Source organism: Mycolicibacterium flavescens (genome assembly GCF_001722335.1).
In the GTDB taxonomy this organism is placed as follows: Bacteria; Actinomycetota; Actinomycetes; order Mycobacteriales; family Mycobacteriaceae; genus Mycobacterium; species Mycobacterium flavescens.
This window is the reverse complement of sequence record NZ_MIHA01000007.1, coordinates 1-110,949: the sequence shown is the minus strand read 5'-3', so window position 1 is coordinate 110,949 and position 110,949 is coordinate 1. Positions and strand designations below refer to the sequence as shown.

Genomic DNA, 110,949 nt, shown 5'->3' with positions numbered 1-110,949 from the left:
GCGGTAGGCCAGGATCGTCGGGCTGGGCCGGTCGAAGCGGCCGACGAAACCGCCGGCGGCGATGAAGATCTGCCCGGTGATGTTCTTCGCCGCATCGCCGGCCAGGCAGGCGTAGGTCGGCGCGACGTACTCCGGCGGCGCGGCGTCCAGCGCGCCCTGCATGCTGACGTCGTCGAGCAGGCCGCGGCGGTTCAGGTCCGCGATGTGGGCTTCGTAGTCCGCGCCGGTCGACAACCGGGTGCGCGCGCCCGGGCACACCACGTTCGCGCGGACACCGTGCGCCTTGAGTTCGGCGGCGATCGCCAACGTCAGCCCGTTGACCCCGCCCTTGCCCGCCGGATAGCCCGTGCCGCCGTAGTCGCCGAGGAACGCGAACGAGCTGGTGTTGACGATCGCGCCGCCGCCCCCGGCCACCATCTTCGGCGCGGCGGCGCGACACGTTTCGAACACCGTGCCCAGGTGCGCGTCGATCAGGTCGCGGAACTGCGCGGACGAGATGGTCAGAATCGACGAACCCGCGGGCTCGGCGGTGCCCGCGCAGTTGACCAGGATGTCGATGCGGCCGAACTCCCGCACGCAGGTGTCGACCAGCTCGTCGGCGACCGCCGGTTCCGCCGGTGAGCCGGCCAGGCCCACCGCGCCCGGAATCTGTTGTGTCGCTTGGTCGACCGCGTCTGCGTCGCGGCCGTTGACGACGACGCCCGCGCCCTGTTCGGCCAGCAGCGTCGCCACCGCCAACCCGACGCCGCGTGAACCCCCGACGATGACCGCGCCGCGGCCGCTCAGGGGTGCGCTACTGGGCATCCCCTGCTTCGCTGAACTTCATCGCGTCCATGTTCCAGTAGCCGCGCAGGTTCGTGATCAGGCCGGCGTCGTCGGTCCTGTAGGTGAACACGCCGCGGACGGTGGCCACGAAGCCGTTCGGGAACGTGGTCTCCAGCACCAGGATGTAGGCGATCTCGTTCGGGCTGCTGGACGGGAACGTCTCCTCGCGGGTGACGCGCAGCTGGTTCGGCCCGATGTTGGTGTCGTAGAACGCCGCAACGGCGTCCTTGCCGCGCACGCCGGTGCCGTCGGGGTTCGTGACGGCCTGCCCGATCGGATCCTCGATGACGATGTCGTCGGCCATCAGCGCCAGCCAGCCGTCGCGGTCACCGCTTTGCACGCACCGCCACGAGTTCTGCGAGGCCGCGACGACGGGCGTCAGCTCAGCCGTCTCAGTCATGCCACTCCTTCATCCGCGGAGCATCTCCGGTTTACCGGTCTTCGTCGGTGTAGCGGATCACGCCGCGGATGTTGCGGCCCTCGAGCATGTCCCGGTAGCCCTCGTTGATCTGCTCGAGCTTGTACTGGCGGGTGACCATGTCGTCGAGGTTGAGCCGGCCCGCCTTGTACATCGACAGCAGCTGCGGGATGTCGTGATGCGGGTTGCCGCCGCCGAAGATGGTGCCCTGCAGCCGCTTCTGCAACAGCGTGAGCATCGACAGGTTGAGCTTGACGTCGTTGCTGGCCATGTTGGCCACGGCGGTGGCGACGACGGTGCCGCCCTTGGCGGTGATGTTCATGTAGTCGTCGATATCCTCGCCCTTGAGCTCACCGACGGTGACGATGGTCTTCTGCGCCATCCGGCCCTGGGTGACCTCGGCGACCCCTGCCATCGCTGCGTAGATGTCCGGGTAGGCGTGCGTGGCACCGAACTTCAGCGCCGAATCCCGCTTGAAGTCAACGGGATCGACGACGAAGATGTTGCGCGCCCCGGCGGCGACCGCGCCCTGCAGCGCACCGGTGCCCACGCCGCCGACGCCGACGATCACCACGTCGTCGCCCGGGCGGACGTCGCCGCTGCGGACCGCCGAGCCGTAGCCGGTGGTGACGCCGCAGCCGACGAGGCAGGCGACCTCGAACGGGATCGACGGGTCGATCTTCACGACCGAGCTCTTGTGCACCACCATGTACGGGCTGAATGTGCCGAGCAGGGTCATCGGGATGACCGGCTGGCCGTTCTTCACCGAGTGGATCCGGTGGGTGCCGTCGGACACCGCGGTGCCGCCGAGCAGGCCCGCCCCGAGGTCGCAGAGGTTGCGCAGGCCCTCCTGGCACGCGGGACACTCACCGCAGGACGGGATGAACGACAGCACGACGTGGTCGCCGGGCGCGATGTGCTCGACACCCGGGCCGACCTCGGTGACCACACCGGCGCCCTCGTGCCCGCCCAGCACCGGGAAACCGGCCATCGGGATGTCGCCGGTGACCAGGTGATGGTCGGAGTGGCACATGCCAGACGCTTCCATCTGGATCTTGACCTCGTCCTTGACGGGGTCTCCGATCTCGATCTCCTCGATCGACCACGGCTGGTTGAACTCCCAGATGAGAGCACCTTTTGTCTTCATGCGAACGTGCCTTCCGTTGGTTCCGGTGACCACAGACTAGAGGCAGTAGTTAGATACGTCACGACCGCCCCCAATCAACTGCTTGGCCGGGTCACCAGATGGGGACGGGGGCCTGCCCGAGCGGGTAGTAACCCGGCAGCTTCTCGCCGGCGAGTGACCGCTCGATGCGCTTCTGCATACCCGGCGACAGGTCACCGGACTCGATCAGCTTCGCGTAGCCCTTGGCCACGTGCCCGAAGTCGAAGAAGTCGCGCTGCCACTCGATCTTCAGGTTGGCGTCGAGCCGGAACCAGCTGCCGCCGATGCCGTAGATCTCGGCGGTGGCGCCGTCGGACCTGTTGGCGATCTGCTTCCAGAAGCCGACGATCTCGCCCTGCCGGTCGTCGACGAGCACCTTCTGATACTCGTAGACCCAGTTCTCCAGGCCTTCCATCTCCAGGCCCAGAGCGATCTCGCGGATCTCGTCGATCCCGACGCACATGACGTCTTCCTTGGGCCCGATGTTCCAGCCGTAGGTGGCGTCGTCGGTGTAGAACTCGGCCAGCGGCTTCCAGTCGCCGTTGCGTTCGGCTTCGCGGTTGGCCTCGAGCCACTGCTCGACCCAGTTGTCGAGCGCCTCGCGGGGTAGTGACGGCATTGTCTACTCTCCTGTTTCTCTGATTGTCAGTGCGTGGGTCGGGCACATGTCGACCGCGTTCTGGACCTCGTCGCGGGCGTCGTCGGGGGGTTCTGCGTCGAGGATCTCGACCTTGCCGCGTTTGGGCACCGTGAAGTAGTCGGGCGCCTCGAGTTCACACATCGCGTGGCCCTGGCACAGGTCCAGGTCGACTTCGATCCGGTAGCAGCCCATGCGACACCTACCTGGTGCGCCTGCGGTAGCGGGCCCTCGCCGGCCGCTGCAACTGCACCACCATCTTCGAGTGGTCGTTGCGGTAACTGTCGGCGGGCTGGGCCATCTCGAACTCATACTCGCGCAACAGGACCGAGAAGATCGCCTTGATCTGCATCTGCGCGAACGCCGCACCCACGCAACGGTGCCGGCCGGCGCCGAACGGGATCCACGTCCACCGGTTGACGACGTCGGCCTGCTCGGGCTTGTTGTAGCGGTCCGGGTTGAACGCGTCGGGGTCCGGGAAATCCTCCGGGATCCGGTTGCTGATCGCCGGGGAGGCGGCCACGAAATCGCCCTTGTGGATCGGGAATCCAGCGACCTCGAACTCGCCCTGGGCCACCCGCATCAGGATGATCAGCGGCGGGTGCAGCCGCAGCGTCTCCTTGACCACGTTGTCCAGCAGCGGAATCTGGCGCAGCGCGTGGAAGCTGACTTCCTGGCCGTCGGCGTAGAGCTCGTCGAGTTCGGCCTGCGCCTTGGCGTAGATCTCGGGATGGCGGATCAACTCGATCAGCGTCCACGCCGAGGTGCCCGAGCTGGTGTGGTGCCCGGCGAACATCAGCGAGATGAACATGCCGGTGACCTCGTCGGCCGAGAACCGCGGGTTGCCGTCCTCGTCCTTGATCGACACCAGCACGTCGAGCATGTCACGGTCGGACTTGTCCGTCGGCGGATTGGCCAACCGGTGGTCCATGATCTCCTGAACCAGCGCAACAAGTTTGACGCGCGCCTCGTCGCGGCGCTGGAAACTCTCGATCGGCAGGTAGGGGTCGACGTAGCACAGCGGGTCGGTGCCGCGCTCGAGATCGTGGTAGTACTCGGCGAACCGGTGGTCGAGTTCGTTGCGGAACTTCAACCCGATCAGGCAGGCCGTCGACGTGTAGATCGTCAGCTCGGCGAAGAAGTCGAGCAGCTCGATCTCGCCTTCGTCGCCCCAGTCGGCGATCATCTTGCGGACTTCGCCTTCGATGGTGGTGGCGTGGCCCTTCATGTGCTCGCCGCGCAGCGCCGAGTTGTGCAGCATCTCCTTGCGCCGCTCGGGGCTGGCGTCGAACACCACGCCCTTGCCGAAGATCGGCGTCATGAACGGGTAGGCCTCGGCCTGGTCGAGATCCTCGTCGGCGGAGCGGAAGAAGAACTCGTTGGCCTCGGCCCCGGACAGCAGGATGACGTGCTTGTCCACCAACTGGAACCAGCCGACGTCGCCGCATTCGTCGCGGACCCGCTGCATCAACCCGATCGGGTCGGTGCGGAACTCCTCGAGGTGGCCGTGCTCCTCTTCGCCGCCGGAGACCCGGGGCACGATCCCGGGCGTCGCCGCTGCTGATTCAGTCACTGTTCTGGCATCCCTTCTTCACCGAGGGCCAGCTTCTGGCGCGCCTTGTCGACGGCCAGCGGCGCCTCCGGTTGCAGCTCCATGTTGGCGATGAACCCGCCGCGCGGCGTCTCGGCGACGAACGTGATCGCCCTGGCCAGGTCGGCCGCGCGCAGGAAGTAGTCGTGGCGGGCCTGACCCCATTTGGCCCAGTCCTCCAGCGCCGGACCGATCTTCTCGGCGGGCAGGCTCCAGCCCATGCTGGTCTTGGTGGGGCCGGGATGCACGATCGAGGCGCGTACGCCGGTGCCCTCGAGCTCCATCTGGAAGTTGTGCACCATCGCCAGCAGCGCGGCCTTGGCCGCACCGTAGGCGCCCATGTGCGGGCGCTGGCGCAGCGCGACGTCGGAGCCGACGAAGATCAGGTCACCGCGCCGGCGTTCGAGCATCCCGGGCAGCACCGCCGCCGCCAGTCGGTTGGCGCCGACCAGATGGATCTGCAGCTGGGACTCGAACTCGTCGGTGGTGATCTCGGCCAGCTTGCCGAAGTAGGTGTCTCCGGCGCCGGCCACCAGCACCTCGATCTCGCCGAGCGCTTCGACCGACTGCGCGACAAACGTTTTCACCGAGTTCGGGTCGGTGACGTCGAGGTGGAATCCGACGGCCTCGCCGCCGTCGGCGTTGATCTTGCCGACGATGTCCTCGAGTTTCTCGACGCGCCGGGCGCCGAGCGCGACCGGGAAGCCGCGGGCGGCCATCTCGATGGCGGTGGCCTCGCCGATGCCGGAGGAGGCGCCGGCGACGACGACGGGTCGCCGTTCGGGAAGGGGGTCGAAGCGGGGCATTACACAACCTTCACTGTCATGGGCAGGTGAGCGAATCCGCGGACATTGCTGGAGTGGACGCGCACGGCGTTGGCCTCGTCGACCTCGTATCCGCGGATCCGCTTGAACAACTCGGTCAGCGCGACCCTGGCCTCCATGCGCGCCAGGTGCGCGCCGAGGCAGAAGTGCGCGCCGCTACCGAAACTCATGAGCTTGGAGCCGATCTCGCGGCCGATCAGGAACCGGTCCGGGTCGTCGAACACCCGCTCGTCGCGGTGCGCCGAACCGGGCAGCAGCAGCAGCACGTCGCCGTCGGGGATCGTGGTGTCATACAGCGTCAGCTCGCCGGCCACGGTGCGCGCGAGGATCTGGCTGGAGGTGTCGTAGCGCAGCGTCTCCTCGACCCACAGCGGAACCCGGTCCAGATCGGCGTAGACGGGCGTGAGCTGATCGGGGTTCTTGTGCCCCCAGAACGCCGCATTGGCAAGCAGTTTGGTGGTGGTCTCGTTGCCGGCGATGACCATCAGGAACATGAACCCGAGGATCTCGTCGTCGGTCAACCGGTCGCCGTCGATCTCGGCTTCCAGCAGCGCGCTGGTCAGGTCCTCGGTCGGCTTCCTGCGGCGCTCGGCCACCATGCCCTGGTAGTAGACGATCAGGTTGATCGACGCCTCCACGGCCGCGGGGGGCACGTCGGTCACGCCCTCGTCGCGGTGCATGACCCCGTCGGCCCACGCCCGCACCTGGTCGCGGTCGGGTTCGGGCACGCCCATCAGCTCGGAGATCACGTCCATCGGCAGCTTGCCGGCGAATTCGTCGACGTAGTCCACGGTTTCGTTCGAGCCCGCCTTGTCCAGCATGACGTCGAGGTGCTGCACGGCAATCTCGGTGACCCGCGGTTCGAGTTCGCGGATCCGTCGCGGCGTGAACCCCTTCGAGACCAGGGTGCGCAGCCTGAGGTGGTCGGGATCGTCCATCGCGAGGAACGACATGGTCTTCGAGGCGTGCGGCCCGCGCGATGCCGGGTCCAGTGAGACGCCGAACTTGTTGGACAGCGTGGTGCTGTTGCGAAAACCCGCCAGCACGTCCTGATGCCGCGACAGCGCCCAGAAGCCGAGTTCGTCGTTGCGGTACAGCGGCGCCTCGTCGCGCAGCCGCTTGTAGTACGGGTACGGGTCTTCATGGAAGTCGTAATCGTAAGGGTCCAAAACGATTTCGCTGATGGTCACTGCTCGTCTCCCAAGATGAGACCGACGACGTAGCTGAGCCGGTCGGCGATCTGGTGGTAGGTGAACGCGCCGCTGCCCGCATTCACCAGGGCGCCGAAGAACGTCATCTCCAGCGCGGCCAGCGCCCGCGGGTCGGCGTCCGGGCCCATCGCCGAGCGGATGCGCCGGTGGATCTCGGCGCCGATGCGGTCACGCACCGCCCGCACCGTCGCGTCGGTGCCGCTCAGCAGGGCCGTCGTGCAGGCCGCCGCGACCTCCGGCTCGTCGGCGACGGTCAGCGCCATCGCCCGCAGGGCCTTCTCGACACGGGCCAGCCGGGTCTCGTTGACGTCGGTGAAGTACGGCACCTGCCGCAGCAGGTCGAGGTACACCTCGGCGATCAGGTGGTTCTTCGACGAGAAGTAGGTGTAGGCCGTCGCGGGCGCGACCTTGGCCCGCGCGGCGACCGCGCGCACTGTCAGGTCGGCGTAGGACGACTCGCGCAGCATCTCGATGCCGGCGGTGAGCACCTTGCGGAACGTCTCCTCCTGGCGCCGGTTGCGCGGCGTCTCGTCAGGGGCAGGCGACGGGCCTGTGACCGCAACCGCATGCTCGCTGGACACATGTCCAAGTTATCCGACGGCCGCTTCGAACCGCAAGTGTGCAGATGACGGGTTGATGCTTGCCAGTAGGTAAGACAGCGGGCTAAGGTTCGTGCAAACCAATCCGGACAAGTGTCCAGTAGCGATGGAGACGGGATGGCATTGCTGCCGAATCGTGAGAGTCAGCTGCTCGTCGACGGCAAGCTCGTGGCGGGCAGCGGCGGAACATTCAGCACCGTCAACCCGGCCACCGAAGAGGTACTGGGTGTCGCGGCGGAGGGCACCGCCGAGGACATGGACCGCGCGATCGAGGCGGCCCGCCGCGCGTTCGACGACAGCGACTGGTCCACCGACGTCGCGCTGCGCGTGCGCTGCGTGCGCCAGCTGCAGGCCGCGCTGAAGTCCCACATCGAGGAACTGCGCGAGATCACCATCGGTGAAGTCGGCGCGCCCCGGATGCTGACCTCGGCGGCGCAACTCGAGGGCCCGGTCGACGACCTGAGCTTCTGCGCCGACACCGCCGAGTCCTACGAGTGGGTGACCGATCTGGGCGAGGCCGCCCCGATGGGCATCAAGACCCGTCGCCGGATCGCCCGCGAGGCCGTCGGCGTCGTCGGAGCCATCACCCCGTGGAACTTCCCGCACCAGATCAACCTGGCCAAGCTCGGCCCCGCGCTCGCGGCCGGCAACACCGTCGTGCTCAAGCCCGCACCCGACACGCCGTGGTGCGCCGCGGTGCTCGGTGAGTTGATCGTCGAGCACACCGACATCCCGCCCGGCGTGGTCAACATCGTCACCTCCAGCGACCACGGCGTCGGCGCTCTGCTGTCCAAAGACCCACGCGTGGACATGGTTTCGTTCACCGGCTCGACTGCCACCGGCCGCGCGGTGATGGCCGACGGTGCCGCGACGATCAAGAAGGTGTTCCTCGAACTCGGCGGCAAGTCGGCGTTCCTGGTGCTCGACGACGCCGATCTGGCCGGCGCGTGCGCGATGGCGGCGTTCACCGCGGCCATGCACGCCGGTCAGGGCTGCGCGATCACCACCCGCCTGGTGGTGCCCCGCGCCCGCTACGACGAGGCCGTCGAGGCGGCCGCGGCGACGATGGGCGGGCTCAAGCCCGGGGACCCGCAGGACGCCGGAACGATCTGCGGGCCGCTGATTTCCGCCCGCCAGCGCGACCGGGTGCAGGGGTATCTGGATTCGGCGATCGCCGAGGGCGGGCGTTTCGCGGTCGGGGGCGGCCGGCCGGCAGACCGCGACGCCGGATTCTTCATCGAGCCCACGGTGATCGCGGGTCTGGAAAACTCGGCGACGGTGGCGCGCGAGGAGATCTTCGGCCCGGTGCTGACGGTCATCGCCCACGACGGTGACGACGACGCGGTGCGCATCGCCAACGACTCGCCCTACGGTCTGTCGGGCACGGTGTTCTCCGCCGACGAGGACCGCGCGAACCGGGTGGCGGCGCGGATGCGGGTCGGCACGGTCAACATCAACGGCGGTGTCTGGTATTCGGCGGACATGCCGTTCGGTGGATACAAGCAGTCCGGGCTGGGCCGCGAGATGGGCCTTGCCGGTTTCGAGGAGTACCTGGAGATCAAGGCGATCGCCACGGCGGTGTGACACTGAGTGCCGAACGTGGGTTACCCGCACGCAAAAGGCTCGCCAAGCGTGACACGACCCCACACTCGGCGACGAGGAAGGAACGCGATGGGACAGTTCGACGAGAAGGTGGCGATCGTCACCGGCGCCGGCGGCGGAATCGGCCAGGCCTACGCCGAGGCGTTGGCGCGCGAAGGTGCCGCGGTGGTGGTGGCCGACATCAACACCGAGGGCGCGCAGAAGGTGGCCGACGGAATCAAGGGTGAGGGCGGCAACGCGCTCGCGGTCCACGTCGACGTGTCGGACCCGGATTCGGCCAAAGAAATGGCCGCGCAGACGCTTTCGGAGTTCGGCGGTATCGACTACCTGGTCAACAACGCGGCGATCTTCGGCGGGATGAAGCTGGACTTCCTGATCACCGTCGACTGGGACTACTACAAGAAGTTCATGAGCGTGAACATGGACGGCGCTCTGGTGTGCACCCGCGCGGTGTACAAGAAGATGGCCAAACGCGGCGGCGGGGCGATCGTCAACCAGTCCTCGACCGCGGCGTGGCTGTACTCGAACTTCTACGGTCTGGCCAAGGTCGGCGTCAACGGGCTGACCCAGCAGTTGGCCACCGAACTGGGCGGGCAGAACATCCGGGTCAACGCGATCGCGCCGGGCCCGATCGACACCGAGGCCAACCGCACCACCACGCCGCAGGAGATGGTCGCCGACATCGTCAAGGGAATTCCGTTGTCGCGCCTGGGACAACCCGAGGATCTGGTCGGCATGTGCCTGTTCCTGCTGTCCGATCAGGCGAAGTGGATCACGGGCCAGATCTTCAACGTCGACGGTGGACAGATCATCAGATGACGGAGCCGCGGCTGGGATACATCGGACTGGGTAACCAGGGTGCGCCGATGGCCAAGCGCCTGGTCGACTGGCCGGGCGGGCTGGTCGTGTTCGACGTGCGCACCGAGGCGATGGCCCCGCTGGTCGAGCTGGGCGCCACCCCCGCGGACGACGTGGCGGGGGTGTCGGTGACCGACATCATCAGCGTCACCGTGCTCAACGACGCCCAGGTGCGCGACGTGGTGGGCCAACTCGGCGAGCACGCCGCGCCCGGCACCGTGATCGCGATCCACTCGACGATCGAGCCCGGCACGGCCGGTGAACTCGCCGAGCAGTTGCGCGACAAGGGTGTTCACATCGTCGACGCGCCGGTCAGCGGCGGCGCCGGGGCGGCCGACAAGGGTGAGCTGGCCGTGATGGTCGGCGCCGACGACGAGGCGTTCGCCAAGGTCAAGCCCGTGTTCAAGAAGTGGGCGTCGCTGGTGGTCCGCGCCGGTGAACCCGGGGCGGGAACCAGGATGAAGCTGGCCCGCAACATGTTGACGTTCATCGGGTTCGCCGCGTCCTGTGAGGCGATGCGGCTCGCCGAGGCGGCGGGATTGGACCTGCAGAAGCTCGGCCGGGTGGTCCGCCACAGTGACGCGCAGAGCGGCGGGCCGGGCGCGATCATCGTGCGCGACGACATGAGCGACCTCACGCCCGACCACTGGCTCTACGACATGTTCACGCACACAAGAGGACTCGCGGAGAAGGACCTGAGCCTGGCGCTTGCGCTCGGCGAGGCCACCGGCACCGACCTGCCGCTGGCCGAGATCGCGCTGCAGAACCTGGCCGCCGGACTCGGCGTGCCGCACACGAAGGAGTGACGATGGACGAGTTGCGCCGCAAGGGCCTCGAGAAGATGAACGAGGTGTACGGCTGGGAGATGCCGAACATCGAAGGCGATCCGTACTTCGATCTGACCGTCGACCACCTCTTCGGCACGATCTGGACGCGCCCCGGCCTGTCGATGCGCGACAAACGGATCATGACGCTGACCGCGGTCACCGCGGTGGGCAACTCCGACCTCGCCGAGATCCAGGCCAACGCGGCGCTGGCCAACGGGGAGATGACCGAGGACGAGCTCAAGGAGATGGCCGTCTTCCTGACCCACTACCTCGGGTTCCCACTGGGCTCCAAGCTGGACGGCGCGGTCAGCAAGGTGATCAAGAACCGCAAGAAGCGTCCGGCGGAGGACAAGAAAGCCAATGTCAACGCCGCGGTGAAGATGCATTCCGGTGGGACGGTTCATGACGAGTAGGTTTGCGTCGCTGTCACGCGACGAACTCGCGGTGCTGATGCCTGAGCTGCTGCTGATCGGTCAGCTGATCGACCGGTCCGGAATGGCCTGGGTCATCGCGAATTTCGGCCGCGAGGAGATGCTGCAGGTCGCGATCGAGGAGTGGATGGGCGCCAGCCCGATCTACACCAAGCGCATGCAGCGGGCGCTGGACTTCGAGGGCGACGACGTCGTCACGATCTTCAAGGGCATGCAGCTCGACATCGGCGCCCCGCCGCAGTTCATGGACTTCCGCTACACCGTGCACGACAAGTGGCACGGGGAGTTTCACCTCGACCACTGCGGCGCGCTGCTCGACGTGGAGCCGATGGGCGAGGATTACGTGCGCGGCATGTGCCACGACATCGAGGACCCGACGTTCGACGCGACCGCGGCTGCCACCAACCGTCGCGCGCAGATCCGCCCGATCCACCGGCCGCCTCGGACACCGGCCGACCGGCACCCGCACTGCGCGTGGACGGTCGTCATCGACGAGTCCTACCCCGAGGTCGATGATCACCCGGTTCTGGACGTGATGCGCCGGACCCGCGCGGCCAGAACGGAACTCGATCCGATCGACCCCGACGACGAGGGCCAGCCGGACTACTCGGGTCCGCTGGTGTCGGACTTCGACTTCGGGGCGTTCTCACACTCGGCGCTGGTGCGGATGGCCGACGAGGTGAGCCTGCAGATGCACCTGCTGAACCTGTCGTACGTGATCGCGGTGGGCAAGCGCGCCGGTACCAACACCGAACTGCTGACCGACATCTGCACCAAACAGCTGATCGGCATCGCCGGCATCGCGGCCGAGCGGATTCACCGCGCGCTGAGACTGCCCGGCGGCGTCGAGGGCGCGGTGCGGACCCTGCAGCTGCATCCGATGCTCAACCCGGCGGCTTATGTGGAGGCCGAGTTCGGCCCGGATGTGGTGCACGTGCAGCGCTCGGCGGCGCACGAGGACGGCGCCTGGGTGTCGCTGGTGACGCCGGACGAGGTGCGTCCATTGCAGGCGGCCGTGCGTGCGATCGACAACCGGCTCGACGTCGAGCTGACAGGGACCGCCCAGGAATGGACCGCCCGGATCGTCGAGACCGGTTCGGAGGCCGAGGAATTCTCCGAAGTCTCGGTCGTGCGGATCAGCGGCGGCTCGACGTGGGAGTTCGAGGACCGCAAGTCGCTGCCGCTTACCGTGCTCTGATCTGGTGCTCGGGCACCGGTCCCGTCGCGGTGCTTACACCCGGTCCTGCAGGTGGGCGAGCGCGCTGGCGCCGTCGTCGGAGACGAAGACGAGTTGTTCCAGCGGTACGGGTAGGAACCCATCCTCGGCCATCCGACGGAGTTGCAGAGTGAGCCCGGCGTAGAACCCCGCAGTGTTCAGCAGCACCACTGGCTTGTCGTGCAGTCCGTGCTTCTTCTGTTCGAGGATGTCGGTCGCTTCGTCAAGCGTTCCCAGGCCACCAGCCATCACCACGATGGCGTCGGATCGCTCCAGCAGCAGTGCTTTTCGCTGTGCGAGGTCGCTCGCGAACACCATTTCGTCGGCGTCCTCGATGGCGAATTCTCGGAGTAGATCAACCGAGATACCTACGAGCCGGCCACCCGCGCAGCGCGTCGCGTCGGCCACGACCCGCATGAGCCCGGTGCCGGAACCGCCCCACACCAGGGTGTGTCCACCCCGGCCCAGCATTTCGCCGAATTCGCGGGCAGGGCGGGTATAGCGCTCGTCGAGATCGGCCGCGGACATGAATACGCCGATATTCATCCTCAGGCGTCGACGATGGTCAGGATCCCCGAAGGCGCGGCGAGCGCTTCGATTGTCCGCGCGGCAGCCGTGTCGATGTGCACGCGCGGCTCGGGTGGAAGTTCGTCCGGGTAGTAGGTGTCTTTCCCGTAGAAGACGCCGTAGCGCAATACGACGCCGTCGACGGCGAGCACGGAGGTCTCCAGCGAGGTGACGGCGTCGGCAGCTGGGCCCGGCTCCGATGCCCACGCGATGCTTTGCGCGACGATCTTCGGCCGTCCAACGAGGGACGCAGCCTCGATGAGGTTGCGGGTGCCCTCGACCCGTATCCGTGCGTTGAGTAGCTGCGCGCTCGGCAGATCCTCCGCCGCATCGGGCAGATCGGTCAACTCGTGCAGGACAAGGTCGGGGGCGAACGTGCGGACGGCGGCGTGGAGAGCGTTCCGGTCGAAGACATCGCAGACAATCGGCTCCGCGCCGAGCGAGGCCAACCGTTGCGCCTTGCCTGCCGATCTCGTCATCGCACCGACACTGTGCCCGGCGTTCAGGAGCAGTGGGATGACCCACAGCCCGATCACGCCCGATGCGCCTGCAAGAAAGATGCGCTGACCGTAGGAGGGGGCGCGTGCTACCGATGCCCGAGAGCTGAGAGGAGTGGTCATTTCGTTGACGGTACGCCCCAATTGGTTCACTGCGATGGTCCATTGAGAGGTCGTCGTCGTGGTCCATTACGCATCTGCGTATAGATGACCATACCCAGGGAATACCTCTGCCGATCCGGCGCTTGCACATACTGCGAGATCGAAGGAGTTCACCATGAGCGCAAGGACCGTTGTCAAAGCCGCTGCGGTACAACTCAGCCCGGTTCTGCACAGCCGCGAGGGAACCGTGGAGAAGGTGGTGGACCGGATCGCCGCACTCGGTAGAGAAGGGGTTCAGTTCGCGGTCTTCCCGGAAGCCGTGGTGCCTTACTACCCGTACTTCTCCTACGTGCAGCGCCCTTCCGAGTTGACCGACGACCAGGTGCGGCTACTCGAGCAAGCGGTGATCGTCGGATCGCCTGCGACGGCGGCGATCGCTGATGCTGCCGCCCACGCGGGCATGGTCGTCTCGATTGGTGTCACCGAGCGTGACGGCGGCAGTCTTTTCAACACGCAACTGTTGTGGGACGCTGACGGCGCCCTTCTGCAGCGCCGACGCAAGATCACCCCAACCTTTCACGAACGGATGATCTGGGGTCAAGGTGACGGTTCGGGACTGCGCGCCGTCGACAGTGCGGTTGGACGCGTCGGCCAACTCGCATGTTGGGAGCACTACCTCCCGCTGGCGCGTTATGCGCTGATCGCCGACGGCGAGCAGATCCACTCGAGTATGTTTCCCGGCTCGTTCGGGGGAAAGCTGTTCGCCGAGCAGACGGAGGTGAGCATCCGAAATCATGCACTCGAGGCGGGCAGCTTCGTCGTCAACGCCACCGGATGGTTGGACACTGAGCAGCAGTCGCAGATTGTCGCTCACACCGGATCGCCGATCGGGCCGATCTCGGGAGGATCCTTCACCGCGATCGTCTCACCTATGGGCGAATTGTTGGCGCCACCCGTGATTTCGGGCGAAGGTGAGGTGATCGCCGATCTCGACTTCTCGCTGATCGATCGCCGCAAATCCAAGATGGACGCCAGTGGGCACTACAGCCGGCCAGAACTTCTCAGCCTTCTCGTCGACCGCACGCCGGTGGCGCACGTCCACGACCGGATTGGTGCAATGTAGCCTTCCGCGCAGCGCTTAGGGTGAGACGTATGGCGTGGGTCAGACGTATCGCATCGAGTGCCGTGTCGATGCTCGTGGTGGTGGTGCCGGTCGCCGGTTGTGCAGATTCGCAGCCCGACTCGGAGACCGCGACACCGGAAGCGCAGACATTCGACCTCTCGAAGCTGTCGCAGCTCGAAGACCAAATGCCGGAGGGCTTTATCCCCTATCCGTCGGAAGTCACGAAGCTTCAGCACATGTACGTCGACGGGGTCGGGTCGGTCGTGTCCAACGGCAAGCCGTTCACTGTGGATCCGCCGGGGTGCGCGGTCCTGCTGTATCCGGTCCGCGGTCAGGCCGGCGCCGACACGACCGGCGTGCGCGCCGACGGCTTGGAGCGGCGTTCGATCGCGGTGGGAGCCGACATGCCGGTCACCGTCCCGGAACCAGTTCCGAGCACCGGTTGCGAGCGGATGACCTACACCGTGCCGGATGACGATCACCCGACCTCCGGAACCGCTGAGCGGATCGAAGCGCCCGCCATCGACGGAGCGACTACCTACGCGCTGAAGATCACCGCCGACGGCTATTCCGACCCCGAGTACTTCTACACGGCGATCGTCGACGGCCGCGTGTACGTCAGCGCCGAGGCGCGCTTGGCTCCGGACTACCCCGCGCAGCCGCTCATGCCGGACTTGCTGGTCAAAGCGGTTGCCGCGATCCGCAGTTAGAACGGATGTCCCGCATAGGGATTCGGTATCAGAACCCCTGATCGGGGCCACAGTTCGATCATGTCGGCAGGAATGGTCGCCTCGGGATCGACGATCTCGATCTTTCCGAGGTCGACTGGCGCTTCGGGGATGCTGGGTTGGTAACCCGGGTGGTTCGGGTCCGGTACCCATGCGCCGGAACCGGGCACCAGTTCCATCTCCCACGGTTCGCCTTTGGCACCGGGTCCTCGGTACACGATGTCGTTGAGGTCCAGCGGCGCTTTCGGAGGCTTCGCTTGGTAGACGCGGCTCCTCGGATCTGGGACCCAGACCCCGGAGTGGGGCACCAACTCCATCATGCCGAAATCGCCGAGTTCTGCGGGATCCTTGTACACGATGTCCGCGAGGTCGAGGGTCGAGTCGGGGATCGGCCTCTTCTCGTCGGTGTGATGATCCACCAGCTGGACATCGCTCTTGTCCTCCGGCTCGCCGAGTTCGTCGTATTCCGAACCGATTCCGCGCATCCGCTGCGCGATGGCGGCGAGGTCGCGGTTGGACCGGCCGACGATCTCGGCCACCTCGACGGCACCTCGGCTCACCAACGGCCACAGCATCCGCTCACCGGCCAGGGTGCGCGGGACGGTCGCCGCCGCGTCCACCACCCACTGCCGGACCGCTTCCAGTTGCGTGCGTCCCGCAGTCACGACCGCGGCTGCGCGGTCGACTTCCCCGGCGAGCCGCTTGTCCAGATCCGCCATGACACCGAGAGCCGATGCCTGGCGCGCGTTCCTCTGCGCATAGCGCTGGGCGCCGATTCCCGACCACTCCGCGGCCGGGGCGGCGGACTCCACGTCGCTGCGCAGCGACTCCAGTCGGGCGCTGTCGTCGATCCCGGCACCACCCCGCGGCACACCCTCCCCGAAGGTGACCCGCGCCTGCGACCACGTCGTCAGAAAAGCCTCCAGCACACCCACATCGGTGAGTCTAAGGCCGCTCAGCAGGTCGGTTCGACGGCAATTTCCGCGGTCAGCGCCGCCCCGACCCAGCGGCGCAGGTAGGCCCGCAACTGCGGGCCGCGGCGCGGCGGCCGGCCCGGATCGATCACGAACGACTGGATGATCCGCAGCAGATGCTCGGCGAGCTCGTCGAGGTCGTCGTCGTCGAAACCGCGCGCGCCCCAGTCCACGTCGAAGCGACGCAGCATCGAGTTGGCGAACTGCAGCGCCACATCGGAGGTGACGGTCTGGCTGAACGCGCCCGCGCGGCCCGGGGTCAGCAACAGACCGATGTGCTTGTCCTCGGGCAACCACTCCAGTGCCGTCGCGATCCCCTCCGCGACCGCCTCGTCCGGCTCGGTGACGCCCTGCAGATGGGCGGCCAACCGGTCCAGGAAACCGGTCGCCGCCCGCTGCGCGGAGGCCTGCAGCAGCGCGTCGGTGCTGGGGAAGTAGCGGTAGACCGTCTGCCGGGTGACCCCGAGCGTGCGGGCGACGTCGGTGATCGAGAAGTCGGCGCCCCGGGCGTCGATGGCGTTGCCTGCGGCGTCGAGGATGCGGGCGACCGCCTCCTCATCCGTCGACGGCGCCGATCCCGACCAGCCGTGGGTGCGCACGGCTGAATCCTACTCAACCGCCGTAGGAGACCTGCAGATCCTTGAGGCCGTTGATCCACCCCGACCGAAGTCGTTGTGGCTCGCCCAGTTTGGTGATGTCGGGAATCTGGTCGGCGATCTCGTTGAAGATCAGCTTGATCTCCATCCGGGCCAGGTTCGCACCGATGCAGTAGTGCGCGCCGTTGCCGCCGAAGCCCAGGTGCGGGTTGGGGTCGCGCAGGATGTTGAAGTCGAACGGCCGGTCGAACACCGCCTCGTCGTAGTTGGCCGAACTGTAGAACAGCCCGACGCGCTGGCCCTCGCGGATCGTGACGCCGCCGATTTCGGTGTCGGCCAAGGCGGTTCGTTGAAAGCAGTGCACCGGGGTGGCCCAGCGCACGATTTCGTCGGCGGTGGTCTCCGGGCGCTCGCGTTTGAACAGCTCCCACTGATCCGGGTTCTCGAAGAACGCGTTCATCCCGTGTGTCATCGCGTTGCGGGTGGTCTCGTTGCCCGCGACGGCCAGCAGGATCACGAAGAACGCGAACTCGACGTCGTCGAGCGACTCGCCGTCGATGTCGGCCTGCACCAGGCGCGTGACGATGTCGTCGGCCGGGCAGCGGCGGCGCTCCTCGGCCATCGCATACGCGTAACCCATCAACTCGGCGTTGGCCATGGTCGGATCGGAGTCGAAGTCCGGGTCGTCGGTGTTCATGATCGCGTTGGTCCAACCGAACAACTTCTCGCGGTCGGCTTCGGGCACGCCGATCAGATCCGCGATGGCCAGCAGCGGCAAGGACATCGCCACGTCGTCGACGAAATTGCCGCTGCCCTTCTCCTTGGCCGCCGCCACGATGTCGCGGGCCGCGGTGGCGAGCTTGTCTTCCAGCGTGCTGATCGAGCGCGGCGTGAACAACCGGGACACCAGCTTGCGCAGCCGGGTGTGCTCGGGGGCGTCGTGGTTGATCAGCAGCGCCTTGGTCAGGTCGAGCTGCTCGGCGGTGACGCCCTCCGGCAGCCGCATCACCGCGCCCTTGCGGTTGGTCGACCACAGCTCAGAGTCGCGCGAGATCGCCTTGATGTCCTCGTGGCGGCTGATCACCCAGTAGCCGCCGTCGTCGAAGATCGACTCGGCCTGCTCGTTCCACCACACCGGCGCGGTCCTGCGCAGCTCGGCGAACTCGGTGACGGGGATGCCGCGCAGCAGGACGTCGGGATCGGTGAAGTCGTATCCCCGGCCGAACGGGCATGTGGTCTGCGTCATACAACTGACCATACAGCGTCGTGTCAACTGTATGGCCGCCGCGGGAGGGCTACCGGCGGCGCGGCACGCCCGTGCTCCACAGCGCCCACGCCACCAGCACCGGCTGGAAGAACAACCGCACCAGGCGCTTGGTGTCGGTGTCCAGGCCGAAGCCGTCGCGCTTGTTGAGGTACTGCGCGAGGTTGCCCGGGAACACCGCGACGAAGAACGCCGCGATGAGCCGGCCCACCAACACGCGGTCCCGCCTCAGCAGCGCCAGCCCCGCCCCGATCACGATCTCCACGCCGCCGGAGGCCACTACCACCGCGTCCTCGTCCAGCGGAATCGACTTGGGCACCTGAGCGCGGAACTCCTCGCGGCCCCAGAACAGGTGCGAGAGCCCGGCGAAGATCAGCACACCCGCCAGCGCGAGACGGGCGGCGGAGCGCAGTGGTGTCGTGGGCGGAGGCGGAGGAAGTTCGGTGGCGACCATGGGCCGCGGGGTACCCCCGCCTGTCGCGGACTGAAACAAGATCGGCTTTGCCGTTAGGGTGAGCAGTTGTGCGAGTCCTGGTGATCGGATCCGGAGCCCGTGAACACGCGTTGCTGCTGGCATTGCGGCGCGATCCCGAGGTCGACGTGCTGGCCGTCGCGCCCGGGAACGCGGGCACCGCGGCGATCGCCGACCAGCACGACGTCGACATCACCTCCGGTGACGCGGTGGTCGCGCTGGCCAGGCAGATCGACGCCGACCTCGTCGTGATCGGCCCGGAGGTGCCGCTGGTGCTCGGGGTCGCCGACGCGGTGCGCGCCGCCGGGATCGCCTGCTTCGGACCGTCCAAAGACGCGGCCCGCATCGAGGGCTCCAAGGCGTTCGGTAAAGAGGTGATGGACGCCGCCGGGGTCCGCACTGCCCGCAGCGAGGTCGTCGACAACCCGGCGCATCTGGACGCCGCACTGGACCGGTTCGGACCCGCCGTGGGTGACCCGGCCTGGGTGGTCAAGGACGACGGCCTGGCCGCGGGCAAGGGCGTGGTGGTGACCGCCGACCGCGACGCCGCCCGCGCGCACGCCGCGAGCCTGCTCGACACCGGTCACCCGGTGCTGCTCGAGTCCTACCTCGACGGGCCCGAGGTGTCGCTGTTCTGCATCGTCGACGGCGAGACCGTCGTGCCCCTGCTGCCCGCGCAGGATTTCAAGCGCGTCGGCGACAACGACACCGGCCCCAACACCGGTGGCATGGGTGCCTACTCGCCGCTGCCCTGGCTGCCCGATGAGGTCGTCACCGAGATCACCGAGAAGGTCGTGAAACCCGTTGCCGCCGAGATGGTCAAGCGCGACAGCTCGTTCTGCGGCCTGCTCTATGCGGGCCTGGCGATCACCTCCCGCGGCCCCGCCGTCGTCGAATTCAACTGCCGCTTCGGCGATCCCGAGACCCAGGCGGTGCTGGCGCTGCTGCAGACCCCGCTGGGCCAGTTGCTCTACGCCGCCGCGATCGGCGATCTGGCCGGCGAACCGCCGCTGCAGTGGGACGACGGCGCCGCGGTGACGGTGGTGCTGGCCGCGGAGAACTATCCGGGTCGCCCCCGCGTCGGCGATGTGATCACCGGGTCGGAGGCCGACGGGGTCCTGCACGCCGGCACCACCCGCCGCGACGACGGCGCGATCGTGTCCTCCGGCGGACGGGTGCTCTCGGTGGTCGGCACGGGCGCCGACCTGGCCGCCGCGCGCGACGCCGCCTACCGCGTGATCGAGTCGATCCGCCTGCCGGGCAGTCATTTTCGCAGCGACATCGGGTTGGCCGCGGCCGAGGGACGCATCACCCTGTAGGCGCGAGCAGACGCAAAGTGCCCTCATTCGACGGGTTTTCAGGGCAATTTGCGACTGCTCGCCGGGGTCAGGCGACCAAGAGGGGGGCCAGCCAGGCGATCTCGGCGGGCAACTGCGAACTCCAGAACGCGCCGTCGTGGCCGCCGGGGGAGAACCCGCCGGCGGGCGGACTGGGCAGCTGCGCGACGAACTGTTTGGTCGCCGCATAGAAGGGATCGCTTGTGCCGCAGTCGATCCGGATCGGTATCGATGCCAGCTCCGGCAGCCCCCAGACGCTGTTGGCCGCGTAATCGTCGGCGCCGTCGAACGCGCCGGGCGCCGCGGCTCCCGGTGATGTCCACAGCGCGGGGCTGACCGCACAGATCGCCGCCGTGCGGGCCGGTCCGAGGCGGGCGCCCAGCAGCAGCGCGCCGTAGCCGCCCATCGACCACCCCAAAAACCCCACCCGGGATGTGTCCAGACCCTGCGAGCCCAGCATCGGAATCAGTTCATCGAGCACCATCGCCCCGGAGTCCTCACCCGAGGCGCGTCGGTGCCAGTACCCGCCGCCGCCGTCGACCGCGACGACCGCGAACGGCGGCAGCCCCGCGGCGACGGCCTGCGCCAGGCCCTGCTCCACACCGCCGGCCATCACACCCGCAGCGTCCTGCCCCTTGCCGTGCAGCGCGATGACCGGCCGCAGCGCCGCGGTCTGCCCCGGCGGCCGGGCGATCGCCCAGTTGGTGCTCACCCCGCCGCGGGCGGCCGAGACGAACGACCCGTCGACATAGGTCGGTGCGTCCGGCGCGGCCGGGGCCGCCGGTGCCACGCGCATCGCCGCCGCCCCCGCGGCGGCACCGACTCCGAGGCGCAGAAGGGCGCGGCGACTCAGTTCGGGCATGGCGGCCATCATGCCACCGGCGGGCGGGCGCAACCGCCGCGAGTTCCCTGACGATTAGCCGAAAGCAGTATGGGAGACCCGCCCGACTGGCAGCATGCTAAAGGTGACGGCAGCAGTCACTCCCAAGGGAGAACGTCGGCGGTACGCGCTGGTCAGCGCGGCTGCCGATCTGCTGTGCGAAGGTGGCTTCGACGCCGTGCGGCACCGCGCCGTCGCGCGCCGCGCCGGCCTGCCGCTGGCGTCGACCACCTACTACTTCTCGTCGCTGGACGACCTGATCGCCAAGGCGGTCGAGTACGTCGGCGAACGCGAGACCGAACAACTGCGTGCCCGGGTCGCGATGCTGTCGCGGCGCCGCCGGGGCGCCGAATCGACCGCCGACATCCTGGTGGACCTGCTCGTCGACGACGCGGTCGGGCAACGGGTCAGCGAGCAGTTGATCTCCCGCTACGAGCGCTACATCGCGTGTGCGCGCCACCCCATGCTGCGCGACATCCAGCGGCGGATCCTGCGCCAGCGCACCGAGGCCGTTGTCGAAGTCGTCGAACGCTCGGGGCGTTCGGTGCGGGCCGAGTACCTGACCGCGTTGGTCAACGCCGTCGACGGCGCAGTGGTGGCGGCGCTGGTGGCTGACGACGAGGGGCCGCGCGCAACAGCCCGCGCGACGCTGGTCGACGTGATAGACGTGTTGGCACCGATCGACGACGAGCGAGTGGCGCAGGTGTGAGTTGACCAGCGAATAGGAGGCCTATGAGTACGCCGGTGAAGAAGGAGCCGGAGCTCCGGCGGGTCATGGGTCCCGGGCTGCTGCTGCTGTTCATCGTCGGCGACATTCTCGGCACCGGGGTCTATGCGTTGACCGGCCAGGTCGCCGGTGAGGTCGGCGGCGCGGCGTGGCTGCCGTTCCTGCTGGCGTTCAGCATCGCGACCATCACCGCGTTCTCCTACCTGGAACTGGTGACCAAGTATCCGCAGGCCGCCGGCGCAGCGCTGTACGCGCACAAGGCATTCGGGATCCAGTTCTTCACCTTCCTGGTCGCGTTCGTGGTGATGTGCTCGGGTATCACGTCGGCCTCGACCGCCTCACAAGCCTTCGCGGCCAACCTGGTCAAGGGTTTCGGCGTGGACTGGGGCAAGCTCGGCGTCGCGATCATCGCGCTGACCTTCATGGCCGTGCTGGCCGCGATCAACCTGCGCGGGGTCAGCGAGAGCGTCAAGCTCAACGTGGGCCTGACCATCATCGAGATCAGCGGTCTGCTGCTGGTGATCTTCGTCGGCCTGTGGGCGTTCACCCAGGGTGGCGACCACGACTTCTCGCGCGTCGTCATCTTCGAAAGCAGCGAGGACCGAAGCACGTTCGTCGCGATCACCGCGGCCACGTCGCTCGCGTTCTTCGCGATGGTCGGCTTCGAGGACTCGGTCAACATGGCCGAGGAGACCAAGGACCCGGTCCGCACCTTCCCGAAGGTCCTGCTCACCGGGCTGAGCATCGCCGGCGTCGTGTACATCTTGGTGTCGATCATCGCCGTGGCCCTGGTGCCCATCGGCGAACTGCGGGAGAGCGCGACCCCGCTGGTATCCGTGGTCGAAGCCGCCGCACCCGGCCTGCCGATCGACGAACTGTTCCCGTTCATCACGATGTTCGCGGTGTCCAACACCGCGCTGATCAACATGTTGATGGCCAGCCGCCTGATCTACGGGATGGCGCGACAGCGAGTGCTGCCGCCGGTGCTCGGCAGCGTGCATCGCACCCGCCACACCCCGTGGGTGGCAATCATTTTCACCACCGTCGTGGCGTTCGGCCTGATCTTCTACGTGTCGGCGTTCGCGAGCAGCAAGGCCGTCTCGGTGCTCGGCGGCACGACGTCGCTGCTGCTGCTGGCGGTGTTCGCGATGGTCAACGTCGCAGTGCTGGTGCTGCGCCGCGACCAGCACGACGGTCCGCATTTCCGGACGCCGACAGCGCTGCCGATCATCGGGTTCCTGACCTCGCTGTATCTGGTCACGCCGCTGGCCGGCCGACCGGGCGCGCAGTACCTGCTGGCGGGCATCCTGCTGGTGATCGGGGTGGTGCTGTTCGCCGTCACGATGGCGATCAACAAGAAGCTGGGCATCACCGACGCCGGCATCACCGACCCGACCCGGCTGGCCGAGACGCCGGACTAACCGGAGCGCAACGTGGGCGTGACGATGTAACCCGTCTCGCCGTCGCCGTAGACGGTGACGTCGTCCCTGCGCTGTTCGAAATACAGCGCGACGTACGCGCAGAGCACCGAGTCGACGGGATCCTCGCACGCGTTCAACTGGAATGCCCGGTCGCTGGCCTCGATCCTCGTCCGCAGTTCGAGCCAGGCGGGGTTATCGCCGACGTGCAGGCGTGGGTCCGCGTCGCCGAGGCCCTCGATCAGGTCGGTCAGGCGCAGCAACTCGGATCTGCGCCGGGCGAAATCCCTCTCGCGCCGTTTGTATTTGAGCGTTCTGCCGAGACCGAACAGCGAGATCGTTGCGGCGTGCGGGTAGACCTCGATGGCGCGACGGTCACCGCGCGACTGCGGGTCAGGGTCCAGACCCAGCCGTCGGCACAGAACCTCGGCCCGCGGTGGATCGAAAAGCGGGTTGCCCGTGTTCGCCGGCTGCGCGCCCGCCTGGTACCGGGCGAAGTCCCGGTTGTAGGCGGTCTCGCCGGGCCGGAAGCCGGTGGGGGTGCTGACGATCAGCGGCGCATCGATGCCCACGACGCAGCGGCCGCCGACGTACGGTGCGACGGCCGCGGCGATGTCGTCGTCGCTGATCGCCGCGCCGACGTGCACCAGCCGACCGGCGGCGTCGAGCACCGCGACCCCGGTCTGGTTCCGCTGCCCCCACGCGAGGTCGAGCCCGACGAAGTACATGAGGTCACTGTGCCTGAGCCGGGCCGTAAGCTGAACGTTTGTGACGATCCCCAACGTGCTGGCCAACCGGTATGCCAGCGAGGACATGGTGGCCATCTGGTCGCCGGAGGCCAAGGTCGTCGCGGAACGCCGGCTCTGGCTGGCGGTGCTGCGCGCCCAGGCCGAACTCGGCGTGGATGTGCCCGTGTCGGTGGTGGCCGACTACGAGCGGGTGCTCGAACAGGTCGACCTGGCCTCGATCGCCGCGCGTGAGCGCGTGACCCGCCACGACGTGAAGGCGCGCATCGAGGAGTTCAACGCGCTGGCCGGTCACGAGCACGTGCACAAGGGCATGACCAGCCGCGACCTCACCGAAAACGTCGAGCAGCTGCAGATCCGCAAGTCGCTGGAACTGGTGCACGCGCACGGCGTGGCGGTGGTGGCCCGGCTCGCCGAACGCGCCGTGCTCTACCGCGACCTGGTGATGGCCGGGCGCTCGCACAACGTCGCCGCGCAGGCGACCACGCTGGGCAAGCGGTTCGCTTCGGCGGCCGAGGAGCTGCTGGTCGCGCTGCAGCGGCTACGCGAGCTGATCGACCGCTACCCGCTGCGCGGGATCAAAGGCCCCATGGGCACCGCCCAGGACATGCTCGACCTGTTCGACGGCGACGCGACGCGGTTGGCCGAGCTCGAGCGCCGTGTCGCCGAATTCCTCGGTTTCACAGAGCTTTTCACCAGCGTCGGCCAGGTCTACCCGCGGTCACTGGACCACGACGTGGTGTCGGCCCTGGTCCAGGTGGGCGCCGGGCCGTCGTCGCTGGCGCACACCATCCGGCTGATGGCCGGCCACGAACTGGTCACCGAGGGCTTCGCCCCCGGCCAGGTGGGCTCCTCGGCGATGCCGCACAAGATGAACACCCGCTCCTGTGAACGGGTGAACGGGCTGCAGGTGGTGCTGCGCGGCTACGCCTCGATGGCGGCCGAACTGGCCGGCGCGCAATGGAATGAGGGCGACGTGTTCTGCTCGGTGGTGCGCCGGGTGGCGCTGCCCGACGCGTTCTTCGCCGTCGACGGTCAGACCGAGACGTTCCTGACGGTGCTCGACGAGTTCGGCGCCTACCCGGCCGTCATCCAGCGCGAACTGGACCGGTATCTGCCGTTCCTGGCCACCACGCGGATCCTGATCGCCGCGGTGCGCGCCGGGGTGGGCCGCGAAACCGCCCACGAGGTGATCAAGGAGCACGCCGTGGCCGTCGCGCTGGCGATGCGGGAGAAGGGCCTTGAACCCGACCTGCTCGACCGTCTGGCCGCCGACCCCCGGCTACCGCTGGACCGCCCGGCCCTGGACGCGGCGCTGGCGGACAAGCAGGCGTTCACCGGTGCGGCCGGCGATCAGGTGGACCGGGTCGTGGCCGCCGTCGACGAGGTGATCAGCCGCTATCCCGAAGCGGCCAAATACACTTCGGGCGCCATCTTGTGACACTGCCGGGCGTCGACCTGACCGACCTGGACAACTTCGCGAACGGCTTCCCGCACGAACTGTTCGCGAGGCACCGCCGCGAGGCGCCGGTGTACTGGCACGAGCCGACTGCCCACACCCCCGACGGTGAGGGGTTCTGGTCCGTCGCCACCTACGCCGAAACCCTTGCGGTGTTCCGGGATCCGGCGACATTCTCCTCGGTGACCGGCGGCGACCGGCCGTACGGCGGCACCCTGCTGCAGGATCTGGCGATCGCCGGTCAGGTGCTCAACATGATGGACGACCCGCGGCACTCGCAGATCCGTCGGCTGGTCAGCTCGGGTCTGACGCCGCGGATGATCCGGCGCGTGGAAGACGACCTGCGGGCCCGCACGCAGCGGCTGCTGGATTCCGTCGAGACCGGTGAGCCGTTCGACTTCCTCGTCGACATCGCCGCCGAACTGCCGATGCAGATGATCTGCATACTGCTGGGAGTGCCTGAGTCCGAACGGTATTGGCTGTTCGAAGCCATCGAGCCGCAGTTCGACTTCGGTCGGGCGCGCCGAGCCGAACTGGGTCAGCTCTCGGCCGAGGAGGCCGGCTCCCGGATGTACACCTACGGTCAGGAGCTGATCGCGGCCAAGCGCGCGGACCCGACCGACGACATGCTCTCGGTCGTCGCCAACGCCGCCGATGCCGAACTGTCCGACCTCGAGCTCTACCTGTTCTTCAGCCTGCTGTTCAGCGCGGGCGCCGAGACCACCCGCAACGCCGTCGCCGGCGGACTGCTCGCGTTGCTCGACAACCCCGACCAGATGTCGTTGCTGCGAGGCGATCTCGCGTTGCTGCCGTCGGCGGTCGAGGAGATGGTGCGCTGGACGTCGCCGTCGCCGTCGAAACGGCGGACCGCCACGCGCGACGTGTCGCTGGGCGGGTGCGAGATCGCCGCCGGGCAGAAGGTGCAGATCTGGGAGGGCTCGGCGAACCGCGACGCCGCGGTGTTCACCGACCCCGACGAGTTCGACGTCGGCCGTTCGCCCAACCCGCATCTCGGGTTCGGCCAGGGTGTGCACTACTGCCTGGGCGCCAACCTGGCGCGCCTGGAGTTGCGGGTGCTGTTCGAGGAGTTGCTGACGCGGTTCTCGGGCGGGCGGCTGGTCGAACCGGTCGAGTGGACGCGGAGCAACCGGCACACCGGGATTCGGCATCTGGTGGTCGAGCTGAATCCGTGAAACCGGATGTGTTCGCGGTGGTCATGGCGACCGGCATCGTGTCGATCGCGGCGGCCGACCACGGGTTCGAGCACGTCAGCATCGGGCTCGCAGTGTTGGCTGCCGGAGCGCTGCCGGTACTGACGCTGGCAGTGGCCGTCACATGGGGCCGGCTCGACCTCGCGGATCCCGACGTCACGATCCGGCTGTTCACGTTCGTCGCGGCGTGCGCAGTGCTCGACAACCGGTTTCTGGCGAACACCGCCGCTGTGTGGCTTCTCGGGGTGACGGCCGCCGCGGCGTGGGCGGTGTTGACTGCCGTGACGGCGCGCAACCTCATCCGTCGCTCATGGCGCGAACTACGCGGGCGCGCACGCGGGGCGTGGGAACTGTGCAGCGTCGGCACCTCCGGATTGGCGATCGTCCTGGTGGCGCTGTCGCGGCAGGTGGACTGGCTGTGGTGGGGTGCGGTGACGATGTGGCTCGTCGCGTTGGCGTTGTACGCGGCGATGACCGGCCTGATCCTGGTCCGGGCGTTCGCCGCGCGCCTGGACCCCCGGGGGTTCGAACCCGACGCGTGGATCCTCATGGGCGGGTTGGCGATCGCCACGTTGGCAGGTGACCAGCTGTACCGCGCGGGGTTCTCCGGAGTTCGCGGGGCGACGGTCGTGACGTGGATCTTCGCTTCGCTGTGGATCGTGCCGCTGACCTACTTCGGACTGCGCCACATGCAGCGCATCGAGGCGCGACGGTTCGCCGGGGTGTGGTGGGCAATGGTGTTCCCATTGGGGATGTACGCAGCGGCCACCCACGCGATAGCGGGCGATACCGGATGGCCTGCGGTGTCGACGGTTTCGCTGGTCTTCTTCTGGATTGCGTTTGCTGCGTGGACGATTGTGGCGGTCGCGGGGCTTCGGTGGTTGTGGAGAGTGCGTCGCGGCCCCCTACCCTCGGGACATGGACTGCGATGACGCGAACCTGCGGGTCTCCGACGGCGACCGCGACCACGTCCGGCAACAGCTCGAGCGGGCGGTGGGCCAAGGCATGCTCACCCTCGAAGAATTCAGTGAACGGGTCGACACGGCGCTGAGCGCGCGGACCCGCGCCGAACTGCGGCAGGTGGTGGCCGATCTGCCCGAGACCGGGCTGGTGGCCACCCGCGAGGAGGTGCTGGGCGGCTGGATGTCGTCGATCTCGCGGCGCGGCCAGTGGACGGTGCCGTCGCACATCCGGCTGAAGACCCGCCTGTGCAGCACCACACTCGACTTCACCGAGGCGGCGCTGCAGAGCCCGGTGGTCACCGTCGACATCGACGACTATCTCAGCTCGACCGAGCTGATCCTGCCCGACGACGCGACCGTCGACCTCAACGGCGTCGACACGTTCGCCGCCGACACCACGGTCAAGGTGTCGCACGGCCCGCGCTCGCCGCGGCTGCACGTGGTGGTGCGCGGCCGGGTGCGGTTCGGGTCAGTGACGGCGCGGCACCCGTTCGGGCGCACCTGGCGGCGGATGCTGGGTTGACGGCGTCTGACCGGTCGCCGCGGCGATCTCGTTGATCACCCGCTTCGGATACTGCGTCAGGTCAAGCCAGGTGAACCGCAACACCTTCCAGCCGTGCAGCGCGATGGCGTTCTGCCGGTTGCGGTCGATCTGGAATACCTCGCTGTCGGAGTGGAAAGCCCAGCCGTCGACCTCGATCGCGACTCGCTCGACGACGAACGCGACGTCGACCTTGTAGCCGGCGACCGGGAAGTTGGTGTGCCAACCGGTGAACCCGGCGTCGCCCAGCAGTTTCACCAGTATCCGCTCGGCCTCGGAGCGGGCGCCGTCATCAGCCGCCCGCAGTAGCCGGCGCGCGGCCGGTGAACCGTGACGACCCTTATTGCGCAAGTGCGCGCGCCACAGCTGGGCGAGTTCGACATGTCGTTGCAGGGCACGGTCCATCAGCTCCGCGCCGCTCCGATTACGGACCGCGGCCTCGACAACGGTCAGTGCCAGCGCGGTGACCCGTAGACCTTCGCGTTCGACGACGTCGCGCTCGAGCAGGTCGCGCCGCCGCAGCCGACAGCCGGGGCGGCTCCGTCCGTTGCTCGACTTCGGGACGGTGACCTCGACGACCCGCGGTGCGAACTTCGTCGTACCGTGCCACCACGCCGCTGCCAGCCCGCTGGCGCACGCCCGGGAGCCGAAGCTCCAGACCGCCGCCCGGATCCGCGCCGCGTCGGTGAAAGGCCGGTCGTCGACGAAGTAGACGCCGGGTCCGCACCGTCGCCACCGATGGGCCTGGACTCGCCGCCGGACGGCCTGGCCGCTCATACCGATCTCGCGGGCCTGTGCGAGCGTGATCACGCCGTCGTGGTTGCGCAGCAGCTCTTCCAACACGTCGATTGGACGCGCGCAAGTCCGCGACCGGTTCCCTGTGATGCGACCTGTGAGTGAAAACGTTCGGTGACCGATCGAAATCACTCACAAACCGCCTAGAGGCGACGGGCGACGCCCGCCGAATACAACTCCAGCGCCGCGAGGCCGCGCACGGTGTCGGCGTCGTAGGCCCGCCACGCCCCGACCGGATCGGCGTTGATCGCCACCAACTTGGCCAGCGGCCGGTTCGCCAGCGCACGCAGCGCGAGCAGCTGCTCACCGGCGGGCGTGCGGGCCAGCGTGATCGCGGTCCACTTGCGGCGCGCGAACTTCACCCGCAGATACAGCCACGGCATCGCGACGAACAGGATCGGCGGGGCGGCCACCGCGAGCGCCAGCACCCACGCCAGCCACGACGCGGTGGTGTCGAGATTGTGGCCGGCGCCCGCGATGTCGAGCGCGGCGTCACTGGCCGCGCGCAACGGCCGGGCCAGCGCATCACCCACCAGCGGGAAGTCGTCGGTGCGGCTACCGGCGGTGTCGAGGTTCTCCGACACGCCGGTGGCGCCCACCTCGACCTGCCTGCCGACCTCGGCGATCGTGGAGACCGCCGAGTGCACCGCCGCCCCGACCAGCACCCAGATCGTCGTCCACACCAGCACGCAGAAGTCGCTGATCAGCTGGCCCATCAGCCGCGACGGTGTGGTGGCGTAGGGGATAAACCGCGAAGTCATGGCTGTAGATGCTGCCCGATAGGCTGGCCCGATGCGCCCCGCTCTGTCCGACTACCAACATCTGGCCAGCGGCAAGGTCCGCGAGCTGTACCGGGTGGACGACGAGACGCTGCTGTTCGTCGCCTCCGATCGCATCTCGGCCTACGACTACATCCTCGACTCGCAGATCCCCGACAAGGGCCGCATCCTCACCGCGATGAGCGTGTTCTTCTTCGACCTGATCGACGCGCCCAACCACCTGGCCGGCCCACCCGACGACGAGCGCATCCCCGCCGAGGTGCTGGGCCGCGCGATGGTCGTGCAGCAACTCGACATGCTCCCGGTCGAGGCGGTGGCGCGCGGCTACCTCACCGGCTCGGGTCTGCTCGACTATCAGAAGACGGGCACGGTCTGCGGCATCGCGCTGCCGCCGGGGCTTGTCGAGGCCAGCAAATTCTCCGAGCCGCTGTTCACTCCTGCGACGAAAGCCGAACTGGGACAACATGACGAGAACATCTCGTTCGACGCGGTGGTCGAGCTGATCGGCGCCGAGCGGGCCGAGCAGTTGCGGGAGCGCACGCTGAGGATTTACGTTCAGGGCGCCGAGCACGCGCTGGGCAAGGGCATCATCCTCGCCGACACCAAGTTCGAGTTCGGTGTTGACAAGGACGGCGACCTGCGCCTGGCCGACGAGGTGTTCACCCCCGACTCCAGCCGATACTGGCGTGCCGACGACTGGAAAGAAGGTGTCGTGCAGCAGAGCTTCGACAAGCAGTTCGTGCGCAACTGGCTCACCGGGCCGGATTCGGGCTGGGACCGCGGCGGTGACACCCCTCCGCCGCCGCTGCCGCCGGAGGTCGTCGACGCCACCCGCGCCCGGTACATCGAAGCCTACGAACGGATTTCGGGGCTGAAGTTCAGCGACTGGATCGGTGCATGAGCGACGCTTGCGGAGCGAGTGAACAGATGATGACGCCGCCGGTGGCCAAGCGGGTCGACACCCGCCGCGAGCATCACGGTGACGTCTTCGTCGACCCCTACGAATGGCTGCGCGAGAAGACCAATCCCGAGGTGATCGGGTACCTCGAAGCCGAGAACACCTACACCGAACACGCCACCGAACACCTCGCGCCGCTGCGGCAGGCGATCTTCGACGAGATCAAGGCCCGCACCAAGGAGACCGACCTGTCGGTGCCGACCCGCCGCGGCGCCTGGTGGTACTACGGCCGCAGCTTCGAGGGCAAGCAGTACAGCGTGCACTGCCGCTGCCCGGTCGCCGACCCCGACGACTGGGTGCCGCCCGAACTCGACGAGCACACCGAGATCCCCGGCGAGCAGATCCTTCTCGACGAGAACGTCGAAGCAGATGGCCACGAGTTCTTCGCGCTGGGCGCCGCCTCGGTCAGCCTGGACGGCAACATCCTGGCCTACTCGGTCGACGTCAAGGGCGACGAGCGATACACGCTGCGGTTCAAAGACTTACGCACCGGCGAGCTCTACGAGGATACCATCGCCGGGATCGCCCCCGGCGCGACCTGGGCCGCCGACAACGCCACCGTGTACTACTCGACCGTCGACGACGCCTGGCGCCCCGACACCATCTGGCGCCACCGCCTCGGCTCCGGGCAGCCCGCGCAGCGGGTCTACCACGAACCCGACGAACGGTACTGGCTCGGTGTCGGGCGCACCCGCAGCGACAAGTACGTGATCATCGCGGCCGGCAGCGCCGTCACCTCCGAGGTGCGCTACGCCGACGCCACCGATCCGGACGCCGAGTTCACGGTCGTGTGGCCGCGCCGCGACCTGGTCGAGTACTCCGTCGAGCACGCCGTCGTCGGTGGCGAGGACCGGTTCCTGATCCTGCACAACGACGGCGCCGAGAACTTCACGCTGGTCGAGGCGCCCGTCGCCGACCCCACCGCGATGCGCACGCTGATCGAGCATCGCGACGACGTCCGACTGGACTCCGTCGACGCGTTCGCCAACCACCTGGTGATCGGGTACCGCACCGACGCGCTGCCGAAGATTCAGCTCTGGCCGATCTACGACACCGGAGAGTACGGCCGCGCCGAGGATTTCACGTTCGAGTCCGAATTGACGTCGGCGGGGCTGTCGGCCAACCCGAACTGGGACGCGCCGAAACTGCGGATCGGTGCGACGTCCTACATCACCCCGGTGCGCATCTACGACGTGGACCTGGCGACGGGGGAGCGGACGCTGCTGCGCGAGCAGCCGGTGCTCGGCGACTACCGCCCCGAGGACTACGTCGAACGCCGGGACTGGGCGGTGGCCGCCGACGGCGCCCGGGTGCCGATCTCGATCGTGCACAAGATCGGCCTGCAGTATCCGGCGCCGACGCTGCTCTACGGTTACGGCGCCTACGAGGTCTGCGAGGATCCGCGCTTCTCGATCGCGCGGCTGTCGCTGCTGGAGCGCGGGATGATCTTCGCCGTCGCCCACGTCCGCGGTGGCGGTGAACTCGGCAGGTCGTGGTACGAGCACGGCAAGATGCTGGAGAAGAAGAACAGCTTCACCGACTTCGTCGCTGTCGCACAGCATCTGGTGGTCAGCGATGTCACCCGCCCGGAGAATCTGGTGGCCTACGGCGGTAGCGCAGGCGGCCTGCTGGTCGGCGCGGTGGCCAACCTCGCGCCGGAGCTGTTCGCCGGGGTTCTGGCGGCGGTGCCGTTCGTCGACCCGCTCACCACGATCCTGGACCCCTCGCTGCCGCTGACGGTCACCGAGTGGGACGAGTGGGGAAACCCGTTGGAGGACAAGACGGTCTACGAGTACATGAAGTCGTACTCGCCGTACGAGAACGTCGAGGCCAAGAACTACCCGGCGATCCTGGCGATGACCTCCCTCAACGACACCCGGGTGTACTACGTCGAACCCGCGAAATGGGTTGCCGCACTGCGGCACACCAAGACCGACGACCGTCCGGTGTTGCTCAAGACCGAGATGAACGCCGGCCACGGCGGCATCAGCGGCCGCTATGAGCGCTGGAAGGAGACCGCGTTCCAGTACGCCTGGCTACTGGACACCGCCAAGGCCGATCACGAACGCCGCCCCTAGGTAGAGGATCTGCTCGGCGGTGCGCAGATCCAGGCGCGTCGTCATCGACTTCGGCGGGTTCGGCATCCGCGCCGCGTGGACGTTGGCCGGGAACATCACCAGCATCAGCACGAACAGGCACACCGCCGCGGCCACCCGGGTCGGCGGGTAGAGCAGGCCGGCGGCGCCGATCAGTTCGAGCGCACCGGTGACGGTGACCAGCAGGCCGGGCGCCGGAAGCGCGGGCGGGACGATCGCGATCATGTCGCGGCGCAGCGGGTTGACGAAGTGTGCGACGCCGGTGAGCGCGAACATGGCCGCCAACCCGACGGCCACCGCCGCCGGCCAACTGTCGACGTAGGCGACGCCCAGCCAGCCCACCGATCGGGCGCCGAGCGTACCCAGCACGAGCGTGACGAGAACGATCATCGTTCCTCCAATCTAGTCAGTGACAAGTTCGGACGGTAGACCGGAAATCTAGTCACTGTCAAGATGGGTGGGTATGATGGGCCGCATGAGCGGCAGGACCACCTATCACCACGGCGACCTGCGGGCCGCCATCCTCACCGAGGCCGCCGCGTTGGTCGCCGAACGCGGCGCCGACGGCATCTCGCTGCGCGAACTCGCGCGCGTGGCCGGGGTTTCGCACGCCGCGCCCGCGCACCACTTCACCGATCGGCGCGGGTTGTTCACCGCGCTGGCCACCGAGGGCTGGCACAAGCTGGCCGTCGCACTGGCAGGCGCGCGACCGGAGTTCATCGACGCCGCGCTGGCGTATGTACGGTTCGCGCTCGACCACCCCGGGCACTACGCGGTGATGTTCGACCGCTCACTCGTCGACCCCGACAACCCGGACCTGCGGGCCGCCCAGGACGCCGCGGGCGAGGAACTGCGCCGCGGCGTCGGCACCCTCGACGACCCGCGGGCCGCAGACGACCCGCGAGCGGCCGCACTGGCGGCATGGTCGCTGGTGCACGGGTTTTCGCTGCTGTGGCTGAACAAGGCCATCGACGACGGCGGTGATCCGATCGCGACCGTCGACCGAGTCGCGGGGATGCTTTTCACGAGCAGGTAACGTGCGGGCATGACCGACACATCGCTGACCGACATCGCCGTGACCACCCTCGACGGCCGCGACACCACGCTGGGCGAGCTCTCCGACGGCGCCACCCTGGTCGTCAACGTGGCCTCCAAATGCGGTCTGACGCCGCAGTACACCGCGCTGGAGAAGCTCGCGCAGGACTACCGCGACCGCGGTTTGACCGTGATCGGCGTGCCGTGCAACCAGTTCATGGGCCAGGAGCCGGGCACCGCCGAGGAGATCCAGGAGTTCTGCTCGACGACCTACGGCGTGACGTTCCCGCTGCTGGCCAAGACCGACGTCAACGGCGCCGACCGTCACCCGCTGTACGCCGAGCTGACCAAGGCCGCCGACGACAGCGGCGAGGCCGGCGACATCCAGTGGAACTTCGAGAAGTTCCTGCTCGCACCGGGCGGCACCGTCGTCAAGCGGTTCCGCCCGCGCACCGAACCCGACGCTCCCGAGGTCATCGCCGCGATCGAGGACGTGCTGCCCCGTTAGCACCCGATGGCCATCTGGCGTCAGCGTGTCCGAAACCGTTGCGACACCTGGCGTTGCCACACTCGGCCCTGTGACTGGTCAACTGCTCGTCTCGGTCTCCGGGATCAGTGAGCGCACGCTGCCCGACGTCGCCGCGTTCTGCGCCCGCCTCGACGCCCGCGGCGTCCCGGTCTCGTTGCTGGTGGCGCCGCGGCTCAAGGGCGGCCAACGCCTCGGCGAGGACACCGACACGGTCGGGTGGCTGGCCGCGCGGCGCCGCGGCGGCGACGCGATCGTGCTGCACGGGTTCGACGAGGCGGCCACCAAACGCGGTCGCGGTGAGTTCGCCACGCTGCCCGCGCATGAGGCCAACCTGCGGCTGATGGCCGCCGACCGCGCCATGGAGCATCTCGGCCTGCGCACCCGCCTGTTCGCCGCGCCGGGCTGGACGGTGTCGCCCGGCACCGTGACAGCGTTGCCGCACAGGGGTTTCCGGGTGCTCGCGGGGCTCAGCGAGATCACCGACCTGGTGCGCGGGACGGCCGTGCGGTCGCGGGTGCTGGGTATCGGCGAGGGCTTCCTCAGCGAGCCGTGGTGGTGCCGGACTTTGGTGCTGTCGGCGGAGCGGATCGCGCGCCGCGGTGGAGTCGTGCGGGTGGCCGTGGCCGCCCGCCACCTGCGCAGGCCCGGCCCGCAGCAGGCGATGCTCGACGTGGTGGACCTGGCGCTGATGCACGGCTGCACCCCGCTGGTCTACCGGTGGCGCCCGTACCGCGCATTGACAGACGCCGCCTAGCTCGCGCCGCTAACGTGGCCGCCATGGCACAAGACGCTGATGTCATCGTGGTCGGGGCCGGGTTGGCGGGTCTGGTGGCCGCCTGCGAACTGGTCGAACGCGGACGACGCGTGCTGATCGTCGACCAGGAGAACGCCAACAACATCGGCGGCCAGGCGTTCTGGTCGTTCGGCGGGCTGTTCTTCGTCGACAGCCCCGAACAGCGACGGCTCGGTATCCGCGACAGCCACGAACTTGCCCTGCAGGACTGGATGGGCTCGGCCGGCTTCGACCGCGCCGAGGACCACTGGCCGCGGCAGTGGGCGCACGCGTACGTCGACTTCGCCGCCGGTGAGAAGCGCGGCTGGCTGCGCGAACGCGGGCTGCGCACGTTCCCGGTCGTCGGGTGGGCCGAACGCGGCGGGTACGACGCACGCGGACACGGCAACTCGGTGCCGCGGTTCCACATCACCTGGGGCACCGGCCCGGCGATCGTCGACATCTTCGCGCGCAGGCTGACCGGCCGTGCCCGGTTCGCGCACCGGCACCGCGTCGACGGACTGATCGTCGAGAACGGCGCCGTCGTCGGGGTGCGCGGCTCGGTGCTGGAACCCTCCGACGCCGCGCGGGGTGTGGCGTCGTCCCGAAACACCGTCGGCGAGTTCGAATTCCGCGCCCAGGCCGTCGTCGTCGCCAGCGGCGGGATCGGCGGCAACCACGACCTGGTCCGGCAGAACTGGCCCGCTCGGATGGGCCGGGTGCCCGAGCAACTGCTCTGCGGGGTGCCCGCGCACGTCGACGGCCGGATGATCGGCATCAGCGAGAACGCCGGTGCGCGGGTGATCAACCGCGACCGCATGTGGCACTACACCGAGGGCATCACCAACTACGACCCGATCTGGCCGCTGCACGGCATCCGGATCCTGCCCGGACCGTCGTCACTCTGGTTGGACGCCAACGGAAAACGGTTGCCGTCGCCGCTGTATCCGGGGTTCGACACGCTCGGGACGCTGGAGTACATCGCGCAGACGGGCCAGGACTACACCTGGTTCATCCTCAACGCGCGGATCATCGCCAAGGAGTTCGCGCTGTCGGGTCAGGAGCAGAACCCCGACCTCACCGGCCGCAGCGTCCGCGACGTGCTGTCACGGATCCGCCCCGGCGCGCCGGGACCGGTGCAGGCGTTCGTCGACCGCGGCGTCGACTTCGTCAGCGCAGGATCTCTGCGCGAGTTGGTTTCTGCGATGAACGCCGTGCCCGACGTGGTACCCGTCGACTACGCGACGGTCGAGGCCGAGGTGACCGCGCGCGACCGCGAGGTGGCCAACAAGTTCACCAAGGACATGCAGATCGCCTCGATCCGGGTGGCCCGCAACTACCTCGGCGACAAGGTCAGCCGGGTCGTCGCCCCGCACCGGCTCACCGACCCGAAGGCGGGACCGTTGATCGCGGTGAAGCTGCACATCCTGACCCGAAAGTCGTTGGGCGGCTTGGAGACCGACCTGGACGCCCGGGTGCTCAAGCCGGACGGCGCGGTGTTCGACGGCCTGTACGCCGCCGGGGAGGCTGCCGGGTTCGGCGGCGGCGGCGTGCACGGATACCGCTCGCTGGAGGGCACGTTCCTCGGCGGCTGCGTGTTCTCGGGCCGGGCCGCCGGCCGCGCCGCCGCCCGCGACACCGCCTGAGCCTGGCGAGCAGACGCAAAATGCCCCGAAACAGCCGAAAAGTAGGGCACTTTGCGTCTGCTCGCGCCTAGAACTCGGTGGCGTTCTCCTGCTCGAGCACCTGGAAATCGGTGTCGGTCATCTCCGAGAGCCGGCTGTAGAAGATCGGCCGCCCGACCGGGTCGATGATCGCCTGGTGGATCGGCACGGCGCGGGCCGGCGCGACCGCACGCAGATAGTCGACCGCCTCGGAGACCTTCAGCCACGGCGCGGCGGCCGGCGTCGCGAGCACGTCGACGGGTTCGCCGGGGGTGAACAGCGCGTCACCGGGGTGCATCAGCCGCGCCGGATGGGTGCCGTCGCCGACCAGGTACGAGATGTTGTCGATGATCGGGATCTCCGGGTGGATCACCGCGTGCTTGCCGCCCAGGCCGCGCACCGTCAGGTGCCCGATGCTCAGCTCGTCGCCGACGTTGACCGCACGCCACGGCTCACCGAGCTGCGCGGCGGTCTGCGGGTCGGCGTACAACGCGGCCTGCGGGTTGGCCTCCAGCAAGGCGGGCAGCCGGTCGACGTCGGCGTGGTCGGGGTGCTGATGGGTGATCAGGATCGCCGACAGGCCGGTGATGCCCTCGAAACCGTGCGAGAAGACCCCGGGGTCGAACAGGATCGTCGCATTCTCACCGGATTGGCCAGGGAAATCTGCGAGTAGGCACGAATGGCCGAAATGCGTCAAGTGCATGCCTATATTGTGCGCGGGGCGGGGATTTTGGGGGTACGGAAGTCGTGCGATGGCTACTGGCGGTGGCACTGGCGTCGGTCGGGTTGGCGGTCGCGCCGCACCCGGCAGGCGCCGCGCCGGGAGTGTGCCCGCCGTTCTGCGACACGATCCCGGCATCGGCGTGGCCGGTGAGCAGTTCGCTGCCGCTCTACGCGGAGTACGCCTGGCCGGGCCTGGCCGGGCTGGCCGTGAGCGCGCGCTCGCCGAGGTTCGTGTTCGAGGAGCTGTGCGCCAGTCCGGCGGTGCCCGCCGATCCGCGGGCCTACGTGGTGGCCGAGCGGGCGGAGATCGGCAACGGGCCAGGCCAGTGGCATCTGCGCAGTCAGGTGTTGCACTGGCGGGGCCCGGTCGGCTGGAGTGGTCCGCTGGCCCGGTCGGTGGTTCAGGACGCGACGGCACGTCTGCGGTCCTGCCAGGCGACGGCTCCGCTGGTGTCGCCGTCGATCACCACCGCGGGCGCTGAGGAGATGGCGGCGGTGATCAGCGTGGGCGGGCAGAAAGTGGCGCACCAGTACCTGCTGGCCGACCCGTCGAGCGCCACCGTCGTCGAACTGGCGCTGTGGACGGACCTGCCCGCGCAGGTGCCCTGGCCGGGGGCGGCGGATGCGCAGGTCTTGGACGCGCTGGCGGCTCCGCTGTGCCAGGCCTACCTCGGTTCGTGCCGGTGAGGCACGTCCCGCGGGACCGCCGGTACAGTTGACGCGTGGCAAGGGTGGTTGTGCACGTGATGCCGAAGGCCGAGATCCTCGATCCGCAGGGGCAGGCGATCGTCGGCGCGTTGGGCCGTCTCGGGTTCGAGGGTGTGTCAGATGTGCGGCAGGGCAAGCGATTCGAGCTCGAGGTGGACGACAGCGTCGACGACGACACCCTCGCTTCGATCGCCGAATCGCTGCTGGCGAACACGGTGATCGAGGACTGGTCGGTGAGCAGGGAGCCGTCATGACCGCTCGTGTGGGCGTCATCACATTCCCGGGCACACTCGACGACATCGACGCCGCCAGAGCCGTCCGGTTGGCCGGTGCGGAGGCCGTCGCACTGTGGCACGCCGACGCCGACCTGAAGAACGTCGACGCCGTGGTGGTGCCTGGCGGCTTCTCCTACGGTGACTACCTGCGCGCCGGAGCGATCGCGAAGTTCGCGCCGGTGATGGGTGAAGTGGTCCGCGCTGCCGGGCAGGGCATGCCAGTGTTGGGGATCTGCAACGGGTTTCAGGTGCTGTGCGAGGCGGGTCTGCTGCCGGGAGCGTTGACCCGCAACGTCGGGCTGCATTTCGTGTGCCGCGACATCTGGCTGGAGGTGGCGTCGAACAACTCGGCCTGGACCTCGCGGTACGAGCCCGGCGCGGACATCCTGATCCCGCTGAAGTCCGGTGAGGGTCGGTACGTGGCCAGCGACAAGGTGCTCGACGAGCTCGAGGGCGAAGGTCGCATCGTGTTCCGCTACCGCGACAACCCCAACGGGTCACTGCGCAACATCGCCGGCGTCAGCTCGGCCAACGGCCGCGTCGTCGGCCTGATGCCGCATCCCGAGCATGCGACCGAAGCGTTGACCGGCCCGTCCGACGACGGCCTCGGGCTGTTCTACTCGGCGCTCGACGGTGTCCTGAGCGCCTAGTCCGTTTGCGCGAGGGTGCGTGTCCGCACACGACACGCCGCGCTTTTTCAGCAGTTTGTGCACGCTGGTCGTGCGGTGAGCGTGCGAATTTGGTGCGCGAGGTGCATCGCGGGCGGTGTTAGGTTCAGCTTCTGACAAAGGTGACCCCAGGGGAGGCGCTCTGAAGCCGGTCGTTGCTGCGGCGTTTCTGTCCGTGATTTGTGGTGCGTTCGGGCTTCTCAGCGCTGCCTGGGGGCTGGTGTGTCTTTCGCGCGCGGACTTTCTGACCGCGGTAGTGGCGCTCTTTGCGGCCGTCTTTTCGTTCGGGATCATCGCGTTCCTCGTGAGGATCGCGTCGGGCCGGGTGATGCCGCGCGCGATCCACGACGGACACGGTCTCACGGTGCGGCCGGATCGTCGCCTGGACACGACACTGCTGACGGCTTCGCTGGCCGGGTTCATCGCCATGACGCTGTATGCGATCTTCGAGCCGCTGGGGATGCTCGGGATCCGACCCCCAAGCGGCATGGCTTTATACCTCGTGATTTCTTGTGCGGCAGGTAGTTTGATCGGGGTATTCAGCCTGGTCCACATGCTCGTACAGCGGGGGACAAGCGTCTTACGGATGACCGCTGACGGCATCGAGACGGGGACCACGATGACGTCCCAGGAGCTGTCCTGGGACGAAGTGACAGACGTCGCCGACAGGAAACCGAACGCGCGCCAGACCAACGGAGCCACCTACATCATCACGGCGGACGGGCACACCCGAGAACTGCCGACCCACTGGTACACCCCCGGCGGCACGGCGCTGCACGAGCTGATGCGCTTCTACTGGCAGCATCCTGAAGCGCGTGAGGAGCTCGCCGACGGGCGTGCCGTCGGACGGCTCGAGGCTGCTCCATCCTGACCCGCACGCCCACCGGCCCGCGAGCGTGCGCAAACTGCTGAAATCGCGCGGCGTGTCGTGTGCAGACACGCACCCTCGCGCCAACGGGCCTAGGGCGTCAGGGCGACTGAGGCTTCCGACGTGTAGCACAGGAACGTCAGCGTCTCCTCCAGATACAGCTGCACCGTATCGGCGTCGTGCGACTGGTAGCCGATCGACACATCGGTGCCCAGCTGCAGATCGAAATCGCCTCCACGAGTGGACAACACGAACGCCCCGTCGATTGCCGGCGCCCAGATGATGTCGCCGTCGACGAGCCGGTTGAGATGCTCGCGGATCGGATAGCCGTGCTGGGTCGTCTCGCTGACCTTCGTGTAGACATCCGCCGACAGCAACACCGAGTACGGGCCGTCGACGCCCGAGAGCCGCAGCTCCGAAAGGGCCTGCGAGATCACGTCGGGAATCTCGCGTGCATCGTCGGGCAGCGCCAGCGCGGTGTTCGAACTGCACCCGCGGATACCTTCGATCGCGGCGGCCTGGTAACCCTCGAAGATCGCCCGGTCCTCGGCGAACGCCAACTTCTTGGCCGCGTCCTTGACCGGGTCCCAGTCGGAGTCCTGCGAGCCGCGCTCCACATCGTCGATCGCGGTGCGGGTCACCGTGAACGGAACCCGCAGCCGCACCAGCGGTCTGGCCTCGCGCAGATGCGCCACCACACCGTCGCCGGGCGGCACGATGTCGTGCAGGTGCCCGGTGCTGATCGCCGCGGTCGCCGGGCCGCCGGGCTCGCTGACGTCGACGACCCGACGACCCGCTATGTGCCGCTTGAACGTTCGCGTCGCCTCCAGTTCGATCTCCGCCCACGCCTCCTCGGTGACCGGTGCCAGATCGCGGTACAGGTTGTTCATCAACGGGTTCCTTTCAGGCTGCCGATATCCAGTGAGCCCTGGTATGCGGAGGATGGGGACGCGGGGGCCGCCGAATCGCCGGCGACCGAATCCGGCAGCGGTGGCGGGTCATCGAGAAAATCGAGGGTGGGCGTGAAGAACAGCCCGCCGGTCAACGCGGTCGAGAAGTCCAGGATCCGGTCGGTGTTGCCCGGCGGGTCACCGAGGAACATGTTGTCCAACATCTGCTCGGTCACCGCCGGTGTGCGCGAGTAACCGATGAAGTAGGTGCCGAACTCGCCGGCGCCGATCCGCCCGAACGGCATGTTGTGCCGCACGATCTTCAGTTCGGTGCCGTCCTCGTCGGTGATCACGTTGAGCGCGACGTGCGAGTTGGCCGGTTTGACCGCATCGTCGAGTTCGATGTCGTCGAGCTTGGTGCGGCCGATCACCCGCTCCTGCTCCTCGACCGACATCGCGTTCCACGCGTCGAGGTCGTGCACGTACTTCTGCACGTGCACGTAGCACCCGCCCGCGAAACCGGGGTCCTCGTCGCCGATCTGGGTGGCCGACCGCGCCAGCGCACCGTCGGGGTTCTCGGTGCCGTCGACGAACCCCATCAGGTCGCGGTTGTCGAAGAACTTGAAACCGTGGGTTTCGTCGACGATCTCGATCGCCCCGCGCATCGCCTCGGCCAGCTTGGTCGCCAACTCGAAACACACGTCCATCGACTCCGCCCGGATGTGGAACAGCACATCGCCGGCAGTGGCCGGGGCGTAATGACGCTCGCCGCTGATCTCGCGGAACGGATGCAGCTCGGCGGGTCGCGGCCCGGAGAACAACCGGTCCCAGGCAGCCGACCCGATCGAGGTGATCGCCGACAGCCGTTTGGCCGGATCCCGGAATCCGATGGCCCGCACCAGCCCCGAAATCTCCGGCAGCGCGTCGTGCACCGCGGCCTCCTGCCCGTCGACGATCGTCGCCACCAGGAACACGGCGGCCGGTGTCAACGGTGCGAGCACCGGTTGGGGTTCGATATCGGGCACAATCGGACCCTAGCGCCAATGATCTTGATTGACCCGCGAAGATGAAGAGATGGCAGCCAGTTCCCAGGCCCAACCTCGAGGTCTCTGCGCGTTCATCGACGCCTCGCCGTCGCCGTTCCATGTGTGCGAGACCGCCGCCAACCGGCTCCGCGACGCCGGATTCCGCGAGCTCTCCGAAGCCGACGCGTGGCCCACCCACGGCGACTTCTTCGTCGTACGGGCCGGCTCGCTGATCGCCTGGCGGACCGACTCGGCGCAGCGCACCACCCCGTTCCGCATCGTCGGAGCGCACACCGACAGCCCCAACCTGCGGGTCAAGCAGCACCCCGACCGGCTCGTCGCCGGCTGGCGAGTGGTCGCGCTGCAGCCCTACGGCGGGGCGTGGCTGAACTCCTGGCTGGACCGCGACCTGGGCGTGAGCGGCCGACTGTCGGTCCACACCGGCGGCGCCATCGAGCACCGGCTGATCCGCATCGACGACCCGGTTCTGCGGGTCCCGCAGCTGGCCATCCACCTCGCCGAGGACCGCAAGGCCGTCGAACTCAACCCGCAACGCCACCTCAACGCGGTGTGGGGGACCGGAACCGGCAACCGGTCGTTCCTCGAGTTCGTCGCCGGGCACGCCGGCGTCGCGGCCGAGGACGTGCTCGGGGCGGACCTGATGACCCACGACCTGACGCCGTCACGGCTCGTCGGCGCCGACCAGGATCTGGTCAGCGCGCCGCGGCTGGACAACCAGGCCACCTGCTACGCCGGCCTGGAGGCCTTCCTGGCCGCCGAGCCCGGCCGGTTCGCGCCGGTCCTCGTGCTGTTCGACCACGAGGAGGTCGGCTCGCAGTCCGACCACGGCGCGCAGTCCGATCTGCTGCTGACCGTGCTCGAGCGCATCACGCTGGCCCAGGGCGGCGGCCGCGAGGAGTTCCTGCGCCGGCTGCCCGACTCGATGGTGGCGTCCGGGGACATGGCCCACGCCACCCACCCCAACTACCCGGACCGTCACGAACCCGGCCACCTCATCGAGGTCAACGGCGGGCCGGTGCTCAAGGTGCAGCCGAACCTGCGCTACGCCACCGACGGCCGCACCGCCGCGGCGTTCGCGCTGGCCTGCGCGCAGGCGGGGGTGCCGCTGCAGCGCTACGAACACCGCGCGGACCTGCCGTGCGGATCGACGATCGGGCCGATGACCTCCGCGCGCACCGGCATCCCCACCGTCGACGTCGGCGCCCCGCAGCTGGCGATGCACTCCGCGCGCGAGGTGATGGGCGCCGCTGACGTCGCGGCCTACGCCTCCGCGCTTGCGGCGTTTCTGTCACCGCGATGATCTAGGGTCGGCGCCATGACGCTCGCCGCCGTGAACATCACGATCGACACCACCGATCCCGACGCGCTCGCCCAGTGGTGGGCGACGGCCCTGGACGGGCAGCTGAACCCTTTGGCGCCAGGCTTTTTCGTGACCGTCGCGCTGCCGGGCGGACCCGGGCTGGCGTTCCAGAAGGTCGACGATCCGACACCCGGCAAGAACCGCGTGCACCTGGACTTCGGGGCCGCCGACGTGGAAGCCGAGGTGCAACGTCTGGTCGGGCTCGGCGCCACCGAGACCGGCAGACACAGCATGGGTGACTTCGGCTGGGTGGTGCTGGCCGACCCCGACGGCAACGCGTTCTGCGTCGCGCCCGCCGATCACCCCTGAGACCATCACGGGTGTGCTGCTCTCGCTGATCGCGATCTCCGCGGTATTGGCCGCGTGGGCGCTCGGCGCCAAGCATCTGGAGCGGTGGCGGCTGACCGCCCCGATGGTGCTGGTGCTCGCCGGCATCGCGGTCGGTTTCACCACGCGCGACGGGCTGGCCGACTCGCTGAACACCGAGGTCGCCCAGCACATCGCCGAGATCATCCTGGCGATCCTGCTTTTCGTCGACGCGACCGACATCCGCGGCGGCCTGTTCGGCCGGGAACCGCGCGCCGCGATGCGGGTGCTGTTCATCGCGATGCCGCTGAGCCTGGCCGCCGCGGTCGCGCTGGGGTTGTGGCTGCTGCCGGGCGTGCCGTGGGCGGTGCTGCTGGTGCTGGCGTGCATCGTGGTGCCGACGGACTTTGCGCCGGCCCCCTCGATCCTGCGGGACCACCGGGTGCCCGAGCGGGTGCGCGACGTGCTCAACGTCGAAGCCGGCTACAACGACGGCATCATCTCCCCGCTGTTCATCTTCGCGCTGGCGCTCGCCGGTGACCGGTCCCACGCGTCGTCGCCGATGGAGGCGCTGGCCTCGGCGCTGCCCCAGGCGGCCAAGGCGATCCTGATCGGGCTCGCCGTCGGCGCCGCCCTGGCCGTGCTGACCAACACCGCCGAGCGGCGCGGTGCGATGACCGACCGCAGCAAGCGGTTGATCCTGGTGGCCGCGCCGATGCTGGCCTTCGGCCTGAGCACGGTGGTCGACGGCAACGGGTTCGTCGCCGCGTTCGTGTGCGGGATCGCGTTCCACTATCTGCGGCGCTCACCGTCCATCCACGCCGAACTCGCGCTGGTCGACGACATCGGCTACCTACTGACGGTGGTGATGTGGTTCGTGATCGGTGCGACGGCGGTGCTGGCGGCGACGCTCGGCGTGACCTGGTCGATCGTGCTGTACTGCCTGCTCGCGCTGACGGTGGTGCGGCTGGTGCCGACGCTGCTCGCGCTGGCCGGCTCACCGTTCTCCTGGCCGGAGCGGGTGCTGGTCGGCTGGCTGGGGCCCCGCGGCACCACGTCGATCGTGTTCGGTCTTCTGGCGTTCAACGTGCTGGGCTGCGCCGCGGAGGCCGAGGTGCTGATGACGATGGTGCTGGTGGTGCTGGGCAGCGTGGTCGTGCACGGCGCGACGGCGCCCGCCGCGGCACACGCGTTCAGCCGGTCGCAACCTAGACTGTCCTCGTGACGTCGGAGCCAACCTATGCCCTGAGCACTGTCGACACCGTCGAGCGGGCCGCCGCCACCCCCGATCAGCCGCAACCGTTCCGCGAACTCGGCCTCAAGGACGACGAGTATCAGCGCATCCGCGAGATCCTCGGCCGCAGGCCCACCGACGCCGAACTGGCCATGTACTCGGTGATGTGGAGCGAGCACTGCTCCTACAAATCCTCGAAGGTGCACCTGCGCTACTTCGGTGAGACCACCACCGACGAGATGCGCAAGGCCATGCTCGCCGGGATCGGCGAGAACGCCGGCGTCGTCGACATCGGCGACGGCTGGGCGGCGACGTTCAAGGTCGAGTCGCACAACCACCCGTCCTACATCGAGCCCTACCAGGGTGCGGCCACCGGCGTCGGCGGCATCGTGCGCGACATCATGGCCATGGGTGCGCGCCCCGTCGCGGTGATGGACCAGCTGCGGTTCGGCGCCGCCGACGCCCCGGACACCCGCCGCGTCGTCGACGGCGTGGTGCGCGGTATCGGCGGCTACGGCAACTCGCTGGGGCTGCCCAACATCGGCGGCGAGACCGTGTTCGACGCGTCCTACGGCGGCAACCCGCTGGTGAACGCGCTGTGCGTCGGCGTGCTACGCAAAGAGGATCTGCACCTGGCGTTCGCCTCGGGAACCGGCAACAAGATCATCCTGTTCGGCGCCCGCACCGGCCTCGACGGCATCGGCGGCGTGAGCGTGCTGGCGTCAGAGACGTTCGGCGGTGACGAGAGCGGGGCCGCGGGGCGCAAGAAGCTGCCGAGCGTCCAGGTCGGCGACCCGTTCATGGAGAAAGTCCTCATCGAGTGCTGCCTCGAGCTGTACGCAGGCGGCCTCGTCGTCGGCATTCAGGACCTCGGCGGTGCCGGTTTGTCCTGCGCCACATCCGAACTCGCCTCAGCCGGTGACGGCGGGATGCGCATCGAACTGGACGCGGTGCCGCTGCGGGCGGCGAACATGACCCCCGCGGAGATCCTGTCGAGCGAGTCGCAGGAACGCATGTGCGCGGTCGTCACGCCCGACAACGTCGAGGCGTTCATGGCGGTGTGCCGCAAATGGGACGTGCTGGCCACGGTGATCGGCGAGGTCACCGACGGGGACCGGCTGGAGATCACCTGGCACGGCGAGACCGTCGTCGACGTGCCGCCCCGCACCGTCGCCCACGAAGGCCCGGTCTACCAGCGCCCGGTGCAGCGCCCCGACACGCAGGACGCGCTCAACGCCGACACCTCGGCGAAGCTGCCGCGCCCGCAGACCGGCGAGGAGCTCAAGGCGACTCTGCTTGCGCTGCTTGGCAGTCCGCACCTGTGCAGCCGCGCGTTCATCACCGAGCAGTACGACCGCTACGTGCGGGGCAACACCGTGCTGGCCGAGGCCGCCGACGGCGGCGTGCTGCGCGTCGACGAAACCACCGGGCGCGGCATCGCGATCTCCACCGACGCGTCCGGGCGCTACACCGCGCTCGACCCCTACACCGGTGCGCAGTTGGCGCTGGCCGAGGCGTACCGCAACGTCGCGGTCACCGGCGCCACCCCGGTGGCTGTCACCAACTGCCTGAACTTCGGGTCGCCGGAGGATCCCGGCGTCATGTGGCAGTTCAGCCAGGCCGTGCGCGGGCTCGCCGACGGCGCTGCGACACTGGGTATTCCGGTCACCGGCGGCAACGTCAGCTTCTACAACCAGACCGGCTCCACCGCGATCCTGCCGACCCCGGTGGTCGGGGTGCTCGGTGTGATCGACGACGTCACACGCCGCATCCCGACCGGCTTCGGCGACGAACCCGGTGAGACGCTGATGCTGCTCGGTGACACCCGCGACGAGTTCGACGGGTCCATCTGGGCGCAGGTGACCGCCGACCACCTCGGCGGGGTCCCGCCGAAGGTGGACCTCGCCCGCGAGATGTTGCTCGCCGACGTGCTGACCGCGGCGTCGCGCGACGGGCTGGTCACTGCCGCCCACGACCTGTCCGAGGGCGGGCTGATCCAGGCCGTCGTCGAGTCCGCGCTGCGCGGCGAAACCGGTTGCCGCATCGTCCTTCCCGACGGGAGCGATCCGTTCGTCATGCTGTTCTCCGAGTCGACGGGCCGGGTGCTGGTGGCCGTTCCGCGGACCGAGGAGAGCCGGTTCCGCGCCATGTGCGAAGCCCGCGGACTGCCCGCGACCCGCATCGGGGTGGTCGACGCCGCCAGCGATGCCGTCGAGGTCCAGGGCCAGTTCACCGTCACGCTGGAGGACCTGAGGAACACGTCGGAGGGCGTGCTTCCCGGGTTGTTCGGGTGACCGAACAAGCCACACAACGATCTTCGCTATACGCATGGGCGTGGAGCCTGCTCCGGCTGGACTTCGTCGGGATGGCGTTCGGGGCCCTGTTCTTCTGCCTGTCGCTGACCCCCTCACTGCTGCCGCGTGACTGGCTGTTCGCCGGTCTGATCGGCGGCCTCAACGCCGCGATCGGCTACGGCATCGGCGTGTTCTGCGGGCGGATGGTGCGCCGCTTCGTCCTGGCGCGACGCCCGTGGTGGCCGCCGCCGCGGGTCGTGCTGACAGTGCTCAAAACCGTTGTGGTCGCGGGATCGATCGGCGCCAGCCTGCTGATGCTGATTCCGGCCGCTTCGTGGCAGCGGCAGGTCTCGGCGGTGATGGGCATGGACGGTCCCGCCACCATCGATTACCTGCGCACGCTCGTCGTGTCGTTGACGGTCGGGGCGGTGTGCGTGGCGACCGCCCGGGTGCTACTCGACATCATCAAGGCGATGGCGCGGCTCCTGATCCGGCGCTGGCGGATGGACGACGAGGTCGCGCTGTTCATCGGCACCGCGATCGTCGTCGTCCTGGCGATCATGCTGATCAACGGGGTGCTGGTGCGGGGGTTCCTGGCCGGGGCCAACCGCGTGTTCCAGCCGCAGAACACCACCACCGCCGAAGGTGTCGTCCAACCCGATGAGCCGCAAAAGTCCGGCAGCCCAGACTCTTTCGCGGCGTGGGACACCCTCGGATACCAGGGGCGCAACTTCGTCGCCACCGGCCCGCACGCAGACGAGCTCACCGAACTCAACGGCGCCCCGGCGCTGGAACCCATTCGGGTGTACGTCGGACTGCAGACCGCCGACACCGACGAACAGCGGATGGCGGTGCTGCTCAGCGAACTCGAGCGCACCGGCGCGTTCGACCGCGAAGTGCTGGTGATCATCCCGACGACCGGCACCGGGTGGATCAACCCGGTGGCCGCCCGCGCGGTGGAGACGATGTACAACGGCGACACCGCGCTGGTCGGCTCCCAGTACTCGTTCCTGCCGAGTTGGATCTCGTTCCTCGGCGACCAGGAGAAGTCGATGGTCGCGGGACGCATGATGATCGAGGCCATTCACCAACGCTGGGAACAACTTCCGCAGGACCGGCGACCCAAACTCGTGCTCTACGGGGAGAGCCTGGGCTCGATGGCCGGCCAGGGCGCGTTCGACTGGCTGCCCGACATCTCGCGGATGGGGTTCTCGTCGGTGCTGTGGGTGGGGCCGCCCAACGCCAGCCCGCTGTGGAAGGCGATCACCGAGCGCCGTGATCCGGGCACCCCGGAGGTCGAACCCCGTTACGACGACGGCCGCACCGTGCGGTTCTCCCAGGGCAACGACTCGGCGGAGATCGCCGCCGACACCGCCGCGCCCTGGGAGGGCACCCGCGTGCTGTTCCTGCAGCATTCCTCCGACCCCATCGTCTGGTGGTCACAGGATCTGCTGTTCAACCGGCCGGACTGGCTGCGCGAACCGCCCGGCCACGACCGCACCGCCTCCATGCGGTGGTACCCGATCGTCACGTTCATGCAGGTCGCTGCCGACATGACGAACGCCGGTTCGGTACCCGGCGGACACGGCCACAACTACGGCGACTTCGTGCTCGACGGGTGGGCCGCCGTCGCACCGCCGCCCGGCTGGACCCCCGCCGACACCGAACGCGTCCGGACCGCCCTGAACGACAGCCAATCCAAGGATGGACCCGAATACTGATGAGAGCCACCAAAACTCGCGCCGTGGCGACAGCTGTCGCGCTGGTCGGCTGGAGCTTCGTCGCCCCGCACGTGCGGTTCCGTCCCATCCCGAACGCCGCGCTGGGCGCCGCGCTCTACGCGCTGGCCCGGCCGCCGCTGGGGCTGCGACCACCCGCGGTCCGGTCGGGGCTGCGCCACGGACTGGCCGCAGGCGCGGTGATCTCGCTCGCCGTCGCGGCGACGACCGCGGTCCCCTCCATGCGGCAGGGGATGGCCGCGCGCGACCTGCCCGAGCATCGGCTGCGCTGGATGCTGCTCGACATCCCGCTGGGCACGGTGTGGCCGGAGGAGGTCGCGTACCGCGCGACGCTGGGGACCACGGCCGAGACGGCGTACGGCGCACGCGACGGTCGGCTGCTGCAGGCGGTGGCATTCGGCCTGTGGCACATCATGGATGCGCGCATCACCCGCAATCCGGTGCTGGGCACCGTGCTGGTCACCGGGGTGGGCGGCTGGGCGTTCGGCTGGCTGCACGCCCGCTCGGGCAGCCTGCTGGCGCCGATGCTGGCGCACCTGGCGACCAACGAGGCCGCCGCACTGGCCGCGATCGTGGTGCAACGCCGCCAAGGGAAGTCGCAGTGACCACCGACCGCGCGCAGGGCCGCGCGTTCGTGGTGACCGGCGCGGCGTCGGGGATCGGACTGGCCACCGCCACACGCCTTCTCGCCGAGGGCGGCACGGTCGTCGGCGCCGACATCGCCGAACCGGCCGAATCCCTCGGCGAACGCTTCACGTTCGTCACCGCCGACGTCACCGACGAAGCCGCGGTCGGTGAGGTGTTCGCCGCGGTGGGAGGCCGGCTCGACGGCGTCGTGCACTGCGCGGGGGTGGCCGGCGGCGGGCCGGTGCACCTGCTCGACCGCGCCGAGTGGGACCGGGTGCTCGGCGTCAACCTCACCGGCACATTCCTGGTGGCCAAGGCCGCGCTGGCCGCGATGATCGAACAGCCGCGGGTGGCCGGCGAACGCGGTGCACTGGTCACCCTGTCCAGCGTCGAAGGGCTGGAAGGCACCGCGGGCGGCAGCAGCTACAACGCCGCCAAGGGCGGGGTCGTGCTGCTGACCAAGAACATCGCACTCGACTACGGCCCCAGCGGTATCCGCGCGAACGCGATCTGCCCCGGCTTCGTCGACACCCCGATGCTCGATGCCGTGATGGGACTCGACGGGATGGCGGGGCCGCTGCGCTCCATCACCGGCGAGCACGCGCTGCAGCGTCGCGGCCGCCCCGACGAGATCGCCTCGGTGGCAGCGTTTCTGGTGTCGCCGGACGCGTCGTTCGTCACCGGTCAGGCGATCGCCGTCGACGGCGGCTACACCGCGGGCCGCGACCACGGCGTCGTCAAGCTGTTCGGCTTCCCCGACTGAGGGTCACGGGTTGATGGTGTACTGGCCGACCTGGCGGCCCCAGACGTAGTCGATGAACATCGGCTGGCCGAGTTCCAGGTGGTTGTACGGCGCGATGCTGGCGCCGGTGTCCATCACCAGATACGGCGCCGGGAACAGGTCACGGCTGATGTCCTGCCAGCAGCCCGGTCTGCCGCCGGGCCCGCCGCGGGCGTTGACCCGCGGCAGGTTGTCCGGATAGATGTACGGGTTACCGCCGCCGGCGATGAAACCGCCACCGCCGGTAAGCGAATAGCCATTGCCGCCAAGCGTTTTCGCCACCCGCGGCTGAACCTCGTTGAACTTGCGGATCGAGCAGAAGAGGACGCCGCGGTACTCGTCGAGCAGCCGCGACACCGGCACCAGGTCCTCCGCGCCGCGCACCAGGTACGGGCCCGAGCGTTCCAGCGTGCCCGTCGCGTCGTCGGCGAAACCGAGCGCGCTCAGCAGGGCGGCGTCGATGTCGGCGCGCCGGTCGTTGAGCGTCCTCGCGGACGTGGCCGCGTCGCGCAGCCCGTCGAACAGATCCGGTGATGCGTCGGCGTAGACGCCGGCCAGGTCGGCCAGCAGCGCGGTGTCGGTTCGGATCGCCGGCATCCGCGCGTTGAGGTCGGCCAGGATGCGGTTGCCGTCGGTCAGCGAGCGGCCGAACCGGTCGCCCAGCCCGGTGAGCGCCTGCGCGGCGGCGGTCAGCGTCTGGTTCAGCTTGATCGGGTCGACCTGCTCGGACAGCCCGAGCACCGTTTCGAAGACGGTGTTGAACTCGGTGGTCACCGCGGTCGCCTCGATGACCTCACCGGGGCCGAGCCGCTGCGGCGACGGGTCCCGCGGTGAACTCAACGAGATGTACTTGTTGCCGAACACGGTGGTGGCCCGGATCTCGGCGGTCACATTGGCCGGGACGCGGTCCAGGTAGCGCGGCTCGACGTCGAGCAGAAGCCGGGCGCGCGCGGCGCCGTCGGCCGCCGAGATCCGGCCGACGCGGCCGATCTCGACGCCGTTGAACGTGACCTTGGCGCCCGGTTCGACGACCAGCCCGGCGCGCGTCGACAGCAAAGTCAATCGCACCGTGTCCGCGAGGGTGCCGCGGAACTGCAGATAGATCAGCGTGGCTGCGGCCGACGCGATGATCAGCAATACCGCCCCGGCCACCTTGTACGGCGGCTTGTGGCGGTCGACGAACACTTTGAGACAGTAAGGTATGGCCGCGTCCCGTAGTGCCGATCCGGCAAAGACCCGCGCCGCGGTGGTCGCGATCGCCGACTGGCTGCGCGACCCGCAGACCCCCGAGCCCGCCCGGGCGGCGATCGCCGAGGCGGTGCGGCTGACGGCGCGCACGTTGGCGGCCGTCGCACCCGGGTCCAGCGTCGAGGTCCGGGTGCCGCCGTTCGTCGCCGTGCAGTGCATCGAAGGGCCCGCCCACCGCCGCGGCAACCCGCCCAACGTCGTCGAGACCGACCCGCGGACGTGGCTGCGGCTCGCCACCGGGCTGCTGTCGCTCGACGACGCCGCCGGACAGGTCGCGCTGTCGGGGTCGCGGGCCGACGAGATCGGCTCCTGGCTACCGCTGGTCGACCTCGCGGGTTAGCTTCGCCACACGTCCACCCTTGCGGTTTCGGGGCGCTGCCAGTCGCTGAGCGATCGGCAGCGCGCCGAAATCGCAGGACAGCGGGAAATGAACGCGCGGTGCGGGGCGTTGTGTTGCCTCGACGACACTTTCCTGGGATTCCGTCCGCCAACTGCGCGACCCGTAGACTGAGGCGGTCTACCCTCCTCGCCCTGGGAGCAGCCATACCGTGACCGGCACGCAGCCAGATCCAGAACCCCGCGAAGAATGTGGCGTATTCGGCGTCTGGGCGCCGGGTGAAGAGGTCGCCAAGCTCACCTACTACGGCCTCTACGCGCTGCAGCACCGCGGTCAGGAAGCGGCGGGCATCGCCGTCGCCGACGGCTCACAGGTGCTCGTGTTCAAGGATCTGGGCCTGGTCAGCCAGGTGTTCGACGAACCGACGCTGGCCGCGATGGAAGGCCACGTCGCGGTCGGGCACTGCCGCTACTCCACCACCGGTTCCACCACGTGGGAGAACGCGCAGCCGGTCTTCCGCAACACCTCGGCGGGCACCGGTGTCGCGCTCGGCCACAACGGCAACCTGGTCAACGCCGCCGAACTCGCCGCCCGCGCCCGCGAGGCCGGACTGCTCGACACCCGCGGCGCCCCCGCCGCGACCACCGACTCCGACATCCTGGGCGCGCTGCTGGCCCACGGCGCCGCCGACGCGACGCTCGAGCAGGCGGCACTCGAACTGCTGCCGACCGTGCGCGGCGCGTTCTGCCTGACCTTCATGGACGAGAACACGCTCTACGCCGCGCGCGACCCCTACGGCGTGCGGCCGCTGGCGCTGGGCCGGTTGGACCGCGGCTGGGTCGTCGCCTCGGAGACCGCCGCGCTCGACATCGTCGGCGCCTCGTTCGTGCGCGACATCGAACCCGGCGAGCTGCTGGCCATCGACGCCGACGGCGTGCGCTCCACCCGGTTCGCCAACCCCGAACCCAAGGGCTGCGTGTTCGAGTACGTCTACCTGGCCCGCCCGGACAGCACGCTGGGCGGCCGTTCCGTGCACGCGACCCGCGTCGACATCGGGCGCAGGCTGGCCGCCGAGATGCCCGTCGAGGCCGACCTCGTCATCGGCGTGCCCGAGTCGGGGACCCCGGCCGCCGTCGGCTATGCACAGGGCTCCGGCATCCCCTACGGACAGGGCCTGATGAAGAACGCCTACGTCGGCCGCACCTTCATCCAGCCGTCGCAGACCATCCGCCAACTCGGCATCCGGCTCAAGCTCAACCCGCTCAAAGAGGTGATCCGCGGCAAACGGCTGATCGTCGTCGACGACTCGATCGTGCGCGGCAACACCCAGCGCGCGCTGATCCGGATGCTGCGCGAAGCCGGCGCCGTCGAGGTGCACGTGCGGATCGCCTCACCGCCGGTGAAGTGGCCCTGCTTCTACGGCATCGACTTCGCCACCCCTGCCGAACTGATCGCCAACGCCGTCGAGGACCAGGGCGAGATGCTCGAAGCGGTGCGGCACGCGATCGGCGCCGACACCCTCGGCTACATTTCCCAGCACGGCATGATCGCCGCCACCGAACAGCCCGCCTCGCGGTTGTGCAGCGCCTGCTTCGACGGCCACTACCCGATCGAGCTGCCTGGCGAATCGGCGTTGGGCAAGAACGTCATCGAGCACATGCTCGCCACCGCCGCGCGGACCGGGGTGCCGCTGCAGTCCGACAACGACAACGTCTCGGCGCTGCGCAGACCCTAGCGCCCCACGTGCGCCCACTGCGGATCGCTGGGCAGCGGGCCGCGCTGCAGCGCCGTGGCCACCGCCTCGCGGTAGGGCGTCAGGCCACCGGACGGCGGCGCGATGACGTCGTCGATGTCGCGGTTGGCCATCACCGCGTCGCATTCCAGGGACTCGATCAGCGGCGCCGCCAGCCCGGCCGGCATCGGCGTCACCAGGCCGATCCACCAGCTGGCGACTTTCGGTGTGAGCCAGGGCAATACGATCATCACCCGCCTGCGCAGTCCGGCCACCTCCGCGTACCCCTGCATGGCGTCGCCGTATTCGAACACGTCCGGGCCCCCGACGTCCCAGGTGCGCGACGACGGCACCGGCGCGGTTGCGGCCTCGGCGAGGTAGTGCAGCACGTCGTCGATCGCGATGGGCTGGATCCTGTTGTGCACCCACTTCGGGGTGGTCATCACCGGCAGGCGATTGGTCAGGTGGCGCATCATCTCGAAAGACGCCGAGCCCGAACCGATCACGATGCCGGCCTGCAGCACGACGGTCTCGATGCCCGAGTCGATGAGGATGTCGCCGACCGCGGCCCGCGACCGCAGATGCGGTGACAGGTCGGCGCCCGCCGGGTGCAGCCCACCCAGATACACGAACCTCTTGATCCCCCGGGCGGCCTCGACGACGTTGCGCGCCGAGCGCGCCTCCTCGGCGACGAAATCCGACGAACTGCCCATCGAGTGCACCAGGTAGTAGAAGACGTCGACGCCCTCGCAGGCCCGGCGCAGCGAGTCGACGTCGCCGAGGTCGCCCTGGACCACTTCGACGCGGTCACGCCAGGGCGCGTCGGCGAGCTTGTCCGGGGTGCGCGCCATCGCGCGCACCGAATGGCCGCGCTCGAGCAGGGCAGGGATCAACCGGCCGCCGATGTAACCGGTCGCACCGGTCACCAGGACGCGAATCGTGTCAGGCATCCCAGCGGGATGGCCGATTTCGGCCTCAGGCAAACCCGCAGCCCGGATCGGGCGCGTCCACCGACAGCGGGGTGCCCGCCGGTTTGATGTACAGCACCCACATCACCAGCGGGGCGGGGCCGAGGTTGCGGCCGACGTGGACGTGGCCGGGTCCGCTGGCCTCGGTGATCGGCGCGCCGGCGGGATAGACGCCGTCGGAGACGCAGGCCGCCGCGTCGTGCGACAGCGTGCCGCCGCGGATCAGCCCGTACACCTGCCCGTCGTGGTAGTGCCAGCCGGTGCTGCCGCCCGGGGCGATGGTGATCTCGCGGGTGATGTAGTCGACGCCGTCGACGGTGGCCTCCGACAAGGTCCTGGCCTCCACACCGGTTCCCGGGGTTGCCGACGCCGTCGGGCCGGCGTGTCCGAGCAGCGCCGACGCTGCGACCGTGAGCAGGACAAGCGAGCGGCGTGGCGGCGTCATGACCGGTCACGGTGTCACATCCGGACACGGTGTGCGCACCGAACAGTGAACACGCTTACCGCGGTGACGCCATCCCCGGTAGCCTTTACCGCGATGACCGAACGCGCCGAATCATCCGGCATTTCCTACGCGTCGGCCGGGGTCGATATCGAAGCCGGTGACCGCGCCGTCGAACTTCTCAAACCGCTCGCCAAGAAGGCCACCCGGCCCGAGGTGCGCGGCGGCATCGGCGGCTTCGCCGGCATGTTCGCCCTGCGCGGCGGCTACCGCGAGCCGGTGCTCGCGTCGTCCACCGACGGGGTGGGCACCAAGCTCGCGGTGGCCCAGGCGATGGACAAGCACGACACGGTCGGCATCGACCTGGTCGCGATGGTCGTCGACGACCTGGTGGTGTGCGGCGCCGAGCCGCTGTTCCTGCAGGACTACATCGCGGTGGGGCGCACCGTGCCCGAGCGGATCAGCGAACTGGTCGCCGGTATCGCCAACGGGTGCGTGATGGCCGGCTGCGCGCTGCTCGGCGGCGAGACCGCCGAGCACCCGGGGCTGATGGCGCCCGACCACTACGACATCTCGGCCACCGGCGTGGGCGTGGTGGAGGCCGACGACGTGCTGGGTCCCGACCGCGTCAAACCTGGCGACGTGCTGATCGCGATGGCCTCGACGGGCCTGCACTCCAACGGCTACTCACTGGCCCGCAAGGTCCTGCTGGAGATCGACCGGATGAACCTGGCCGGACACGTCGAGGAGTTCGGCCGCACGCTCGGCGAGGAACTGCTCGAGCCCACCCGCATCTACGCCAAGGACTGCCTGGCACTGGCCGCCGAGACCCAGGTCCGCACCTTCTGCCACGTCACCGGCGGCGGGCTGGCCGGAAACCTCGAGCGTGTCGTCCCGCCCGGACTGGTCGCCGAGATCGACCGCGGGACATGGACGCCCGCGCCGGTGTTCACGATGATCGCGCAGCGCGGCAGGGTCGAACGCCTGGAGATGGAGCGAACCTTCAACATGGGTGTCGGCATGGTGGCGGTGGTCGCGCCCGAGGACACCGACCGCGCGCTGGCCATCCTGACCGCCCGCCATCTGAACTGCTGGACGGTGGGCACCGTCAAGAAGGGTGGCAAGGACACTCCCCGAGCCAAGCTCGTAGGGCAGCACCCGCGCTTCTAGGGGCCTTTTCCAGGATCTTTTCTGGGGCCTGATGAGGGCCTCAGCGCCGCCAGTCGTCCTCGTCGACCCACTCGTCGGCCACCGGATCGGTGCCGTTGAGGTGATCGGTCTCGGAAGCGCCCGACAGCTCTTGCTGAAGCCGCTTCAAGTCGGTCTGCGGTGAGCTGTACTTGAGCTCACGAGCAACCTTGGTCTGCTTTGCCTTTGCCCGGCCGCGGCCCATGGGGGGACCCCCTCGCGCAATAACGGAGCGGCCTGATTAGCAGGCGGCTCCGATCTGATCTGTTAGTTATCGTCCTGCCGACACTCTACCGTGCCTGGCCTCGCGGCGCTGGCAGGCCCTCGTCACGGGCGTGCGCCGCCGCGCAGCTGCTCGACCGCGCGACGTCCGGCGCCGGCGACGTCGGGCGGCGGAAGCGTGTCGGCGTCGATGACCGCGGGCGTCCCGTCCACCTCGAGCGCGGTGTCCGCGGGCAGACCCCGCTTGAGCAGCGCCAGCGCCACCGGACCCTCGTCGACGTGGTCGACGACCGTGCCCAGCCGGCCCACCACCCGGCCGCCGGCGAGCACCTGGGCGCCGGGCGCGGGCCGGTCGTCCGACCCGTCGAGGTGCAGCAGCACCAGCATCCGCGGCGGTTTGCCCAGGTTGTGCACCCGCGCGACGGTTTCCTGCCCGCGGTAGCAACCCTTGTCCAGATGCACGGCCGGCCCGATCCAGCCGACCTCGTGCGGGATGGTCCGCTCGTCGGTGTCCACGCCGAGCCGCGGCCGCAGCGCCGCCACCCGGTACGCCTCGTAGGTCCACATCCCGGCCTCCCGCACCCCGGCGTCGACCAACCGTTGCCGCAGGTCCGCCGCTTGCTCGCGGGGCACCAGCACGTCGACCTCAATCTCGCCGCGGCGGCGCAGGAATCCGCCGCCGCCCAGCGCGACCGCCGTGTCGACCGCCGGAAGCGCGTCGACACCGAGCGTGGCCAGCACAGGGGAGTCACCGACCAGGGGGCCGAGCAGCGTCAGCAGCGCCAGCTCGGCGGGTTCGACGACGACGTCGGACCAGAACACCATCTTGGTCAGGTACGCCAGCAGCGGCTCGCCGCGCCCCGGCTCGGTGTCCAGATAGGTGACGCCGTCGAGTTCGGTCTGCACCCAGTGATCTTCCACACGCCCCTGCCCGTCGAGGCTCAGGTTCTCGGTGACCGCGCCGTCGGGAAGGTCGGAAACGTGCTGGGTGGTCAGGCTGTGCAGCCAGGTCTTGCGGTCCGCGCCGCGCAGCGTCAGCACCGGCCGGTGTGAGCGGTCCACGACGACGACGGAGTCGGTGGCGGCGCGCTGTTCACCCAGCGGGTCGCCGTGGTGCCACACGGCGCCGGCGTCGGGTCCGGACTCGGGAGCGGGAACGGCTGCTGACATAGGTCAACTCTACGTTCGGCGCGGGTGACGTCGCGGCTACGCTGTGGCCCCATGGCCGGCGAACCCACCGTCGTGGTGACCCTCGACGGACAGTTGCACGACCCCGCGGTGCCGCTGCTGCACGCCGACGATCTGGCGGCGGTGCGCGGTGACGGGATCTTCGAGACGCTGCTGATCCGCGACGGTCGGCCCTGTCTGCTGGAGAGCCATCTGGCCCGGCTCACCCAGTCGGCGCGGATGGTCGATCTGCCGGCGCCGGACCTGCCGCGGTGGCGGGCGGCGGTGGCCGCCGCCGTCAACCACTGGACCGGTGGGGAGGGCGTGCTGCGGCTGGTCTACACCCGGGGCCGGGAAAGCGGTTCGCCGCCGACGGCGTACGCGACGGTCGCGCCGCTACCGGCCCGGGTGGCCGAGGTCCGCCGCAACGGCCTGGCCGCGCTCACGTTGGCCCGCGGGCTGCCCGCCAACGGCGCCGCGGAGATGCCGTGGCTGCTCGCCGGCGCCAAGACGCTGTCGTACGCGGTGAACATGGCCGCGCTGCGGCACGCCGAACGCCGCGGTGCCGGGGACGTGGTCTTCGTCGGCTCCGACGGCCTGATCCTCGAGGGGCCGCGCTCGACGGTGGTGATCGCCGCCGAAACCGAGCCCGGCAGTGGGCGACTCGGACTGTTCACCCCGCCGCCGTGGTTTCCGATCCTGCGCGGAACCACGCAGCAGGCGCTGTTCGACGTCGCGCGCAACAAGGGCTACGACTGCGACTACCGCGCGCTGCGGCCCGCGGATCTGCTTACCGCGCAGGGTGTTTGGTTGGTGTCGAGCATCACGTTGGCGGCGCGTGTGCACACCCTCGACGGTGAGCCGCTGCCTGCGAGTCCGTTGGCGGCCGAGCTCGCCGGACTCGTCGACGCCGCGATCGTCAGCGATCGCTGAGCGCTAAACTGGTTGTCGCCTCCTGCGGGCGCGGGTACCGTCGCTCGTACACAGGAGAGGAGGTGGTCCGAGATTTTGAGTGACTTATGGACTTGTGAGGTGGCTGCGAGCTAGCAGCGCCAGGGGAACGAGCCGCAGAGCTCTTCGCGCCTGTGCGCGCTGGCGAATTCCCCGCAGTCACCCGGCCCCCGAGCCCCCGGTTTTGTCCGCCAGGAACACACGGCTCGGGGGCCGTTCCATGTCTGCGTGCCGAATCGGTAGCAAACCGTTGCGTTGCAACTCTGGCGTCGACGTGCCGCGTGGGGCGATGATGCGGCCATGCGCACCGGGCGGATGGTCGGCACGCTGCTGGCCGCCCTGATGGCGGTGAACGCGTGCGCACCGGCCGCCGCGCCGTACACCGCGCCGCGACCGAAGGACTGTCATCGGGACAAGCTGGCCACCCTCTACGACGGCGTGTTCACGTTCGGCACCGACCAGCCCGTCTACCCGCCGTGGTTCATCGGGGACAACCCGGACAACGGTGAAGGGTTCGAAGCGGCGGTGGCGTATGCGGTCGCCGACCGGCTCGGCTACGCCGCCGAGGACGTCAGATGGGTCCGGCTGCCGTTCAGCGAGGCGATCGTGGCCGGCCCGAAGATGTTCGACGCCAGCCTGTCTCAGGTGTCGATCACCGATCAGCGCAAGGCCGCCGTGGATTTCTCGGCCCCCTACTTCGACGTCAACCAGGCCGTGGTGACCGTCCGGTCCTCACCGGCAGCGCAGGCGCGTAGCCTCGCCGACCTCAAGGGGCTGCGGCTGGGCGCGCAGGTCGGCACGACCAGCCACACCGCGGCCGTCGCGGTCGACGGTGACATTCCGGTCGCGAGCTACAACACCAACGGCGACGCGAAACTCGCGCTGGGCAGCGGCGAGATCGACGCGCTGGTGGCCGACCTGCCGACCGCGTTCTCGGTCGCCGGGGAACTGCGCGACGGGGTGATGGTGGGCCAACTGCCGGCGGCACCGGACACCGAAGAGCAGTTCGGGCTGGTGCTCGCCAAGGACAGTCCGTTGACGCCGTGCGTGTCGTCGATCGTCGAGGCGCTCAGGGCCGATGGCACGCTGGCGCGGCTGCAGACGACGTGGCTGGCCGATGCCGGCCGCGCGCCGGTGCTGGCTTAACCCGCGGGCCCGGGCGCGTACGAGGCGCAGGCCTGCATCGCGCTGTCCCACTTACCGGGGTCGACGCCCGGCGGAGGTCCGGCCGGCCCGGGCGCCGCGGGCACCCCGTGCTCGCTCAGACACTGTGCCAGCGAGCCGTGCCCGGCGGGCGCCTCAGTGGTGGTGGTGCTCTGCCGCTCGGACGGCGGATCCGAGGCCGGCGGCTCAGACGAGCAACCGGCGGTGATCGCGGCCGCGGCGAACCCCGCGGCGAGCCACAGCGCGCGCATCAGCCGACATACCTCGACAGCCGCGCGGACAGGTGCGGGACCAGCCCGCCGTCGGGGTCGACGCGCTCCTCGACGTAGGCCAAATCTCCACCCTCCACAATCCCGTAGAGCCGTTTGGCGCCGCCGACCAGCGTGCCGGACTTGCTGCGCGCCAGCGCATCGGTGACCAGTTCCCACGACGACTGGTTGAGGGGGCGGCCGTAGAACAACTCGATGTATCCGGCCGAGTGGGCCAGCAGCAGTTCGATGGCTTGGGATTCCGACGGGTCGGCCGGATCGCTGATGAACCGCCAGAAGCCGGATTCGCGCAGCGCGTGCTGGTCGTAGTCGCCCGATTCGGTGAGCCGCCACGAGCGGGCCTCCCAGATCAGGTAGTCGCCGCCGTCGTGGGACACCACGATCTGCTGGCCGAACCGGTAGTCGCCGTCGGCGCCGCGACCCTCACCTTCGCCGCGCCACACCCCGACCAGCGGCAGCAGCGCCAGCAGCGCGTCGTTGAGGTTCTCGCCCTCGCGCAGGTTCGCGGTGTCAGACGGTGCCGGCAGATCCCCGAGCACCGGAATGTTGCGCGCGGCGGTCGTTTTCGCGCGTTCGGCCGCGGCCGCGACGGCGTCGTCGCCCGAGGTCACGACTCGTCGGTGACGAGACGGTACAGCGTGTACAGGGCGAACCAGGTAATCACCACGACGGCCACCACCAGCAGGAGTTCGAAGAACAGCACCACGGGCACGAGTCTAGTCGGCCGTCGCGGGCCGGACGCGATCGCCCCGAACGTGAGCCTGTGCGCGAGATCTCGGCGGATCCTCGCTCACAAGCTCACGTTCGAACCGAACGGGTCTCAGGCGACCTTGACGTCGACCTCGTGGATGCCCGCACCGGACGGCGCGACGACGGCGTCGCCGTTGCCGTGCTTCGACAGCGCGCGCAGCGTCCAGGTGCCCGGGGCGGCGAAGAACCGGAAGTCGCCGGTGGCCGAGGCGACCACCTCGGCGGTGAACTCGTCAGAGCTGTCGAGCAGGCGCACGAACGCCCCGCCGACGGCCTGACCGGACCCGTCGACGACGCGGCCGGTGATCACCGTTTCCTTCTCCAGGTCGACGCCGGCGGGCAACGTCAGTCCTTGTTTCGGTGCAGAGCACATATCAACTTCCCAACTCGATCGGGGCCCCCACCAGGGAGCCGTATTCCGTCCAACTGCCGTCGTAGTTCTTGACGTTCTTGTGCCCGAGGAGTTCCTGCAGCACGAACCAGGTGTGCGACGAGCGCTCGCCGATGCGGCAGTAGGCGATCGTTTCCTTCTCGCCGTCCAGGCCGGCCTCGGCGTACAGCTTGGCCAGGTCCTCGTCGGACTTGAACGTGCCGTCGTCGTTGGCCGCCTTGCTCCACGGAACGTTGATGGCGCCGGGGATATGCCCGGGTCGCTGGCTCTGCTCCTGCGGCAGATGCGCGGGCGCCAGGATCTTGCCCGAGAACTCGTCGGGCGAGCGCACATCGACGAGGTTCTTGGTGTTGATGGCCTCGATCACCTCGTCGCGGAATGCGCGGATGCTGTTGTCGGGCGCCTTGGCGGTGTAGCTGGTCTCCGGGCGCTTGACCACCTCGGCCGACAGCGGGCGACCGTCGAGCTCCCACTTCTTGCGGCCGCCGTCGAGCAGCTTGACGTTCTCGTGGCCGTAGAGCTTGAAGTACCAGTACGCGTAGGCCGCGAACCAGTTGTTGTTGCCGCCGTAGAGGATCACGGTGTCGTCGTTGGCGATTCCGCGCTCGGACAGCAGCTTGGAGAACTGCTCCTGGTCGACGAAGTCGCGGCGGACCGGGTCCTGCAGGTCGGTCTTCCAGTCGATCTTCACGGCGCCCGGGATGTGGCCGCCGTCGTAGGCGCTGGTGTCCTCGTCGACCTCGACGAAAACGGTGTTCGGCGCGTCGAGATTGCTCTCGGCCCAGTCTGCTGTGACCAGGACATCGGCACGTGCCATTTAGGAAATCCTTTCGATTGCTTCGGGTTTCGAAGTTCTATACGGGTGAGGGGGTGCTGCTGATTCGTGCGACGAGCGGATAGATCTGACAGCCCAGGCAGATGCCGAAGGCCGCGTTGAGGAAGGCCGCCGCCAGGGCGAGCCCGGCGGCGATCAGGCCGAGCGTGGGGACGCCGAGCGCGAACCCGGCCACCCCGACCCCGGCGAAGACGAAGCCGACGAACTGTGCGAACCGCAGCGGCGGCGCGGGCTCTCTGTCGGTGACCGGGCCGAGCCGCGGTGCGATCAGCCGCGCGAACAGCAGACCGTACGGGTGCCGGCGCGGACCCAGCCACGCGCCGACGGCGAACACGACGGCCTGCGCGGCGAGCAGCACGGCCGACGCGACCGGGTGAAGCGGCCAGATCAGCAGCGTCGCGACGATCACCGCGGTGGTGACCCACGCGGCGAACCGCGGACCGCGGACGTCCACCTGATCAGGTGTTCGGGGCTTGGTCGGCATGGGCGTGCTCCTGTTGCGTCATGGTCGGGGCTGAATGAGAGCCGGACCTGATTCGATCCGATCTCCGAGCGCGGCGCGAGGAAGCGCGGCTACTCAGCGGCTACAACAACAACAGCAACAACCCGCAACGCGGCACAGATCGACTGCGCGGCGCTTGGTGAGCATCGGCTCGAGGCGGGCGGACACGCCGGACAGCCTACCAATCGACGGGGTGATCAAGCCAACAGCGCTTCCACCGCCGACCGCAGGTCAGCGGCCTTCGGCACGCCGTGGGTGCGGAACCGCGGCCGCCCGCCGCGGTCGAACACGATCGTGGTGGGCAGCGACAGCACCGAAAGCCGCCGGGCCGCCTCCGGATTGGCGTCGATGTCGATCTCGACATGCGCCACCTCGGGCAGTTCCCCGCACACCTGCTCGACCACCCGGCGGACTCCCGCGCACGGCCCGCACCACTGCGCGGTGAAGTGCAGGATCGTCGGCCCGGTCGTCGACAGCCCCAGATCGCTGGTGTCGACGTCGGCGGCGTCCTGGCTGGATTTGAGCAGCCCGGCCCGCAGCGTCAACAACCGTCCGACCACGAACGCGATCCCCAGCGCGGCGACGAGCACCGCGATGACCAGCACCCAGGACGAGCTCATGGCTGGTTGAACTCGCTGAGCGCCGCGGTTACTCCCTCGGCGATGCCTTCGATGATGATGTCCGAGCCGCGGGCGCCCTGGGCGGTCGGGCGCAGACCGAACGGCAGCTTCTGGCCGGGCATGGTGCCGGAGAACTCGGCCAGCACCGCGTCGAGCTTGTCGTCGGGTACCTCCTCGTCGGCGGTGCCGGGGCCGGTCAGCACCCCGGTGGCCGTCATCACCAGCGTCGTCTCCTCCGGGCCGGTGACCTCGAGGTCGACCGCGATGCTGACCCGCTCGTCGAAGTCCGCGGGGGTTCCGGTGAACACCACGCCCTCGTTACTCGAGATCCCGGACTCGGTGGTGCCGCCGGTGGCGTCGTTGCTCTCTCGTGTCGGGGCCTCCACCAGCAGGTCGGGGATGCCCATGAACCGGCCGACGTGCGTGGAGTCGATGATGATGCGGCTCTCGGCCTTGCCGACGGGCAACCGGGCATCCGGCCCGATCAGCCACGACGCGTCGTCGAGGCCGATGTCGTGCAGCGTCGCCTCCAACGAGACCTTGCCCACTACCGGGTGGTCGACGCCGTTGGCGCGGATCTCGATCTCGTCGTAGCGGCGGTCGGCGACCTGCGTGCTGAACGGGAACCCGAGGATCGCCACCGACGGGTCGTGGTGCAGGTCAGCGGCCGTGCGCACGCTTCTGGCCAGGCGGTACTCGGCGTAGATCGCCGCGCCGAAGTCGGTGCCGACCGCCCCGACGACGACGGTGACGACGACCGCCAAGGCACCGATCAGCAGCTTGCGCACCCGGCCATTCTGGCCCACCGACGTGTATTCGATCGGTTCGGCTCAGCTAATCAGCAGGTAGCGCGCTATCGTTATGGAACCATCGGCCGGGTAACGGCCGTATGTCGAGCAGGAATCTGGGAAGTCACCGACCGACACTGTTGTCCAGGCGAGGTCCCTATGGCTGTTGGAGGGCCAGTTGGATCTATTGCTACTGACCGTCGACCCCCAACCCGAGTCTGTGCTGCCGTCGCTGGCGCTGCTCGCCCACACCGTGCGCACGGCGCCGACCGAGGTGTCCTCGCTGCTGGAGGCCGGTAGCGCAGACGTCGCGATCGTCGACGCCCGTACCGATCTGGCCGCCGCCCGCGGGCTGTGCCGGCTGCTGGGCACCACGGGCACCTCCGTGCCGGTGGTGGCCGTCGTCAACGAGGGCGGCCTGGTCGCGGTGAATGTGGAGTGGGGCCTGGACGAGATCCTGCTGCCCAGCACCGGCCCGGCCGAGATCGACGCCCGGCTGCGGCTGCTCGTCGGGCGTCGCGGCGGGGCGGCCAACCAGGAGAACGTCGGCAAGATCAGTCTCGGTGAGCTGGTGATCGACGAGGGCACCTACACCGCGCGCCTGCGCGGACGTCCGCTCGACCTCACCTACAAGGAGTTCGAGCTTCTCAAGTACCTCGCGCAGCACGCGGGACGGGTGTTCACCCGCGCCCAGTTGCTGCAGGAGGTGTGGGGTTACGACTTCTTCGGCGGCACACGCACCGTGGACGTGCACGTGCGCCGGCTGCGCGCCAAGCTCGGCCCGGAGTACGAGTCGCTGATCGGCACGGTGCGCAACGTCGGGTACAAGGCGGTCCGTCCGGCGCGCGGCCGCACGCCGGTCGCCGACGTGCCCGATGACCTCGACGATGTGGGAGCCGAGTTCGACACCCCCGACGGTGTACCGGAAGGCCTCGGCGACCCCTTGCATAGTCCGTGACCGAAATCCTTTGGCGCACAAAGCTGTCCGCTGACGAACAGGCGCGCATCCGGGACATCGTCGATGCCGCGACGGCGGCCGACGGCGTCGCCCCGGTCGGCGAGCAGGTGCTGCGCGAGCTGCCGCACGACCGCACCCGCCACCTGCTGGCCACCGACACCGACACCGACACCGTCGTTGGCTATCTGAACCTGACTCCCGAACCGCCGATGGCCGAACTCGTCGTGCATCCGCAGGCCCGTCGCCGCGGGATCGGAGCCGCGCTGGCCCGCGCCGGGCTGACCGAGGGAGGTCCGGACACCCGGATCTGGGCGCACGGCAACCTCGAACCCGCCCGCGCGACCGCGGCGTCGCTCGGACTGACCGTCGCGCGGGAACTGCTGCAGATGCGGCGACCGCTGACCGGGCTGCCGCCGGTGCAGGTGCCCGACGGCGTCCGCATCCGCACCTACGCCGGCCCGTCCGACGACGCGGCCCTGCTGCGGGTGAACAACGCGGCGTTCGTCTGGCACCCCGAACAGGGTGGCTGGACCGACGCCGAACTCGCCGAACGCCGCGGCGAGCCCTGGTTCGACCCCGAAGGTCTGTTCCTGGCGGTCGACGACGCCAGCGACGAGGTGCTCGGCTTCCACTGGACCAAACAGCACGACGCCGATCTCGGCGAGGTGTACGTCGTCGGCGTCGACCCCGGCGCCCAGGGCCGCGGGCTCGGCGCGGTGCTGACCCTGACCGGGCTGCACCACCTCGCCGCGCGACTGTCGGCAAGCTCACAGCCGACCGTGCTGCTCTACGTCGAGGCAGATAACTCCGCGGCCGTGAAGACCTACCGGAACCTGGGCTTCGCGGTGTTCTCGGTCGACGCCGCCTACGCCGTCGCCTCGCCCCGCTAGCTGGGAAACCACGCCGAACCGGCCGTACGAGTTCACCGGCCGTTCATCTGACGTCCGGTATTCGTCCACCACGGCCGCATACGTTGCCGGAGAGTTCAAAGCCGTCAATGGAAAGTGGGATTCGTGAAGTTCAACTTCGGTAAGACGCTCGGCATCTCGGTGACCGCGGTCGCGGCGCTGGCCTTGTCCGCGTGCGGGAGCGACAACAACGCCGCCGGCACCGGAACGTCTGAGGCGTCCGGCACCGGTTCCGCGTCTGCCGAGTGCGCCGGCAAGGACACCCTCACGGCCGAGGGGTCGTCGGCGCAGCAGAACGCGGTGGCGGTTTTCAACCAGGTCTGGGGCCAGCAGTGCCAGGGCAAGAACCTGTCCTACAACCCGACCGGTTCGGGTGCGGGCCGTCAGCAGTTCATCGCGGGCCAGGTCGACTTCGCCGGCTCTGATTCCCCGCTGTCGGAGGAGCAGGTTCCGCAGGCGGCCGAGCGCTGCGGCGGCAACCCCGCCTGGCACCTGCCGCTGGTCTTCGGGCCCATCGCCATGGCCTACAACGTCGAGGGCGTCGACGCCCTGACGCTGAACGCCGACCTGCTGGCCAAGATTTTCCAGGGCCAGATCACCAAGTGGAACGACCCGGCGATCGCCGGCCTCAACAGCGGCGCCAACCTGCCCGACGCTGACATCACCCCGATCTACCGGTCGGACTCCTCGGGTACCACCGACAACTTCCAGAAGTATCTGGCCGCTGCCGCACCGCAGTCCTGGACCAAGGGTGACGGAAGCGAGTTCCAGGGCGGCGCCGGCGAGGGCGCGCAGAAGTCGGCGGGCGTCGTGCAGGCCGTGCAGGCCACCCCGGGCTCCATCGGCTACGTCGAGAAGGGCTTCGCCGAGCAGGCGGGCATCCCGTTCGCCCAGATCGACAGCGGCGCCGGCGCGGTGGAACTGAACGACGAGTCCGCCGGTAAGGCGATCGACGCGGCCACGTTCGCGGGCGACGGCGAGGACCTGGTGCTGGACCTCAACGCGCTCTACGCCACCAAGGAGGAAGGCGCGTACCCGCTGGTGCTGGCCACCTACGAGATCGTCTGCTCCAAGGGCTACGACGCCGAGACCGCCGAGGCGGTCAAGTCGTTCCTGACGGTGGCCGCCAACGACGGCCAGGGCGGACTGTCCACGGCCGGGTACGTCCCGCTGCCGGACCGCTTCAAGGAACGCCTCCTCGGTTCCATCGACGCGATCTCCGCAACTGCCTAGTCACTCGACACATCAGCGCGTCTGAGACGAGGATGAGGTGAAATTTCGATGACCCGGAGTGTTGATGTGTCGAACGCAAGTCCGCTGGGAGCCGGATCGGGTGAGGCGTTAGCCACACCCTTTCCGGAACCCTCCCCGATCTCCACCGACCCGGGTAAAGGTGGGAAGGTGCGGATCGGCGATCGTCTCTTCCGCTGGGCCTCGGAGGGCGCCGGGATTCTCGTCATCGCCCTGATCGGGGCGATCGGCTTCTTCCTGGTGTGGCGCGCGATACCCGCGCTGGCCCGCAACGAGGAGAACTTCTTCCTCTACGGCGGCAACTGGGTCACCACCGACACGTCGGCCATGCATTTCGGCATCCTGGACCTGCTCCAGGTGACGGTCTTCGTGTCGGTGTTCGCGCTGCTGCTCGCCATGCCGGTGGCGCTCGGGATCGCGATCTACCTGACCCAGTACGCCCACAAGCGGGTCTCGGGGCCGCTGGCCTACATGGTGGACCTGCTCGCCGCGGTGCCGTCGATCATCTACGGCGTGTGGGGCCTGTACGTGCTGGCCCCGGTGATCAAGCCATTCGCGGTGTGGCTCAACGAGAATCTGAGCTGGCTGTTCCTGTTCCAGACCGGTACCGCCTCGGTCGCCGGCGGCGGAACCATCTTCACCGCGGGCATCGTGCTGGCGGTGATGATCCTGCCGATCATCACCGCGGTCACCCGAGAGGTGTTCGTGCAGACGCCCCGCGGCCAGATCGAGGCGGCGCTGGCGCTGGGCGCGACGCGCTGGGAGGTGGTGCGTACCACCGTGCTGCCGTTCGGCATGTCGGGCTACATCAGCGGCGCCATGCTGGGTCTGGGCCGGGCGCTCGGTGAGACCATCGCGCTGCTGATCATCCTGCGCGGTACCCAGCAGGCGTTCGGCTGGTCGCTGTTCGACGGCGGCTACACGTTCGCGAGCCTGATCGCTTCGGCCGCTTCGGAATTCAACGACCAGTACAAGGCGGGCGCCTACATCGCCGCGGGCCTGGTGCTGTTCATCCTGACGTTCGTAGTGAACTCGCTCGCCCGCGCAGCGGTCGCCGGAAAGGGTAAGTCATGACGGCCTCGACGCTGGACACGCCGCTCAAGCAACCCGCCTTCACCGGGATCAGCAAGCGGCGCAAGCTGACCGACCGCGTGGCCACGGTGCTGGTCACCTCCTCGGTGCTCGTCGCGCTGGTGCCGCTGATCTGGGTGCTGGTGTCGGTGGTCGTCAAGGGCGGCAGCGTGGTGCTCGACAGCACCTGGTGGTGGAACTCGCAGGCCGGCATGACGGCCTTCATGCCCGGTGGCGGCGTCTACCACGCCATCGTCGGCACGCTGCTGCAGGGCCTGGTGTGCGCCGCGATATCGATTCCGATCGGTGTGTTCGTCGGCATCTTCCTGGTCGAGTACGGCGGCGGGACGCGCCTGGGCAAGATGACCACGTTCATGGTGGACATCCTGACCGGCGTGCCGTCGATCGTGGCTGCGCTGTTCATCTACGCACTCTGGGTGGCGACGCTGGGCTTCGACCGTTCCGGTTTCGCGGTGTCACTGTCGTTGGTGCTGTTGATGATTCCGGTCATCGTGCGCTCCACCGAAGAGATGCTGCGCGTGGTTCCGATGGATCTGCGCGAGGCCAGTTACGCACTCGGGGTGCCGAAGTGGAAGACCATCGCGGCCATCGTGATCCCGACCGCGTTGTCGGGCATCGTCACCGGGATCATGCTGGCTCTGGCCCGCGTGATGGGTGAGACTGCGCCGCTTCTGATCCTGGTGGGCTACGCGCAGGCGATCAACTTCGACATGTTCAGCGGTTTCCAGGGTTCGCTGCCCGGCATGATGTACGACCAGGTGTCCGCAGGCGCCGGCGCGAACCCGGTGCCCACCGATCGACTCTGGGGTGCGGCGGTCACGCTGATCCTGCTGATCGCGGTGCTCAACATCGGCGCGCGCTTCATCGCGAAGTTCTTTGCGCCCAAGAAGGTTTAGGAGCTCACATGGCAAAACGGTTGGACCTCAAAGACGTCAACATCTACTACGGTTCGTTCCACGCGGTCGCCGACGTGTCGGTGGCGGTGCCGCCGCGGATGGTGACGGCCTTCATCGGGCCGTCCGGCTGCGGCAAGTCGACGGTGCTGCGCACGCTCAACCGTATGCACGAGGTCATTCCCGGTGCCTACGTGAAGGGTTCGGTGCTGCTCGACGGTGAGGACGTCTACGCACCCGGGGTGGACCCGGTGGCGGTGCGCAAGACCATCGGCATGGTGTTCCAGCGTCCGAACCCGTTCCCGACGATGTCGATTCGCGACAACGTCGTCGCGGGGCTGAAGCTGCAGGGCGTGCGCAACAAGAAGACCCTCGACGAGGTGGCTGAGCGGTCGTTGCGCGGTGCGAACCTGTGGAACGAGGTCAAGGACCGGCTGGACAAGCCCGGCGGCGGGCTCTCCGGCGGTCAGCAGCAGCGGTTGTGCATCGCCCGCGCGATCGCCGTGCAACCCGACGTGCTGCTGATGGACGAGCCGTGTTCGGCGCTCGACCCGATCTCGACGCTGGCGATCGAGGACCTGATCTCCGACCTCAAGCAGGAGTTCACGATCGTCATCGTCACCCACAACATGCAGCAAGCCGCGCGGGTGAGCGATCAGACCGCGTTCTTCAACCTCGAGGCCACCGGCAAACCGGGCCGGCTCATCGAGATCGACGACACCGAGAAGATCTTCTCCAACCCCACGCAGAAGGCGACCGAGGACTACATCTCCGGCCGTTTCGGCTGACCGTTCTTCTGCCCAACAGACGCAAAGTGCCCCATTTCCTGCGAAAATGGGGCACTTTGCGTCTGCTCGCGGGCCTCAGCGGGCCTCAGCGGGCCGCGGGGACGTCCTCCGCGTCGGGGTGCTTGCCGGTGACCTGGAAGATCACCCGCCGGGCGACCTCGACCGCGTGGTCGGCGAACCGCTCGTAGAAGCGGCCCAGCAGGGTCACGTCGACCGCGGCGGCCACACCGTGCTTCCACTCCCGGTCCATCAGCACGGTGAACAGGTGGCGGTGCAGGTCGTCCATCGCGTCGTCCTCTTCGCGGATGCGCGCGGCCTTCTCCGGGTCGCGGGTGACCAGCACCTCCTGGGCGCTGTTACCGAGTTCGACTGCGAGACGGCCCATTTCGGCGAAGTATCCGTTCACCTCTTCGGGCAGGGCATGCTGCGGATGGCGGCGGCGGGCGATCTTGGCGACGTGCAGGGCCAAGGCGCCCATCCGGTCGACGTCGGCGACGATCTGGATCGAGCTGACGATCGCGCGCAGATCTCCGGCGACCGGCGCCTGCAGTGCCAGCAGCACGAACGCGGCCTCCTCGGCGCGCCCGCTCATCGCGGCGATCTGCTCGTGGTCGGTGATGACCTGCTCGGCCAGGACAAGGTCGGCCTGCAGCAGCGCCTGGGTCGCGCGTTCCATCGCGCCGCCGGCCAGGCCACACATCTCGCCGAGCTGGTTACTCAGGTCTTCCAACTGCTCGTGGTACGCGGTACGCATGCCGCAAGCCTACGGACTTTCGAGTTGAAATGGCATGATCGCGCCGGTGAACGAACGGTGAATGCCACCTGCCCAAACGCCGGTCGACGGTCCGGTTCACTCGCAGGTGGCGTCGGCGGCGTTGGTGACGCTGAGATCCTCCGGCAGCGCCGTGGGGGTGCTGCGGGTGCCACGCACCACGTGCACCTGCACCGGTGAACCGCTCGGCGACGGCGGGTTCACCGAGTAGAAGTCGCTGCCCAGCACCACCTGCACGACGTCGCCCTTACCGGACACCCGCTCGATGGTGGGGTTGGGGAACGCCGATGCGACGGTCGCGGCGGCCTCCTCGTTGCCGGGGGAGAAGAACACCGTCGTCGAGTCCAGCGCATCCGGGTAGTCGTCCGGCGTGGTGACGTTGAAGCCGTGGGTCTCCAGCGCGGTCGCCGCGGTCGCGGCAAGGCCGTTCTGACCGGTGGAGTTCGACACCTGCACGGTGATGTCACGCGGGTTGGTGGTGACGGCGTCGACCAGTTCGCTCGACGGTGCGGAGTCGTGGGCCGGGGCTTGCGAGGTCGGTACCTGTTCGGACTCCGGGGTGCCGGGCACCGGGGTGTTGTCGGCGTTCTTCTCCTCGGGCAGCGGATCGTCGTTGATGATCGCGTCGAAGATCGCGCGGGTGTCCTCCTCGCGCAGTTGCTCGTTACCCCACTCGTCCATGTAACCCGTTGTGGGGACGGTCAAGAACGTGATCCGGCCGGCCGCGATGCCTTGGATCGACTGGCCGAGCGTGACCAGGTCCTTGGTGTCCATGTTGTCGACGTAGCTGTCGTTGATGAACATGTTGACCACGTTGTTGAGCTTGGACAGCGAGAAGAACACTTCCTTGGAGATCAGCGACCGCATCAGCGACGACAGGAACAACTGCTGGCGTTTGATGCGGCCGTAGTCGCCGTTGCTCTCGGTGGTGACCTGCCGCGCGCGCACGTACTGCAGCGCGGTGTGACCGTCGATCACCTGGCGGCCCGCGGTCGGCAGCACGGTGCCCAGTTCGTAGTCCTCGAGCGGGGTGGTGGTGCACACCTCGACGCCGCCGAGCGCGTCGACCATCTTCGAGAAGCCCGCGAAATCGACTGCCATGAATCGGTTTACCGATAGGCCCGACAGCTTCTGGACGACCTTCACCAGGCACTTCGGCCCGCCGACGGCGTACGCGGAATTGAGCTTGTACTCGGTGTAAACCTCCTCGGCGCCGTACATCGGCGACTCCGGGTCGGTGATCGGTCCGTATTCGCCGGTCCGCGGGTCCCACGGCTCACACTTCATCGGCTCGATCTCGAGGTCGCGCGGGAACGACACCGCCACCACCCGTTCCCGGTTCGCCGGGATGTTCACCAGCATCACGGTGTCCGAGCGGGCACCGGCGGCGTCCTCGGTGGTGCCCGCACCCAGTTCGCTGTTCTCGCCGATGCGGCTGTCGACCCCGACGATCAGGAAGTTCTCGTCACCGAACTGGGCGTTGGGGTCGAGGATGTCGCGCGAGTCGGGGTCGAGCGCGGAGACCCGGTTGAGCATGTTGTTCTTCGCCGACTGCCACTGCCACGCGCCGCCGGTCAGCGTCAGCGCCAGCACGGCGATCATCGCGGCGGCCGCCCGCCCGGCGACCATCGTGCGGCGCCTGCCGCGGCGCGATCTGGCCGGCGCGGCGGTGCGGCCCGTCGCGGCGTGCGCCGCGGGGATCCGGGCCGGCCTGCGGACCAGCGCGAGGTCGGGCAGCTCGGAGCCGGCACGCACCACCGGGATGATCTCGGTGTCGGGGGCGTCCTCGTCGGGGGCTTCGTAGTCGAGCGCGGGTTCGGGCTCGTCGGGCACCACCGGCGCGATGATCTCGGTCGGCGGAGCCGACGATTTGGCCGGGGTCGGCGGAGCCGACGATTTGGCCGGGGTCGGCGGGTTGGCGGGTGCGGGCTCGGGTTCGGGGTCTCGCGCGCGACGTCGGCGCAGCGGCGGGACCGGGGTGTCGCCGTGGAGCTTGGCGATCAGGTCGGCGACAGTGACACCGGCGGAATGGTTGCCGCTGGGGGCGTCGTCGTCTGCCTGGTCGCCGCCCTGCGGGTCACGGTTCGGTGTGGTGCTGCGCTCCCACGGCGCGGCGCCTGGTGACGGCCGCGGACTTCGGGTAAGCCATTGGTTGTCGCCGTCTGAAGCGTCGGCAGGGCCAGGAGTGGCGCGATCGCCGTCACTCATGTTCCTACCGGCCTCCATGTCGTACTGCGTGCAGCACACAGGTGTACGCAGTGCTCCGCGTCTTTGCGAACGCACGGGATGGTTCCGCTGAGGGAACCGCATTACGAACGAGACTCATATCGTACTGAGACATTCTGAGAGATGTGATGTCAGAGTCGTCTCAAGACGGAGACGAACCAGCGACGGCCGTCTCCGGCTAGCCCCCGGAGTGCATGACCTCCGCATCCGCGGGGACCGTGCAGTCGTCGGGGTCGGCCAGCCAGTTCTCGGGTAGCGAAACCGCCGCCGGGGAGCCCTGGCGGCCCCGCGGGCCGGTGGCCGCGTCCGGGAACGGCACCTCGGGGTCGAGTTGGCCGACCAGCGTCTCGAGTTCATCGAGCGTCTTGACCAGCGCCAACGCCCGGCGCAGCTCGGCACCGGCCGGGAAACCGTGCAGGTACCAGGCGACGTGCTTGCGGATGTCGCGCATGCCCTTGTCCTCGCCGAAATGGTCGGACAGCAACCGGCCGTGCCGCACGATGATCGACGCCACCTCACCCAGCGTCGGCGGTGTCGGCGCGGGCGCGCCGGTGAACGCCGCCGACAGTTCAGCGAACAACCACGGACGGCCCAGACAGCCGCGGCCGATCACCACACCGTCGCACCCGGTCGCCGACATCATCGCCAGTGCGTCGGCGGCCTCGAAGATGTCGCCGTTGCCCAGCACCGGAATTCCGGTGACGTGCGCTTTGAGCGCCGCGATCTGCTCCCAGTCGGCCTTGCCGGAGTAGCGCTGGCTGGCGGTGCGGGCATGCAGCGCGACCGCGGCCGCGCCTTCCTCGGCGGCGATGCGTCCGGCGTCCAGATGCGTGCGGTGGTCGTCGTCGATCCCGATGCGGAACTTCACGGTCACCGGGATGTCGGTGCCCTCGGTGGCGCGTACCGCGGCCGCGACGATCTGACCGAACAGCCGACGCTTGTAGGGCAGCGCCGCGCCCCCGCCGCGGCGGGTGACCTTGGGTACGGGGCAACCGAAGTTCATGTCGATGTGGTCGGCCAGGTCCTCGTCGACGATCATCTTGGCCGCCGCGTAGGTGTTCTGCGGGTCCACCGAGTACAGCTGCAGCGAGCGCGGGCTCTCGTCGGGCGAGAACGTGACCATGTGCATCGTTCCCGGATGCCGCTCGACCAGCGCCCGCGCCGTCACCATCTCGCAGACGTACAGTCCGCTGACCGTGCCGGCGCGCGCGAGTTCGAGTTCGCGGCACAGGGTCCGGAACGCGACGTTGGTCACGCCGGCCATCGGCGCCAGCACCACCGGGCTGCGCAGCCGGATCGGACCTATCGCCAGTTCCTGCCTGTCGGCAACAACCGTCATGGGGTGGAGGCCAAAACCTTCTTCGCAGAGAGCTTTTCGGCCTTACGTGCCTCGCGCTCGAGCCTGCGCTGCTTGGACTCCTCGAACTTCTGCGAGGCCTCCTCGAGCTCTTCGACGAGCTTGCCGAGGTCGTCGCGCATCCGCGCGGCCTCCCCGGTGAAGTCCTCACGTTCGAAGATGCGCCACTTCTTGAGCACCGGCATCACCACGTCGTCGAGGTGGATCCGCGGGTCGTAGACACCGCCGACGGCGATGATCACGGCCTTGCGGCGGAACTCCGGCACCGTGTACCCGGGCATCTTGAAGTTGCGCAGCACGCGGTGCAGCGAGTGCATCGCCTGGTCCGGCGCGATCTCGAAGCCGGCCTCGGAGACGTCGCGGTAGAAGATCATGTGCAGGTTCTCGTCGGCCGAGACACGGGCCAGCAGCTGATCGGCGATGGTCTCGTTGCAGGCCTTACCGGTGTTGCGGTGCGACACCCTGGTGGCGAGCTCCTGGAACGTCACGTAGATCACCGAGTCGAACAGGCTCTCGGCGAAGAGGTCGCCCTGCTGGTTCTGACCGGGGGAGAAACCGCGGGTGACCTGCTCGACGCGCAGCTGCTCGAGCTGCACGGGATCCACGGCGCGGGTGACGACGAGGTAGTCGCGCAGCGCGATGCCGTGGCGGTTCTCCTCGGCCGTCCAGCGGTTGACCCACTGGCCCCAGGCGCCGTCCATGCCGAAGTTCATCGCGATCTCGCGGTGGTAGGACGGCAGGTTGTCCTCGGTCAGCAGGTTCTGGATCATCGCCACCTGGGCGACCTCCGAGAGCTGGGCCTGCTCGGGATCCCAGTCCTGGCCGCCGAGGGCGTAGTAGTTCTTGCCGTCCGACCACGGGATGTAGTCGTGCGGGTTCCAGTCCTTGCGCATCGACAGGTGCCGGTTGAGGTTCTTCTCAACGACGGGCTCCAGCTCGCGCAGCAGGTGCAGGTCAGTCAAATTCTCGTGCATAAGTCCTTAGTCCTCCTCGACGTGCGGGAGCCCTTCAGTTATCTGTACCTATTGGTTGCACTCAGAGTATCTGTGTACTTCGGTGACATCAAGTTCTGTGAGCGTGTGTCACATCCGCCCCACAGGCCGCAGGCCAACCTGTAGAGTTCCCGTCGGGCAAAGCGTTCACGCCCGGACCAGGCACCGAATTGCCGGTTTCACAACACTCGGAGGGCAAGCGTTGAAGCAGACGCGCAAACTACTGACCGGTCTGATCGTCGCGGTCGCGACGGCAAGTGGTGCACTCATGGGAGCCGGAACAGCGGCGGCGGTCCCGGACGTGGTGGACCGTCCGTACAAGGACGCCAAGCGGATGATCGAGCGCTCGGGCGGCAGGGCCGTGGTGGCCACGCGGGTCGGCACCGGCGCGGAAGAAGCCGCCTGCCTGGTGACCAACGCCTGGGATGCGGCGGTCCGCCGACCGAACTCCCGCAGCCGGTTGGTGGTCAACCGCGAGGTGATGGTGGCCCTGAACTGCAACGGAGTGCTGGCCGCACCGGGAGCGCCCGGTAACTCGGCGGCGAGCGAGATCGGCAGGCAGGCCAAGGCCGAAGCCGCGGAGAAGGCCCGCAAGGCCGAGCTCCGGCGCCAAGCCGCGGCTGCCGCGGCCGCTGCGCCGAGCAGCTGACGACTTCACGCTGACCAACTGCCACCTTGCGGTGGCGGCCGACTCGTCGACGCCATAAACTTTCGCCAGGGTTTACTCGGCGGTCATCGCCCTGACATGGAGGTCGGCGTCATCGTGAAAAAGGTCATGTTCGTCGGGCTCGCCACCGCTGCGGCGGCGTCGGCCGCCCTGTTCGGTGCCGGCACGGCCACCGCCGCCCCCGACGTCGTCGGGATGAAGTACTCCGACGCCCTGCAGGAGATCAAGGACAGCGGCGGGCGCGCCGTCGTCGCCTCCCGCGTCGGCGACAAACTCGACCAGGGCGACTGCATCGTCACCAACGTCTGGAATTCGTCGTTCCTGCGGATCGACGAGCAGGACAACAACGAGATGTCGGTGGCGCTCAACTGCGCGGGCGAGTACGCGACCGCCACCAGTCCGGGTGCCTCGGTCGCCAATCCGCTGGGCCGGGCGGCCAAGGCCGAGGACGAAGAAGCCGCCGCGCGCAAGCGCGCGCAGCAGCAGGCCGCGCAGGCCGAGTTGCAGGCGCTCGAAGAGGTCTCCACACCCGACCAGTAGCGGGTGGGCCGGTAACGCAGCCTTCACATAGCTGCAACGGTTTTCACGCCCAGTCAATCTGGGCGCTTCTTCGCGTTCACACATCTCCGTGACAGTTGCCGTGACATCGGCGTGGATCCACGCCCGAAGCGACAGTCACGGAAGCGAGCAGTCATGCGTTTGCAGATGTTGGGAGTCGGGGCGGTCGCGACCGCGGCATCGGCCATGGTTCTGTTCGGGACGGCCACCGCCGCCGCGGCGCCGGACGTGGTCGGTCAGCCCTACTCCGATGCCGTGGAGGCCATCGAGGAGGGCGGCGGCACGGCGGTGGTGGCCGCGCGGGTCGGCGACAAGATGGACCAGGGCGACTGCGTGGTGGTCAACGCGTGGGACTCCTCGTTTCTGCGGATCGACGAGTCCGGTAGCCAGGTCAGCCTGGCGCTGAACTGTGCAGGCGAGTACGCGACCGCCACCAACCCGGGCGCCTCGGTGGCCCACCCGCTGGGGCGTGAAGCCAAGTCCAAGGCCGAGGAGGAAGCGGCCGAAGAAGAGGAGCAGGCGCTCGAAGAGGTGTCGACCCCCGACGAGTAGGGCTCAGTGGCTGGTGACCCGGCCGAGCAGCATCTCGACGCAGTAGTCGATGAACTGCTCACGGGTCGCGGTCAGCGTGCCGTTGAGGTACGCGGTGAACAACGCGGTCAGCGCGCCGATCAGCCCCGTGGCGACCATTGCCGCGCGGGCCGGATCGGTGATCCGGGTCAGCTTGCGCTGCAGCAGATCGATGAAGTTGGGCATCCATTCGGCGCCTGACCGGGTGAGTATCGGCTCACGCGCCGGTGCGAGCAGCAGCACCCGCCCGCGGGTCGGGTCGTCGACCATCATTGCGACGAACCGTTCCACCGCGTCGCGCGGAGTTTCGGCCGTCATCAACGCCGCCATGGCTTTTGTGCAGACGTCGTCGTAGACCGCACGGACGAATTCGTCTCGGTCGCTGAAACTTTCGTAGAAGTAGCGCTCGGTGAGGCCGGCCAGGCGGCAGGCGGCGCGCACGGTGAGAGACGGTCCGTCGGCGCTGCCGAGCAGGCCGACGCCCGCGGCGACGAGTTCGTCGCGTCGCAGCGCCTGCCGGTCCTCGAGTGGGACGCCGGACCATCGGCCGCGTCGTTGACCCGAAGGCACATCCCTCCTAAGCTCGGTGACAACGCCTGTAGTCAGAATACCGTTCCAGGCCGGACGAAAGTAGGTCAGTGACTCAAGATACGTCCGAGACGTGCCCAGCGTCCCACGGAACCCGTCAGCCCGAAGAGCAGGTTGTCGCCGCGGGATGCCCGGTCACCTCCGGCGGCTACGACGCGCCGCCGGCGCCGCTCGGCCCCGACTCGCTGACCTGGAAGTACTTCGGTCAGTGGACCGGGCTGCTGCAGGGGCCGTGGGCAGGGTCGATGCAGAACACGCACCCGCAGCTGGGGGCGGCGGTGCAGGAGCATTCGATTTTCTTCCTGGAGCGGATTCCACGGTTGCTGCGCTCGATCTACCCGATCGGCGGGGTGGTCTTCGACGGTGACCGCGCGCCCAAGACCGGGGCAGAGGTCCGCGACTACCACATCGGCATCAAGGGCGTCGACGAGCAAGGCCGCCGCTACAGCGCGCTGAACCCCGACGTCTTCTACTGGGCGCACGCGACCTTCTTCAAGTCGCTGCTGCTGTCGGCCGAGAAATTCGGCGGCGGGCTGACCGAGGCCGACAAGCGGCAGCTGTTCGACGAGCACATCACCTGGTACCGCACGTACGGGATGAGCATGCGGCCGGTGCCCAAGAGCTGGGAAGAGTTCCAGGAGTACTGGGATCACATGTGCAACAACGTCTTGGAGAACAACTGGGCGGCCAGGGAGGTCATGGACCTGTCGACGATGCCCAAGCATCCGTCGTTGCAGTGGCTGCCGGACTGGATGTGGAAGCTCAACCTGAAGGTGATGCAGCCGGTCGCGGAATTCATGACAGTCGCGATCTACGACCCGCCGGTGCGCGAACTGATGGGCTACACGTGGTCTCCGCGGCAGGAATGGCTGCATCAGCGGTTCTGCGAGGTGGTGACTTTTCTCACCAAGGTGCTGCCGGATCGGTGGCTGTGGCATCCGCGCAAGCGCTCGGCGATGGACCGCGCCTTCGGCCGGCTGCCCGCCGACTCGCCCCTGGTCGAGACCCCGGCGCGCAACCTCCCGCCGGAGGAGTACCGCGGGCAGCCGCAGTTCTACTGCCCCAACGTCTAGTTGGGGGCGAAGCATGCGGTACGACGACAGCGAGCGCAGGCGCAAGCTTGTGGTACATATCGGCCGTGCGAGCGAGGCGCGTGGTGCCCCCACCAGGGCTCGAACCTGGGACCTGCGGATTAAAAGTCCGTAGCTCTACCAACTGAGCTATAGGGGCGCGGGCTATCAGGATAACGGGTGCCATTGGGGGCCTGCGTTTGAGGATTCGGGTACCGGTACCCTAAGCTACTGAGGCTCCCAACGTGATCGCGTTGCGAGTACCCCGGAGAGATTCGGCTGGCCCCCTTCGTCTAGCGGCCTAGGACGCCGCCCTTTCAAGGCGGTAGCGCGGGTTCGAATCCCGTAGGGGGTACACGTGACGACCCATGTCGGGTTGCACAGCAAGGCCCTGTGGCGCAGTTGGTTAGCGCGCCGCCCTGTCACGGCGGAGGTCGCGGGTTCGAGTCCCGTCAGGGTCGCCATTGCGGCGAGGCAACTGGAGTAGTGAAGGGCCAGTGCCTTCCGGCCAGGTAGCTCAGTTGGTACGAGCGTCCGCCTGAAAAGCGGAAGGTCGCCGGTTCGATCCCGGCCCTGGCCACCATGGAGATGTCCACCGCGACCAAGCGGCCTCGGCCGTCAGCAGCGCGCGAGGTTTCGCCTGAATTGCGCTTAACGGGTTGATTGCACGGCGTATTCGCGTGCAATCAACCCGTTAGCGCGAGAACCGCCGGGCATCGTCGGGCAGCTGCGCTTTGTGCCGGCGTTCGCCAATTCCCAAGCCAGCGATCCGCGATGCTTGTCTTCTGCGGTACCACGCCGTACCGTTCAGCGGTACATCGGTGTACCACCCAGGAGCGAGCATGAGCAAGCAACGCAGGACGATCACCGGCCGCACCGCGGTCATCACCGGCGCCGCCTCGGGAATCGGCCGGGCGTTGGCGCAGCGGCTTTCGTCATACGGCTGCCCGGTCGCCATCGTCGACGTCAACGAGCAGGCGCTCAAGGAGACCGAGGCGTCGCTGCGCGGCCCGTCACTGGTCAAGGTGCTCGACGTGAGCGACGCCCAGGCGCAGCGCGAGTTCGCGCGCGAGGTCCGCGACTGGGCACCGCAGCCGATCGGGTCGGTGTTCAACAACGCCGGCGTCGCTCTGGGCTCCACCGTGCTCGACGCCGTCCCCGAGGACGACGACTGGCTGTGGAACATCAACTTCCACGGCGTCGTCAACGGCACCCGCGCCTTCCTGCCGATCCTCGTCGAACAGGACGCAGGCGTCATCGTCAACACCTCGAGCGTGTTCGGCCTGGTCGGCATGCCCGGTCAAAGCGCCTACTGCTCGGCGAAATTCGCGGTCCGCGGTTTCACCGACTCGCTGCGCCAGGAGCTGCGCGGCACCGGCGTGTCCGCGGTCAACGTGCACCCCGGCGGGATCAACACCAACATCGTGCGCAACGGGCGGTTCCGCGAGGAGCCCGGCGGTCCCACCAAGGACCAGGTCGTCAAGGAGTTCGCCGCGATGACGCGCACCGAGCCCGACAAGGCGGCCGCGATCATCCACCGCGGGGTGGAGGCGGGCAAGTCGCGCATCCTCGTCGGCCCGGACGCCTACATGTTCGACGTGCTCGCCCGCGTCGCGCCGACGCGCTACTTCGACGTGATCGAGCGGATGGAGTCCTCGCTGCGCAACCGGGCGAACCGCTAGGCCGTCGCCCGTGCCTGCTCCAGCAAGCCGGGGTCGTGCGCGCACAGCAGCAACAGATCCGGCTCGCCGCGGCGGTACAACTCGGTGAGCCTGGCGTGGTTGTCGACCACCTGCTTGCGGTCGTAGGCCGCGACCATCTCGAAAGCGCCCAGCGCCCTCGGGATTCGACCCTCACCGCCAATGGTGCTCGGATGGTAGAAGGCGTCGCCGCAGTGCAGCAGCCACCGATGTCCGGCGTCCACGGCGACGCACGCGTGCCCGCGGGTGTGGCCGGGCAACGACAGAAGCGCGATACCGGGGGACACCTCGGTCAGTTCCTTGGCCGCCGCGAAGCCGCGCCAGTGCTCGCCGTCGGGTGTGTGCTCGACGATCTTCGGCCCGTGCGCCCACTGCGTAGGCCGGAACCGTTGCTTCTCCGCGCGCGTCGGTGAATGCATCGCGCCCAGGACTTCGGCTGCTGTGCAATGAATCTCGGCATCCGGAAAGTCGGACAACCCGCCGATGTGGTCCATGTCGAAGTGCGTGAGCACGATGTGGCGGACGTCCTCGCGTTGAAAACCGAGCCGCTCGATCTGCCGCAGCGCGGTCTCGCCGTGATCGAGCAACGGCCGAAAGAAGTGCCGGGTCGGGCCGATCCGCCCGGCTGGGGCGTCACAGTCGCCCGAGCCGTAGCCGCTGTCGATCAGGACCAGGCCGTTGTCGGTCTCGACCAACAACACGTGGCACACCAATTGTCCGGCGCCATAGGGGCGCATCGAACCGCAGTTGAGATGGTGCACCTTCACGACACACCTCCGGTCAGCAGTTCGGTGCGGCCGATCTGGGCCACCAAGCTGGCCGAATCGAAATAGATCCGCTCGTTGACTATGCGGTCGCCGTCGAAGAAGAACACCGCCGCGACCGGCACCCGAAACTCCCTACCGGTCGGCGGCAGCCCGTAGAACTCGCCGAGATTGGTTCCGAGCAGGTCGAATTCGACGATCACCGACTCCTCGGCCACGTGATAGCGGACGTTGTCGTGGCGCTGGTCGGGAAACGCGGTGCGCGTGGTGCGGTAGTACTCCATCACCTCGTCGTCGCCGTCGAACACCTGACCGGTCGCCATGATCTCGTAGTGCCCGCCGCGCTTGAAGGTCGCGAGGGTGGCGTCGAAATCCTTGGTGACCTCGGTGTCCATGTGCTCGCGGATCACCTCGAGCCGGCGTTGCCGCAGCGCGTCAGAGCCCATCCGTGCACTGTACGACCGCGACCGGCATCAAGCAGGCGAACCGACCGCCGCGGTCAGTTGCTGATGGCGGTGCTGGCGCTCGATGGTGGCCAGATAGAACGCCCACGCGAACGCCGAACTGGCGAACAGGATGAACCCCAGATACAGCCAGGCGTGCCTGATACTGCGCCTGCTGCCGTCGACCAGCAGCCACGCCGGGAACAGCAGCAGGCTCATGATCGTGTAGTCCTGGCTGGCCGAACTGGCCGCCGGGTTGTCGTAGCCGAGCGCGATGAACTCCGCCCAACTGCCCGGACCCCAGATGAAGTTGTGCAGCCCGCCGGCCGGGGCGTACTCGGCGACGAACTGGTGGTTGAAGTAGTAGCCGAGCACCACCGACGCGACACCGGCGACGTAGTAGAACAGCTCGAGCTTGGTGACCGGGGAGCCCGACGAGTAGCGCGCGAAAACGACCGGGTTCGCCTTGACGATGACCGCCAGCGTGGCGAACCCGAGAACGAGGTGAACGATCAGCGAGACCATGCCGGGAGTGTCCCACCCCGACCGCGATGTTTTGTCAATTTTGACATAACTTCGTGTGGCCGGAGGCTCCGGTACGTTCGTCGCTATGCCCCGACCTGCTCAGACGGCGCGCAGCGAACGTACCCGCGAAGCGCTGCGCCAGGCCGCTGCGGTCCGCTTCCTCGCCCAGGGCGTCGAGGAGACCTCCGCCGAGCAGATCGCCGCCGACGCCGGTGTCTCGCTGCGGACCTTCTACCGGCACTTCGCCTCCAAACACGACCTGCTGTTCGCCGACTACGCCGGCCTGCAGTGGTTTCGCGCTGCGCTGGCCGAACGCGGCCGCGACGAACCGGTCATCGACGCGGTGCATGCGGCGATCATGGCCCGGCCCTACGACGACTGGGCCGTCGCGCAGACCGCCGCGCTGCGCGCGCAGGAACTCGAACCCGGCCGCGTGGTGCGCCACATCCGCCAGGTCGAGGCTGAATTCGCCGAGGCGATCGAAGAGCACCTGACCCGCGACGGCGCCCCGGATGCGGGTACCGACGCCCGGATGCGGATCACCGTCACCGCGCGGTGCATCGCCGCCGCGGTCTTCGGCGCGATGGAGGTGTGGATGCTCGGCGGTGACGGCTCGGCCGACCGGCCGCTGCCGGAGCTGTCCCGGCTCACCCGCGAGGCCTTGGACACACTCGCGCGCGGCATCGCGTCCTAAAGTTTTGTCAATATTGACAAAACTTTGGCTGCGTGCCAGCCTCAGCCGATGACGGACTTCGACGCGATCGTCATCGGCGCCGGGCACAACGGGTTGACCGCGGCGACGCTGCTGCAGAAGGCGGGGCTGCGCACGCTCTGTCTGGACGCCAAGCTCTACGCCGGCGGCATGGCCTCGACCGTCGAACTGTTCGACGGCTTCCGCTTCGAGATCGCCGGGTCCGTACAGATCCCCACCTCCGCGGTGGTCAGCCGCGAACTCGGGCTCGACACGCTTCCCACCGTCGAACTCGACGTGATGTCGGTGTCGCTGCGCGGCGTGGGTGACGAACCGCTGGTCTACTACACCGACCCGATGAAACTGCTCACCCACATCAACGAGGTGCACGGCGCCGAGGCGGTCAACGGCATGGCGGGCCTGATGGCCTGGTGTCAGGCGCCGACACGGGCCCTCGGCCGGTTCGACGCCGGTCGGCCGCCGAAGACGCTGGATGAGATGTATGCCTGCGCCACAAACGAATTCGAGCGCTCGACGATCACCGACCTGTTGTTCGGATCCGTCACCGACGTACTGGACCGGTATCTGCCGGACAAGGAGAAGAACGGTGCACTGCGCGGAATGCTGTCGCTGCTGGCGTGCAACACCACCTACCGCGGGCCGGCCACCCCGGGCACCGCGGCGGCGCTGGCCTACGGCTTCGCCGTTCCCGATGAGAACGCCCTGCTGGTCAAGAAACTGCGCGGCGGCATCGGTGCGCTGACCGAGCATCTGTGCGACGGGTTCGGTGCCGCCGGCGGCGAGCTGCGGCTGCGCGCCCGCGTCGCCGAGATCACCACCGCCGGTGGACGGGTCACCGGTGTCCGCCTCGACGACGGGACGACGCTGACGGCCCCGATCGTGGTGTCGGGCATTGCCCCCGACCTGACCGTCAACGGCCTCGTCGACGCAGCCGCGATGCCCGCCGAGGTGCGCGACCGGTTCTCCCGTATCGATCACCGCGGCAGCTACCTGCAGATGCACTTCGCGCTCGACGGCGTCCCGGAGTTCGTGGCACCCTACGAACTGCTCAACGACCCCGCGATGCAGTCCAACATCGGAATCTTCAGCACCCCCGAGGAACTCCAGCAGCAGTGGGAGGACTGCAGGCGCGGCATCGTCCCGGCCGACCCCGCCATCGCCCTGCAGATCCCGTCGGTCAACGATCCGGGACTGGCGCCGCCGGGCAAGCATGCGGCCTCGGCGTTCTCGCTGTGGTTCCCCATCGAGGAGGGCGAACACAGCTACGGCGAGATGAAGGTCGAGATGGGCAGGCGGGTGATCGAGAAGATCACCCGGTTGGCGCCCAACTTCGAGAGCCTGATCATGCGCCACACCACGTTCACCCCCAAACACATGGGCACGATGTTCGGCGCGCCCGGCGGCGACTACTGCCACGGCCTGATCCATCCCGACCAGATCGGCCCCAACCGTCCCGGCCCCAAAGGCTATGTGGATAAACCGATCCCGATCGACGGACTGTATCTGGCGAGCGCCGGCTGTCACGGCGGGCCCGGTATCACGTTCGTGCCGGGCTACAACGCCGCGCAGCAGGCGCTCGCCGACTTGACCTGAACCTGTTTCTGGACCTGACGCACCGGGAATAGCGTCAGGCATGGGAATCACCGTGGCCGTGACCGGGCCCACCGGCGAGATCGGCATGTCGGCGGTGGCGGCGCTCGAAGCGCTCGACGAGGTGGACGAGATCATCGGGATGGCGCGCCGTCCGTTCGAACCGGCCGAGCACGGCTGGTCGAAAACCAGCTACCAACAGGGCGACATCCTCGACCGGCAGGCCGTCGAGGAATTGGTGGCCCGCGCGGACGTCGTCGTCCACCTGGCCTTCATCATCATGGGCTCACGCGAGGAGAGCGCGCGGATCAACCTGCGCGGCACCCGCAACGTGTTCGAGGCGACGGTGGCCGCCGCGCGCCCGCAGCGCCTGGTCTACACGTCGTCGGTGGCGGCCTACGGCTACCACTCCGACAACCCGGTGCCGATCACCGAGGACGTCGCGGCGCGCGGATCGCCCGAACACTATTACTCCGAACAGAAGGCCGCCTGCGAAGCCGCGCTCGCCGAAATCACCGACGGCACAACGCTTCAGGTGTACGTGCTGCGGCCGTGCATCGTCGCCGGCCCCAAGGCGCCCGCGCTGGCCGATGTGATGCCGTGGAACCAGCTGCCCGGCCCGGTCAAGCGCGTCACGCAGGCGCTGCCGCTGCTCAAGCCGCCGTTCCCGGACCCGGGCACGCCGTTGCAGTTGGTCCACCACGACGACGTGGCCACGGCGATCGCGCTGGCTGCCACGACGTCGGCCCCGCCCGGGGCGTACAACATCGCGGGCGACGGCGTGGTCTCGATGTCGGACGTGGCCCGCGAACTGGGCGCGCGGCCGGTCCGGGTGCCGCACGCGACGGTGTCGGTGGCCTCCGGTGTGGTGGCGCGGCTACCGTTCGTGCCGTCGATCCTCGAGTGGCTGCACATCGGGCGCACCTCGGTCGTCATGGACACCACCAAGGCCCGCACCCAGTTGGGGTGGCAGCCGAAATACTCCACCGCCGATACGTTGTCGGAGCTGGCCGCCAGCCTGAGGTAGCCGGCTACTGGGTGTGATCACCGGTGTCGGCGGGCCCGGACGGCATCGCGCCGCCCTCGTCGGACCAGTCCACACCCTCTTCGTGCTCCTCGCCGCTGGTGCCGCGGGCCGGGTCACTCTGCACGTCGTCGTCGGCACCGGACGGGCCGGCGTCGGTCTCGGTGGTCTCGGGCTTCTTCTCGTCGCTCACCGCGCTGGTTTACCCGAAGCCGAACGGTTCTAGTCTCCGCGCCGGCGCAACTGGGTCATCCAGTCCTTGGGCACCCGGCCCCGCGGACCCGGGACGGTCTCGTCGGCGGGACGGCTTGCCGGCGCGGCGAGTTCGGGGCCGTCGTAGTACTCGTTGGTGGCGTAGTTCCAGAACCAGTCCTCGCCGGGTTCGAACGATCGGATGATCGGATGCCCGGTCTCGCGCCAGTGCGCCGAGGCATGCCGGGCCAGCGAATCGTCACAGCAGCCGATGTGCCCGCACGCCGCGCACCGGCGCAGGTGCACCCACCAGCCGCCGTGCGCGTTGCATTCGCCGCAGCCGGTACCGCTCGGCGGGACCGTGGGATCGACGTCCATGTCGAAAAGCTAACCGATCGCGGCGTTGTGCGCCGCCGTACTCAGCGAGCCATCGTCGAGTCCGGCGCGCTCCAGTCCGTCGACACGAACCGGTGCCGGATCAACCAGTCGTCACCGACGGGCACGAAGACGTCGCGGTACCGGCCGTAGTGGTCGAGGCCGATCTCGGTGTAGACCGTGAAATAGCAGGCGACCCGGACCTGCTGCGGGGTCACATCGGTGAAGCGGATGTTGGTCACGTTGTGCCGCACGATGCGCCTGACGCTCGACGCCGACGCGGCGGCGTTCGGTGCGGCGACGGCACCGCCGAGGAAATCGACGATCGCCTCACGCCCACGCGCGGGAACGCTGCCGCGCACCTCGAGTTCGCCGTCGTCGCAGAAGGCTGCGGCGAGCTCGTCGAGTCGCAGCGCATCGCCGGACCAGTTGTACACGGCGAGTGTGTCTCTGATGCGCTCGCGGGCGCAAAGCTCCCAAAGCTCCATGCGGCCAACTTAGCGGGGGATAGGGTCATGGCCATGGCTACCAGCGATTCCCGTGACGTCGTGATCGAGGCGACCCCCGCCGAAATCCTCGACGTCATCGCCGACGTCGAGTCCGCCCCTCAGTGGTCGTCGCAGCACCAGGGCGCCGAAGTGCTCGACCGTGACGCCGACGGGCGCCCCGGCAAGGTGCGGCTGAAGCTGAAGACCATGGGCATCTCCGACGAGCAGGTGGTCCGGTACACCTGGGCCGATGACAGGGTGAGCTGGAAGCTGCTGGAGTCCAGTCAGCTCAAGACGCAGAGCGCGTCCTACACCCTCACCCCGGACGGCGACAAGACGAAAGTCCGGTTCGAGATCACCGTCGATCCGGCGGTGCCGATCCCCGGCTTCGTGCTCAAACGCGCGATGAAGGGTGGCCTGGAGGCGGCCACCGACGGTCTGCGCAAGCAGGTCATGAAGGTCAAGAAGCGCTGACGGTTTTGCTGCGCCACGCAGCGCCCTGCTCTTAGTCTCGTGAGGTGCGCTTGTCGTGGCCGTTAATTGGCCGCCGGACACAGATGCAGTTGATCGAGGCCGCGCTCGCGGCCCCGGGCCTTCCCGGTGTCCTCATCCGCGGTGCGGAGGGCGCCGGCAAGACTCGCTTCGCCCAGGAGGCGCGCGCGATCGCCGAGGCGCACGGACAGCAGCCGCGTTGGACGGCAGGCACGGTATCGGCGCGCGAGATCCCGCTGGGGGCGTTCGCCGCCTGGGTACCCGAAGGCGTCACCGACACGCTGCAGCTGTTGCGCGGGGTCATCGACGCGCTCAGCTCGCCGACGGAAAAGGTGGTGCTGTTCGTCGACGATGTGCAGCTGCTCGATGACCTGTCGACGTTCGTCGTGCACCAGATCGTCGCGCGGCAGGCGGCCAAGGTCATACTCACCGCGCGAAACGATGACCCGATCCCGGTGGCGACTCAACAGATTTGGGCCGCGCGCGGGTTCGAAAGGCTCGATGTCAACGATCTGCCCTGTGATGAGACCGCTGACCTGCTGTCTGCCGCCCTTGCCGGGCCGGTCGCGCCGGATACCGCAAAACGTCTGTGGGAGTTGACATTGGGCAATGTGCTGTATCTGCAGCACATCGTCGAACACGAGGTGTCGGGTGGTCGGCTGATCCGGGACGGCGGCTGTTGGCGCTGGACCGGGGACCCCATCGTGCCGCCCGGGCTGATCGAGCTCGTCGAATCCCGGATCGGGACCCTGCCCGAACCCGTGCGCGACGTGATCGACGCGCTGGCTGTCTGCGAGCCGATGGGTGTCGATGTGTTGACGCGGATCGCGGGTGCCGACGCACTCGAGGAGGCCGAGTGCCGCGGCCTCGTCACCTTGTCGCCGGCCGGTGACGGCATCGAAGTACGGACGGCGCACCCTCTCTACGGTCGTATCCGGCGCATGCGCGCGCCCCGCATGCGCCTGCGGCGGTTACGCGCACTGGTGGCGACCGCTCTGGGCGCGTCAGCCGACGGTGACGAACTGCGCAACGTGGTGCGCCGGGCCGCGCTGGCCGTCGACTCCGACCTGACCCCCGATGCCGATCTCCTCGTCCGGGCGGCACATGGGGCCGTGTGGCTCGGCGACTTGGCGCTGGCCGAACGACTTGCGGGAGCTGCGAACCGCGCCGCGGCAGGCTTCGAGGCAAGTCTCATCCGGGCTCACGCCCTGTCCTGGTTGGGTCGCGGAGAGGATGCGGAGCTTGTCTTCGCCGGGATCGAGAACCTCGCGTTGACCGACCGCGACCGCGCGCGGTTCGCGTTCTTTCGCTCGAGCAATTTCCTCTGGGCACTCGGTGATCCGTCTCGGGCGAAGGAATTCATCGACGAGGCGGCGCAGGGTGCCGCGCCAGAGGTACAGATCTTCGTCGACGCGTTCCTGACGGTGTACTGGTTCGCCATGGACCGCCCGCACGACGCGTTGGCGTGCTCGACAAACTCAGTGCTCGACGACGTCCCGGTGGTCGGAGCCGAAATAGCTTGGGTGCTGACGCAACTCGCCGCAGACGCCGGACGGATCGCTGCGGCGCTGGCGCACGCCGAGAGGGGATACCTGGTCGCCTCGCGCAGCCTCGACGCGCCGCACATGAGATTCAACATCGCCGACGCAGAAGTCTGCGCGTTGTGGCTGGCGGGCCGGTTGACGGAGTCGACGTCGGCGGCTGAGCGCATCCGGTGCGAGTCCGACGACCTCCCGGGCGCCGCGCAGTCGCTCGGCACCGCCGTGGCGGGGCGGGCGGCCCTCGGCGCCGGCGACGTACGCAGCGCGTGCGGGATGCTCGAGCAAGCGGTCGACGGGCTCCACGATGCGCCGGCAAGCGGTTGGGGCTACCGCTACCGAATCCCTTATGTGACGGCGCTCGCGATGCACGGGTCGACTGCTCATGCCGCTGCGGGCTTGGAAGCGCTCGACGGGGTGCGACGGCGGTTCCGGTCGCTCGACTACGAGCGCGCGGTGGCCCGCGCATGGGTCGCGGCCGCTCAGGGCGCCGTCAGCGAGGCGGTCGCGGTGCTGCGTTCAGCGGCGCACAGGGCACAGGAAGCCGGACGCTACGGCGCCGAGGTGCTGTGCCTGCAGACCGCCGGGCAGTTCGGCGATCAGGCGGTCGCAGAGCGGTTGCGGGAGCTCGAGTCGATTGTCGAGGGGCCGCGAGTCGGTGTGGCGGCACGTTTTGCCGAAGCCCTACGCGATGACGACCCCGACGGATTGGCCCTGGCCTCTACGGAGTTCGAGCGGATCGGTGATCTGGTCGCGGCGGTCGACGCCGCGGCCCACGCCGCCATCGCATACCGCGAGCACGGCAGGAGCGGGTCGGCACTGACATGCTCGACGCGGGCCGAGGCAATCGCCGAGCGGTGCGGCCTGCACACCCCGGCACTGCGCCGCGCCTGCCAACCCCTACCGCTGACCGGCCGCGAGCTGGAGATCGTGGCGTTGATCGCTGGGGGGCTGACGAATCGCGAAGTCGCCGAGCGACTGACGCTCTCGGTGCGCACCGTCGAGAGCCACGTCTACCGGGCCATGCAGAAGACCGGGGCCAGTCGCGAAGAGTTGGCCAAGCTGATCGCACCTCGGCAGTAGGCAGCGCCGTGTCCGGCGCAAGTGCAGTACCCGACTACTGAGCGCATCCGCGTCCCCTCGAACGACGATCAAGATCCGGTGGTGGTCGGCGTTCCGCTGGTTCGAGGAGGAAACGATGAGTGATGCACGGTGCGGCCGACGTTTGGGCCGCGCGACGGTGTCGGTCGCTGCGGTTCTCGGGTTGATGGCACCCGCCCTGGCAGTATCCACGGAGTCGCCGGGGGTGGCGCTGGCCGCCGACGCGACCGCCTTGGTCATGTGCGGTACGACATGCCCTGAGCCCGACCAATCCTGGATCGAGTCGGTCGGGAACCAGTTCGTCGGACCGACGCATCCTGGCGCGGACATCGACTACGTCGCGGTGCGTACACCCGAGGAGTACTGGCCGATCACCGGACTGTTCCGCGTCATCGGAACCGCAGTGGGGGATCGGCAAATGTGGAGGCCGGGCGGTCCCGGATGGCCGGATGTGCCGTGGTGGAAGCTCACCGGGTTGTTCGACCTCACCATCGACCAGTCGCTCGAGGCGGGGGTGGCCGACCTCGAGGACGCGATGGCCGAGCACAGCGACGACCCGCTGATCATCTACGGCTACTCGCAGAGCGCCGCGATCGCGATGATCGAGAAAAGAAAACTGGCGCAGCAGTATCCGGCGGGAACGACGGCACCGAACATCAGGTTCGTGATCGGCGGTGACACGAACCTCCCCAACGGCGGCCTGAACTCGCGGTTCGCCGGCCTGTATATCCCGATCCTCGATCTCACCTTCAACGGTCCAGAACCGACCGACACCCAGTTCCCCGCCGACGTCATCACGATCCAGTACGACGGCGCCGCCGATTTCCCGCTGTATCCACTGAATCTCGTCGCGACCCTCAACGCGCTGCTCGGCTTCGTGTACCTGCATTCGAACCCGTTCGACGTGACGCTCGCCCCCGACCCGTCGACCGCCCTGCAGGGCACCCACGGTGACAGCACCTACTACTTCTTCGAGACCGAAGATCTGCCGCTGTTCGCGCCGCTGCGCGACCTCGGCGTCCCCGAGGCGCTGATCGACATCGTGGAACCGCTCTTCCGGGTGTTGGTGGAACTCGGCTACGACCGCAGCATCTCGCCCTGGGAGTTCACCCCCGCGCGGCTGTTCCCGTCGATCGACCCGGTGACGGTGGCCGTCGATCTCGTCGAGGCGGTCGGCGAGGGCATCGAGAACGCGGCGGCGATCTTCACTCCGCCGCCACCGCCAGTTCCCGCACCCGCGGTGACCAGTGCCGACGAACAGGTCGCCGACGGCGAAGCCGTGGCGCTGGTGACGCACAGCTCGCCGACGCTCACCCAACCCCAACGCGAGGTGAGCCCGGAAGAGCCTGCGCAAGAGGCGTCGACGGCGGCGCTGGGTGCGGCCGAGACCTCGGAGCCGCCAGCGACCATTGAAGCCGACGACGAGACCAGCACATCGTCCGAGCTGTCGGACACGCGGAGACCCGCGCCTGCAGTAGACGACGACCAGAGTGCGGTGGAGTCTTCCCGCGCACAGGAAGACCAGCCGGCCGACGGGACCCCTGACGAGTCAGCCGCGAAAGCCGATGCCGCCCCGGCGGCCTCGACCGACGAATCGACATCCGACAGTGAGTAGCTCACTTCCGGATCAGCGTGTCGGCCCACTCGTGGTGTCCGCGGAAGTCGAGGTTGTCCGCCTTGGCGCGGTAGCGAACCGACACGCCCGGAACGGTGGGGTCACTGCTAGCCCGAGCCGCGGCCGCGTGGCGAAGCCTTGCTCGAGGCGGTCGGCGATGAACCGCGTAATACACCGACTGTGAATCGACAACGAAAGGAATGATGATGATTCCAGTACCCGACCGTTGGAGCGGCAAGAGCGTAGTGGCGGTCGCGGGGGCCGGGGTCCTCGCGTTCGCACTCGTGATCGCACCGCCGGCGCCCGCGGCGGCGCAAACCCCGTCCGGCCCCGTTCATCCGACCGTTCTCGCGTTCTCGCCCACGGCGGCGATGGCCGCGCTGCAACGAATCGTCGACGCCTCACCTCAACCCGTCGCTGTTCCGACCATCCAGGTGCCGACAACGCAGCCAGCCGGGCGCGACGGTCATAAGGTTGGTGACGTCGCTCCGCTCACGGCAGCCGCGCTGGCGGTGCCGGGCCTGTCGCTGCCGACACCCAATGAGCTGTTCGGGATGCTGGTGACGCCGCTGCTCGAGAACCCGGTGATCGGCCCGGTCATCGGTCAGGTGCTCCTCGGCGGTCTCATCCTGACGGTGGGGGCCCTCGCGGTCGTTTTCGCTGTGTGTCCCCCCTGCGGCTTGGTGTACGACGTCGTCGTGGACCTGGTCCGGAATTTCTTCACGCGGGTGGCGCCGTTCCGTGTTGCCGCGGCCGCGGTGGCGGAACCCGTCGAGATGCTTGCGGAAGTAGAGCCGGCGCAGGCCGAGCCGGACGAGACAATGGGGCGGCTGTCCGAGCCGCCGGAAGACCCGGTGCTCCAGCAAGATTCGCCCGTCGGGGATCACCGCGCTCTTGGCGAGCAGGCGCCGCCGGACGTTCCGCAGGCCGGTGAGGATGAGCCGCTGACCCCGTCCACCGGCCAGGAGGAGATCGGGGAGATCTCCGACGAAGGCCTCGCGCAGGACGACACTGAGGATCTTTCACCGACCGAGGACGAGGCTGAGGCCGAGGACGACGTGACCGGTGACCGGCTCAGCGAAACCGGCGGGCTGGCCGAGGAGCCCGAGAGCGACGCCGGCGCGGCTGACGACGACGCCACTGCCCCGGCCGACGACAACCCCTCGGATAGCCCGGATAACGAATCATCCGGTGGGGAAACCGATTCCGAGTGACCCGTTCAGCGCCGGCCTGTGAGGGGACAGGCCGGCGCTGACGTCTGTCGGCATACAAGACCGCCTGTCACGGCCGGGCTCCCATCGCTTCGGCCCACATGGTGTGCCCCTCGAAGCCGAGCGTGTGCGCCATCTCGCGGTATCGCCGCGCCAGCTCCGCGAACCTCAGGTCCTCGCCGCGGGCCTCGGCCAGTAGGGCGCGCAGCTTCAGCAGCCAGATGTCGCGCATCGCCAGCTCGCCGTCGGCCGGTGCAGCGGCCAGCCGCTCGAGTGCGGTTTCCGCTTCGGCGATGTCACCGTCGTCGCCGCGGTCCAGCAGCGTCTCGACCAGAACGCCGGTTGCCGGAATGCCCCACGACAGCAGCTGTCCTTCGCGTATCAGTTCGTCTACGGCGGCGCGCATGGCGACGAGCGCCTGGTCGCGGTCACCGCACCGGGCCCTCTCACGTGCCAGATACACGTTGATCAGCCGTAGTTCGCTCAGGTTGTGTCTGTCGCGTTCGAGGACGTCGCTGATTTCCGTCAGCAGCTTCCGACCGCGGTCCCGCTCCGACTCGGTCCTGCGGTGGGCGAGCGCCAGCGCCAGAATCACCCGGGCGAACGCCAGGGCCATATCGTCGCCGGTTCGTTCGGCGATCCGGAGGGCATCTTCGATCTCCGCGACCGCCGGGTTGTGGGCCGCCAGTACGCCGAGAGGTATGCCCGGAAAGTACACGTAGGCGACCACGGTGGCGTAGGAGAACGGATCGGCTCGACGGGCCATGGCCAGACCACGGCGCAGGTCGTCGGGCCATGCCGGGAGACCCAGGCAGTAGCGCGCGAACGCTCGCGTCGTGAAGGCGAGTGCCAACGGAGATCCGAAGAGGAAGTTGCCTTTCGACGGATCACCGTCGGCCAGGTCGATGGCCCGCTGAGACCACTGCAGCACGTCGCACCACTCGCCACCGTGGCCTTTCGGATAGATGACCGGAAAGGACAATCCAACCGTCAACGTCGCGTCGCCCAGCGAGTCGATGAGCGCCCACGCTTGCGACGCCAATCGTGACGCGTCGCGGATCCGGCCCTGGAACGCCCGATCTATCACCAACCCCGCGGCGCCGATCGCCAGTGACGCGTCGTCATGGGCGACCGCGCACAACTCCCGCAGCTGGTCGATGTGGTCATCCGCGATGTTCGCGTGCAGTCGCCAGGCAATTCCACAAAGCATCGTGCGCGGCGCGATCCGCATCGCCGTGCGGTTCGGGTCGTCAGCCGGCATCGCGTCGGCGATTGCCCGGGCGCGCTCCCAGCTCTGTCGGGCCGCCGCGATGTCGCGGTAGGTTGCCCACACCGCAGCACGCATATGCCACTGATACGCGGTGAATGACTCGCCGGCCGCCTCCAGATGTTCGGCGATCAGCGCGGCGTTCTCATCGGCCGCCGCAGGGGCACGTGTTTCGATCACGGCCGCGACCCGCCGGTGCAGATCGGCGCGGTTGATCTTGAGCTGTGATTCGTAGGCAACCGCGCGGATCAACGGATGGCGAAACGTGTACTCGCAGTTGGCGGTGAACCGCACCTGATCGATCAGCTCCGCCGCCAGCAGTTCGTCGACCGCCTCGTCGACCTCCAGCTCGGCAAGTAGGTCGGTCCCGAACCGGACGCCGATCACCGAGGCCGCACTCAGTGTCCTTCGCGACGAGGGGCTCAGCCGGTCGATGCGTGCTTCGATGGCCGCCTGCACCGTGGCTGGCACTGCGACGTCCGCGGCGGCGGAGTGGCAGACGTGGGCGCCACGCTCACCGCTCAGCTCACCCCGCTGTACCAGTTCGCGCACCATTTCCTCAGCGAAAAACGGGTTGCCGCAGGCACGTTCGGCGATGATCTCCGAAAGCTCGCGAATCGAAGGATCATCACCGAGCAGTTCGGCCAGCAGCGCCGCCGTCTCCGGATCTCCGAGGGGACTCAGGGCTATGGTCTGGGCGTGGTGTGATCGCACCAGCGCACCCTCATACTCGGGGCGAGAAGTGATCAGCACCAACGAGGGGCTTCGCGGGATCACGGCCAAAAGGTCGGCCACCAGCGATTCGCTGACGGGATCGATCCAGTGCGCGTCCTCGACGATGAACAGCGCCGGTGTCGTACGCGCCAACGTCATCGAGTTGATCAGCGCTGTCAACCGACGCCGCCGCGCATCGGGGTCGATCTGAGGCTGCGGCACATCAGGATCGCCCACGCCGAGGAGATCGTCGAGCAGAAGCAGGTCCTGCGGATCAGCATCCGCTGGCACGGCAGTGCGCAACCGCGCGCGGGCGGTGTCGTCGTCGACGTCTGTCACGCCGCTGCCCGCCCGCAACAGTCGAGTCACCACGTGGAAGGGGATGTCTCGTGCGTGGGACTCGCAGAAGGTCCAGAACACCTCTGCACCGCGAACGGCTGCCAGCGCGGCGACTTCACGCGCCACCCGGCTCTTGCCGATGCCGGCAGGACCGACCACGTTCACGACACCGCCCCGACCGCCGATGGCGCGATCGACCAGCGCGTCCAGGGCCGCCATCTCCCAGTGCCGCCCGACCAGGCTCGCGTCCGCGCGGCCGACGAGGCCGTCGCCGACGCCGATCGCGGTCAGCAGCTGCGCGCGCACCGGCTCGTCGCTTCCTTTGATGCTCACCCACTGCGGTTCGGCCAGCGTCACGGCGTTCTCGACCAGGCGGGCGGTCGACTCTGAGACCAGCACCGCACCCGGTGGGGCCGCTGACTCCATGCGTTGGGCGAATCCGACTGTCTCGCCGGTCGCGGCGTACCCCAGCTTGTGCGAACCGATCTCACCGGCTATCACTCGACCTGAGTTCAAGCCGACCCGCAATCGCAACGCCACACCGTCGCGACTTTGCACTTCGGCGGCGAGTTGGCGCGCCTCATCCTGGATTGCCAGTGCCGCCAGGCACGCCCGAAAGGCGTGATCTTCCAAGGCTTTTGGCGCGCCGAAGATCGCCATCACGCCGTCGCCGGTGTACTCCACGGTGCCTCCGCCGAAGCGCTGAACGACGGCCACCGACCGTTCGACGAGCGCCGTCATGACTTCGCGCAACCGCTCCAGGTCAAGAGTGGCCGCGATGTCCATCGAACGGACCACGTCGGCGAACAGCACGGTCACCTGTTTGTACTCGGCGGTCGCGCCCACCGTCGCGGTGCCGCACGCGTCGCAGAATTTCGCGTCCTGCCGCAGACCAGTGCCGCACGCCCCGCACGTCACTGCCGTCGACGTCACAGCCTCACCGCCGATCCGGGCGGCCCGCACCGGCCGTCCGATGCGCCAAGACTAGGACCCGGTACAGGCCGGAACCGGCCGAAACGACAATATTGACGTCCGCGACGACCGACCTCCGCAGAGCGGCGGTCGAGCCAATCCGGCACCACCGAACTCGACCACCATGCGGGCCCGCCGAAATTGACCGTTGGAATGAATTAGCTGGAAAGCCCTATGCATCAGGCTGGCGACTTGGCTACTATTTGCCGCATGGCGGTACAGGCATCGCGGGAAGTGGTGTTCGAGGCGCCCAAAGATGTCATCCTCGACGCGCTCGCCGACATCGACGAGGTCCCTACGTGGTCGCCCGTGCACAAGTCCGCCGAAGTGCTCGACCGCCATCCCGACGGCCGCCCCCACCACGTCAAGGCGACCTTCAAGATCATGGGCGTCACCGACAAGGAACTCCTGGAGTACCACTGGGGTGACGACTGGGTGGTGTGGGACGCCAAGGCGACCCTGCAGCAGCGCGGCCAACACGGCGAGTACAACCTGACCCCGGTCGGCGAACACCGCACCCGGGTGCGCTTCGACATCATCATCGACCTGGCCGCGCCGATCCCCGAATTCCTGCTGCGCCGCGCCAAGAAGATGGTGCTCGACGTCGCGACCGAGAATCTGCGCCGGCGGGTGATGGCCCGGGCCGACATTCCAGATCGAAGGAATTAGAACGGAATAGGATCCGGTCGCCGCCCGGTTGCACGCGGCATGCCCACCGGAGTCTTCCTGTTTCCCAGCCCCTCGGCCACCAACGCGGTCGACGACGTGATCGCCACGGCGCGCGCCGCCTACGACGCCGGGGTCCGCCAGATCTGGCTGGCCCAACAGTTGTCCCATGACGCGATCGCCCTCTCGGGCCTGATCGGCGCGGCCGTGCCCGGTCTCGGCGTCGGCACGTCGGTGGTTCCGATCAACCCGCGCCACCCGCTGATCGTCGCGTCGCAGGCGCAGACCGCCCAGGCCGCCGCGCACGGCAACTTCAGCCTCGGCCTCGGCCTGGGCGCGCACGCCATCGAGCGGGAGGCGTTCGGTCAGGCCTGGCCGAACACGGTGCAGCGGCTGCGCGAGCACCTGACGGTGCTGCGCTCGGTCTTCGACGACGGCGCCGTCGACTTCCACGGCGAGCAGATCAGCGCGGTCTCGCCCTGGCCGGTGACGGTCGCCGGCGGCACCCCGATCCCGGTGTACGTCGCCGCGATGGGACCCAAGGCGCTGCAGGTCACCGGCGAACTCGCCGATGGCACAATGCCTTACCTGGCCGGCCCGCGCACGCTCAGGGAGTTCATCGTGCCGACCATCACCGCCGCGGCCGAGCAGGCCGGCCGACCGGCACCGCGCATCATCGCGGCCGCGCCCGCGCTGGTGTCCGACGACCTCGACGCCGCGCGTGCCGTCGCCGCCGAGAAGCTGAGCTTCTACGAGACCATTCCGTCGTATCAGAAGGTGATCGCCCGCGAGGGCGTTCGCTCGGCCACCGAACTGTCCGCGATCGGATCGGTCGACGCGGTGGTGCAGCGTATGCGGGACTACCTCGACGCCGGGGCCACCGACGTCGTGCTCAACCCGCTGCGCACCGAACCCGGTGACATCGAAGCGCTTTGGGACGTCGCGCGCAACATCGACGCAACATGAGGTGCCTACCGTAGCGGGATGCCGTCCCGACGCCGCTCGGCGCTGCTGGCGTGCCTGGTGGTCGACGCGCCCGGCCGCCCGCAGCAGGCCATCCTCGACGAACTGCGGCGGGTGCTGCTCGACGGGGCGGTGCTGCCCGGCACCCCGATCCCGCTGGCCGAGGTGGCCGACCTGTTCGGGGTGAGCCAGATTCCGGTACGCGAGGCGCTCAAGACGCTGATAGGCGAAGGTCTGGTCACCCACCGCAGCAACTTCGGCTACACCGTCGCCCAGCTGACCCCGCAGGAGCTGCGCGAAATGTACATCGTGCGAGAGACTTTGGAGTCAGCCGCGTTGGCCGCCGCGGTGGCCAACGCCACCGACGAGGACCGCGCCGCGATCGTCGCCGCCAATGACGCGCTGCAGTGCGCCGTCCACGACGACGACCCGGTCGCCTACCACCGGCACAGCCGCGGCTTCCACCTCGCGCTGACCCGGCCGTCGCGGATGTTCCGTCTGCTGCACATGCTCGAATCCGCCTGGAACGTCGCCGAACCCGTGCAGTCGATGGTGCACGTCTCCCGTCATGACCGGGCCGCGCTGCATGCCGATCACCGCCGGATGGTCGAGGTGTTCCTGGCCGGCGACGTCGAAGGGCTGCTCACCGCCGCCGAGGAGCACGCCCGGCGGCTCAACGCGGTCATCGCCACGGTGCCCACCGACACCGGTCTGCTGTTGCCCACGGATATATCTTCTGCGCAATAGCCGGGTAGTTCACCGGAAATAGCGCCGCAACACAGCGGGATTAGCGTCCGCTGCCATGACAGAGCTTGAAACCGCAGGCAGAACTGACTTACCGCCCGGCACCATCATCGCCGCCGGCGACATCGTCGAGGCCGCGGGCCATCCCGTCGGCAGCGGTGTCATCAAGCCCGGCTACGACCTCCGGCTGACCAACGAGGACCTCGCACCGCTGGCCAAGCAGCGCTGGACGTCGTACAACATCTTCGCGTTCTGGATGTCCGACGTGCACAGCGTCGGCGGCTACGTCACCGCAGGCAGCCTGTTCGCACTCGGCCTGGCCAGCTGGCAGGTCCTGATCGCGCTGGTTGTCGGCATCGTGATCGTCAACGTGTTCTGCAACCTGGTGGCAAAACCGAGCCAGGTCACCGGGGTGCCCTATCCGGTGATCTGCCGCAGCGTGTTCGGCGTGCTCGGCGCGAACATCCCGGCCATCATCCGCGGGCTGATCGCGGTGGCCTGGTACGGCATCCAGACCTACCTGGCGTCGGCGGCGCTGGATGTCGTGCTGCTCAAACTGTTCCCGGGTCTGGCGCCCTACGCCGACGTCGACGACTACGGCTTCCTCGGTCTGCCGCTGCTGGGCTGGGGCAGCTTCATCCTGCTGTGGATCCTGCAGGCGTGCGTGTTCTGGCGGGGGATGGAATCCATCCGCAAGTTCATCGACTTCTGCGGTCCCGCCGTATACGTGGTGATGTTCCTGCTGTGCGGCTACCTGATCTACAAGGCCGGCTGGGGCGCGATCGACCTGAACCTCGGCGAGGTGACCTACACCGGCCTGTCGTCGATCCCGGTGATGCTCGGCGCGATCGCGCTGGTGGTGTCCTACTTCTCCGGGCCGATGCTCAACTTCGGCGACTTCTCCCGGTACGGCGAGTCGTTCGCGGCGGTCAAGCGCGGCAACTTCCTCGGCCTGCCGGTCAACTTCTTGGTGTTCTCGATTCTCGTCGTCGTCACCGCATCGCTGACCGTGCCGGTGTTCGGTGAACTGCTCACCGACCCGGTCGAGACCGTGGCGCGCATCGACTCGACGTTCGCGATCGTGCTGGGGGCGTTGACGTTCACCATCGCCACCATCGGCATCAACATCGTCGCCAACTTCATCTCGCCGGCATTCGACTTCTCCAACGTCAGCCCGCAGCGCATCAGCTGGCGCGCCGGCGGGATGATCGCGGCCGTCGGCTCGGTGCTGATCACGCCGTGGAACCTCTACAACAACCCGGAGGTCATCCACTACACGCTGGAGACGCTCGGCGCGTTCATCGGCCCGCTGTTCGGGGTGCTGATCGCCCACTACTACCTGGTGCACAAGCAGAAGGTCGACGTCGACGCCATGTTCACCATGGAAGAGGACGGAGCCTACTGGTACACCAAGGGTTACAACCCGGCCGCGGTCATCGCCACCGCGATCGGCGCGGTGGTCGCGGTGATCCCGGTGCTGCTCGGCGGATCGGTCGCCGGTATGCACACCGCCGCCCAGTACAGCTGGTTCATCGGCTGCGGGCTCGGCTTCGCCGCCTACTACGCGATGGCCACGCGCGGCCGCTTCGCGGTGCCCGCGCTGCCGTGAGGCAGATCTGGGTCATCAACCCGAACACCACCGAGGCGATGACGGCCGGCATCGAGCGCTGCGCCCGCGCCGTCGTCGCCCCGGGCACCGTGGTCACCGGCATCACCTCCGAGATCGGTCCCGCCTCCATCGAGAGCCACTACGACGAGGCGCTCGCGGTGCCGGGCGTGCTGCGGGCGATCAGCCGCGGTGAACGCGCGGGTGTCGACGGCTACGTCATCGCGTGCTTCGGCGACCCCGGGCTGGACGCGGCGCGGGAGGCGGCCCGCGGACCGGTGATCGGCATCGCCGAGGCCGCGATGCAGGCCGCCAGCCACCTCGGGCGCGGGTTCAGCGTCGTCACCACGCTGACGCGGACCATGGGCCGGGCCGAGGACCTCGCCAACCACTATGGGATGCAACGGTTCTGCCGCGGAGTGCACGCCTGCGACGTGCCGGTGCTCGACCTCGACACCGACTCCCGCAAGATCGTCACCGAGGCGTGCCGGGAGGCCGTCGAGTGCGATGGCTCCGACGTGGTGGTGCTGGGATGTGCGGGGATGGCGTCGATGTGTACTTCGATCTCCGAGGAGCTCGGCGTGCCGGTGGTCGACGGGGTCACCGCCGCGACACTGAGCGTGCAGTCGCTGATCGCGATGGGACTGCGGACCTCCAAGCGCGGTGAGTTCGCCGCGCCGCCGCCGAAGGACTACCGCACCGGCCGGTGATGGGCGTGCCAGTGCTCGGCGATCTCGATGCGCCGCGCCAACCACACTCCGTCGTGGGACTGCACGTGGTCGCAGAAGCGCTCCAGCGCCGCACTGCGGGCCGGGCGGCCGGCCAGCCGGCAGTGCAGCCCGACCGACAGCATCTTCGGATTCCCCTCGCGCCCTTCCCGATACAGCACGTCGAAGGCGTCGCGCAGATGGGCGAAGAACTCGTCGCCGTTGGCGAAACCCGCCGCCGAGGCGAACCGCATATCGTTGGTGTCCAACGTGTAGGGCACGACGAGATGATCGGTGTCGCCCACCCGCACCCAGTAGGGGAGGTCGTCGGCGTAGGAGTCCGAGTCGTAGCGGAATCCGCCGTGCTCGACCACGAGTTCGCGCGTGTTGGGTGAGTCGCGGCCGGTGTACCAACCGAGGGGAGCGGACCCGGTCAGCTCCTGCAGGATGCGCACCGCTTCGGCCATGTCCGCGCGCTCGGTGTCGCGGTCGATCAACTGGTAGGACCTCCACCGCAACCCGTGACAGGCGATCTCGTGACCTAGTTCGGTGAACGCCGCGAGCGCCTCGGGATTGCGTTGCACCGCGCGCGAAACCGCGAAGATCGTCAGCGGAATGCCGCGCCGCTCGAAGATTCGCAGCAGCCGCCACAGACCCGCGCGCGAACCGTACTCGTAGAGCGACTCCATGCTCATGTGCCGGTCGGGGAACGGTTCGGCCGGGGTGATCTCGGACAGAAAAGTCTCCGACCCGACGTCGCCGTCGAGCACCGAATTCTCCGCACCCTCTTCGTAATTGAGCACGAACTGCACGGCGATTGCGGCGCCGCCCGGCCACTTCGGGTCGGGTGGGGTGCGGCCGTAGCCGACCATGTCGCGCGGGTAGGTCACGCCGGCTCGCCGTAGAGCCGCAGCCGGGCCAGGCCGCCGTCGGGATAGATGTCGAGCCGGACCTTCTCGACGACGCCGGCGTCCTCGATCGGGAACCGGTGCCGGGTGTCGGGCAGCAGGTCGGTGCGCGGCAGCAGGGTCACGTGGGCGCCGTCGCCGCGGACCCCGGTCAACGACGCCGCGGCGGGGCTGTTGCCGACGAAATAGGAGGTGTCGATCTCCGCCAACCGGATTCGGCCGGGGCTGCCGAGCCGCAGCAGAACCCAGTCGTTGCCGTCGTCGCGGCGCCGTGCGGTTTCCCAGCCGTCGCCCATGACCTGCGCCAGCCCGGGGAAGATGATGTTGTGCGGTGAGCTGTAGAAGCGGTTCGAACAGTCCAGCACCAGACCGCCGCTCTCCAGCGCGGCCAGATCGACCGGCCCGGCGCTCAGCGGGTGCAGGTCGGGCTTGCCTTCGCCGTGCACGCGCAGCCGGGCCACCCCGCCGTCGGGGTAGATGCTCAACCGCACATGGGTCCAACGGTTTCCGTCGGTCACCTCGAACGGGTTGCGGGTGTCGCCGTAGACCTTCACGCGTCCGACGAGCGTCTGCCAGCCGGGTTCGGCGGCAATCTGATCTGCGGGTGGGTAGCCCTGGATCTCGAGCGCTTCCACCGATACCTCCGGTGGATAGTTGCCCTTGAACCAGCCGGTGTCGACGACGATGCCGCGGACCACCCCGGGCAGCCCGAGCCGCACGATCGCCTCGTCGTGGCCGGGCTCGCGGCGCCGCCGGGTCTCCCACCCGTCGTACACCTGGCCCTTGTGGCCGAAGGTGGCCGGCCGGAACCCGGCCGGGCCCGGATTGATCAGGTTCTCCTTCTCGGCGAACGTCTCGTCGTTGGCCCAGATGACCGCGCCGCCCAGCGAGCGCAGCGCGAGGTCGGGCAGCCAGGTGAAATCAGGTTCCCGGTCCGGCACCCGACCATCGTCACAGATCGCGGTCACCGCCGCAGCGCGGCCAACCGCCGGATCGCCTCGTCGAGCGTCTCGGTGCGTTTACAGAACGCGAAGCGCACCAGGTGGTTCCAGTCCTTCGCGTGCTCGGCGGCCGCGTCGCAGAACGGCGTCATCGGGATCGCGGCGACCCCGGCCCGGTGCGGGAGTTCGGCGCAGAACGCGGCGCTGTCGTCGTAGCCGAGCGGTCGCGGGTCAGCGCACAGGAAGTAGGTGCCCGCGGTGGCGTGCACGCCGAAGCCCAGTTCGGTCAGCGCCGAGCCGAGCCGGTCGCGTTTGATCTGCAACTCGTCCCGCAGTGCGTCGACCCAGGCGTCCTCGGTGTTGAGCGCGTACGCGATCGCCGGCTGGAACGGCGCGCCGCTGACGTAGGACATGTACTGTTTGGCCGCGCGCACCCCGGCGATCAGATCGGCGGTGCCGCAGGCCCATCCGATCTTCCACCCGGTCACGTTGAACGTCTTGGCCGCGCTGGAGATGGTGACGGTGCGCTCGCGCATCCCCGGGTAGTTCGTCAGCGGCAGGTGTCTGTGCCCGTCGAAGACGAGGTGCTCGTAGACCTCGTCGGTGATGACCAGCAGATCGGCCTCGACGGCGAGTTCGGCCAGCGCGCGCAGTTCGGCGTCGGTGGCGACCATGCCGGTGGGATTGTGTGGCGAGTTGACGATCAGCGCCCTGGTCTTCGGGGTGACGGCGGCCCGGATCGCCTCGACGTCGATGCGGAAGCCTGCGCCGTTCGGCACCAACGGCACCGACCGCCGCCGGCAACCCGCCATCGCGATCACCGGCGCGTAGGTGTCGAATGCGGGGTCGATCAGCAGCACCTCGGAGTCCGGTTCGACGAGGCCGATCACCGCGGCCGCGATCGCCTCGGATGCGCCGACGGTCACCAGCACCTCGGTGTCGGGGTCGTACTCGGTGCCGTAATGGCGTCGGCGCTGTGCGGCGATCGCCTCGCGCAGCGGCGCGATCCCCGCGCCGGGCGGGTACTGGTTGACGCCCTCGGTGATCGCGTTCTCGGCGACCTTCAGCATCTCGGGCGGACCGTCCTCGTCGGGGAAGCCCTGACCGAGGTTGACGGCGCCGACCTCGGCGGCCAGCGCCGACATCTGGGCGAAGATGTTCGTCGCGTACGGCTGCAACCGCTTCACCGTCATGGTCGTCGAGCCTAGGCGGCGCCGCTGCCCTGCCGCTCGGCGGGAAGCAGTGGGCCACCGGCCCAACCAACGGGTTGGGGGAGGGTGGCTGCTAGGCTGCGGGCAGAGGACCACCGTCCACCTGGACAGGCATCCGTAACCCCCATCTGAACAGGAACTTCATGTCTGAAGAAGCCTTCATCTACGAGGCCATCCGCACCCCGCGCGGGAAGAACCGAAACGGCGCCCTCAACGAGGTCAAGCCGGTCAACCTGGTCGTCGGCCTGATCGACGAGCTGCGCAGCCGCTTCCCCGACCTCGACGAGAACCTGATCAGCGATCTGATTCTCGGTTGCGTCTCACCTGTGGGCGACCAGGGCGGCGACATCGCCCGCACCGCCGCGCTGGTGGCCGAGCTGCCCGAGACCACCGGCGGCTTCCAGCTCAACCGCTTCTGCGCCTCAGGTCTCGAGGCCGTCAACACCGCCGCGCAGAAGGTCCGCTCCGGCTGGGACGACCTGGTGCTCGCCGGCGGTGTCGAGTCGATGAGCCGCGTCCCGATGGGTTCCGACGGCGGCGCCTGGGCCGCTGACCCCGAAACCAACTACCGCATCGGCTTCGTGCCCCAAGGCATCGGCGCCGACCTGATCGCGACCATCGAGGGCTTCTCCCGCGAGGATGTCGACCGCTACGCCGCCCGGTCGCAGGAGCGCGCCGCGGCAGCCTGGTCGGGCGGCTACTTCGCCAAGTCCGTCGTCCCGGTCAAGGACCAGAACGGTCTGGTCATCCTCGACCACGACGAGCACATGCGTCCCGACACCACGCTGGAGAGCCTCGGCAAGCTCAAGACCGCGTTCGACGGCGTCGGGCAGATGGGCGGCTTCGACGACGTCGCGCTGCAGAAGTACCACTTCGTCGAGAAGATCAACCACGTCCACACCGGCGGCAACAGCTCCGGCATCGTCGACGGCGCCGCGCTGGTGCTCGTCGGCAGTGAAAGTGCCGGCACCTCACAGGGATTGACCCCGCGGGCGCGCATCGTGGCCACCGCCACCAGCGGCGCCGACCCGGTCATCATGCTGACCGGGCCGACGCCGGCCACCCGCAAGGTGCTCGACCGCGCCGGGCTGACCGTCGACGACATCGACCTGTTCGAGCTGAACGAGGCGTTCGCCTCGGTGGTGCTGAAGTTCCAGAAGGACCTCAACATTCCCGACGAGAAACTCAACGTCAACGGTGGCGCCATCGCGATGGGCCACCCGCTGGGCGCCACCGGCGCCATGATCACCGGAACCATGGTCGACGAGCTCGAGCGCCGCGGTGCGCGGCGGGCGCTGATCACGCTGTGCGTGGGCGGCGGCATGGGCGTGGCCACCATCATCGAGAGGGTTTAAGCACATGGCCGAGAACACGATTCAGTGGGACAAGGATGCCGACGGCATCGTCACGCTGACGCTGGACGACCCGACGGGTTCGGCCAACGTGATGAACGAGCACTACAAGGAGTCCATGCACAACGCCGTGGAACGCCTTGTCGCGGAGAAGGACTCGATCACCGGCGTCGTCATCACCAGCGCGAAGAAGACCTTCTTCGCCGGCGGTGACCTCAAGGGCATGATGAACGTCGGCCCCGACAACGCCGCCGAGGCGTTCGAAGAGGTCGAGACCATCAAGGCCGACCTGCGCAAGCTCGAGACGCTGGGCAAGCCCGTCGTCGCCGCCATCAACGGCGCCGCGCTCGGCGGCGGCCTGGAGATCGCGCTGGCCTGCCACCACCGCATCGCCGCTGACGTCAAGGGTTCGGTCATCGGGCTGCCCGAGGTCACGCTGGGTCTGCTGCCCGGTGGCGGCGGCGTCACCCGCACGGTGCGCATGTTCGGCATTCAGAAGGCGTTCATGGAGGTGCTGTCCCAGGGCACCCGGTTCAAGCCGGGCAAGGCGAAGGACACCGGTCTGGTCGACGAACTGGTCAGCAGCGTCGACGAACTCGTACCGGCCGCCAAGGCCTGGATCAAGGCCAACCCGGACAGCCACACCCAGCCGTGGGATGCCAAGGGCTACAAGATGCCCGGCGGCACCCCGAGCTCGCCCGGGCTGGCCAGCATCCTGCCGTCGTTCCCGGCGCTGCTGAAAAAGCAGCTCAAGGGTTCGCCGATGCCGGCGCCGCGGGCGATCCTCAACGCTGCGGTCGAGGGTGCGCAGGTCGACTTCGACACCGCGAGCCGTATCGAGAGCCGCTACTTCACCCAGCTGGTCACCGGCCAGACCGCCAAGAACATGATCCAGGCGTTCTTCCTGGACCTGCAGGCCATCAACGGCGGCGCGTCGCGGCCCGATGGCATCGAGCCGGTCAAGATCAACAAGATCGGTGTGCTGGGCGCGGGCATGATGGGCGCCGGCATCGCCTACGTGTCGGCCAAGGCCGGCTTCGACGTGGTGCTCAAGGACGTCAGCCTGGAGGCCGCGCAGAAGGGCAAGGGCTACTCCGAGAAGCTCGAGGCCAAGGCGCTCGAGCGGGGCAAGACCACCCAGGAGCGCAGCGACGCGCTGCTGGCCCGCATCACCCCGACCGGCGATCCGGCCGACCTCAAGGGTGTCGACTTCGTCATCGAGGCGGTGTTCGAGGATCAGGACCTCAAGCACAAGGTGTTTCAGGAGATCGAGGACATCGTCGAGCCGAACGCGCTGCTGGGCTCGAACACCTCGACGCTGCCGATCACCGGTCTGGCGACCGGGGTGAAGCGCCAGGAGGACTTCATCGGCATCCACTTCTTCTCACCCGTCGACAAGATGCCGCTGGTGGAGATCATCAAGGGCGAGAAGACCTCTGACGAGGCGCTGGCCCGGGTGTTCGACTACACGCTGGCCATCGGCAAGACGCCGATCGTGGTCAACGACAGCCGCGGCTTCTTCACCTCGCGGGTGATCGGCACCTTCGTCAACGAGGCGCTGGCCATGCTCGGCGAGGGTGTGGAGCCGGCGTCGATCGAGGCGGCGGGCGCGCAGGCCGGTTACCCGGCGGCGCCGCTGCAGCTGTCCGACGAGCTGAACCTCGAGCTGATGCACAAGATCGCGGTCGCCACCCGCAAGGGTGTCGAGTCGGCGGGCGGCACCTACGAGCCGCACCCGGCCGAGGCCGTCGTCGAGAAGATGATCGAGATCGGACGGCCCAGCCGCCTCAAGGGTGCCGGGTTCTACGAGTACGTCGACGGCAAGCGCGCCGGTCTGTGGCCGGGCCTGCGGGAGACGTTCAACTCCGGCACCGCCGATATCCCGTTGCAGGACATGATCGACCGGATGCTGTTCGCCGAGGCGCTCGAGACCCAGAAGTGCCTCGACGAAGGTGTGCTCACCTCGACCGCCGACGCGAACATCGGCTCGATCATGGGCATCGGCTTCCCGCCCTACACCGGTGGTTCGGCGCAGTTCGTCGTCGGCTATCAGGGTGAGCTCGGTGTCGGCAAGGAGGCGTTCGTCGCTCGGGCCAAGCAGTTGGCCGAGCGTTACGGCGAGCGCTTCAACCCGCCGGCCTCGCTGACCTGACCCCGGCTGGTCGCTCGCGCTGGAACAGGCCCCACCGGACTGTCCTTCGTGCGCCGAGCGTCGGGTTTTTGACGTCTTCCGGCCGATTTTGCGTCAGAAATCCGACTCTCGGCGCCAAGAACCGGGCAGCACCTCGACGCTGACCTGACCCCGACTGGTCGAGCGCCGGTTTAGCCTGTCGCGGTGACCCGAAGTTTCACCGACGAGTTCGCGGCGGGCCTGGCGAGTTACGGCGGCCGGCCCTGCATCGAGTTCGAGGGCCGGTGGTACACCGGCGACGAGGTAGCGGCCTACGGCGACGCGATCGCGCGGGCGCTGCGCGACGCGGGCGTGCCCGACGACGCGCCGGTCGGCCTGGTGGTGCGCAACCGGCTGCCGCACGCCGCGGCGATCATCGGTTTCCTCGCGGCCGGGCGCACGGTGTCGATGATCTACTCGTTCCAGTCGCCGGAGGCGGTCGCCCGCGACGTCGAGACGCTGGCGCTCGCGGCCGTCGTCGCCGACGTCGAGGACTGGACCGCGCCCGTCGTCGACGCCGCCCGGCGGGCCGGCAGCGCAGGCGTGGCGATCGACCTGCGCACGCCGCCCGTCGCCGCGCTGATGAGCCGAGACCCGGGCCGCACCCACGCGCGGGCCGAACCCGGTGTGGCACTGCAGATCCTGACCAGCGGGACCACCGGACCACCCAAGCGGCAGTCGATCCCGACACCCGTGCTGCAGCGGACGGTGTTCAGCGTCACCAGCGGGGAAACCGCACCGGCCGACGCCCCACCCGAACTGGCGTACTGGCAGTTCGGCGGCATCGGGGTCTGCCAGCTGATCGCCGGCATCTTCAACGGGCGCCGGATCGTGATGCTCGAACGGTTCAGCGTCGACGGCTACGTGGCCGCCGTGCGCGACCACCGGATCACCCGCTCGGGGGTACAGCCCGCGGTGATCAGGATGCTGCTCGACGCCGACGTCGCCAAGGAAGACCTCGCGTCGCTGGAGTTCCTGATCAGCGCGTCCGGCCCGCTCGACCCCGAGACCCGCGACGAGTTCGAGTCCAGGTACGGTATCCCGATCGTGCTGGCTTACGGCGCAACGGAATTCGCCGGTTCACTGTGCGCGTGGACACCGGACCTGCGGCAGCAGTTCGGTGCGGCCAAACGCAACAGCGTGGGCCGGGCACTGCCCGATGTGCAACTGCGCATCGTCGACCCCGACACCGGCGCCCACCTCGCGGCCGGCGAGCAGGGTCTACTCGAAGCAAAGGTCGCGCCGATCGGCCCGGACTGGATCCGTACCACCGACATCGCCTCGATCGACACCGACGGCTTCGTGTACCTGCACGGCCGCGCCGACGGGGCGATCAACCGAGGCGGATTCAAGATCCTGCCCGAAACTGTTCGGCGCGTGTTGATTTCACACCCCGCGGTGCGCGACGCGTGTGTGGTCGGCGTGCCCGACGGACGGCTGGGCCAGGTGCCGTTCGCGGCCATCGAGGTCGCGCCCGGGCATCCGGTGCCGTCCGACGACGATCTCGCCGACCTGGTCCGTCGATCGCTGCCGGTGTACAACGTGCCGGTGGCGTTCACCGTCGTCGACGAACTGCCGCGCAACCCGGCGCTGAAAGTCAGCCTGCCCGCCGTGGCCGCGCTTTACCGGGCGCGCTGACTCAGAACGAACCGAGGTCGGCCGACAGCCAGTGTTGGGGCCGCATGAAGATCACGACGCTCTCACCGTGCTCGCGGCGCGCCATTTCCAGGTAGCCCTCGACCTTTTCGGGGGGCAGGTAGCGTTTGGTCACCTCGACGAGGTAGTCGTCGGTGCCGGGTTCGATCCGGCTGACGGGGCCGTCGACGCTTACGTAGCGCACCGACGGTTCGACCTGTTGGACCATCAGCGTGAACTCGCCCTGCGCCTCGATCAACCGGTGCTTGCGCGACCCGTTACCGGTGAGCACCCACGGCTCGCCGCCGGGACTGTACTGGTACCAGACGGGCACGGTCAGCGGACCGCGTTTGTCGCCGGCGCTCACCGACAACGCGGCGGTGTGGGGTTGAGCGAGGAACTGTTCGCGTTCGTCCTTGGAGAGGGCCATGCGTCAGGCTAACGCCGGGCCCCGACACCTCTGGAGGAAACTCAGCAGCCGACCCGGGAAAAGAATGCGACCGCGACGATTCCGATCGCGATGGCGACCGGCGTCTGGCCCATCGCGGCGGTGCTCACGACACCGACGACGGCGGCGATGGCGATCACCGCGAGCAGCAGGACATAGAACCAGCGAACGCCGACGTCGCCGCCCGAACGCACGGGATGGGTGTCCATTCCCGTAATCGGATCACGAGTCACGGCTGCCTCCTTTGTGGCCTACATCACATGAATTCGTTCATGTGACCCACACCATACAACAGAAACCGCCGGTCAGAGAAGTGGATGGGCCGAACGTGCCTGTGTCGCGACCCAATTGACGCTTTCGCCAGCGCGGCGATGGCGCTGGCGGACTGCCCGGCCGAGGCTTCCCCGCTGCAAGCCCGCCATGTCGAGCGCAGCTAAGTGATTTGCGCGACCGGATGTACCCGAGCGCCTTACAGACGCTGGGCTAGACGTATCGCGCCACCTGACGGAACGCCGGGCCGGGTGGCATAGAGTCGGGAGCCATGCGCTTCGGACTGTTCATCCCGCAGGGCTGGCGACTCGACCTGGTGGACATCCCCACCGAAGAGCACTGGCCGGTCATGCGCGACCTCGCCACCTACGCCGACGGCAGCGCCTGGGACTCGCTGTGGGTGTACGACCACTTCCACACCGTGCCGGTGCCGACCGAGGAAGCGACGCACGAGGCCTGGACGCTGATGGCGGCGTACGCCGCGACGACGTCGCGGATCAAGCTGGGCCAGATGTGCACTGCGATGAGCTACCGCAACCCGGTGTACCTCGCCAAGGTCGCCGCGACCACCGACATCATCTCCGGCGGCCGGGTTCAGATGGGCATCGGCGGTGGTTGGTACGAACACGAATGGCGCGCCTACGGGTACGGATTCCCGTCGGCAGGGGAGCGGCTGGCCCGCCTCGACGAGGGCGTGCAGATCATGCGCGACGCCTGGCGCGACGGCACCGTCAGCTTCGACGGTAAGCACTACCAGGTCGACGGCGCGATCGTACAGCCGAAACCGTTGCAGGACGGCGGCATTCCGATGTGGATCGCCGGCGGCGGCGAGAAGGTGACGCTGCGGATCGCCGCCAAGTACGCGCAGTACACCAACTTCACCTCCGAGCCCGGCGGTTTTGCGCACAAGTCGCAGGTGCTGGCCGACCACTGCCACAAGGTCGGCACCGACTTCGAGGCGATTGTGCGCTCGGCGAACTTCAACGCGGTGATCGGCGAATCGGAGGCCGACGTGCGTGACCGGGTGGCCCGGCTGCGCGCCCGCCAGGTCGCCAAGGCCGACGAGAACGCCGTCGACGCGATGCTGAGCACGCTCTCGGCGCCCGAATCCGCCAGCGGCACACCGGAACAGGTCGTCGAGAAGCTGGAGAAGATGCGGCAGCTCGGGTGCGAGTACGCGATCCTCTACTTCCCCGAGGCCGCCTACGACCGTTCGGGCATCGAGATGTTCGAGCAGCAGGTGATCCCGGCGCTTCGCTGAGCAGGCCCACCCGGGCGTGAGAGCCCAAAGACCTGAGGGCACCGCTGGCCGAATGTGACGCCCGGACCCCTGCGCCCGGCGATGGTCACTAGGATTGGGGTTTCTGCAGCCCCGCGGATCGAACAGCCCTCGATGGAGACGAACCGTCGCCCAGACGCGGATGGGCGGGACCGGCCGTCTCGGAAGGAACTGGCGAATGAACAAGACCTCGTTGACCGCGCTGGCGCGCGAACAACTCGAGACCGCCCGTGCGGCCAGCAGCGGCCGCAGCGCGCAGACCGTGTACGGCGGGCACGAACACTCGCTGCGTCAGACCGTGATCGCGCTGACCGCGGGTTCGGCGCTCGACGACCACGCCACCAACGGCGAGGCCACCCTGCAGGTGCTGCACGGCCGGGTGCGGCTCACCCATGACACGGCCAACTGGGAAGGTTCGGCGGGCGACCACATCGTCATCCCCAAAGACCGCCACGGACTCCAGGCGATCGAGGACTCCGCCGTGCTGCTGACGGTGTCCAATCCCGTTGGGCCGCACATCTAGCCGCTAGGGCATCGGGGGGATCGGTCCCTGCGGCGGGATCGGCTGCGGGCCGGCGGGCGGCGGTGGCGTGTCGTAGTAGCCGGGCGGTGGCGGCCCGGTGAGCGGGTAGTAGCCCGGCGCTCGGCCACCCGCTCGCCGCCCTCGAGTTTCACCGCGTGCGCACCGGTCTCCTTGAGGAACCGGGTCGCGGTGGCCAGCGCCTGCGCCGGGCCGCCCTCGTAACTGCCGAACGGCATGTCGGCCAC

Annotated in this window: 117 protein-coding genes, 4 tRNA genes and 1 pseudogene (1 of these 122 only partly in view); 67 read left to right on the top strand and 55 right to left on the bottom strand. The window is 68.6% G+C overall.

The window, feature by feature from the left end; all coding sequences use genetic code 11:
* The 9 genes from BHQ18_RS11620 to BHQ18_RS11580 all read right to left on the bottom strand — a co-directional run.
* Positions 1–804: the 5' portion of an SDR family NAD(P)-dependent oxidoreductase gene (locus tag BHQ18_RS11620; protein WP_069413759.1), read on the bottom strand. It extends 66 nt beyond the left edge of the window; only the first 804 of its 870 coding nucleotides appear in the window; the start codon lies at positions 802–804; its stop codon lies beyond the left edge, outside the window.
* Positions 794–1,225 carry a nuclear transport factor 2 family protein gene (locus BHQ18_RS11615; RefSeq protein WP_069413758.1) on the bottom strand — a complete coding sequence of 144 codons (432 nt, stop codon included), beginning with the start codon at positions 1,223–1,225 and terminating at the stop codon, positions 794–796. Before BHQ18_RS11615 ends, BHQ18_RS11620 begins: the two co-directional genes overlap by 11 nt.
* 31 nt (positions 1,226–1,256) lie before the next feature.
* The gene (locus BHQ18_RS11610) at positions 1,257–2,390 is read right to left on the bottom strand and encodes an NDMA-dependent alcohol dehydrogenase (protein WP_069413757.1); all 1,134 of its coding nucleotides are present in this window, start codon (positions 2,388–2,390) and stop codon (positions 1,257–1,259) included.
* 91 nt (positions 2,391–2,481) lie between these two features.
* Positions 2,482–3,027 (bottom strand): nuclear transport factor 2-like protein, encoded by a 546-nt coding sequence (locus BHQ18_RS11605; protein WP_069413756.1) that lies wholly within the window; start codon positions 3,025–3,027, stop codon positions 2,482–2,484.
* A gap of 3 nt (positions 3,028–3,030) precedes the next feature.
* On the bottom strand, positions 3,031–3,240 hold the full coding sequence (locus BHQ18_RS11600) for a ferredoxin Fdx (protein ID WP_069413755.1): 210 nt from the start codon (positions 3,238–3,240) through the stop codon (positions 3,031–3,033).
* Between the two features lie 7 nt (positions 3,241–3,247).
* Positions 3,248–4,618, bottom strand: coding sequence for a lanosterol 14-alpha demethylase (locus BHQ18_RS11595; RefSeq protein ID WP_308204721.1), 1,371 nt, complete (start codon positions 4,616–4,618; stop codon positions 3,248–3,250).
* Positions 4,615–5,442 (bottom strand): SDR family oxidoreductase, encoded by an 828-nt coding sequence (locus BHQ18_RS11590; RefSeq protein WP_069413754.1) that lies wholly within the window; start codon positions 5,440–5,442, stop codon positions 4,615–4,617. The genes BHQ18_RS11595 and BHQ18_RS11590 overlap by 4 nt, the downstream gene beginning before the upstream one ends.
* Positions 5,442–6,650, bottom strand: a complete 1,209-nt coding sequence (locus BHQ18_RS11585; RefSeq protein ID WP_069413753.1) for a cytochrome P450 — start codon at positions 6,648–6,650, stop codon at positions 5,442–5,444. The genes BHQ18_RS11590 and BHQ18_RS11585 overlap by 1 nt, the downstream gene beginning before the upstream one ends.
* Positions 6,647–7,252: a TetR/AcrR family transcriptional regulator gene (locus tag BHQ18_RS11580; RefSeq protein ID WP_069413752.1), complete on the bottom strand. Its 606-nt coding sequence runs from the start codon at positions 7,250–7,252 to the stop codon at positions 6,647–6,649. The genes BHQ18_RS11585 and BHQ18_RS11580 overlap by 4 nt, the downstream gene beginning before the upstream one ends.
* A 135-nt stretch (positions 7,253–7,387) precedes the next feature.
* Between BHQ18_RS11580 and BHQ18_RS11575 the strand changes: the two genes are divergently transcribed.
* The 5 genes from BHQ18_RS11575 (at position 7,388) to BHQ18_RS11555 (ending at position 12,186) form a co-directional block, all read left to right on the top strand.
* On the top strand, positions 7,388–8,854 hold the full coding sequence (locus BHQ18_RS11575; RefSeq protein ID WP_069413751.1) for an aldehyde dehydrogenase: 1,467 nt from the start codon (positions 7,388–7,390) through the stop codon (positions 8,852–8,854).
* An 87-nt stretch (positions 8,855–8,941) separates the two neighbouring features.
* Entirely contained in the window at positions 8,942–9,691 is a 750-nt protein-coding gene (locus tag BHQ18_RS11570; RefSeq protein WP_069413750.1) for an SDR family oxidoreductase, read from the top strand.
* Positions 9,688–10,536: an NAD(P)-dependent oxidoreductase gene (locus tag BHQ18_RS11565; protein ID WP_069413749.1), complete on the top strand. Its 849-nt coding sequence runs from the start codon at positions 9,688–9,690 to the stop codon at positions 10,534–10,536. Before BHQ18_RS11570 ends, BHQ18_RS11565 begins: the two co-directional genes overlap by 4 nt.
* 2 nt (positions 10,537–10,538) lie before the next feature.
* Positions 10,539–10,970, top strand: a complete 432-nt coding sequence (locus tag BHQ18_RS11560) for a carboxymuconolactone decarboxylase family protein (protein WP_064395190.1) — start codon at positions 10,539–10,541, stop codon at positions 10,968–10,970.
* Positions 10,960–12,186 (top strand): hypothetical protein, encoded by a 1,227-nt coding sequence (locus BHQ18_RS11555; protein ID WP_069413748.1) that lies wholly within the window; start codon positions 10,960–10,962, stop codon positions 12,184–12,186. The genes BHQ18_RS11560 and BHQ18_RS11555 overlap by 11 nt, the downstream gene beginning before the upstream one ends.
* A gap of 33 nt (positions 12,187–12,219) precedes the next feature.
* Here the strand turns inward: BHQ18_RS11555 and BHQ18_RS11550 are convergent, their stop codons facing one another.
* Together BHQ18_RS11550 and BHQ18_RS11545 are read right to left on the bottom strand one after the other, a co-directional pair.
* On the bottom strand, positions 12,220–12,750 hold the full coding sequence (locus tag BHQ18_RS11550; protein ID WP_069413747.1) for an LOG family protein: 531 nt from the start codon (positions 12,748–12,750) through the stop codon (positions 12,220–12,222).
* Positions 12,751–12,752: 2 nt separating this feature from the next.
* On the bottom strand, positions 12,753–13,391 hold the full coding sequence (locus tag BHQ18_RS11545) for an NAD-dependent epimerase/dehydratase family protein (protein ID WP_069413746.1): 639 nt from the start codon (positions 13,389–13,391) through the stop codon (positions 12,753–12,755).
* A 154-nt stretch (positions 13,392–13,545) separates the two neighbouring features.
* On the opposite strand from BHQ18_RS11545, the gene BHQ18_RS11540 reads away from it, so the two are divergent.
* On the top strand, positions 13,546–14,493 hold the full coding sequence (locus BHQ18_RS11540; protein WP_069413745.1) for a nitrilase-related carbon-nitrogen hydrolase: 948 nt from the start codon (positions 13,546–13,548) through the stop codon (positions 14,491–14,493).
* A 29-nt stretch (positions 14,494–14,522) separates the two neighbouring features.
* Positions 14,523–15,203 carry a DUF5642 family protein gene (locus tag BHQ18_RS11535; RefSeq protein WP_131815672.1) on the top strand — a complete coding sequence of 227 codons (681 nt, stop codon included), beginning with the start codon at positions 14,523–14,525 and terminating at the stop codon, positions 15,201–15,203.
* Here the strand turns inward: BHQ18_RS11535 and BHQ18_RS30290 are convergent.
* The 4 genes from BHQ18_RS30290 to BHQ18_RS11515 are packed head-to-tail and all read right to left on the bottom strand — an operon-like array spanning position 15,200 to position 18,509.
* Positions 15,200–16,156: an EspA/EspE family type VII secretion system effector gene (locus BHQ18_RS30290; RefSeq protein WP_069413743.1), complete on the bottom strand. Its 957-nt coding sequence runs from the start codon at positions 16,154–16,156 to the stop codon at positions 15,200–15,202. The two genes, BHQ18_RS11535 and BHQ18_RS30290, sit on opposite strands and share 4 nt — an antisense overlap.
* Before the next feature lie 20 nt (positions 16,157–16,176).
* Complete coding sequence (locus BHQ18_RS11525; RefSeq protein WP_069413742.1) at positions 16,177–16,794, bottom strand: TetR/AcrR family transcriptional regulator; 618 nt, start codon at positions 16,792–16,794, stop codon at positions 16,177–16,179.
* A gap of 13 nt (positions 16,795–16,807) precedes the next feature.
* Positions 16,808–18,037: a cytochrome P450 gene (locus BHQ18_RS11520; RefSeq protein ID WP_069413741.1), complete on the bottom strand. Its 1,230-nt coding sequence runs from the start codon at positions 18,035–18,037 to the stop codon at positions 16,808–16,810.
* A gap of 49 nt (positions 18,038–18,086) precedes the next feature.
* The gene (locus BHQ18_RS11515; protein ID WP_069413740.1) at positions 18,087–18,509 is read right to left on the bottom strand and encodes a DoxX family protein; all 423 of its coding nucleotides are present in this window, start codon (positions 18,507–18,509) and stop codon (positions 18,087–18,089) included.
* Between the two features lie 68 nt (positions 18,510–18,577).
* Between BHQ18_RS11515 and purD the strand changes: the two genes are divergently transcribed.
* Positions 18,578–19,846: a phosphoribosylamine--glycine ligase gene (gene purD / locus BHQ18_RS11510; RefSeq protein ID WP_069413739.1), complete on the top strand. Its 1,269-nt coding sequence runs from the start codon at positions 18,578–18,580 to the stop codon at positions 19,844–19,846.
* A gap of 67 nt (positions 19,847–19,913) precedes the next feature.
* Here the strand turns inward: purD and BHQ18_RS11505 are convergent, their stop codons facing one another.
* Positions 19,914–20,735 (bottom strand): alpha/beta hydrolase, encoded by an 822-nt coding sequence (locus tag BHQ18_RS11505; RefSeq protein WP_069413898.1) that lies wholly within the window; start codon positions 20,733–20,735, stop codon positions 19,914–19,916.
* Between the two features lie 85 nt (positions 20,736–20,820).
* Between BHQ18_RS11505 and BHQ18_RS11500 the strand changes: the two genes are divergently transcribed.
* Both BHQ18_RS11500 and BHQ18_RS11495 read left to right on the top strand, forming a co-directional pair.
* Positions 20,821–21,453, top strand: a complete 633-nt coding sequence (locus BHQ18_RS11500) for a TetR/AcrR family transcriptional regulator (protein WP_069413738.1) — start codon at positions 20,821–20,823, stop codon at positions 21,451–21,453.
* A 23-nt stretch (positions 21,454–21,476) separates the two neighbouring features.
* Positions 21,477–22,892, top strand: coding sequence for an APC family permease (locus BHQ18_RS11495; RefSeq protein ID WP_069413737.1), 1,416 nt, complete (start codon positions 21,477–21,479; stop codon positions 22,890–22,892).
* On the opposite strand, the gene BHQ18_RS11490 is transcribed toward BHQ18_RS11495, so the two are convergent.
* Complete coding sequence (locus tag BHQ18_RS11490) at positions 22,889–23,617, bottom strand: DUF429 domain-containing protein (protein WP_069413736.1); 729 nt, start codon at positions 23,615–23,617, stop codon at positions 22,889–22,891. The genes BHQ18_RS11495 and BHQ18_RS11490 overlap by 4 nt on opposite strands.
* 40 nt (positions 23,618–23,657) lie before the next feature.
* On the opposite strand from BHQ18_RS11490, the gene purB reads away from it, so the two are divergent.
* The 4 genes from purB to BHQ18_RS11470 are packed head-to-tail and all read left to right on the top strand — an operon-like array spanning position 23,658 to position 27,790.
* Positions 23,658–25,076, top strand: coding sequence for an adenylosuccinate lyase (gene purB / locus BHQ18_RS11485; RefSeq protein ID WP_069413735.1), 1,419 nt, complete (start codon positions 23,658–23,660; stop codon positions 25,074–25,076).
* A complete protein-coding gene (locus BHQ18_RS11480; RefSeq protein WP_069413734.1) occupies positions 25,073–26,287 on the top strand; it encodes a cytochrome P450 in 1,215 nt (404 codons plus the stop codon). Before purB ends, BHQ18_RS11480 begins: the two co-directional genes overlap by 4 nt.
* Entirely contained in the window at positions 26,284–27,237 is a 954-nt protein-coding gene (locus BHQ18_RS11475) for a tellurite resistance/C4-dicarboxylate transporter family protein (protein WP_264010199.1), read from the top strand. The genes BHQ18_RS11480 and BHQ18_RS11475 overlap by 4 nt, the downstream gene beginning before the upstream one ends.
* The gene (locus BHQ18_RS11470; RefSeq protein ID WP_069413733.1) at positions 27,224–27,790 is read left to right on the top strand and encodes a DUF1707 SHOCT-like domain-containing protein; all 567 of its coding nucleotides are present in this window, start codon (positions 27,224–27,226) and stop codon (positions 27,788–27,790) included. Before BHQ18_RS11475 ends, BHQ18_RS11470 begins: the two co-directional genes overlap by 14 nt.
* On the opposite strand, the gene BHQ18_RS11465 is transcribed toward BHQ18_RS11470, so the two are convergent.
* Both BHQ18_RS11465 and BHQ18_RS11460 read right to left on the bottom strand, forming a co-directional pair.
* Positions 27,737–28,651 (bottom strand): PDDEXK-like endonuclease domain-containing protein, encoded by a 915-nt coding sequence (locus BHQ18_RS11465; RefSeq protein WP_069413732.1) that lies wholly within the window; start codon positions 28,649–28,651, stop codon positions 27,737–27,739. The two genes, BHQ18_RS11470 and BHQ18_RS11465, sit on opposite strands and share 54 nt — an antisense overlap.
* A 95-nt stretch (positions 28,652–28,746) precedes the next feature.
* A complete protein-coding gene (locus BHQ18_RS11460) occupies positions 28,747–29,364 on the bottom strand; it encodes a hypothetical protein (protein WP_069413731.1) in 618 nt (205 codons plus the stop codon).
* 31 nt (positions 29,365–29,395) lie between these two features.
* Between BHQ18_RS11460 and BHQ18_RS11455 the strand changes: the two genes are divergently transcribed.
* Both BHQ18_RS11455 and BHQ18_RS11450 read left to right on the top strand, forming a co-directional pair.
* A complete protein-coding gene (locus BHQ18_RS11455; protein ID WP_069413730.1) occupies positions 29,396–30,283 on the top strand; it encodes a phosphoribosylaminoimidazolesuccinocarboxamide synthase in 888 nt (295 codons plus the stop codon).
* Between the two features lie 29 nt (positions 30,284–30,312).
* Positions 30,313–32,418, top strand: a complete 2,106-nt coding sequence (locus BHQ18_RS11450; RefSeq protein WP_069413896.1) for a S9 family peptidase — start codon at positions 30,313–30,315, stop codon at positions 32,416–32,418.
* Here BHQ18_RS11450 and BHQ18_RS11445 read toward each other — a convergent pair.
* Positions 32,377–32,826, bottom strand: coding sequence for a DoxX family protein (locus BHQ18_RS11445; RefSeq protein WP_069413729.1), 450 nt, complete (start codon positions 32,824–32,826; stop codon positions 32,377–32,379). The two genes, BHQ18_RS11450 and BHQ18_RS11445, sit on opposite strands and share 42 nt — an antisense overlap.
* Before the next feature lie 85 nt (positions 32,827–32,911).
* Between BHQ18_RS11445 and BHQ18_RS11440 the strand changes: the two genes are divergently transcribed.
* The 4 genes from BHQ18_RS11440 (at position 32,912) to BHQ18_RS11425 (ending at position 36,418) form a co-directional block, all read left to right on the top strand.
* Positions 32,912–33,472 (top strand): TetR/AcrR family transcriptional regulator, encoded by a 561-nt coding sequence (locus BHQ18_RS11440; RefSeq protein ID WP_069413895.1) that lies wholly within the window; start codon positions 32,912–32,914, stop codon positions 33,470–33,472.
* 9 nt (positions 33,473–33,481) lie between these two features.
* On the top strand, positions 33,482–33,979 hold the full coding sequence (locus tag BHQ18_RS11435; protein ID WP_069413728.1) for a glutathione peroxidase: 498 nt from the start codon (positions 33,482–33,484) through the stop codon (positions 33,977–33,979).
* Positions 33,980–34,049: 70 nt separating this feature from the next.
* Positions 34,050–34,754 carry a DUF2334 domain-containing protein gene (locus BHQ18_RS11430; RefSeq protein ID WP_069413727.1) on the top strand — a complete coding sequence of 235 codons (705 nt, stop codon included), beginning with the start codon at positions 34,050–34,052 and terminating at the stop codon, positions 34,752–34,754.
* Positions 34,755–34,777: 23 nt separating this feature from the next.
* A complete protein-coding gene (locus tag BHQ18_RS11425) occupies positions 34,778–36,418 on the top strand; it encodes an FAD-binding dehydrogenase (RefSeq protein WP_069413894.1) in 1,641 nt (546 codons plus the stop codon).
* Positions 36,419–36,485: 67 nt separating this feature from the next.
* Here BHQ18_RS11425 and BHQ18_RS11420 read toward each other — a convergent pair whose 3' ends face one another.
* Positions 36,486–37,139, bottom strand: a complete 654-nt coding sequence (locus BHQ18_RS11420; protein ID WP_069413726.1) for an MBL fold metallo-hydrolase — start codon at positions 37,137–37,139, stop codon at positions 36,486–36,488.
* 44 nt (positions 37,140–37,183) lie between these two features.
* Between BHQ18_RS11420 and BHQ18_RS11415 the strand changes: the two genes are divergently transcribed.
* The 4 genes from BHQ18_RS11415 to BHQ18_RS11400 all read left to right on the top strand — a co-directional run bounded on the left by BHQ18_RS11415 (position 37,184) and on the right by BHQ18_RS11400 (position 39,681).
* Positions 37,184–37,846, top strand: a complete 663-nt coding sequence (locus tag BHQ18_RS11415; RefSeq protein ID WP_069413725.1) for an ATPase — start codon at positions 37,184–37,186, stop codon at positions 37,844–37,846.
* A 35-nt stretch (positions 37,847–37,881) separates the two neighbouring features.
* Positions 37,882–38,121, top strand: coding sequence for a phosphoribosylformylglycinamidine synthase subunit PurS (purS, locus tag BHQ18_RS11410; protein WP_069413724.1), 240 nt, complete (start codon positions 37,882–37,884; stop codon positions 38,119–38,121).
* On the top strand, positions 38,118–38,792 hold the full coding sequence (purQ, locus tag BHQ18_RS11405) for a phosphoribosylformylglycinamidine synthase subunit PurQ (RefSeq protein WP_069413723.1): 675 nt from the start codon (positions 38,118–38,120) through the stop codon (positions 38,790–38,792). Before purS ends, purQ begins: the two co-directional genes overlap by 4 nt.
* Before the next feature lie 115 nt (positions 38,793–38,907).
* Positions 38,908–39,681, top strand: a complete 774-nt coding sequence (locus BHQ18_RS11400; protein WP_131815671.1) for a hypothetical protein — start codon at positions 38,908–38,910, stop codon at positions 39,679–39,681.
* Between the two features lie 89 nt (positions 39,682–39,770).
* Here BHQ18_RS11400 and BHQ18_RS11395 read toward each other — a convergent pair whose 3' ends face one another.
* Together BHQ18_RS11395 and BHQ18_RS11390 are read right to left on the bottom strand one after the other, a co-directional pair.
* Positions 39,771–40,568, bottom strand: coding sequence for a family 1 encapsulin nanocompartment shell protein (locus tag BHQ18_RS11395; protein ID WP_069413721.1), 798 nt, complete (start codon positions 40,566–40,568; stop codon positions 39,771–39,773).
* Positions 40,568–41,593 carry a Dyp-type peroxidase gene (locus BHQ18_RS11390; protein ID WP_069413720.1) on the bottom strand — a complete coding sequence of 342 codons (1,026 nt, stop codon included), beginning with the start codon at positions 41,591–41,593 and terminating at the stop codon, positions 40,568–40,570. Before BHQ18_RS11390 ends, BHQ18_RS11395 begins: the two co-directional genes overlap by 1 nt.
* A 49-nt stretch (positions 41,594–41,642) precedes the next feature.
* Between BHQ18_RS11390 and BHQ18_RS11385 the strand changes: the two genes are divergently transcribed.
* The 7 genes from BHQ18_RS11385 to BHQ18_RS11355 are packed head-to-tail and all read left to right on the top strand — an operon-like array spanning position 41,643 to position 49,937.
* On the top strand, positions 41,643–42,914 hold the full coding sequence (locus tag BHQ18_RS11385) for a M18 family aminopeptidase (RefSeq protein ID WP_069413719.1): 1,272 nt from the start codon (positions 41,643–41,645) through the stop codon (positions 42,912–42,914).
* 15 nt (positions 42,915–42,929) lie between these two features.
* On the top strand, positions 42,930–43,283 hold the full coding sequence (locus BHQ18_RS11380) for a VOC family protein (protein ID WP_069413718.1): 354 nt from the start codon (positions 42,930–42,932) through the stop codon (positions 43,281–43,283).
* Positions 43,284–43,296: 13 nt separating this feature from the next.
* Complete coding sequence (locus tag BHQ18_RS11375; RefSeq protein ID WP_069413717.1) at positions 43,297–44,505, top strand: cation:proton antiporter; 1,209 nt, start codon at positions 43,297–43,299, stop codon at positions 44,503–44,505.
* A complete protein-coding gene (gene purL / locus BHQ18_RS11370) occupies positions 44,502–46,808 on the top strand; it encodes a phosphoribosylformylglycinamidine synthase subunit PurL (RefSeq protein WP_069413716.1) in 2,307 nt (768 codons plus the stop codon). The genes BHQ18_RS11375 and purL overlap by 4 nt, the downstream gene beginning before the upstream one ends.
* On the top strand, positions 46,805–48,529 hold the full coding sequence (locus BHQ18_RS11365) for an alpha/beta hydrolase (RefSeq protein WP_411550517.1): 1,725 nt from the start codon (positions 46,805–46,807) through the stop codon (positions 48,527–48,529). Before purL ends, BHQ18_RS11365 begins: the two co-directional genes overlap by 4 nt.
* The gene (locus BHQ18_RS11360) at positions 48,529–49,152 is read left to right on the top strand and encodes an Rv0804 family intramembrane glutamic endopeptidase (RefSeq protein ID WP_069413715.1); all 624 of its coding nucleotides are present in this window, start codon (positions 48,529–48,531) and stop codon (positions 49,150–49,152) included. Before BHQ18_RS11365 ends, BHQ18_RS11360 begins: the two co-directional genes overlap by 1 nt.
* Positions 49,149–49,937: an SDR family NAD(P)-dependent oxidoreductase gene (locus BHQ18_RS11355; RefSeq protein WP_069413714.1), complete on the top strand. Its 789-nt coding sequence runs from the start codon at positions 49,149–49,151 to the stop codon at positions 49,935–49,937. Before BHQ18_RS11360 ends, BHQ18_RS11355 begins: the two co-directional genes overlap by 4 nt.
* A 3-nt stretch (positions 49,938–49,940) precedes the next feature.
* Here the strand turns inward: BHQ18_RS11355 and BHQ18_RS11350 are convergent, their stop codons facing one another.
* A complete protein-coding gene (locus BHQ18_RS11350; RefSeq protein ID WP_069413713.1) occupies positions 49,941–51,140 on the bottom strand; it encodes an MCE family protein in 1,200 nt (399 codons plus the stop codon).
* Positions 51,141–51,156: 16 nt separating this feature from the next.
* On the opposite strand from BHQ18_RS11350, the gene BHQ18_RS11345 reads away from it, so the two are divergent.
* Both BHQ18_RS11345 and purF read left to right on the top strand, forming a co-directional pair.
* Positions 51,157–51,543, top strand: coding sequence for a sterol carrier family protein (locus BHQ18_RS11345; RefSeq protein WP_069413712.1), 387 nt, complete (start codon positions 51,157–51,159; stop codon positions 51,541–51,543).
* A gap of 208 nt (positions 51,544–51,751) precedes the next feature.
* A complete protein-coding gene (purF, locus tag BHQ18_RS11340; protein WP_069413711.1) occupies positions 51,752–53,275 on the top strand; it encodes an amidophosphoribosyltransferase in 1,524 nt (507 codons plus the stop codon).
* Here purF and BHQ18_RS11335 read toward each other — a convergent pair.
* Together BHQ18_RS11335 and BHQ18_RS11330 are read right to left on the bottom strand one after the other, a co-directional pair.
* Positions 53,272–54,222, bottom strand: a complete 951-nt coding sequence (locus BHQ18_RS11335; protein ID WP_069413710.1) for an NAD(P)H-binding protein — start codon at positions 54,220–54,222, stop codon at positions 53,272–53,274. The genes purF and BHQ18_RS11335 overlap by 4 nt on opposite strands.
* 25 nt (positions 54,223–54,247) lie before the next feature.
* Entirely contained in the window at positions 54,248–54,685 is a 438-nt protein-coding gene (locus tag BHQ18_RS11330; protein ID WP_069413709.1) for a cupin domain-containing protein, read from the bottom strand.
* Positions 54,686–54,778: 93 nt separating this feature from the next.
* On the opposite strand from BHQ18_RS11330, the gene purM reads away from it, so the two are divergent.
* Positions 54,779–55,852: a phosphoribosylformylglycinamidine cyclo-ligase gene (gene purM / locus BHQ18_RS11325; protein WP_069413708.1), complete on the top strand. Its 1,074-nt coding sequence runs from the start codon at positions 54,779–54,781 to the stop codon at positions 55,850–55,852.
* 40 nt (positions 55,853–55,892) lie between these two features.
* Here purM and BHQ18_RS11320 read toward each other — a convergent pair whose 3' ends face one another.
* Together BHQ18_RS11320 and ygfZ are read right to left on the bottom strand one after the other, a co-directional pair.
* Complete coding sequence (locus BHQ18_RS11320; protein ID WP_069413707.1) at positions 55,893–56,075, bottom strand: DUF3073 domain-containing protein; 183 nt, start codon at positions 56,073–56,075, stop codon at positions 55,893–55,895.
* Positions 56,076–56,197: 122 nt separating this feature from the next.
* Positions 56,198–57,262 carry a CAF17-like 4Fe-4S cluster assembly/insertion protein YgfZ gene (gene ygfZ, locus BHQ18_RS11315; protein WP_069413706.1) on the bottom strand — a complete coding sequence of 355 codons (1,065 nt, stop codon included), beginning with the start codon at positions 57,260–57,262 and terminating at the stop codon, positions 56,198–56,200.
* 51 nt (positions 57,263–57,313) lie between these two features.
* On the opposite strand from ygfZ, the gene BHQ18_RS11310 reads away from it, so the two are divergent.
* A complete protein-coding gene (locus tag BHQ18_RS11310) occupies positions 57,314–58,192 on the top strand; it encodes an aminodeoxychorismate lyase (protein WP_069413705.1) in 879 nt (292 codons plus the stop codon).
* A 318-nt stretch (positions 58,193–58,510) separates the two neighbouring features.
* Positions 58,511–59,356: an ABC transporter substrate-binding protein gene (locus BHQ18_RS11305; RefSeq protein ID WP_069413704.1), complete on the top strand. Its 846-nt coding sequence runs from the start codon at positions 58,511–58,513 to the stop codon at positions 59,354–59,356.
* On the opposite strand, the gene BHQ18_RS11300 is transcribed toward BHQ18_RS11305, so the two are convergent.
* The 8 genes from BHQ18_RS11300 to lmeA form a co-directional block, all read right to left on the bottom strand.
* Positions 59,353–59,625: a hypothetical protein gene (locus tag BHQ18_RS11300; RefSeq protein ID WP_069413703.1), complete on the bottom strand. Its 273-nt coding sequence runs from the start codon at positions 59,623–59,625 to the stop codon at positions 59,353–59,355. The genes BHQ18_RS11305 and BHQ18_RS11300 overlap by 4 nt on opposite strands.
* Positions 59,625–60,254 carry a heme-binding beta-barrel domain-containing protein gene (locus BHQ18_RS11295; RefSeq protein WP_069413702.1) on the bottom strand — a complete coding sequence of 210 codons (630 nt, stop codon included), beginning with the start codon at positions 60,252–60,254 and terminating at the stop codon, positions 59,625–59,627. Before BHQ18_RS11295 ends, BHQ18_RS11300 begins: the two co-directional genes overlap by 1 nt.
* A 209-nt stretch (positions 60,255–60,463) precedes the next feature.
* Positions 60,464–60,766 carry a DUF1416 domain-containing protein gene (locus BHQ18_RS11290; RefSeq protein WP_069413701.1) on the bottom strand — a complete coding sequence of 101 codons (303 nt, stop codon included), beginning with the start codon at positions 60,764–60,766 and terminating at the stop codon, positions 60,464–60,466.
* Position 60,767: 1 nt separating this feature from the next.
* On the bottom strand, positions 60,768–61,601 hold the full coding sequence (locus tag BHQ18_RS11285) for a sulfurtransferase (protein WP_069413700.1): 834 nt from the start codon (positions 61,599–61,601) through the stop codon (positions 60,768–60,770).
* 37 nt (positions 61,602–61,638) lie between these two features.
* Entirely contained in the window at positions 61,639–62,103 is a 465-nt protein-coding gene (locus tag BHQ18_RS11280; RefSeq protein WP_069413699.1) for a DUF4395 domain-containing protein, read from the bottom strand.
* A 93-nt stretch (positions 62,104–62,196) separates the two neighbouring features.
* Positions 62,197–62,289 (bottom strand): Ms5788A family Cys-rich leader peptide, encoded by a 93-nt coding sequence (locus tag BHQ18_RS30925; protein ID WP_372516628.1) that lies wholly within the window; start codon positions 62,287–62,289, stop codon positions 62,197–62,199.
* A 29-nt stretch (positions 62,290–62,318) separates the two neighbouring features.
* Positions 62,319–62,741, bottom strand: a complete 423-nt coding sequence (locus tag BHQ18_RS11275; RefSeq protein ID WP_069413698.1) for a thioredoxin family protein — start codon at positions 62,739–62,741, stop codon at positions 62,319–62,321.
* Entirely contained in the window at positions 62,738–63,529 is a 792-nt protein-coding gene (gene lmeA, locus BHQ18_RS11270; RefSeq protein WP_084294020.1) for a mannan chain length control protein LmeA, read from the bottom strand. Before lmeA ends, BHQ18_RS11275 begins: the two co-directional genes overlap by 4 nt.
* Positions 63,530–63,707: 178 nt before the next feature.
* Between lmeA and BHQ18_RS11265 the strand changes: the two genes are divergently transcribed.
* From BHQ18_RS11265 to pstB, 6 genes are all read left to right on the top strand, one after another.
* A complete protein-coding gene (locus tag BHQ18_RS11265) occupies positions 63,708–64,487 on the top strand; it encodes a winged helix-turn-helix transcriptional regulator (RefSeq protein WP_069413892.1) in 780 nt (259 codons plus the stop codon).
* On the top strand, positions 64,484–65,377 hold the full coding sequence (mshD, locus tag BHQ18_RS11260) for a mycothiol synthase (protein ID WP_069413696.1): 894 nt from the start codon (positions 64,484–64,486) through the stop codon (positions 65,375–65,377). Before BHQ18_RS11265 ends, mshD begins: the two co-directional genes overlap by 4 nt.
* A 123-nt stretch (positions 65,378–65,500) precedes the next feature.
* Positions 65,501–66,628: a phosphate ABC transporter substrate-binding protein PstS gene (gene pstS, locus BHQ18_RS11255; RefSeq protein ID WP_069413891.1), complete on the top strand. Its 1,128-nt coding sequence runs from the start codon at positions 65,501–65,503 to the stop codon at positions 66,626–66,628.
* 48 nt (positions 66,629–66,676) lie between these two features.
* On the top strand, positions 66,677–67,720 hold the full coding sequence (gene pstC, locus BHQ18_RS11250) for a phosphate ABC transporter permease subunit PstC (RefSeq protein WP_069413695.1): 1,044 nt from the start codon (positions 66,677–66,679) through the stop codon (positions 67,718–67,720).
* The gene (gene pstA / locus BHQ18_RS11245) at positions 67,717–68,634 is read left to right on the top strand and encodes a phosphate ABC transporter permease PstA (protein WP_069413694.1); all 918 of its coding nucleotides are present in this window, start codon (positions 67,717–67,719) and stop codon (positions 68,632–68,634) included. The genes pstC and pstA overlap by 4 nt, the downstream gene beginning before the upstream one ends.
* Positions 68,635–68,642: 8 nt before the next feature.
* Positions 68,643–69,419, top strand: a complete 777-nt coding sequence (gene pstB, locus BHQ18_RS11240) for a phosphate ABC transporter ATP-binding protein PstB (RefSeq protein WP_069413693.1) — start codon at positions 68,643–68,645, stop codon at positions 69,417–69,419.
* Positions 69,420–69,504: 85 nt separating this feature from the next.
* Here the strand turns inward: pstB and phoU are convergent, their stop codons facing one another.
* The 4 genes from phoU to BHQ18_RS11220 form a co-directional block, all read right to left on the bottom strand.
* Positions 69,505–70,173 (bottom strand): phosphate signaling complex protein PhoU, encoded by a 669-nt coding sequence (gene phoU, locus BHQ18_RS11235; RefSeq protein WP_069413692.1) that lies wholly within the window; start codon positions 70,171–70,173, stop codon positions 69,505–69,507.
* Positions 70,174–70,269: 96 nt separating this feature from the next.
* Entirely contained in the window at positions 70,270–72,399 is a 2,130-nt protein-coding gene (locus tag BHQ18_RS11230) for an LCP family protein (RefSeq protein WP_069413691.1), read from the bottom strand.
* A 196-nt stretch (positions 72,400–72,595) separates the two neighbouring features.
* The gene (gene dusB, locus BHQ18_RS11225; RefSeq protein WP_205866087.1) at positions 72,596–73,729 is read right to left on the bottom strand and encodes a tRNA dihydrouridine synthase DusB; all 1,134 of its coding nucleotides are present in this window, start codon (positions 73,727–73,729) and stop codon (positions 72,596–72,598) included.
* 23 nt (positions 73,730–73,752) lie between these two features.
* On the bottom strand, positions 73,753–74,748 hold the full coding sequence (locus tag BHQ18_RS11220) for an acyl-ACP desaturase (RefSeq protein ID WP_069413690.1): 996 nt from the start codon (positions 74,746–74,748) through the stop codon (positions 73,753–73,755).
* Positions 74,749–75,034: 286 nt separating this feature from the next.
* Here BHQ18_RS11220 and BHQ18_RS11215 point away from each other — a divergent pair, with 286 nt between their 5' ends.
* From BHQ18_RS11215 to BHQ18_RS11205, 3 genes are all read left to right on the top strand, one after another.
* A complete protein-coding gene (locus BHQ18_RS11215; protein WP_084294032.1) occupies positions 75,035–75,415 on the top strand; it encodes a hypothetical protein in 381 nt (126 codons plus the stop codon).
* A gap of 96 nt (positions 75,416–75,511) precedes the next feature.
* Positions 75,512–75,973: a PASTA domain-containing protein gene (locus BHQ18_RS11210; protein ID WP_069413688.1), complete on the top strand. Its 462-nt coding sequence runs from the start codon at positions 75,512–75,514 to the stop codon at positions 75,971–75,973.
* A gap of 153 nt (positions 75,974–76,126) precedes the next feature.
* Complete coding sequence (locus tag BHQ18_RS11205) at positions 76,127–76,543, top strand: hypothetical protein (protein WP_069413687.1); 417 nt, start codon at positions 76,127–76,129, stop codon at positions 76,541–76,543.
* A gap of 3 nt (positions 76,544–76,546) precedes the next feature.
* Here BHQ18_RS11205 and BHQ18_RS11200 read toward each other — a convergent pair whose 3' ends face one another.
* A complete protein-coding gene (locus tag BHQ18_RS11200; protein ID WP_069413686.1) occupies positions 76,547–77,131 on the bottom strand; it encodes a TetR/AcrR family transcriptional regulator in 585 nt (194 codons plus the stop codon).
* 68 nt (positions 77,132–77,199) lie between these two features.
* On the opposite strand from BHQ18_RS11200, the gene BHQ18_RS11195 reads away from it, so the two are divergent.
* Complete coding sequence (locus BHQ18_RS11195; RefSeq protein WP_069413685.1) at positions 77,200–78,222, top strand: oxygenase MpaB family protein; 1,023 nt, start codon at positions 77,200–77,202, stop codon at positions 78,220–78,222.
* Between the two features lie 81 nt (positions 78,223–78,303).
* On the opposite strand, the gene BHQ18_RS11190 is transcribed toward BHQ18_RS11195, so the two are convergent.
* A tRNA-Lys gene (locus tag BHQ18_RS11190) sits at positions 78,304–78,379 on the bottom strand.
* Positions 78,380–78,501: 122 nt separating this feature from the next.
* Between BHQ18_RS11190 and BHQ18_RS11185 the strand changes: the two genes are divergently transcribed.
* From BHQ18_RS11185 to BHQ18_RS11170, 4 genes are all read left to right on the top strand, one after another.
* Positions 78,502–78,574, top strand: a tRNA-Glu gene (locus BHQ18_RS11185).
* Positions 78,575–78,606: 32 nt separating this feature from the next.
* Positions 78,607–78,683, top strand: a tRNA-Asp gene (locus tag BHQ18_RS11180).
* Positions 78,684–78,725: 42 nt separating this feature from the next.
* A tRNA-Phe gene (locus tag BHQ18_RS11175) sits at positions 78,726–78,802 on the top strand.
* A 259-nt stretch (positions 78,803–79,061) separates the two neighbouring features.
* Positions 79,062–79,901, top strand: a complete 840-nt coding sequence (locus tag BHQ18_RS11170) for an SDR family NAD(P)-dependent oxidoreductase (RefSeq protein ID WP_069413684.1) — start codon at positions 79,062–79,064, stop codon at positions 79,899–79,901.
* Here BHQ18_RS11170 and BHQ18_RS11165 read toward each other — a convergent pair.
* Genes BHQ18_RS11165 through BHQ18_RS11155 form a run of 3 tightly spaced genes read right to left on the bottom strand, consistent with a single transcriptional unit; the run spans position 79,898 to position 81,651 of the window.
* On the bottom strand, positions 79,898–80,686 hold the full coding sequence (locus BHQ18_RS11165; protein ID WP_069413683.1) for an MBL fold metallo-hydrolase: 789 nt from the start codon (positions 80,684–80,686) through the stop codon (positions 79,898–79,900). The genes BHQ18_RS11170 and BHQ18_RS11165 overlap by 4 nt on opposite strands.
* Positions 80,683–81,129 carry an ester cyclase gene (locus tag BHQ18_RS11160; protein ID WP_069413682.1) on the bottom strand — a complete coding sequence of 149 codons (447 nt, stop codon included), beginning with the start codon at positions 81,127–81,129 and terminating at the stop codon, positions 80,683–80,685. Before BHQ18_RS11160 ends, BHQ18_RS11165 begins: the two co-directional genes overlap by 4 nt.
* Before the next feature lie 27 nt (positions 81,130–81,156).
* Positions 81,157–81,651, bottom strand: a complete 495-nt coding sequence (locus BHQ18_RS11155) for a DUF2834 domain-containing protein (RefSeq protein ID WP_069413681.1) — start codon at positions 81,649–81,651, stop codon at positions 81,157–81,159.
* Between the two features lie 85 nt (positions 81,652–81,736).
* Here BHQ18_RS11155 and BHQ18_RS11150 point away from each other — a divergent pair, with 85 nt between their 5' ends.
* Genes BHQ18_RS11150 through BHQ18_RS11140 form a run of 3 tightly spaced genes read left to right on the top strand, consistent with a single transcriptional unit; the run spans position 81,737 to position 84,980 of the window.
* A complete protein-coding gene (locus BHQ18_RS11150) occupies positions 81,737–82,345 on the top strand; it encodes a TetR/AcrR family transcriptional regulator (protein ID WP_069413680.1) in 609 nt (202 codons plus the stop codon).
* Positions 82,346–82,393: 48 nt separating this feature from the next.
* Positions 82,394–83,956, top strand: coding sequence for a phytoene desaturase family protein (locus tag BHQ18_RS11145; RefSeq protein ID WP_069413679.1), 1,563 nt, complete (start codon positions 82,394–82,396; stop codon positions 83,954–83,956).
* A 40-nt stretch (positions 83,957–83,996) separates the two neighbouring features.
* Positions 83,997–84,980 carry an NAD-dependent epimerase/dehydratase family protein gene (locus tag BHQ18_RS11140; protein WP_069413678.1) on the top strand — a complete coding sequence of 328 codons (984 nt, stop codon included), beginning with the start codon at positions 83,997–83,999 and terminating at the stop codon, positions 84,978–84,980.
* Positions 84,981–84,984: 4 nt separating this feature from the next.
* Here BHQ18_RS11140 and BHQ18_RS11135 read toward each other — a convergent pair whose 3' ends face one another.
* The 3 genes from BHQ18_RS11135 to BHQ18_RS11125 are packed head-to-tail and all read right to left on the bottom strand — an operon-like array spanning position 84,985 to position 86,032.
* Positions 84,985–85,170: a hypothetical protein gene (locus BHQ18_RS11135; RefSeq protein ID WP_069413677.1), complete on the bottom strand. Its 186-nt coding sequence runs from the start codon at positions 85,168–85,170 to the stop codon at positions 84,985–84,987.
* Positions 85,171–85,199: 29 nt separating this feature from the next.
* Positions 85,200–85,547, bottom strand: coding sequence for a UBP-type zinc finger domain-containing protein (locus BHQ18_RS11130; RefSeq protein WP_069413676.1), 348 nt, complete (start codon positions 85,545–85,547; stop codon positions 85,200–85,202).
* A gap of 41 nt (positions 85,548–85,588) precedes the next feature.
* Positions 85,589–86,032, bottom strand: a complete 444-nt coding sequence (locus BHQ18_RS11125) for a nuclear transport factor 2 family protein (RefSeq protein WP_069413675.1) — start codon at positions 86,030–86,032, stop codon at positions 85,589–85,591.
* Between the two features lie 33 nt (positions 86,033–86,065).
* Here BHQ18_RS11125 and BHQ18_RS11120 point away from each other — a divergent pair, with 33 nt between their 5' ends.
* The 4 genes from BHQ18_RS11120 to BHQ18_RS11105 all read left to right on the top strand — a co-directional run bounded on the left by BHQ18_RS11120 (position 86,066) and on the right by BHQ18_RS11105 (position 91,992).
* Positions 86,066–86,506: an SRPBCC family protein gene (locus BHQ18_RS11120; protein ID WP_069413889.1), complete on the top strand. Its 441-nt coding sequence runs from the start codon at positions 86,066–86,068 to the stop codon at positions 86,504–86,506.
* Between the two features lie 83 nt (positions 86,507–86,589).
* On the top strand, positions 86,590–89,145 hold the full coding sequence (locus tag BHQ18_RS11115; RefSeq protein WP_205866079.1) for a helix-turn-helix transcriptional regulator: 2,556 nt from the start codon (positions 86,590–86,592) through the stop codon (positions 89,143–89,145).
* A 115-nt stretch (positions 89,146–89,260) separates the two neighbouring features.
* On the top strand, positions 89,261–90,778 hold the full coding sequence (locus BHQ18_RS11110) for a PE-PPE domain-containing protein (protein WP_084294018.1): 1,518 nt from the start codon (positions 89,261–89,263) through the stop codon (positions 90,776–90,778).
* 206 nt (positions 90,779–90,984) lie between these two features.
* Positions 90,985–91,992 carry a hypothetical protein gene (locus tag BHQ18_RS11105; protein WP_131815670.1) on the top strand — a complete coding sequence of 336 codons (1,008 nt, stop codon included), beginning with the start codon at positions 90,985–90,987 and terminating at the stop codon, positions 91,990–91,992.
* A gap of 67 nt (positions 91,993–92,059) precedes the next feature.
* Here the strand turns inward: BHQ18_RS11105 and BHQ18_RS11100 are convergent, their stop codons facing one another.
* A complete protein-coding gene (locus BHQ18_RS11100; RefSeq protein WP_069413888.1) occupies positions 92,060–95,242 on the bottom strand; it encodes an ATP-binding protein in 3,183 nt (1,060 codons plus the stop codon).
* Positions 95,243–95,491: 249 nt separating this feature from the next.
* Between BHQ18_RS11100 and BHQ18_RS11095 the strand changes: the two genes are divergently transcribed.
* From BHQ18_RS11095 to BHQ18_RS11075, 5 genes are read left to right on the top strand one after another with little or no spacing between them, the layout of a single operon-like run.
* Positions 95,492–95,950: an SRPBCC family protein gene (locus BHQ18_RS11095; protein ID WP_069413671.1), complete on the top strand. Its 459-nt coding sequence runs from the start codon at positions 95,492–95,494 to the stop codon at positions 95,948–95,950.
* A gap of 39 nt (positions 95,951–95,989) precedes the next feature.
* Complete coding sequence (locus BHQ18_RS11090; RefSeq protein ID WP_069413670.1) at positions 95,990–96,913, top strand: TIGR03564 family F420-dependent LLM class oxidoreductase; 924 nt, start codon at positions 95,990–95,992, stop codon at positions 96,911–96,913.
* A gap of 18 nt (positions 96,914–96,931) precedes the next feature.
* Positions 96,932–97,657 (top strand): GntR family transcriptional regulator, encoded by a 726-nt coding sequence (locus tag BHQ18_RS11085; protein WP_069413669.1) that lies wholly within the window; start codon positions 96,932–96,934, stop codon positions 97,655–97,657.
* 55 nt (positions 97,658–97,712) lie between these two features.
* Positions 97,713–99,263 (top strand): NCS1 family nucleobase:cation symporter-1, encoded by a 1,551-nt coding sequence (locus BHQ18_RS11080; RefSeq protein WP_084294017.1) that lies wholly within the window; start codon positions 97,713–97,715, stop codon positions 99,261–99,263.
* The gene (locus BHQ18_RS11075; RefSeq protein ID WP_069413668.1) at positions 99,260–99,970 is read left to right on the top strand and encodes an aspartate/glutamate racemase family protein; all 711 of its coding nucleotides are present in this window, start codon (positions 99,260–99,262) and stop codon (positions 99,968–99,970) included. Before BHQ18_RS11080 ends, BHQ18_RS11075 begins: the two co-directional genes overlap by 4 nt.
* Here BHQ18_RS11075 and puuE read toward each other — a convergent pair.
* The 3 genes from puuE to BHQ18_RS11060 are packed head-to-tail and all read right to left on the bottom strand — an operon-like array spanning position 99,952 to position 103,009.
* On the bottom strand, positions 99,952–100,839 hold the full coding sequence (puuE, locus tag BHQ18_RS11070; RefSeq protein ID WP_069413886.1) for an allantoinase PuuE: 888 nt from the start codon (positions 100,837–100,839) through the stop codon (positions 99,952–99,954). The genes BHQ18_RS11075 and puuE overlap by 19 nt on opposite strands.
* A 14-nt stretch (positions 100,840–100,853) precedes the next feature.
* Positions 100,854–101,816, bottom strand: a complete 963-nt coding sequence (gene alc, locus BHQ18_RS11065; RefSeq protein ID WP_069413885.1) for an allantoicase — start codon at positions 101,814–101,816, stop codon at positions 100,854–100,856.
* A 23-nt stretch (positions 101,817–101,839) separates the two neighbouring features.
* A complete protein-coding gene (locus tag BHQ18_RS11060; RefSeq protein ID WP_069413667.1) occupies positions 101,840–103,009 on the bottom strand; it encodes a pyridoxal phosphate-dependent aminotransferase in 1,170 nt (389 codons plus the stop codon).
* A 161-nt stretch (positions 103,010–103,170) separates the two neighbouring features.
* On the opposite strand from BHQ18_RS11060, the gene BHQ18_RS11055 reads away from it, so the two are divergent.
* The 3 genes from BHQ18_RS11055 (at position 103,171) to BHQ18_RS11045 (ending at position 108,187) form a co-directional block, all read left to right on the top strand.
* Positions 103,171–104,382, top strand: coding sequence for an acetyl-CoA C-acetyltransferase (locus tag BHQ18_RS11055; protein ID WP_069413666.1), 1,212 nt, complete (start codon positions 103,171–103,173; stop codon positions 104,380–104,382).
* 4 nt (positions 104,383–104,386) lie between these two features.
* A complete protein-coding gene (locus BHQ18_RS11050) occupies positions 104,387–106,531 on the top strand; it encodes a 3-hydroxyacyl-CoA dehydrogenase NAD-binding domain-containing protein (protein WP_069413665.1) in 2,145 nt (714 codons plus the stop codon).
* Between the two features lie 183 nt (positions 106,532–106,714).
* Entirely contained in the window at positions 106,715–108,187 is a 1,473-nt protein-coding gene (locus BHQ18_RS11045; protein ID WP_069413664.1) for a class I adenylate-forming enzyme family protein, read from the top strand.
* Position 108,188: 1 nt separating this feature from the next.
* Here BHQ18_RS11045 and BHQ18_RS11040 read toward each other — a convergent pair whose 3' ends face one another.
* Positions 108,189–108,614, bottom strand: a complete 426-nt coding sequence (locus BHQ18_RS11040) for a pyridoxamine 5'-phosphate oxidase family protein (protein WP_069413663.1) — start codon at positions 108,612–108,614, stop codon at positions 108,189–108,191.
* A 41-nt stretch (positions 108,615–108,655) separates the two neighbouring features.
* A complete protein-coding gene (locus BHQ18_RS11035; RefSeq protein ID WP_131815669.1) occupies positions 108,656–108,865 on the bottom strand; it encodes a hypothetical protein in 210 nt (69 codons plus the stop codon).
* Positions 108,866–109,173: 308 nt separating this feature from the next.
* On the opposite strand from BHQ18_RS11035, the gene BHQ18_RS11030 reads away from it, so the two are divergent.
* Positions 109,174–110,163 (top strand): LLM class F420-dependent oxidoreductase, encoded by a 990-nt coding sequence (locus BHQ18_RS11030; RefSeq protein WP_069413661.1) that lies wholly within the window; start codon positions 109,174–109,176, stop codon positions 110,161–110,163.
* A 196-nt stretch (positions 110,164–110,359) separates the two neighbouring features.
* Positions 110,360–110,704 (top strand): cupin domain-containing protein, encoded by a 345-nt coding sequence (locus tag BHQ18_RS11025; RefSeq protein ID WP_069413660.1) that lies wholly within the window; start codon positions 110,360–110,362, stop codon positions 110,702–110,704.
* A gap of 92 nt (positions 110,705–110,796) precedes the next feature.
* Here BHQ18_RS11025 and BHQ18_RS29085 read toward each other — a convergent pair.
* A pseudogene (locus tag BHQ18_RS29085) lies at positions 110,797–110,949 on the bottom strand (3-methyl-2-oxobutanoate hydroxymethyltransferase); the annotation flags it as partial.

Coding starts and splice junctions, on each gene's coding strand:
- BHQ18_RS11615 (WP_069413758.1), bottom strand. CDS start 1,225: ATGACTGAGACGGCTGAGCTGACGCCCGTCGTCGCGGCCTCGCAGAAC.
- BHQ18_RS11610 (WP_069413757.1), bottom strand. CDS start 2,390: ATGAAGACAAAAGGTGCTCTCATCTGGGAGTTCAACCAGCCGTGGTCG.
- BHQ18_RS11605 (WP_069413756.1), bottom strand. CDS start 3,027: ATGCCGTCACTACCCCGCGAGGCGCTCGACAACTGGGTCGAGCAGTGG.
- BHQ18_RS11600 (WP_069413755.1), bottom strand. CDS start 3,240: ATGGGCTGCTACCGGATCGAAGTCGACCTGGACCTGTGCCAGGGCCAC.
- BHQ18_RS11590 (WP_069413754.1), bottom strand. CDS start 5,442: ATGCCCCGCTTCGACCCCCTTCCCGAACGGCGACCCGTCGTCGTCGCC.
- BHQ18_RS11575 (WP_069413751.1), top strand. CDS start 7,388: ATGGCATTGCTGCCGAATCGTGAGAGTCAGCTGCTCGTCGACGGCAAG.
- BHQ18_RS11570 (WP_069413750.1), top strand. CDS start 8,942: ATGGGACAGTTCGACGAGAAGGTGGCGATCGTCACCGGCGCCGGCGGC.
- BHQ18_RS11565 (WP_069413749.1), top strand. CDS start 9,688: ATGACGGAGCCGCGGCTGGGATACATCGGACTGGGTAACCAGGGTGCG.
- BHQ18_RS11560 (WP_064395190.1), top strand. CDS start 10,539: ATGGACGAGTTGCGCCGCAAGGGCCTCGAGAAGATGAACGAGGTGTAC.
- BHQ18_RS11555 (WP_069413748.1), top strand. CDS start 10,960: ATGACGAGTAGGTTTGCGTCGCTGTCACGCGACGAACTCGCGGTGCTG.
- BHQ18_RS11550 (WP_069413747.1), bottom strand. CDS start 12,750: ATGAATATCGGCGTATTCATGTCCGCGGCCGATCTCGACGAGCGCTAT.
- BHQ18_RS11545 (WP_069413746.1), bottom strand. CDS start 13,391: ATGACCACTCCTCTCAGCTCTCGGGCATCGGTAGCACGCGCCCCCTCC.
- BHQ18_RS11540 (WP_069413745.1), top strand. CDS start 13,546: ATGAGCGCAAGGACCGTTGTCAAAGCCGCTGCGGTACAACTCAGCCCG.
- BHQ18_RS11535 (WP_131815672.1), top strand. CDS start 14,523: ATGGCGTGGGTCAGACGTATCGCATCGAGTGCCGTGTCGATGCTCGTG.
- BHQ18_RS11520 (WP_069413741.1), bottom strand. CDS start 18,037: ATGACGCAGACCACATGCCCGTTCGGCCGGGGATACGACTTCACCGAT.
- BHQ18_RS11515 (WP_069413740.1), bottom strand. CDS start 18,509: ATGGTCGCCACCGAACTTCCTCCGCCTCCGCCCACGACACCACTGCGC.
- BHQ18_RS11505 (WP_069413898.1), bottom strand. CDS start 20,735: ATGGCCGCCATGCCCGAACTGAGTCGCCGCGCCCTTCTGCGCCTCGGA.
- BHQ18_RS11500 (WP_069413738.1), top strand. CDS start 20,821: ATGCTAAAGGTGACGGCAGCAGTCACTCCCAAGGGAGAACGTCGGCGG.
- BHQ18_RS11495 (WP_069413737.1), top strand. CDS start 21,477: ATGAGTACGCCGGTGAAGAAGGAGCCGGAGCTCCGGCGGGTCATGGGT.
- BHQ18_RS11490 (WP_069413736.1), bottom strand. CDS start 23,617: ATGTACTTCGTCGGGCTCGACCTCGCGTGGGGGCAGCGGAACCAGACC.
- BHQ18_RS11470 (WP_069413733.1), top strand. CDS start 27,224: ATGGACTGCGATGACGCGAACCTGCGGGTCTCCGACGGCGACCGCGAC.
- BHQ18_RS11460 (WP_069413731.1), bottom strand. CDS start 29,364: ATGACTTCGCGGTTTATCCCCTACGCCACCACACCGTCGCGGCTGATG.
- BHQ18_RS11455 (WP_069413730.1), top strand. CDS start 29,396: ATGCGCCCCGCTCTGTCCGACTACCAACATCTGGCCAGCGGCAAGGTC.
- BHQ18_RS11450 (WP_069413896.1), top strand. CDS start 30,313: ATGACGCCGCCGGTGGCCAAGCGGGTCGACACCCGCCGCGAGCATCAC.
- BHQ18_RS11445 (WP_069413729.1), bottom strand. CDS start 32,826: ATGATCGTTCTCGTCACGCTCGTGCTGGGTACGCTCGGCGCCCGATCG.
- BHQ18_RS11440 (WP_069413895.1), top strand. CDS start 32,912: ATGAGCGGCAGGACCACCTATCACCACGGCGACCTGCGGGCCGCCATC.
- BHQ18_RS11435 (WP_069413728.1), top strand. CDS start 33,482: ATGACCGACACATCGCTGACCGACATCGCCGTGACCACCCTCGACGGC.
- BHQ18_RS11425 (WP_069413894.1), top strand. CDS start 34,778: ATGGCACAAGACGCTGATGTCATCGTGGTCGGGGCCGGGTTGGCGGGT.
- BHQ18_RS11420 (WP_069413726.1), bottom strand. CDS start 37,139: ATGCACTTGACGCATTTCGGCCATTCGTGCCTACTCGCAGATTTCCCT.
- purQ (WP_069413723.1), top strand. CDS start 38,118: ATGACCGCTCGTGTGGGCGTCATCACATTCCCGGGCACACTCGACGAC.
- BHQ18_RS11395 (WP_069413721.1), bottom strand. CDS start 40,568: ATGAACAACCTGTACCGCGATCTGGCACCGGTCACCGAGGAGGCGTGG.
- BHQ18_RS11385 (WP_069413719.1), top strand. CDS start 41,643: ATGGCAGCCAGTTCCCAGGCCCAACCTCGAGGTCTCTGCGCGTTCATC.
- BHQ18_RS11380 (WP_069413718.1), top strand. CDS start 42,930: ATGACGCTCGCCGCCGTGAACATCACGATCGACACCACCGATCCCGAC.
- BHQ18_RS11360 (WP_069413715.1), top strand. CDS start 48,529: ATGAGAGCCACCAAAACTCGCGCCGTGGCGACAGCTGTCGCGCTGGTC.
- BHQ18_RS11345 (WP_069413712.1), top strand. CDS start 51,157: ATGGCCGCGTCCCGTAGTGCCGATCCGGCAAAGACCCGCGCCGCGGTG.
- BHQ18_RS11335 (WP_069413710.1), bottom strand. CDS start 54,222: ATGCCTGACACGATTCGCGTCCTGGTGACCGGTGCGACCGGTTACATC.
- BHQ18_RS11330 (WP_069413709.1), bottom strand. CDS start 54,685: ATGACGCCGCCACGCCGCTCGCTTGTCCTGCTCACGGTCGCAGCGTCG.
- purM (WP_069413708.1), top strand. CDS start 54,779: ATGACCGAACGCGCCGAATCATCCGGCATTTCCTACGCGTCGGCCGGG.
- BHQ18_RS11320 (WP_069413707.1), bottom strand. CDS start 56,075: ATGGGCCGCGGCCGGGCAAAGGCAAAGCAGACCAAGGTTGCTCGTGAG.
- ygfZ (WP_069413706.1), bottom strand. CDS start 57,262: ATGTCAGCAGCCGTTCCCGCTCCCGAGTCCGGACCCGACGCCGGCGCC.
- BHQ18_RS11310 (WP_069413705.1), top strand. CDS start 57,314: ATGGCCGGCGAACCCACCGTCGTGGTGACCCTCGACGGACAGTTGCAC.
- BHQ18_RS11305 (WP_069413704.1), top strand. CDS start 58,511: ATGCGCACCGGGCGGATGGTCGGCACGCTGCTGGCCGCCCTGATGGCG.
- BHQ18_RS11300 (WP_069413703.1), bottom strand. CDS start 59,625: ATGCGCGCGCTGTGGCTCGCCGCGGGGTTCGCCGCGGCCGCGATCACC.
- BHQ18_RS11290 (WP_069413701.1), bottom strand. CDS start 60,766: ATGTGCTCTGCACCGAAACAAGGACTGACGTTGCCCGCCGGCGTCGAC.
- BHQ18_RS11285 (WP_069413700.1), bottom strand. CDS start 61,601: ATGGCACGTGCCGATGTCCTGGTCACAGCAGACTGGGCCGAGAGCAAT.
- BHQ18_RS11280 (WP_069413699.1), bottom strand. CDS start 62,103: ATGCCGACCAAGCCCCGAACACCTGATCAGGTGGACGTCCGCGGTCCG.
- BHQ18_RS11275 (WP_069413698.1), bottom strand. CDS start 62,741: ATGAGCTCGTCCTGGGTGCTGGTCATCGCGGTGCTCGTCGCCGCGCTG.
- pstC (WP_069413695.1), top strand. CDS start 66,677: ATGACCCGGAGTGTTGATGTGTCGAACGCAAGTCCGCTGGGAGCCGGA.
- pstA (WP_069413694.1), top strand. CDS start 67,717: ATGACGGCCTCGACGCTGGACACGCCGCTCAAGCAACCCGCCTTCACC.
- pstB (WP_069413693.1), top strand. CDS start 68,643: ATGGCAAAACGGTTGGACCTCAAAGACGTCAACATCTACTACGGTTCG.
- phoU (WP_069413692.1), bottom strand. CDS start 70,173: ATGCGTACCGCGTACCACGAGCAGTTGGAAGACCTGAGTAACCAGCTC.
- BHQ18_RS11230 (WP_069413691.1), bottom strand. CDS start 72,399: ATGAGTGACGGCGATCGCGCCACTCCTGGCCCTGCCGACGCTTCAGAC.
- BHQ18_RS11220 (WP_069413690.1), bottom strand. CDS start 74,748: ATGCACGAGAATTTGACTGACCTGCACCTGCTGCGCGAGCTGGAGCCC.
- BHQ18_RS11215 (WP_084294032.1), top strand. CDS start 75,035: ATGGGAGCCGGAACAGCGGCGGCGGTCCCGGACGTGGTGGACCGTCCG.
- BHQ18_RS11210 (WP_069413688.1), top strand. CDS start 75,512: ATGGAGGTCGGCGTCATCGTGAAAAAGGTCATGTTCGTCGGGCTCGCC.
- BHQ18_RS11205 (WP_069413687.1), top strand. CDS start 76,127: ATGCGTTTGCAGATGTTGGGAGTCGGGGCGGTCGCGACCGCGGCATCG.
- BHQ18_RS11170 (WP_069413684.1), top strand. CDS start 79,062: ATGAGCAAGCAACGCAGGACGATCACCGGCCGCACCGCGGTCATCACC.
- BHQ18_RS11160 (WP_069413682.1), bottom strand. CDS start 81,129: ATGGGCTCTGACGCGCTGCGGCAACGCCGGCTCGAGGTGATCCGCGAG.
- BHQ18_RS11155 (WP_069413681.1), bottom strand. CDS start 81,651: ATGGTCTCGCTGATCGTTCACCTCGTTCTCGGGTTCGCCACGCTGGCG.
- BHQ18_RS11150 (WP_069413680.1), top strand. CDS start 81,737: ATGCCCCGACCTGCTCAGACGGCGCGCAGCGAACGTACCCGCGAAGCG.
- BHQ18_RS11145 (WP_069413679.1), top strand. CDS start 82,394: ATGACGGACTTCGACGCGATCGTCATCGGCGCCGGGCACAACGGGTTG.
- BHQ18_RS11140 (WP_069413678.1), top strand. CDS start 83,997: ATGGGAATCACCGTGGCCGTGACCGGGCCCACCGGCGAGATCGGCATG.
- BHQ18_RS11130 (WP_069413676.1), bottom strand. CDS start 85,547: ATGGACGTCGATCCCACGGTCCCGCCGAGCGGTACCGGCTGCGGCGAA.
- BHQ18_RS11125 (WP_069413675.1), bottom strand. CDS start 86,032: ATGGAGCTTTGGGAGCTTTGCGCCCGCGAGCGCATCAGAGACACACTC.
- BHQ18_RS11120 (WP_069413889.1), top strand. CDS start 86,066: ATGGCTACCAGCGATTCCCGTGACGTCGTGATCGAGGCGACCCCCGCC.
- BHQ18_RS11115 (WP_205866079.1), top strand. CDS start 86,590: ATGCAGTTGATCGAGGCCGCGCTCGCGGCCCCGGGCCTTCCCGGTGTC.
- BHQ18_RS11110 (WP_084294018.1), top strand. CDS start 89,261: ATGAGTGATGCACGGTGCGGCCGACGTTTGGGCCGCGCGACGGTGTCG.
- BHQ18_RS11105 (WP_131815670.1), top strand. CDS start 90,985: ATGATTCCAGTACCCGACCGTTGGAGCGGCAAGAGCGTAGTGGCGGTC.
- BHQ18_RS11095 (WP_069413671.1), top strand. CDS start 95,492: ATGGCGGTACAGGCATCGCGGGAAGTGGTGTTCGAGGCGCCCAAAGAT.
- BHQ18_RS11090 (WP_069413670.1), top strand. CDS start 95,990: ATGCCCACCGGAGTCTTCCTGTTTCCCAGCCCCTCGGCCACCAACGCG.
- BHQ18_RS11085 (WP_069413669.1), top strand. CDS start 96,932: ATGCCGTCCCGACGCCGCTCGGCGCTGCTGGCGTGCCTGGTGGTCGAC.
- BHQ18_RS11080 (WP_084294017.1), top strand. CDS start 97,713: ATGACAGAGCTTGAAACCGCAGGCAGAACTGACTTACCGCCCGGCACC.
- puuE (WP_069413886.1), bottom strand. CDS start 100,839: ATGGTCGGCTACGGCCGCACCCCACCCGACCCGAAGTGGCCGGGCGGC.
- BHQ18_RS11060 (WP_069413667.1), bottom strand. CDS start 103,009: ATGACGGTGAAGCGGTTGCAGCCGTACGCGACGAACATCTTCGCCCAG.
- BHQ18_RS11055 (WP_069413666.1), top strand. CDS start 103,171: ATGTCTGAAGAAGCCTTCATCTACGAGGCCATCCGCACCCCGCGCGGG.
- BHQ18_RS11050 (WP_069413665.1), top strand. CDS start 104,387: ATGGCCGAGAACACGATTCAGTGGGACAAGGATGCCGACGGCATCGTC.
- BHQ18_RS11040 (WP_069413663.1), bottom strand. CDS start 108,614: ATGGCCCTCTCCAAGGACGAACGCGAACAGTTCCTCGCTCAACCCCAC.
- BHQ18_RS11030 (WP_069413661.1), top strand. CDS start 109,174: ATGCGCTTCGGACTGTTCATCCCGCAGGGCTGGCGACTCGACCTGGTG.
- BHQ18_RS11025 (WP_069413660.1), top strand. CDS start 110,360: ATGAACAAGACCTCGTTGACCGCGCTGGCGCGCGAACAACTCGAGACC.